Annotated in this window: 105 protein-coding genes, 2 pseudogenes and 1 riboswitch (2 of these 108 running past the window's edge); of the genes and pseudogenes, 58 read left to right on the top strand and 49 right to left on the bottom strand. The window is 72.4% G+C overall.

Annotated elements, in window-relative coordinates; genetic code table 11:
- A protein-coding gene (locus OG500_RS10610) for a BTAD domain-containing putative transcriptional regulator (RefSeq protein ID WP_329579094.1) crosses the window boundary here: on the bottom strand, window positions 1-788 show its 5' end (the start). The gene continues 2,500 nt to the left of window position 1, outside the view; 788 of the gene's 3,288 nt are visible here — the first part of the coding sequence; it begins with the start codon at window positions 786-788; its stop codon lies beyond the left edge, outside the window.
- Window positions 789-1,204: 416 nt separating this feature from the next.
- On the opposite strand from OG500_RS10610, the gene OG500_RS10605 reads away from it, so the two are divergent.
- Both OG500_RS10605 and OG500_RS10600 read left to right on the top strand, forming a co-directional pair.
- Window positions 1,205-2,458, top strand: a complete 1,254-nt coding sequence (locus OG500_RS10605) for a globin domain-containing protein (protein ID WP_329579091.1) — start codon at window positions 1,205-1,207, stop codon at window positions 2,456-2,458.
- A gap of 55 nt (window positions 2,459-2,513) precedes the next feature.
- On the top strand, window positions 2,514-3,200 hold the full coding sequence (locus tag OG500_RS10600; RefSeq protein ID WP_329579087.1) for a D-alanyl-D-alanine carboxypeptidase: 687 nt from the start codon (window positions 2,514-2,516) through the stop codon (window positions 3,198-3,200).
- Window positions 3,201-3,264: 64 nt separating this feature from the next.
- Here the strand turns inward: OG500_RS10600 and OG500_RS10595 are convergent, their stop codons facing one another.
- The 6 genes from OG500_RS10595 to OG500_RS10570 form a co-directional block, all read right to left on the bottom strand.
- Window positions 3,265-3,960, bottom strand: a complete 696-nt coding sequence (locus OG500_RS10595) for a hypothetical protein (RefSeq protein WP_327066280.1) — start codon at window positions 3,958-3,960, stop codon at window positions 3,265-3,267.
- 191 nt (window positions 3,961-4,151) lie between these two features.
- A complete protein-coding gene (locus tag OG500_RS10590; RefSeq protein WP_329579083.1) occupies window positions 4,152-5,516 on the bottom strand; it encodes a glycoside hydrolase family 10 protein in 1,365 nt (454 codons plus the stop codon).
- A gap of 73 nt (window positions 5,517-5,589) precedes the next feature.
- Window positions 5,590-7,146 (bottom strand): hypothetical protein, encoded by a 1,557-nt coding sequence (locus tag OG500_RS10585; protein ID WP_329579080.1) that lies wholly within the window; start codon window positions 7,144-7,146, stop codon window positions 5,590-5,592.
- Entirely contained in the window at window positions 7,131-7,949 is an 819-nt protein-coding gene (locus OG500_RS10580) for an ABC transporter ATP-binding protein (RefSeq protein ID WP_442789135.1), read from the bottom strand. The genes OG500_RS10585 and OG500_RS10580 overlap by 16 nt, the downstream gene beginning before the upstream one ends.
- 117 nt (window positions 7,950-8,066) lie before the next feature.
- A complete protein-coding gene (locus tag OG500_RS10575) occupies window positions 8,067-9,317 on the bottom strand; it encodes a flavin-dependent oxidoreductase (protein ID WP_329579078.1) in 1,251 nt (416 codons plus the stop codon).
- A gap of 3 nt (window positions 9,318-9,320) precedes the next feature.
- Window positions 9,321-9,713 carry a YybH family protein gene (locus OG500_RS10570; protein ID WP_329579075.1) on the bottom strand — a complete coding sequence of 131 codons (393 nt, stop codon included), beginning with the start codon at window positions 9,711-9,713 and terminating at the stop codon, window positions 9,321-9,323.
- A gap of 106 nt (window positions 9,714-9,819) precedes the next feature.
- On the opposite strand from OG500_RS10570, the gene OG500_RS10565 reads away from it, so the two are divergent.
- From OG500_RS10565 to OG500_RS10545, 5 genes and pseudogenes are all read left to right on the top strand, one after another.
- On the top strand, window positions 9,820-10,704 hold the full coding sequence (locus OG500_RS10565; RefSeq protein ID WP_329579072.1) for a LysR family transcriptional regulator: 885 nt from the start codon (window positions 9,820-9,822) through the stop codon (window positions 10,702-10,704).
- A gap of 66 nt (window positions 10,705-10,770) precedes the next feature.
- Entirely contained in the window at window positions 10,771-10,920 is a 150-nt protein-coding gene (locus OG500_RS10560; RefSeq protein ID WP_327066274.1) for a hypothetical protein, read from the top strand.
- Window positions 10,921-11,019: 99 nt separating this feature from the next.
- Window positions 11,020-12,201, top strand: a complete 1,182-nt coding sequence (gene tuf / locus OG500_RS10555) for an elongation factor Tu (RefSeq protein ID WP_327066273.1) — start codon at window positions 11,020-11,022, stop codon at window positions 12,199-12,201.
- Window positions 12,202-12,276: 75 nt separating this feature from the next.
- Window positions 12,277-13,274: pseudogene (locus tag OG500_RS10550) on the top strand (IS5 family transposase).
- A gap of 105 nt (window positions 13,275-13,379) precedes the next feature.
- On the top strand, window positions 13,380-14,303 hold the full coding sequence (locus tag OG500_RS10545; protein WP_329579068.1) for an oxygenase MpaB family protein: 924 nt from the start codon (window positions 13,380-13,382) through the stop codon (window positions 14,301-14,303).
- A gap of 30 nt (window positions 14,304-14,333) precedes the next feature.
- On the opposite strand, the gene OG500_RS10540 is transcribed toward OG500_RS10545, so the two are convergent.
- The gene (locus OG500_RS10540) at window positions 14,334-14,900 is read right to left on the bottom strand and encodes a helix-turn-helix domain-containing protein (RefSeq protein ID WP_329579066.1); all 567 of its coding nucleotides are present in this window, start codon (window positions 14,898-14,900) and stop codon (window positions 14,334-14,336) included.
- A gap of 103 nt (window positions 14,901-15,003) precedes the next feature.
- Between OG500_RS10540 and OG500_RS10535 the strand changes: the two genes are divergently transcribed.
- The 4 genes from OG500_RS10535 (at window position 15,004) to OG500_RS10520 (ending at window position 21,421) form a co-directional block, all read left to right on the top strand.
- Window positions 15,004-15,945, top strand: a complete 942-nt coding sequence (locus tag OG500_RS10535) for a class I SAM-dependent methyltransferase (protein ID WP_329579064.1) — start codon at window positions 15,004-15,006, stop codon at window positions 15,943-15,945.
- A 621-nt stretch (window positions 15,946-16,566) separates the two neighbouring features.
- Window positions 16,567-17,679 carry a GNAT family N-acetyltransferase gene (locus tag OG500_RS10530; protein ID WP_329579062.1) on the top strand — a complete coding sequence of 371 codons (1,113 nt, stop codon included), beginning with the start codon at window positions 16,567-16,569 and terminating at the stop codon, window positions 17,677-17,679.
- Window positions 17,676-18,875: a LuxE/PaaK family acyltransferase gene (locus OG500_RS10525; RefSeq protein WP_329579059.1), complete on the top strand. Its 1,200-nt coding sequence runs from the start codon at window positions 17,676-17,678 to the stop codon at window positions 18,873-18,875. Before OG500_RS10530 ends, OG500_RS10525 begins: the two co-directional genes overlap by 4 nt.
- Window positions 18,872-21,421 (top strand): acyl-CoA reductase, encoded by a 2,550-nt coding sequence (locus OG500_RS10520; protein WP_329579056.1) that lies wholly within the window; start codon window positions 18,872-18,874, stop codon window positions 21,419-21,421. The genes OG500_RS10525 and OG500_RS10520 overlap by 4 nt, the downstream gene beginning before the upstream one ends.
- Before the next feature lie 59 nt (window positions 21,422-21,480).
- Here the strand turns inward: OG500_RS10520 and OG500_RS10515 are convergent, their stop codons facing one another.
- Window positions 21,481-22,779, bottom strand: coding sequence for a phenylacetate--CoA ligase family protein (locus OG500_RS10515; RefSeq protein ID WP_329579053.1), 1,299 nt, complete (start codon window positions 22,777-22,779; stop codon window positions 21,481-21,483).
- 448 nt (window positions 22,780-23,227) lie between these two features.
- Between OG500_RS10515 and OG500_RS10510 the strand changes: the two genes are divergently transcribed.
- Window positions 23,228-23,803, top strand: a complete 576-nt coding sequence (locus OG500_RS10510; RefSeq protein WP_329579050.1) for a DUF5919 domain-containing protein — start codon at window positions 23,228-23,230, stop codon at window positions 23,801-23,803.
- 91 nt (window positions 23,804-23,894) lie between these two features.
- On the opposite strand, the gene OG500_RS10505 is transcribed toward OG500_RS10510, so the two are convergent.
- The gene (locus OG500_RS10505; RefSeq protein ID WP_329579047.1) at window positions 23,895-24,977 is read right to left on the bottom strand and encodes a bile acid:sodium symporter family protein; all 1,083 of its coding nucleotides are present in this window, start codon (window positions 24,975-24,977) and stop codon (window positions 23,895-23,897) included.
- Window positions 24,978-25,103: 126 nt separating this feature from the next.
- Here OG500_RS10505 and OG500_RS10500 point away from each other — a divergent pair, with 126 nt between their 5' ends.
- Entirely contained in the window at window positions 25,104-25,982 is an 879-nt protein-coding gene (locus OG500_RS10500) for a LysR substrate-binding domain-containing protein (RefSeq protein ID WP_329579044.1), read from the top strand.
- 84 nt (window positions 25,983-26,066) lie between these two features.
- Here the strand turns inward: OG500_RS10500 and OG500_RS10495 are convergent, their stop codons facing one another.
- Window positions 26,067-26,708, bottom strand: a complete 642-nt coding sequence (locus tag OG500_RS10495; protein ID WP_327066262.1) for a hypothetical protein — start codon at window positions 26,706-26,708, stop codon at window positions 26,067-26,069.
- 386 nt (window positions 26,709-27,094) lie between these two features.
- On the opposite strand from OG500_RS10495, the gene OG500_RS10490 reads away from it, so the two are divergent.
- Window positions 27,095-28,519 (top strand): amino acid permease, encoded by a 1,425-nt coding sequence (locus OG500_RS10490; protein ID WP_329579041.1) that lies wholly within the window; start codon window positions 27,095-27,097, stop codon window positions 28,517-28,519.
- Window positions 28,520-28,538: 19 nt separating this feature from the next.
- Here OG500_RS10490 and OG500_RS10485 read toward each other — a convergent pair whose 3' ends face one another.
- Together OG500_RS10485 and OG500_RS10480 are read right to left on the bottom strand one after the other, a co-directional pair.
- Window positions 28,539-29,336 carry an MgtC/SapB family protein gene (locus OG500_RS10485; RefSeq protein ID WP_327071497.1) on the bottom strand — a complete coding sequence of 266 codons (798 nt, stop codon included), beginning with the start codon at window positions 29,334-29,336 and terminating at the stop codon, window positions 28,539-28,541.
- Between the two features lie 33 nt (window positions 29,337-29,369).
- Window positions 29,370-29,900 (bottom strand): class II aldolase/adducin family protein, encoded by a 531-nt coding sequence (locus OG500_RS10480; protein ID WP_329579039.1) that lies wholly within the window; start codon window positions 29,898-29,900, stop codon window positions 29,370-29,372.
- Window positions 29,901-31,072: 1,172 nt separating this feature from the next.
- Here OG500_RS10480 and OG500_RS10475 point away from each other — a divergent pair.
- Genes OG500_RS10475 through OG500_RS10435 form a run of 9 tightly spaced genes read left to right on the top strand, consistent with a single transcriptional unit; the run spans window position 31,073 to window position 43,331 of the window.
- Window positions 31,073-31,876, top strand: a complete 804-nt coding sequence (locus OG500_RS10475; protein ID WP_329579037.1) for a glycosyltransferase family 2 protein — start codon at window positions 31,073-31,075, stop codon at window positions 31,874-31,876.
- Window positions 31,873-32,427: a hypothetical protein gene (locus tag OG500_RS10470; RefSeq protein ID WP_329579034.1), complete on the top strand. Its 555-nt coding sequence runs from the start codon at window positions 31,873-31,875 to the stop codon at window positions 32,425-32,427. The genes OG500_RS10475 and OG500_RS10470 overlap by 4 nt, the downstream gene beginning before the upstream one ends.
- Window positions 32,424-33,173 carry a polysaccharide deacetylase family protein gene (locus OG500_RS10465; protein WP_329579030.1) on the top strand — a complete coding sequence of 250 codons (750 nt, stop codon included), beginning with the start codon at window positions 32,424-32,426 and terminating at the stop codon, window positions 33,171-33,173. Before OG500_RS10470 ends, OG500_RS10465 begins: the two co-directional genes overlap by 4 nt.
- Window positions 33,173-34,318, top strand: coding sequence for a glycosyltransferase family 4 protein (locus tag OG500_RS10460; protein WP_329579027.1), 1,146 nt, complete (start codon window positions 33,173-33,175; stop codon window positions 34,316-34,318). The genes OG500_RS10465 and OG500_RS10460 overlap by 1 nt, the downstream gene beginning before the upstream one ends.
- Window positions 34,315-36,717: a DUF2206 domain-containing protein gene (locus OG500_RS10455; RefSeq protein ID WP_329579024.1), complete on the top strand. Its 2,403-nt coding sequence runs from the start codon at window positions 34,315-34,317 to the stop codon at window positions 36,715-36,717. The genes OG500_RS10460 and OG500_RS10455 overlap by 4 nt, the downstream gene beginning before the upstream one ends.
- Window positions 36,714-37,952, top strand: coding sequence for a glycosyltransferase family 4 protein (locus tag OG500_RS10450; RefSeq protein WP_329579021.1), 1,239 nt, complete (start codon window positions 36,714-36,716; stop codon window positions 37,950-37,952). The genes OG500_RS10455 and OG500_RS10450 overlap by 4 nt, the downstream gene beginning before the upstream one ends.
- On the top strand, window positions 37,949-38,473 hold the full coding sequence (locus OG500_RS10445; RefSeq protein ID WP_329579018.1) for a hypothetical protein: 525 nt from the start codon (window positions 37,949-37,951) through the stop codon (window positions 38,471-38,473). The genes OG500_RS10450 and OG500_RS10445 overlap by 4 nt, the downstream gene beginning before the upstream one ends.
- Complete coding sequence (locus OG500_RS10440; protein WP_329579015.1) at window positions 38,470-41,055, top strand: polysaccharide pyruvyl transferase family protein; 2,586 nt, start codon at window positions 38,470-38,472, stop codon at window positions 41,053-41,055. Before OG500_RS10445 ends, OG500_RS10440 begins: the two co-directional genes overlap by 4 nt.
- The gene (locus tag OG500_RS10435) at window positions 41,052-43,331 is read left to right on the top strand and encodes a glycosyltransferase family 4 protein (protein WP_329579012.1); all 2,280 of its coding nucleotides are present in this window, start codon (window positions 41,052-41,054) and stop codon (window positions 43,329-43,331) included. Before OG500_RS10440 ends, OG500_RS10435 begins: the two co-directional genes overlap by 4 nt.
- Before the next feature lie 385 nt (window positions 43,332-43,716).
- Here OG500_RS10435 and OG500_RS10430 read toward each other — a convergent pair.
- The 4 genes and pseudogenes from OG500_RS10430 to OG500_RS10415 form a co-directional block, all read right to left on the bottom strand.
- Window positions 43,717-44,412, bottom strand: a pseudogene (locus tag OG500_RS10430) (cellulase family glycosylhydrolase); the annotation flags it as partial.
- A gap of 363 nt (window positions 44,413-44,775) precedes the next feature.
- Window positions 44,776-45,903: a HoxN/HupN/NixA family nickel/cobalt transporter gene (locus OG500_RS10425; RefSeq protein WP_329579010.1), complete on the bottom strand. Its 1,128-nt coding sequence runs from the start codon at window positions 45,901-45,903 to the stop codon at window positions 44,776-44,778.
- Window positions 45,904-45,937: 34 nt separating this feature from the next.
- Window positions 45,938-46,152: riboswitch (cobalamin riboswitch) on the bottom strand.
- Window positions 46,153-46,198: 46 nt separating this feature from the next.
- Window positions 46,199-47,272 (bottom strand): tRNA (adenosine(37)-N6)-threonylcarbamoyltransferase complex transferase subunit TsaD, encoded by a 1,074-nt coding sequence (tsaD, locus tag OG500_RS10420; protein ID WP_329579007.1) that lies wholly within the window; start codon window positions 47,270-47,272, stop codon window positions 46,199-46,201.
- Complete coding sequence (locus OG500_RS10415) at window positions 47,272-48,429, bottom strand: HoxN/HupN/NixA family nickel/cobalt transporter (RefSeq protein ID WP_329579004.1); 1,158 nt, start codon at window positions 48,427-48,429, stop codon at window positions 47,272-47,274. Before OG500_RS10415 ends, tsaD begins: the two co-directional genes overlap by 1 nt.
- Before the next feature lie 368 nt (window positions 48,430-48,797).
- Here OG500_RS10415 and OG500_RS10410 point away from each other — a divergent pair, with 368 nt between their 5' ends.
- A complete protein-coding gene (locus tag OG500_RS10410; RefSeq protein ID WP_329579001.1) occupies window positions 48,798-49,400 on the top strand; it encodes a superoxide dismutase in 603 nt (200 codons plus the stop codon).
- 52 nt (window positions 49,401-49,452) lie between these two features.
- Here OG500_RS10410 and OG500_RS10405 read toward each other — a convergent pair whose 3' ends face one another.
- Window positions 49,453-49,767 (bottom strand): hypothetical protein, encoded by a 315-nt coding sequence (locus tag OG500_RS10405; RefSeq protein ID WP_329578998.1) that lies wholly within the window; start codon window positions 49,765-49,767, stop codon window positions 49,453-49,455.
- A 227-nt stretch (window positions 49,768-49,994) separates the two neighbouring features.
- On the opposite strand from OG500_RS10405, the gene OG500_RS10400 reads away from it, so the two are divergent.
- Window positions 49,995-50,759 (top strand): hypothetical protein, encoded by a 765-nt coding sequence (locus OG500_RS10400; protein ID WP_329578995.1) that lies wholly within the window; start codon window positions 49,995-49,997, stop codon window positions 50,757-50,759.
- A 664-nt stretch (window positions 50,760-51,423) separates the two neighbouring features.
- Here OG500_RS10400 and OG500_RS10395 read toward each other — a convergent pair.
- Together OG500_RS10395 and OG500_RS10390 are read right to left on the bottom strand one after the other, a co-directional pair.
- Window positions 51,424-51,891, bottom strand: coding sequence for an NUDIX hydrolase (locus OG500_RS10395; protein ID WP_329578992.1), 468 nt, complete (start codon window positions 51,889-51,891; stop codon window positions 51,424-51,426).
- Complete coding sequence (locus tag OG500_RS10390) at window positions 51,878-52,246, bottom strand: hypothetical protein (RefSeq protein WP_329578989.1); 369 nt, start codon at window positions 52,244-52,246, stop codon at window positions 51,878-51,880. Before OG500_RS10390 ends, OG500_RS10395 begins: the two co-directional genes overlap by 14 nt.
- Before the next feature lie 73 nt (window positions 52,247-52,319).
- On the opposite strand from OG500_RS10390, the gene OG500_RS10385 reads away from it, so the two are divergent.
- The 4 genes from OG500_RS10385 (at window position 52,320) to OG500_RS10370 (ending at window position 56,302) form a co-directional block, all read left to right on the top strand.
- Window positions 52,320-53,258 (top strand): terpene synthase family protein, encoded by a 939-nt coding sequence (locus OG500_RS10385; protein ID WP_329578986.1) that lies wholly within the window; start codon window positions 52,320-52,322, stop codon window positions 53,256-53,258.
- Between the two features lie 246 nt (window positions 53,259-53,504).
- Window positions 53,505-53,918, top strand: a complete 414-nt coding sequence (locus tag OG500_RS10380; RefSeq protein WP_329578984.1) for a hypothetical protein — start codon at window positions 53,505-53,507, stop codon at window positions 53,916-53,918.
- A 581-nt stretch (window positions 53,919-54,499) separates the two neighbouring features.
- Window positions 54,500-55,036 (top strand): SigE family RNA polymerase sigma factor, encoded by a 537-nt coding sequence (locus OG500_RS10375; protein ID WP_329578981.1) that lies wholly within the window; start codon window positions 54,500-54,502, stop codon window positions 55,034-55,036.
- A 42-nt stretch (window positions 55,037-55,078) separates the two neighbouring features.
- Window positions 55,079-56,302, top strand: a complete 1,224-nt coding sequence (locus OG500_RS10370) for a hypothetical protein (RefSeq protein ID WP_329578978.1) — start codon at window positions 55,079-55,081, stop codon at window positions 56,300-56,302.
- Window positions 56,303-56,321: 19 nt separating this feature from the next.
- Here OG500_RS10370 and OG500_RS10365 read toward each other — a convergent pair whose 3' ends face one another.
- Window positions 56,322-57,476 (bottom strand): serine hydrolase domain-containing protein, encoded by a 1,155-nt coding sequence (locus OG500_RS10365; RefSeq protein ID WP_329578975.1) that lies wholly within the window; start codon window positions 57,474-57,476, stop codon window positions 56,322-56,324.
- A 197-nt stretch (window positions 57,477-57,673) separates the two neighbouring features.
- Here OG500_RS10365 and OG500_RS10360 point away from each other — a divergent pair, with 197 nt between their 5' ends.
- The 4 genes from OG500_RS10360 (at window position 57,674) to OG500_RS10345 (ending at window position 62,246) form a co-directional block, all read left to right on the top strand.
- On the top strand, window positions 57,674-58,198 hold the full coding sequence (locus tag OG500_RS10360) for a PadR family transcriptional regulator (protein WP_327066241.1): 525 nt from the start codon (window positions 57,674-57,676) through the stop codon (window positions 58,196-58,198).
- A complete protein-coding gene (locus tag OG500_RS10355; RefSeq protein ID WP_329578970.1) occupies window positions 58,195-58,884 on the top strand; it encodes an ABC transporter ATP-binding protein in 690 nt (229 codons plus the stop codon). The genes OG500_RS10360 and OG500_RS10355 overlap by 4 nt, the downstream gene beginning before the upstream one ends.
- An 11-nt stretch (window positions 58,885-58,895) precedes the next feature.
- On the top strand, window positions 58,896-61,226 hold the full coding sequence (locus OG500_RS10350) for an FtsX-like permease family protein (protein ID WP_329578967.1): 2,331 nt from the start codon (window positions 58,896-58,898) through the stop codon (window positions 61,224-61,226).
- Window positions 61,227-61,445: 219 nt separating this feature from the next.
- Complete coding sequence (locus tag OG500_RS10345) at window positions 61,446-62,246, top strand: helix-turn-helix transcriptional regulator (protein ID WP_329578964.1); 801 nt, start codon at window positions 61,446-61,448, stop codon at window positions 62,244-62,246.
- On the opposite strand, the gene OG500_RS10340 is transcribed toward OG500_RS10345, so the two are convergent.
- The 5 genes from OG500_RS10340 to OG500_RS10320 all read right to left on the bottom strand — a co-directional run bounded on the left by OG500_RS10340 (window position 62,243) and on the right by OG500_RS10320 (window position 67,269).
- A complete protein-coding gene (locus OG500_RS10340) occupies window positions 62,243-63,883 on the bottom strand; it encodes an FAD-dependent monooxygenase (protein ID WP_329578961.1) in 1,641 nt (546 codons plus the stop codon). The genes OG500_RS10345 and OG500_RS10340 overlap by 4 nt on opposite strands.
- Before the next feature lie 6 nt (window positions 63,884-63,889).
- Window positions 63,890-64,666, bottom strand: coding sequence for a VC0807 family protein (locus tag OG500_RS10335; RefSeq protein ID WP_329578958.1), 777 nt, complete (start codon window positions 64,664-64,666; stop codon window positions 63,890-63,892).
- Between the two features lie 45 nt (window positions 64,667-64,711).
- The gene (locus OG500_RS10330; protein WP_329578955.1) at window positions 64,712-65,311 is read right to left on the bottom strand and encodes a TetR/AcrR family transcriptional regulator; all 600 of its coding nucleotides are present in this window, start codon (window positions 65,309-65,311) and stop codon (window positions 64,712-64,714) included.
- Between the two features lie 128 nt (window positions 65,312-65,439).
- Window positions 65,440-66,216 (bottom strand): YoaK family protein, encoded by a 777-nt coding sequence (locus OG500_RS10325; protein WP_329578952.1) that lies wholly within the window; start codon window positions 66,214-66,216, stop codon window positions 65,440-65,442.
- A gap of 126 nt (window positions 66,217-66,342) precedes the next feature.
- Window positions 66,343-67,269 carry a LysR family transcriptional regulator gene (locus tag OG500_RS10320; RefSeq protein WP_329578949.1) on the bottom strand — a complete coding sequence of 309 codons (927 nt, stop codon included), beginning with the start codon at window positions 67,267-67,269 and terminating at the stop codon, window positions 66,343-66,345.
- 284 nt (window positions 67,270-67,553) lie between these two features.
- Between OG500_RS10320 and OG500_RS10315 the strand changes: the two genes are divergently transcribed.
- The 3 genes from OG500_RS10315 to efeB all read left to right on the top strand — a co-directional run bounded on the left by OG500_RS10315 (window position 67,554) and on the right by efeB (window position 71,088).
- Window positions 67,554-68,435 carry an alkaline phosphatase family protein gene (locus tag OG500_RS10315; RefSeq protein ID WP_327066232.1) on the top strand — a complete coding sequence of 294 codons (882 nt, stop codon included), beginning with the start codon at window positions 67,554-67,556 and terminating at the stop codon, window positions 68,433-68,435.
- A 131-nt stretch (window positions 68,436-68,566) separates the two neighbouring features.
- A complete protein-coding gene (locus OG500_RS10310) occupies window positions 68,567-69,784 on the top strand; it encodes an EfeM/EfeO family lipoprotein (RefSeq protein ID WP_329578946.1) in 1,218 nt (405 codons plus the stop codon).
- 65 nt (window positions 69,785-69,849) lie between these two features.
- Window positions 69,850-71,088 (top strand): iron uptake transporter deferrochelatase/peroxidase subunit, encoded by a 1,239-nt coding sequence (gene efeB, locus OG500_RS10305; RefSeq protein WP_327071495.1) that lies wholly within the window; start codon window positions 69,850-69,852, stop codon window positions 71,086-71,088.
- A gap of 61 nt (window positions 71,089-71,149) precedes the next feature.
- Here the strand turns inward: efeB and OG500_RS10300 are convergent, their stop codons facing one another.
- The 6 genes from OG500_RS10300 to OG500_RS10275 form a co-directional block, all read right to left on the bottom strand.
- Window positions 71,150-71,974, bottom strand: coding sequence for a hypothetical protein (locus tag OG500_RS10300; RefSeq protein WP_329578945.1), 825 nt, complete (start codon window positions 71,972-71,974; stop codon window positions 71,150-71,152).
- A 107-nt stretch (window positions 71,975-72,081) separates the two neighbouring features.
- The gene (locus tag OG500_RS10295; RefSeq protein ID WP_329578942.1) at window positions 72,082-72,858 is read right to left on the bottom strand and encodes a class II glutamine amidotransferase; all 777 of its coding nucleotides are present in this window, start codon (window positions 72,856-72,858) and stop codon (window positions 72,082-72,084) included.
- Between the two features lie 39 nt (window positions 72,859-72,897).
- Window positions 72,898-73,698 (bottom strand): amino acid ABC transporter permease, encoded by an 801-nt coding sequence (locus OG500_RS10290; RefSeq protein ID WP_329578939.1) that lies wholly within the window; start codon window positions 73,696-73,698, stop codon window positions 72,898-72,900.
- Window positions 73,695-74,351 carry an amino acid ABC transporter permease gene (locus tag OG500_RS10285; protein ID WP_327066227.1) on the bottom strand — a complete coding sequence of 219 codons (657 nt, stop codon included), beginning with the start codon at window positions 74,349-74,351 and terminating at the stop codon, window positions 73,695-73,697. Before OG500_RS10285 ends, OG500_RS10290 begins: the two co-directional genes overlap by 4 nt.
- Window positions 74,348-75,304 (bottom strand): glutamate ABC transporter substrate-binding protein, encoded by a 957-nt coding sequence (locus OG500_RS10280; RefSeq protein ID WP_327066226.1) that lies wholly within the window; start codon window positions 75,302-75,304, stop codon window positions 74,348-74,350. The genes OG500_RS10285 and OG500_RS10280 overlap by 4 nt, the downstream gene beginning before the upstream one ends.
- 52 nt (window positions 75,305-75,356) lie before the next feature.
- On the bottom strand, window positions 75,357-76,154 hold the full coding sequence (locus OG500_RS10275) for an amino acid ABC transporter ATP-binding protein (protein WP_327066225.1): 798 nt from the start codon (window positions 76,152-76,154) through the stop codon (window positions 75,357-75,359).
- A 118-nt stretch (window positions 76,155-76,272) separates the two neighbouring features.
- On the opposite strand from OG500_RS10275, the gene OG500_RS10270 reads away from it, so the two are divergent.
- Window positions 76,273-77,238 (top strand): LysR family transcriptional regulator, encoded by a 966-nt coding sequence (locus OG500_RS10270; RefSeq protein WP_329578934.1) that lies wholly within the window; start codon window positions 76,273-76,275, stop codon window positions 77,236-77,238.
- Between the two features lie 95 nt (window positions 77,239-77,333).
- Here OG500_RS10270 and cutA read toward each other — a convergent pair whose 3' ends face one another.
- The 3 genes from cutA to OG500_RS10255 form a co-directional block, all read right to left on the bottom strand.
- Window positions 77,334-77,654 carry a divalent-cation tolerance protein CutA gene (cutA, locus tag OG500_RS10265; RefSeq protein ID WP_329578929.1) on the bottom strand — a complete coding sequence of 107 codons (321 nt, stop codon included), beginning with the start codon at window positions 77,652-77,654 and terminating at the stop codon, window positions 77,334-77,336.
- Window positions 77,630-78,319 carry a terpene synthase family protein gene (locus OG500_RS10260; RefSeq protein WP_329578927.1) on the bottom strand — a complete coding sequence of 230 codons (690 nt, stop codon included), beginning with the start codon at window positions 78,317-78,319 and terminating at the stop codon, window positions 77,630-77,632. Before OG500_RS10260 ends, cutA begins: the two co-directional genes overlap by 25 nt.
- 317 nt (window positions 78,320-78,636) lie before the next feature.
- The gene (locus OG500_RS10255; RefSeq protein ID WP_329578924.1) at window positions 78,637-79,416 is read right to left on the bottom strand and encodes a GntR family transcriptional regulator; all 780 of its coding nucleotides are present in this window, start codon (window positions 79,414-79,416) and stop codon (window positions 78,637-78,639) included.
- Between the two features lie 18 nt (window positions 79,417-79,434).
- On the opposite strand from OG500_RS10255, the gene OG500_RS10250 reads away from it, so the two are divergent.
- Window positions 79,435-79,914 carry an NUDIX hydrolase gene (locus tag OG500_RS10250; RefSeq protein WP_329587480.1) on the top strand — a complete coding sequence of 160 codons (480 nt, stop codon included), beginning with the start codon at window positions 79,435-79,437 and terminating at the stop codon, window positions 79,912-79,914.
- Between the two features lie 75 nt (window positions 79,915-79,989).
- Here the strand turns inward: OG500_RS10250 and kdpB are convergent, their stop codons facing one another.
- Window positions 79,990-82,077, bottom strand: a complete 2,088-nt coding sequence (kdpB, locus tag OG500_RS10245; RefSeq protein WP_329578921.1) for a potassium-transporting ATPase subunit KdpB — start codon at window positions 82,075-82,077, stop codon at window positions 79,990-79,992.
- A 280-nt stretch (window positions 82,078-82,357) separates the two neighbouring features.
- Between kdpB and OG500_RS10240 the strand changes: the two genes are divergently transcribed.
- Window positions 82,358-83,698, top strand: coding sequence for a DUF2254 domain-containing protein (locus tag OG500_RS10240; RefSeq protein ID WP_327066216.1), 1,341 nt, complete (start codon window positions 82,358-82,360; stop codon window positions 83,696-83,698).
- A 22-nt stretch (window positions 83,699-83,720) separates the two neighbouring features.
- On the opposite strand, the gene OG500_RS10235 is transcribed toward OG500_RS10240, so the two are convergent.
- The 3 genes from OG500_RS10235 to OG500_RS10225 form a co-directional block, all read right to left on the bottom strand.
- Window positions 83,721-84,716, bottom strand: coding sequence for a phosphotriesterase family protein (locus tag OG500_RS10235; protein ID WP_329578918.1), 996 nt, complete (start codon window positions 84,714-84,716; stop codon window positions 83,721-83,723).
- Between the two features lie 211 nt (window positions 84,717-84,927).
- Window positions 84,928-85,335, bottom strand: coding sequence for a hypothetical protein (locus OG500_RS10230; RefSeq protein WP_329578915.1), 408 nt, complete (start codon window positions 85,333-85,335; stop codon window positions 84,928-84,930).
- 155 nt (window positions 85,336-85,490) lie between these two features.
- The gene (locus OG500_RS10225; RefSeq protein ID WP_329578912.1) at window positions 85,491-85,865 is read right to left on the bottom strand and encodes an SAV_915 family protein; all 375 of its coding nucleotides are present in this window, start codon (window positions 85,863-85,865) and stop codon (window positions 85,491-85,493) included.
- A 425-nt stretch (window positions 85,866-86,290) separates the two neighbouring features.
- On the opposite strand from OG500_RS10225, the gene lysA reads away from it, so the two are divergent.
- Window positions 86,291-87,649 (top strand): diaminopimelate decarboxylase, encoded by a 1,359-nt coding sequence (gene lysA, locus OG500_RS10220; protein ID WP_329578909.1) that lies wholly within the window; start codon window positions 86,291-86,293, stop codon window positions 87,647-87,649.
- A gap of 39 nt (window positions 87,650-87,688) precedes the next feature.
- On the opposite strand, the gene OG500_RS10215 is transcribed toward lysA, so the two are convergent.
- Entirely contained in the window at window positions 87,689-89,938 is a 2,250-nt protein-coding gene (locus OG500_RS10215; protein WP_329578906.1) for an MMPL family transporter, read from the bottom strand.
- 126 nt (window positions 89,939-90,064) lie between these two features.
- Here OG500_RS10215 and OG500_RS10210 point away from each other — a divergent pair, with 126 nt between their 5' ends.
- Window positions 90,065-90,697 (top strand): TetR/AcrR family transcriptional regulator, encoded by a 633-nt coding sequence (locus tag OG500_RS10210; protein WP_327066210.1) that lies wholly within the window; start codon window positions 90,065-90,067, stop codon window positions 90,695-90,697.
- A 101-nt stretch (window positions 90,698-90,798) separates the two neighbouring features.
- On the top strand, window positions 90,799-91,617 hold the full coding sequence (locus tag OG500_RS10205) for a class II aldolase/adducin family protein (RefSeq protein ID WP_442907019.1): 819 nt from the start codon (window positions 90,799-90,801) through the stop codon (window positions 91,615-91,617).
- A 46-nt stretch (window positions 91,618-91,663) separates the two neighbouring features.
- Here the strand turns inward: OG500_RS10205 and OG500_RS10200 are convergent, their stop codons facing one another.
- Window positions 91,664-93,052: a S53 family peptidase gene (locus tag OG500_RS10200; protein WP_329578903.1), complete on the bottom strand. Its 1,389-nt coding sequence runs from the start codon at window positions 93,050-93,052 to the stop codon at window positions 91,664-91,666.
- A 321-nt stretch (window positions 93,053-93,373) separates the two neighbouring features.
- Here OG500_RS10200 and OG500_RS10195 point away from each other — a divergent pair, with 321 nt between their 5' ends.
- From OG500_RS10195 to OG500_RS10165, 7 genes are all read left to right on the top strand, one after another.
- A complete protein-coding gene (locus OG500_RS10195) occupies window positions 93,374-94,333 on the top strand; it encodes a metal ABC transporter solute-binding protein, Zn/Mn family (protein ID WP_329578900.1) in 960 nt (319 codons plus the stop codon).
- Window positions 94,330-95,388 carry a metal ABC transporter ATP-binding protein gene (locus OG500_RS10190; RefSeq protein WP_329578897.1) on the top strand — a complete coding sequence of 353 codons (1,059 nt, stop codon included), beginning with the start codon at window positions 94,330-94,332 and terminating at the stop codon, window positions 95,386-95,388. The genes OG500_RS10195 and OG500_RS10190 overlap by 4 nt, the downstream gene beginning before the upstream one ends.
- Window positions 95,385-96,326 (top strand): metal ABC transporter permease, encoded by a 942-nt coding sequence (locus OG500_RS10185; RefSeq protein WP_329578894.1) that lies wholly within the window; start codon window positions 95,385-95,387, stop codon window positions 96,324-96,326. Before OG500_RS10190 ends, OG500_RS10185 begins: the two co-directional genes overlap by 4 nt.
- The gene (locus tag OG500_RS10180) at window positions 96,323-97,180 is read left to right on the top strand and encodes a metal ABC transporter permease (RefSeq protein ID WP_327066205.1); all 858 of its coding nucleotides are present in this window, start codon (window positions 96,323-96,325) and stop codon (window positions 97,178-97,180) included. The genes OG500_RS10185 and OG500_RS10180 overlap by 4 nt, the downstream gene beginning before the upstream one ends.
- Window positions 97,181-97,312: 132 nt before the next feature.
- On the top strand, window positions 97,313-97,501 hold the full coding sequence (locus OG500_RS10175; protein ID WP_329578891.1) for a hypothetical protein: 189 nt from the start codon (window positions 97,313-97,315) through the stop codon (window positions 97,499-97,501).
- Window positions 97,502-97,555: 54 nt separating this feature from the next.
- Window positions 97,556-97,987 (top strand): SAV_915 family protein, encoded by a 432-nt coding sequence (locus OG500_RS10170; protein WP_329578888.1) that lies wholly within the window; start codon window positions 97,556-97,558, stop codon window positions 97,985-97,987.
- A gap of 175 nt (window positions 97,988-98,162) precedes the next feature.
- A complete protein-coding gene (locus OG500_RS10165; protein ID WP_329578885.1) occupies window positions 98,163-98,891 on the top strand; it encodes an SDR family oxidoreductase in 729 nt (242 codons plus the stop codon).
- A gap of 44 nt (window positions 98,892-98,935) precedes the next feature.
- On the opposite strand, the gene OG500_RS10160 is transcribed toward OG500_RS10165, so the two are convergent.
- From OG500_RS10160 to OG500_RS10140, 5 genes are all read right to left on the bottom strand, one after another.
- Window positions 98,936-99,784 (bottom strand): helix-turn-helix transcriptional regulator, encoded by an 849-nt coding sequence (locus tag OG500_RS10160; protein WP_329578882.1) that lies wholly within the window; start codon window positions 99,782-99,784, stop codon window positions 98,936-98,938.
- 191 nt (window positions 99,785-99,975) lie between these two features.
- Window positions 99,976-100,182 carry a DUF397 domain-containing protein gene (locus tag OG500_RS10155; protein ID WP_329578879.1) on the bottom strand — a complete coding sequence of 69 codons (207 nt, stop codon included), beginning with the start codon at window positions 100,180-100,182 and terminating at the stop codon, window positions 99,976-99,978.
- Entirely contained in the window at window positions 100,172-100,477 is a 306-nt protein-coding gene (locus OG500_RS10150; RefSeq protein WP_329578876.1) for a Scr1 family TA system antitoxin-like transcriptional regulator, read from the bottom strand. The genes OG500_RS10155 and OG500_RS10150 overlap by 11 nt, the downstream gene beginning before the upstream one ends.
- 87 nt (window positions 100,478-100,564) lie before the next feature.
- Window positions 100,565-100,777 (bottom strand): DUF397 domain-containing protein, encoded by a 213-nt coding sequence (locus tag OG500_RS10145; RefSeq protein ID WP_327066200.1) that lies wholly within the window; start codon window positions 100,775-100,777, stop codon window positions 100,565-100,567.
- Complete coding sequence (locus tag OG500_RS10140; protein ID WP_329578873.1) at window positions 100,774-101,604, bottom strand: helix-turn-helix domain-containing protein; 831 nt, start codon at window positions 101,602-101,604, stop codon at window positions 100,774-100,776. The genes OG500_RS10145 and OG500_RS10140 overlap by 4 nt, the downstream gene beginning before the upstream one ends.
- A 107-nt stretch (window positions 101,605-101,711) precedes the next feature.
- Here OG500_RS10140 and OG500_RS10135 point away from each other — a divergent pair, with 107 nt between their 5' ends.
- The 5 genes from OG500_RS10135 (at window position 101,712) to OG500_RS10115 (ending at window position 104,692) form a co-directional block, all read left to right on the top strand.
- Entirely contained in the window at window positions 101,712-102,014 is a 303-nt protein-coding gene (locus OG500_RS10135) for a hypothetical protein (protein ID WP_329578870.1), read from the top strand.
- A complete protein-coding gene (locus OG500_RS10130) occupies window positions 102,014-102,208 on the top strand; it encodes a hypothetical protein (RefSeq protein WP_329578868.1) in 195 nt (64 codons plus the stop codon). The genes OG500_RS10135 and OG500_RS10130 overlap by 1 nt, the downstream gene beginning before the upstream one ends.
- A 324-nt stretch (window positions 102,209-102,532) precedes the next feature.
- Window positions 102,533-103,045: an NUDIX domain-containing protein gene (locus OG500_RS10125; protein ID WP_329578865.1), complete on the top strand. Its 513-nt coding sequence runs from the start codon at window positions 102,533-102,535 to the stop codon at window positions 103,043-103,045.
- 681 nt (window positions 103,046-103,726) lie between these two features.
- Window positions 103,727-103,849 carry a hypothetical protein gene (locus OG500_RS10120; protein ID WP_329578861.1) on the top strand — a complete coding sequence of 41 codons (123 nt, stop codon included), beginning with the start codon at window positions 103,727-103,729 and terminating at the stop codon, window positions 103,847-103,849.
- 135 nt (window positions 103,850-103,984) lie between these two features.
- Entirely contained in the window at window positions 103,985-104,692 is a 708-nt protein-coding gene (locus tag OG500_RS10115) for an aminoglycoside phosphotransferase (protein WP_327066191.1), read from the top strand.
- A gap of 142 nt (window positions 104,693-104,834) precedes the next feature.
- On the opposite strand, the gene OG500_RS10110 is transcribed toward OG500_RS10115, so the two are convergent.
- Window positions 104,835-106,625 (bottom strand): APC family permease, encoded by a 1,791-nt coding sequence (locus tag OG500_RS10110; RefSeq protein ID WP_329587476.1) that lies wholly within the window; start codon window positions 106,623-106,625, stop codon window positions 104,835-104,837.
- A 180-nt stretch (window positions 106,626-106,805) separates the two neighbouring features.
- On the bottom strand, window positions 106,806-107,141 hold the full coding sequence (locus OG500_RS10105) for a hypothetical protein (protein WP_329578856.1): 336 nt from the start codon (window positions 107,139-107,141) through the stop codon (window positions 106,806-106,808).
- 125 nt (window positions 107,142-107,266) lie between these two features.
- On the opposite strand from OG500_RS10105, the gene OG500_RS10100 reads away from it, so the two are divergent.
- Both OG500_RS10100 and OG500_RS10095 read left to right on the top strand, forming a co-directional pair.
- A complete protein-coding gene (locus tag OG500_RS10100; protein WP_329578853.1) occupies window positions 107,267-107,812 on the top strand; it encodes a TRADD-N-associated membrane domain-containing protein in 546 nt (181 codons plus the stop codon).
- 140 nt (window positions 107,813-107,952) lie between these two features.
- On the top strand, window positions 107,953-109,404 hold the full coding sequence (locus OG500_RS10095) for an amidase (protein ID WP_329578850.1): 1,452 nt from the start codon (window positions 107,953-107,955) through the stop codon (window positions 109,402-109,404).
- A gap of 13 nt (window positions 109,405-109,417) precedes the next feature.
- On the opposite strand, the gene OG500_RS10090 is transcribed toward OG500_RS10095, so the two are convergent.
- On the bottom strand, window positions 109,418-110,626 hold the full coding sequence (locus tag OG500_RS10090) for an FAD-dependent oxidoreductase (protein WP_329578846.1): 1,209 nt from the start codon (window positions 110,624-110,626) through the stop codon (window positions 109,418-109,420).
- 104 nt (window positions 110,627-110,730) lie between these two features.
- Between OG500_RS10090 and OG500_RS10085 the strand changes: the two genes are divergently transcribed.
- Window positions 110,731-111,348 (top strand): PadR family transcriptional regulator, encoded by a 618-nt coding sequence (locus tag OG500_RS10085; RefSeq protein WP_329578843.1) that lies wholly within the window; start codon window positions 110,731-110,733, stop codon window positions 111,346-111,348.
- Between the two features lie 33 nt (window positions 111,349-111,381).
- A protein-coding gene (locus OG500_RS10080; protein ID WP_329578839.1) for a hypothetical protein crosses the window boundary here: on the top strand, window positions 111,382-111,791 show its 5' portion. 166 nt of this gene lie beyond the right edge of the window; 410 of the gene's 576 nt are visible here — the first part of the coding sequence; the start codon lies at window positions 111,382-111,384; its stop codon lies beyond the right edge, outside the window.

Here is a 111,791-nt window from a genome sequence, read left to right as displayed (position 1 = left end):
GCGGGCGGGGGCGCCGGTGCCGGCGCCGGTGCCGGCTGGGCACTGGTCGCGAGCTCGCCGCGCAGCAAGGCGGTGTGCAGTGCGGACAGTTCCGGCGAGGGGTCGGCGCCGAGTTCGTCGGCGAGCACCTCCCGGGCCCGCTCGTAGGCGGTCAGTGCCTCGGCCGGGCGCCCGGACGCGACCAGCGCCCGCATCAGCGCGCCCACCAGCCGCTCCCGCAGGGGGTATTCGGCCACCAGCGCGGCCAGCTCGCCGGTCAGCTCGCGGCCGTGGCCCAGCCGCAGGTCCGCCTCGACGCGGTCCTCCAGCGCCGCCACCCGCAGCTCGGAGAGCCGGGCCACCGGACCGCGGAAGAAGTCGGCGCCCGCGACCTCCAGCAGCGCCGGCCCGCGCCACAGCTCCAGCGCCTCGCGCAGCAGCCGCGCCGCCGCGCCGGTGTCCCGCTCCAGGGCGGCCCGGCCGTCGGCGGCCAGCCGCTCGAAGCGGATCACGTCCACCGCGTCCGGCTCCACCACCAGTCGGTAGCCGGCCGGGTGCGACTCGACCGCCACCGGCAGCGCCCGCCGCAGCCGCGACACCAGCGCCTGCAGCGCGTTGGCCGCACCCATCGGCGGGTCCTGGTCCCAGATCCCGTCGATCAGCGACTCCGCCGACACCACCCGCCCCGGCTCCAGTGCGAGCACGATCAGCAACGCCCGCAGCCGCGCGCCCCCCACCTCGATCCGGGCGCCCCCGCCACCACCGGCGTCGGCCCGGACCTCCAGCGGCCCCAACATCGAGATCAGCATGGGGTGCATTCTGCTACCACCGCGCGAGCCCGGGGTATCGGCGGGCAGGTCAGGCAGGTCGGGCAGGTCGGGCAGGTCGGGCAGGTCGGGCGAGGCCGGCAAGGCGTGCACGGGCGCCCACGGCCGGGCGGATTCCGTCGGAATGGGACGGTAAGCGGAATGCGTCGTTCTGGATATTGTGACCCACCGTCAAATTCGCCAATAGTGCTGCTGTGCTACGCGCGTGGATTGACATCAGGTGAACCCCGGACCGGCTGGTGGCCGTACTGGTAGGCGTAGCAATGGGGTTGGCCATTCACAAACACTTCACCAAGTGATGGTTGTCGACCCGATCGGCCCTATGGGCAGAATGTCGTCGTTTCCTGCCCTGCGGCAAATGGTTCCAGGCGCGAAGAGTTCGATGGGAGAGTCGTCCAGTGAGGTTTCGCGCCAGGCGTTCCACCGGTGATGTCGTCGCGCCCACGAATCCGGTGGCGATGCCGCAGGCTGCTCCGTCGGCCGTGGCGGCGGCGCCTGAGCCGGGAGCGGCCGGGGCGGGGCTGTCGGGGCACGACATCGGGCTGATCCGGGCGAGCCGGGCGGCGGTGGAGCCGCACGCGGCGGCGCTGCCGGTGCGCTTCTACGGGACGCTGTTCAGCCGGTATCCGCAGGTGCGCGAGCTGTTCCCGCCGGACATGGACGTCCAGCACGACCGGCTGGTGCGGGCACTGCTGCTGATCGTCGACCTGGTGGACGACCCGGCGAACCTGGCGCGCTTCTGTGGTGACCTGGGGCGCGACCACCGCAAGTTCGGCACGCTGAGCGGACATTACGCGGCGGTCGGCGAGTGCCTGCTGGACACCCTGGAGCACTTCGCGGGCCCGGCCTGGACGCCGCAGGTGGCGAGCGCCTGGACCCGCGCCTACGGCATGGCCGCCCAGGCGATGGACCAGGCGGCGGTGGCCGACGCGGCCCGGCGGCCCGCGGTGTGGCACGCGCCGATCGTGCAGCACGTGCGGCGCGGACCCGACCTCGCGGAGATCACGGTGCGGCCCGAGCAGCCGTACACGTTCACCGGCGGGCAGTTCGTCAGCGTGGAGACGCCCTGGCGGCCGAAGGTCTGGCGCTACTTCTCGCCCGCCAACGCCCCGCGGCCGGACGGGACCATCACCTTCTACGTCCGCGCGGTGCCCGGCGGCCGGATCAGCAGCGCGCTGGTGGGACAGGCCGTGGTCGGCGACGTGCTGCGGCTGGGCATGCCGCTGGGCGAGCTGGCCATCGACCCGGCCTCGCACCGGGACGTGGTGTGCGTGGCGGGCGGCACCGGGCTCGCGGTGATCCGCGCGCTGGTCGAGCAGGCCCTGCTGGACGGCGCGCAGCGGCGGGTGGACCTGTTCGTGGGCGCTCGCACGGCGCAGGAGCTGTACGGGCTGGAGGACCTGCTGCGGCTCTCCCAGCGCCACCGCTGGCTCACCGTGCGGGCGGCGATCTCGGACGAGGACGCCCGGCTGACCAGGCGCTCGCTGGTGGAGGCGCTGGCGGAGTCCGGCCCGTGGCAGCAGCCGGACGCCTACCTCAGCGGCCCGGCGCCGATGATCAGGGCCGCCGCCCGGGTGCTGCACCGCACGGGCGTGCCCTTCGAGCAACTGCACCACGACCCGTTCGTGCAGCTCGACCTGCTGGACGGCTAGGGCCTGTCCGGCAAGATCCGCCGGACAGGCCCTAGCGGCTCGCTCGGGCGTCACGGTGACGGCCCCGCCGACCGGACCGAACCCCACCGGCCTGCTGCCCGACTCCTACGACGGCACGCAGCAGGTGGCCGTCTACGTCTCGCCGGAGTACGCGCAGTACGCGCGGCTGATCTTCAAGGTCAGCCACAACCTGGGGGCGAACGTGGCCGTCTGCCTGATGGCCGTCACGGCCGGCAGCCACCAGTGCATCGACGGCTTCCCGGTGCTGAACGACTTCCTGAAGCTGGCCGGCATCGACCCGACCCAGGCCCAACTGCTGGACGGGCGCGGCGGGAACCCGGTCGACCGGGTCACCCCGCGGGTGATCGACCAGTTGCTGCACTACTGGCAGGGCACGCCGGACGCGACCCGGTTCCGGCTGGCGCAGCCGATCCTCGGGGTGGACGGCCTGCTGGCCGACGTGTGCGCGGGGTCCGCGACCTGTCCGGGCAAGGGCAAGGTGTGGGCCAAGACCGGCGCCGTGGCCGGGCTCGACGCGCTCAACAACCGCCTGGCGGCCGGCGCGATGACCATCGGCGGCTACCTCGACGCGGGCCACGGGTGCCTGCACACCTTCTACCTGGCCGTGAACGGCGCCTCCGCACCCAGTACGGACATCAACGGCATCATCGACATCGGCAACGACCTGGCCCGGATCGCCGGCCTGCTCCAGGAGCAGGCCGAGGCGCGCAACGGGGCCTGACCCCACAGAGGGACGGCGGACGGCCTCGCGACCCACGGTGGTGGGTGGCGAGGCCGTCACGGTGTCAGCCGGCCTTCCATGCCAGCGGGGTGTTGTCCTTGTTCATCCACAGGATGTACGTGATCGGCTTGTCGCTCGGGGCGAGGTAGACCGCGCACTCGTGCTCGGTCTGGCCCTTGACGAAGTTGGCGCCGCCGACCGGGACGTCGCTGGAGCACTTGGGGAACGAGCTCAGCAGGTCGAGCTTGGGCGCCTGGTTCTGGGCGTCGAGCATCGCGCGCAGCTGGAGGTTGAAGTACGGCTCGAAGATCCCGTTGCCGCCGGTGTGGGTGTAGCTGACCGAGACGTAGTACGGCGTCTTGCCCGCGGTCTGGTCCGGCTTGAGGTCGAACTTGGCCAGGTCGGCGATGTCGCCCTTGACGACCTTCACCGGGCCGATGGCGAGCGAGATGTCGCCCTGCTGGTGGTCGGTGAAGACACCGTTGGCCTGCGCGCCGGCCGCCAGGGCACCGGGGAAGGCGTCGCCGGCCGGGGCGGCGGCGGACTTCGAGGCGCTCGCGGTGGTCAGCGAGGACGGCGCGCCGGTCGGGGACTTGGGCGTGGCAACGGCGGGGTGTGAGGCCGGGGCGCTGGTGGCGGTGGCCGGGGCGCTGGTGGTGCTGCCGGTGGCGGTGGTCTCGTCCGGGCCGCACCCGGTCAGCAGCAGCGTGAGCGCGGCCGCGGTCGGAACGGCGGCGCGCAGGAGCGTCGTGGTACGCATAAGAACGAATTCCCCCATGAAAAGGATGATCCAGTCGCGGGGGCAGCGTGAAGCTCGGTTCGGCGCCCCCGCGCGCACTGACGGACCGCAAGGACTGCGGTGCGTCGGCCCATGACTGTAGCGGAGGGGCGGGTGTGGCTGCTGTGGCGCTCGAGTGGAGCGGCGGTGCCCACCGCGGCCACCCGCACCCGTCAGCGGGGCGGTCGCACCCGGGTCCGGTAGTGGTCGGTGACGACCTGTCGCATCGCCCCGATCCGGTCCGCGGCCACGTCGCCGGCGGTGAAGAAGAGGTTGCCGCGCACCTCGGGGAGGTCCTGGGTGAGGGTCAGGTGTCGGGAGAGCTCGGCCGGGTCCTGCCACGGCGCCGACTGGTCCGGATCGCCGGCCTTGTACAGCGCCTCGCCGAGGAAGAGCAGGGTGTCGGTGCCGCGCACCAGCTCGGCCCACCAGGGGGCCAGCTCGGCGTAGTCGCAGGTGGCGAAGCCGATCGACCAGTACAGCTGCGGGGCGATGTAGTCGAGCCAGCCGCTCAGCACCCAGCCGCGGGTGTCGGCGCACAGGTCGTCGAACGAGGACAGGCCGCCGTGGGTGTCGGAGCCCAGCGGGTCGACGGAGCGGTCGCGCCAGACGCCGAACGGGGAGATCCCGAACCGCACCGGGCGCCGGGGCCGGCCCGAGCCGGTGGTCTGCGAGCGGTTCAGCTCGGCGATCCGCCCCGCGGTCTCCCGCACCAGCCGGTCGACGTTGTCGCGCCGCCAGGCGGCCCGGTCGGTGAACCCGTCGCCGTAGCGCCGGTAGGCGTCGTCGTCGTCGAAGTCGTGACCGGCCACGGGGTAGGGGTAGAAGTAGTCGTCGAAGTGGACGCCGTCGACGTCGTAGCGGGCGACGGCGTCGAGCATGGCGTCCTGCACGAAGCGGCGCACCTCGGGCAGGCCCGGGTTGTAGAGCAGCGAGCCGGCGTACGGCACGACCCAGTCGGGGTGCTGCCGGGCCGGGTGGTCGGGCGCCAGCAGCGAGGGGTCGGGCCGGGTGGCGATCCGGTAGGGGTTGAACCAGGCGTGCAGCTCCAGGTCCCGGGCGTGCGCCTCGCGGACGGCGAAGTCCAGCGGGTCCCAGCCGGGGTCGCGGCCCTGGTCACCGGTCAGCACGGCCGCCCACGGCTCGTACGGCGAGGGCCAGAGTGCGTCGGCCGTGGCGCGGACCTGCAGGACGACGGCGTTGAGGCGGTGGTCGACCGCGGTGTCGAGCAGGGCGAGCAGCTCCTGCTGCTGGGCCCCGGGCGACAGGCCGGGCCGGCTGGGCCAGTCGCGGTTGGAGACGGTGGTCAGCCACATGCCGCGGAACTCGGTGGCCTCGGATGCCGCGGGTTCGTCGGCGGGTCCGGTGGCGGGTTCGTCGGCGGGTCCGGTGGCGGGTTCGCCGGCCGGTCCGGTGGCTGCCGGGTCGCCGTCCGCCGCGTGGGCCGGGCGGGCGGCGAGCCCGGCGGCCGCGGCCAGCGCCGCCGCGCCGGCCGCCGTGGTCAGGGTGCGCCGGGAGACGTTGCTCGAAGGGGACATCCGCCCAGTCTTGCGAGTGCCCGCAGGCCGGTCGGGGTGCAACGCCGGGCCGCCACCGATGGACCAGCGGGGCTCAGCCGGCCGGCGTGCGGGCCAGGGCGAAGACCTCGGGCCCGCGCCGTTCGAGCCGGCGCAGGGCGAGCCGGCCCAGACCCCAGCAGAGCAGCGCGCCCCAGCCGAGGCCGACGGGCACCGCCAGCCAGGACAACGCCCCGCTGCCGGTGGCCGCGCCGGCGATCAGCGGGACCAGCGGCGGGGCGAGGGTGACCAGCAGGGTGGCGAAGAGCATCAGGTTCACCTTGAGCTGGCGCGGCGGGGTCGGGCCGCCGGTCGCGGTGAGCGGGAAGACCGTCAGGATCGAGACCAGCACCAGCACGCCGGCCCCGCCGAGCAGCAGCGCGGGCTCGGCCGCCAGCGCCCAGGGCCAGGCCCAGCGCTGGCCGCTGACCGCCGTCAGCACGACGGTGAGCAGCAGCGCGGCTGGTCCGACGACCAGCAGCCAGGCCCACTGCCGGCCCCGGACGTCGGCCCGTTCGACGTTCGGCGTCACCAGGGTGAGCCAGAGCGCCGAGCCGTCGTCGCCGTAGAGGTTGGTGGCGCAGGCGGCGGCGATCGCGGTGAAGAGCACGCCGGCGAACGGCAGCAGCAGGCGCACGCCGCTGAGCGCGGGGACCACGCAGACCAGCACGCCCACCAGGAAGGCGATCATCAGCTGCACGCTGCGCAGCATCGAACGCGAGTACAGCCGCAGCTCCTTGCGGATCACCGCGCCCAGCGCGGTGGCGGGCAGCAGCGGGCGGCGGCGGTTGGCGCGGGTGCGGCCGCGGGCGGTGGCGCGGGAGCGTCCGCCGGGGGCCATCGCCAGGCGGCGGCCGAGCAGCGGCGGCCAGGCCAGCACCAGGGCGCCGGTCAGCAGGGCCAGCCCGGCCAGCGCCAGCGCGCTCTCGGCCCAGGCACCGCGCCCGGCCGCGTCCACCGCCAGCGCACCCCAGCCCGAGGGCAGTGCCCGGACCACGGCGGAGAGCACCGGCGACCGACCACTCGTCAGCTTGCCCGCCAGGAACGGCACCGAGCCGGAGGCCAGCGACAGGCCGGTGATCGCCAGCGCGATCAGCATGGTGCCGAAGTCACGGCCGCGCCGCGAGCTGACGGCCGGCCCGAGCACCGCGACCGCCACCGTGGAGGCGACCACGGCCAGCGCCAGCTCCAGCAGCACCGCGACCAGGCCCACCAGCGCCGGACCGGCGCCCGACTGGGCGCCGAAGGCCACCAGCGCGCCGAAGGCGATCAGGCTGAAGAGGAGCGAGACGTTGGTGAAGGCGGCGCCCAGCATGGCGAAGGCGAGCTTGCGGGGCGGGATCGGCAGCAGCTTGAAGTAGTCGAGCCGCAGGGTGGCGTCGTCGCCGGTGAGCACCGGGCCGGTGATCCAGCCGAGCAGCCAGCCGAAGCAGAGCACGGCCAGCACGTCGGTGCCGGCGCCGGGGTGCCGGTAGTGGGTGAAGCCGGCCAGCAGCGAGCTGACGGCCAGCAGGGTGACCACCAGCAGCAGGGCGAGCGTGCCGTAGCCGCGCCTGCCCTGGGCGGAGCGCCGCTGGATCGCCGTGCGCATCTCGATCAGGACGCCAACCATGCCAGCCCCTCCGCTCCGCCGGTGCGGGCGCCGACCAGGTGTACGAAGGCGTCCTCCAGGGACTGCCCGCCGCGCACCTCGTCCAGCGTGCCGCAGGCCTCCACCCGGCCGCCCGCGATCACCGCGACGTGGTCGCAGAGCCGCTCGACCACCGCCATCACATGGCTGGAGAAGACCACCGAGCCGCCGGAGGCCACGAAGCGCTGCAGGATGGTGCGGATGGTGGCCGCGGAGACCGGGTCGACGGCCTCGAACGGCTCGTCCAGCACCAGCAGCTTCGGGCCGTGCAGCAGGGCGGTGGCCAGCGTGATCTTCTTGCGCATGCCGGTGGAGTAGTCCACCACCACCGTGCTCTCGGCGGAGTCGAGTTCGAGCACCCGCAGCAGTTCGTCGGCGCGCTCCTCGACCACCGGGCGGGGCAGGCCGCGCAGCAGGCCGAGGTAGGTGAGCACCTCGCGGCCGGTCAGCCGGTCGGGCAGCGCCATGCCATCGGGCAGCACGCCGATCAGCGACTTGGCGGCCACCGGGTCGCGCCAGACGTCCCGGCCGAAGATCCGCGCCGAGCCGCCGTCGGGACGCAGCAGGCCCACCGCCATCGACAGGCTGGTGGTCTTGCCGGCGCCGTTGGGGCCGACCAGGCCGAAGAACGAACCCCTCGGCACCACCAGGTCGATGTGGTCCACCGCAAGGTGCTCGCCGAAGCGCTTGACCAGGCCGGCGAACTCCAGTGCCGGGGCGGCGTCGTGGGTCGGGTGGTCGGGGCTCGATCGGTCGGGGGTCGGTTGGTCGGGCGAGGGGGTCAACGGGCTCTCCGGCGTTCGGCGGGGCGAGGGGCGGGGCGCCGTGACGGGAGAGCGCAGAGGAGCCGGCGACGCCCCCCGTCCGCTCCGTGCGGGGACCATCATGCAAGGTCGCCGGGGTCAGGACCAGGGGGTTGTGGGGTTTGTGGGCATATCTGCGGGTGCGGGAGCGGGCGGGTCGAGCGAGGCGCGACTGTTGAGCGCCGCGACGTCGCCGCCGGTGGCGCTGCGGTAGGCGGCGGTGATCCGGGCCAGCTCCTGCGGGGTGCGTCCGCCGTCCCGGTGCATGGCGCGGTTGGCCCGGACGATGGCCGCGGTGGCCTCGCGCCGCGCGCTCTCGTAGCGCGCCAGGCCGGTGGGCAGGTCGGCGGCGCCCGCCAGCTCGTGGGCGAGCACCCGGGCGTCGACGACGGCCTGCGAGGCACCGTTGGCCCCGACCGGGTACATCGGGTGTGCGGCGTCGCCGAGCAGCGTCACCCGGCCGCGGCCCCAGGACGGCAGCGGCTCGCGGTCGACCATCGGGTACTCCAGGATCTTCTCGGCGCCGGCCAGCAGCCCGGGGACGTCGAGCCAGCCGAGCGCCCAGTCGCGGTAGTACGGCAGCACCTCCGCCAGCGCTCCCGGCCGGCTCCGGGCCGCATCGCCCGCCAGCGGCCCGGGCTCGCCCGTGCGCACCTGGCAGACCCAGTTGATCCGGCCCTGGCCGATCGGGTAGGCGATCATCTCCACGTCACCGTCGCGCACGATCACCGCCGAGCGGCCGGTGAGGAACGGCTCGGCCGAGGTCACCCCGCGCCACATCCGGATCCCCGACCAGAGCAACGCTCCGTCCTGTGGGTGGAGTTGGGCTCGCACCACGGAGTGCAGCCCGTCCGCCCCGATCAGCGCCGCGGCCCCGGTCTGCTCGGTGCGACCGCTCGCCCGGTCCAACAGCTCTGTCCGGACAGCGCCTTGGGTGTCGTCCTGGGCGAAGCCGGCCAGCCGGACCCCGGTGCGCACCGCGTCCGCGCCCAGTCGCTCGCGCACGGCCGCCAGCAGCATCAGCTGCAACTCGCCTCGGTGCACGGCGTACTGGGGCCAGCGGTAGCCCTGCGCCGTGCCGCGCGGCTCGGTGAAGAGCCGGCGCCCTGACGGGTCGCAGTACACCAGCTCGACCGAGTCCACGCCGATGGCGGCCAACTCCTCGCCGAGCCCGAGCTCGGTGAGCTCGCGCACGGCGTGCGGCTGCAGGTTGATGCCGACGCCCCGGGCAGGCCCGAGCGGCCGGATCTCCCGCGAACTCTCCACCACGGCCGCCTCGATGCCCGCGGCGTGCAGGCTCAACGCGGCGGTCAGGCCGCCGATCCCGGCTCCAGCGATCAGTACCGTCATCGGTCAGTCCACCGCCTTCGACGTCGTCGGGTCGGCGGGCCGGGTCTCCGGGCGGTCCATGATCCGCAGCCAACTGCCGTCCTGCTGCTGCCGGTTGACCTGGACCCGGCCGCCGGTGCCGTCGGCGGCGCGGGTGCTGGTGAGGGCCAGGTCGCCGTACCGGACGGTGGGCAGCGGCTCCTCCACCGCGAAGGGCCGCGGCGCGTGTTCGAGCATCCGCTCGCAGACGGCGCGGATCGCCTCCCGGCCGACCGTCACCGAGCCCGGCGGGTAGGCGAGCACGGCGTCCGGCGCGTAGAGCTCGGCGAGCCCGGCGGCGTCGCCGGCGTTCGCCCGGGCGACGAAGAGGCGGGCCAAGTCCTCGGGAGTGTGGGCGCGTTCGCGGGTCTCGGTCATGACCAGGCTCCTTGTTCGGGTTGGTCTCGTTTGCCGGTGTCCAGCCTGCTGCGTCGTCCACCAGAAGTCCAAGATCTGGATTTTCTCCTTGCTAGAATCAATGGTTATGGAACTGCGCCAGCTGGAGTACCTCGTCACGGTGGCCGAAGAGCGGAACTTCACCAGGGCCGCCGAGCGGCTGCACGTGGCGCAGCCCGGGGTCAGCGCGCAGATCCGCAAGCTGGAGCGCGAGTTGGGCGAGGAGCTGCTGGACCGCTCCGGGCGCGAGGTGCGGCCGACCGCGGTGGGCGAGGCCGTGCTGCCCTACGCCCGGGCGGCGCTCGCGGCCGTGGCCGGTGCCCGCTCGGCCGTCGACGAGCTGGCCGGGCTGGTCCGCGGCCACCTCTCGGTCGGCACCGTGACCTCGCACAACGTCGACCTGCCCGGCCTGCTGGCGAGCTTCCACCAGGCGCACCCGGAGGTCGAGATCACCCTGATGGAGGCCAACACCGACCAGCTGCTCGCGGGCCTGCGGACCGGGCGGCTGGACGCGGCGATCGTCAGCCTGGGCAGCGAGACGCCGCCGGACCTGGAGTGCCTGGTGGTGGACGACCAGCCCCTGGTGGCCGCCGTGAGCCACGACCACGAACTCGCCGTGCACCCCGTCATCTCGCTGGACACCCTGCGCGGCCGCCCGCTGATCAGCCTGCCGCGCGGCACCGGGCTGCGCACCCGGCTGGACGAGGCCTGTGCCGCCGCCGGCTTCGCCCCGAAGATCGCCTTCGAGGCCAGCTACCCCGAGGTGCTCGCCCAGCTCGCCGCCCGCGGCCTGGGCGCGGCGATCCTGCCCGGTGCCTTCGCCGAGGCACGCGCGGAGCAGCTGCGGGTGATCGCCATCGACCGCCCGGCGCTGCGCGGGCGCCTGGTCTTCGCCTGGCGCTCGGGCGGGCCCGACAGCCCGGCGGGGCGCGCCCTGGTCGCCCGCGCCCGGCGGGAGCTGGGGCTGCGCTGACGGATCCCGCCGGGCGCGCGGAAATTCAGTGGCGTGCCGATCCGTCGCAGGAGCAGGATGGTTCGCATGTTCCAGCACGCCATCGCCGAGTTCCCCGCAGCCGCGGGCGCGATGGCCGCTGCCCTGGCCCTGGCAGTCGCAACCGCCGCTGACGCCGCTCTCGCCGGCGCAGCAGCAGTCGACGGCGCGACCGCATTCGGCGGCGCGCGAAGCTGACCTTCCCCGGGACGTCCCGGGACCTCGGACGGGGAAGGTCGGCCCGTCGCAGAGGTCCCGTCCCATGTGTCAGGACGACTCCAGGAGAAGATCCCCGCCATGGCCAAGCAGGCCTTCGTGCGCACCAAGCCGCACCTCAACATCGGCACCATGGGTCACGTCGACCACGGCAAGACCACCCTCACCGCCGCCATCACCAAGGTCCTCGCCGAGCGCGGCGGTAGCACCTTCGTGCCGTTCGACCGGATCGACCGCGCCCCGGAGGAGGCCGCCCGCGGCATCACCATCAACATCTCGCACGTGGAGTACGAGACGGCGACCCGGCACTACGCCCACGTGGACATGCCCGGACACGCCGACTTCGTGAAGAACATGATCACCGGCGCCGCCCAGCTGGACGGCGCGATCCTGGTCGTCTCGGCGCAGGACGGCGTGATGCCGCAGACCGCCGAGCACGTGCTGCTGGCCCGTCAGGTCGGCGTGGAGCACGTCGTCGTCGCGCTGAACAAGGCCGACGCCGGCGACCCCGAGCTGCTCGAACTGGTCGAGCTGGAGGTCCGCGAGCTGCTGAGCGCCCACGGCTACGACGGCGCCGGGCTGCCGGTGGTGCGGGTCTCCGGACTGCGCGCGCTGGAGGGCGACCCGTTCTGGTCGGTGGCGCTGCTGGAGCTGCTGGACGCGGTGGACACCTACGTCCCCACCCCGGTGCGCTACACCGAGGCGCCGTTCCTGCTGCCGGTGGAGAACGTGCTCACCATCACCGGGCGCGGCACCGTGGTCACCGGCGCCGTCGAGCGCGGCCGGGTCCGGCTGGGCGACCGGGTGGAGGTGCTCGGCTACGGCTCGGAGCTGGTCTCCACCGTCACCGGCGTGGAGACCTTCGGGCGCACGATGGAGTCCGCCGAGGCGGGCGACAACGTCGCGCTGCTGCTGCGCGGGGTGCAGCGTGGGCAGGTCCGCCGCGGCCAAGTGGTGGTGGCGGTGGGCGGCGCCTCGGTGCACACCCGGTTCACCGCCCGCGTGCACCTGCTCTCCACCGCCGAGGGCGGTCGCCGCACCCCGATCAGCAGCGGCTACCGGCCGCAGTTCTACCTGCGCACCGGTGACGTGGTCGGCGACGTCGAGCTGCCCGAGGGCCACGGCCCGGTGCAGCCGGGGGAGACCGTCGAGCTGACGGTGACCCTCGGCCAGCCGGTCCCGGTCGAGCCCGGCCTCGGCTTCGCGGTCCGCGAGGGCGGGCGGACGGTGGCCGCGGGGGCGGTGCTGACCGTGCTCGACTAGGGACTGTTCTGAATTCGGATCATGAGTTCGTGGATTCGGGTGCTTCGGCGGTGCTGCTGCTGGTAGAAGAAGGCCATGACACGCGGAGATCTGACGGACGGTGAGTGGGAGCTGGTCGAGCCGTTTCTGCCGATGGCGGCGACAGGGCCGATCCCGGACCTGCGGCGGCAGTTCGATGCGATCATGTGGCGGTTCCGGGTGGGCAGTCCCTGGCGGGACGTCCCCGAGCGGTACGGCAACTGGTCCACGATCTACGGCCAGTTCCACTCCTGGGCGCTCAAGGGCGTCTTCCAGGCCCTGATGGACGGGATGATCGCTGAGGCCGCCGCGCGCGGCCAGGTCGACTTGTCGCTGGTCAGCGTGGACTCCACCGTCGCCCGAGCGCACCACCACGCGGCCGGGATGGTCGTGGACGCCGAGTTGCTGGAGGAGTTGGAGAAGGCAGTCGCTGAGGAAAAGGGGATCCTGCGAAGGGACAAACCGGGCCGGTAGCCGACCAGGGCAGTGCTGCGGACGAGGCCGCGCGGGAAGGAAAGCGCCGCATGCGTCGGCGCCGCCGGGCGCGGCTCAAGGCAGCCGCGCTGGGGCGTTCGCGGGGCGGGCTGACCACGAAGACCCATCTGGCGGCCGAGCGGCGCTGCCGTCCGCTGTCCTTCGTGGTCACGCCGGGCCAGAGCGCGGACAATCCGCAGTTCGCCGCCGTCATGGACAAGATCAAGGTCCGCGGCCCGGTCGGCCGGCCCCGCACCCGCCCCGACGCGGTCTCCGCCGACAAGGCGTACTCCGCCCGCGGTACCCGCACCTACCTGCGCAGACGCCGCATCAAGGCGGTGATCCCGGAGAAGGACGACCAGGCCGCCAACCGCAAGAAGAAGGGCAGTAGCGGCGGACGGCCCGTCAGCCACGACGCGGACCTCTACCGCGACCGCAACACCGTCGAGCGCGCCATCAACAAGATCAAGAACTGGCGGGGCCTAGCGACCCGCTACGACAAGACCCCGGCCAGCTACGAAGCCGGCCTGCACCTGTGCGGTGCCGTCATCTGGCTCCGCAGCCTGAGACCCGCATCATGATCCGAACTCAGAACACTCCCTAGGGAGCGCGCCCAAGCCCCCGGCCCGCCCCGGCCCCGGCCCCGGCCTGTCCGGAGGGTGGGGCGGGGGAGCATGATGGGTGGCATGACGACCGTGCCGCCGTTCCAACCGGCCGCGCTCGCGGCGCCGTTCGAGGCGCTGCGGGCGCGGCTGCTGGCCGAGGTGAACGCGACGGTGCACGGCCAGGACCTGCACCTGGAGCGGTACGAGGGACCGCCCGGGGACCCGGGTCTGTTCGGCCCCGCGAGCATGACCTGGCGGGTGCACGGGCACCCGGCGGGGATGCTCACCGGCGGGTTCGCCGCGCTGCTGCTCCAGTCGCTGCACCCGCTGGCGATGGCCGCCGTGGACGCGCACTCCGATTTCCGGGCGGACCCGGCCGGCCGGCTCAACCGGACGGCGCGGTTCGTCACCACCACGACCTTCGGCTCGACGGCCGCCGCCGAGCAGGCGATCGCGGCGGTGCGCCGGATCCACCCCCGGATCCGCGGCACCGCGCCGGACGGCCGGCCCTACCGCGCGGACGATCCCGAGCTGCTCACCTGGGTGCACACCGCCGAGGTGCGCTGCTTCCTGGCCGGCTACCAGGCGCTCGCCGCCACCCCCCTGACGCCCGCCCAGTGCGACGCCTACTACGCGGACGCCGCGCTGGTGGCCGAGCGGCTGGGCGCGGTCGGGGTGCCGGGTTCGCGGGCAGAGGTGGCGCGGTACTTCGCCGCCGTCCGTCCGCAGCTGCGGGCCACTCCCGCGGCGCTGGACTGCCTGCGGTTCCTGCGCGGGTTCGGGCGCAGCCCGCGCGAGCGGGCCGCCACCAGGCTGGTGATGAACGGGGCGGTCGGCCTGCTGCCCGGGTGGGCCAGGGCGGAGCTGGGGGTGCGCCGGCCGGCGGTGGTGCGGCTGGGGGTGGACCGGCCGATCGCGCGGGGGATCAGCCGGACGCTGGTGTGGGTCTGCGGGCCGTCCGAGATCCAGCGCGCGGTGCGGCGACGGGTGGGCGTGGCGGCGTAGCGGCCCTGCCCCGCGCGCCCCGGTGGCCGCTCACTTGCCGCGCGGCCGGGCGCGGACGTGCATCCGCTCGCCCTGCGGGCCGAACAGGCTGAGCACCTCCACCGGCCCGTCGCCCGTGCTGCCGAACCAGTGCGGGACCCGGGTGTCGAACTCGGCCGCCTCGCCGGTCCTGAGCAGCAGATCGTGCTCCGCCAGCACCAGGCGCAGCGTGCCGCCGAGCACGTAGAGCCACTCGTAGCCCTCGTGGGTCCGCAGCTCGGGGGCGTTGCGGTCGGTGTTGATGATCATCTTGAAGGCCTGCAGCCCGCCCGGGTGCTGGCTCAGCGGCAGCACGGTGGTGTCCCCGTGCTTGACCGGCTTGAGCCGCACCCGGGGGTCGCCCACCGGCGGAGCGCCGACCAGCTCGTCCAGCGGGACCTGGTGGGCCTGGGCGATCGGCAGCAGCAGCTCCAGGGTGGGTTTGCGCTGCCCGGTCTCCAGCCGGGACAGGGTGCTGACCGAGATCCCGGTGGTCTGCGAGAGCGCGGCCAGTGTGCAGTCCCGCTGGAGGCGGATGCGCTTGAGCCGTGGCCCGACGGCGGCGAGGACGTCTTCCATGCCCTCCATTGGACACGATTGCCGAATCAGCAACAACGTTTGCGGCCAGGTCCGGGCCGGGTGCACTGTCGAGGCAGATCCGCATGCCGACGGAGGTAGCACGATGAACCGCGACCACAAGCACGGCCACGACCAGGGCCACAGCCAGGGCGGTGGCCACGGCCACAGCCACGGTCACCCGCACGACGACGACTTCGACTGGGACGCGATGGCCGACCTGCTGGTGCTGGAGGGCGAGGCACACGGCCCGTACGTGCAGCAGGCCATCGCCGAGTTGCAGCGGCTGACGGTGCGTGGCGACCGGGGACCGGGCCGGATCCTGGACATCGGCAGCGGCCCCGGCGTCGCCGCCTGCCGACTGGCGGCGGCCTTCCCGGCGGCCGAGGTCACCGCCGTGGACGGCAGCGAGCAGCTGCTGGCCCGCGCCGAGCAGCGGGCCGCGCGGCTCGGGGTGAAGCTGCGCACCCGCCGGGCCGAGTTCCCCGCAGGGCTGGCCGACCTGGCCGAGCCGGGCGCGGCGGACCTCATCTGGTCCGGCCAGGTGGTGCACCACGTCGGCGATCAGCAGGGCGCCCTGGAGGCACTGGCCGGGCTGCTGGCGCCCGGTGGAGTGCTGGCCGTCGTCGAGGGCGGCCTGCCGACCCGCGGCCTGCCCCGTGACCTCGGCTTCGGGCGCCCCGACCTGTTCGCCCGGCTGGATGCGGCGATGGTCGAGCGGTTCGCCCGGATGCGTGCCGAACTGCCGGGCTCGGTCGCCGTGGTGGAGGACTGGCCCGGGATGCTGCGTGCCGCGGGCCTCACCGAGGTGCGCAGCCGTACCTTCCTGGTCGAACACCCCGCCCCGCTCGCCGAGGGGCCGCGGCAGTGGCTGCGCGGCAACCTGGAGCGCAGCCGGCAGACCCTCGGCGACCAGCTGGACGCCGAGGACCTGGCGACCCTGGACCGCCTGCTCGACCCCGCCGACCCGGCCGGCATCGACCAGCGGGCCGACGCCTACCTGCTGCTCGCGAAGACCGTCCACTTCGGCCGGCGCACCGGAGCCTGACCATCGCGGGACGCGTATTCCCCCTCTGGACATGCCAATTGGCAGCCAATCCACCGACGGACCCCCGGGCACATATTTCCCGGGGGTCCACCGCTTTCCCGTTGGCCCCGCCCGCTTTCCGCGGAATTCACGGGAGCGTCGTGTGCCGTCCCTTGCCACAGTGGCAAAAAGTGCGACCACCGCTCAACTACGGTGGATCAGCAGCTCGTTGTCCGAAAAGTGGCGCAACTCCGGCCGGAATGTCACCGGCCGGCCCGGTGGGCCGTGGACATCCTGTGATCTCAGTCGCACTCGATGTCCATCCGGCCAGGTCAGCCAACTGACGCATGGTCAACTTCGGTTGCTGCGAGCTAGAGTGAGGAGGTCGGTCGCGTGACACCGCGGCCGTCTCCTCCTTTCGGCCGGCAGGCCGCCGGGCACCCCACTCCGGCGGAATTGCGGCACGGTAAGCCGCCCTATGCGGACTTCCGCATGCGACCCACCCCACCAGGGCTGCGCATTCGAACGCGAGGACTGCCCATCCTGACGCGCCGACGCGATCCGCCGGTGCGCGGGCAAGACTGGGGAGGTATTTTGACGCAGCAGTTCTCTGCCGTTCGGCAGAGCGATATCAACGGACTGTTGGCGCTCTATCGACACGTCTACGGCAGCGGGTACGCGCTGCCGATCGGCACCGATCCCGCCGTGATGGCACGGGAGATCGCGGCCCCGAACACCACCTGGCTGGCCGCCCGGGAGCCGGACACCGGCCGGATCGTCGGGACCATCATCGGCACCCTCGACCCCGGTGAGCGGCTCGGCAAGCTCCAGGGCCTGGTGATCCACCCCGACGCCCGCGGCACCGGACTGGCGCACCAGGCGGTGCGCCAGCTCGCCGACGCCCTGCTGACCGGCGACGGCACCCGGCAGCCCGCCGACTCGGTCTACGCCACCGCGCGCACCAACTCCACCGCGCCGCAACGCGTCTGCCTGGGCGCCGGGTTCCGCGCGCTGGGCATCTTCCCCAACCTGCGCAAGGCGGACGAGCACGAGACCATGGTGCTGCTCGCCAAGCACCGTCCGGGCGTGCTGGAGCGGCGCCTGCCGGTGGAACGGGTGCCGGCAGGGCTGGCCGACCTGGTCCGGGCGCTGCACCAGGCGGTCGGCCTGTCCGAGCAGCCGCTGCCCGCGATCGACGACGAGCCGCTGCCGCGGCGCCAACGCCGTTCCGTCGGCGTCGAGATGGAGTTCGTCGACGCGCCGCAGTTCGTGGCCCGGCGCACCACCGAGGTGATGCCCGACCCGGAACAGCGCTTCTACCCCTTCCACACCCCGAACGTCATGCTCTCCTCCGCGGACGGCGCCCACGAGGTCTACGCCCAGCTGAACCGCTCGGACGGCTACTGCGCGCTGATCGGCACCGCCGGCGGCGACCTGGCCACGCTCGCCCCGGTCTTCGAGACCCTGATCGCCCGGCTGGCCGAGGGCGGCGCCTCGCACATCGAGGCGCTGCTGCCGCTGGACCGTTACCAGGACCTGCGGCTGCTGCTCGCGTACGGCTTCCTGCCGGCCGCCGCCTATCCGGCGATGCGCCGCCAGGGCGAGGGGTTCCGCGACTACGTGGTGATGACCCGCAGCCTGCAGCCGCTCGACTTCCGCGGCCTGTCCATCGACGCGGCCTTCCAGCCGTTCACCGAGCAGTACACCGAGCTGTGGAAGCAGCAGTACCTCAACACGCACGAGGTGTTCCAGTGAGTACGACCATCCCGGTGGACCTGGCGAGCCGCTACCTCGAACCGGTCCAGGTCCCGGACCCGTCCGCGCTCGGGCACGTCCAGCAGCTCTTCGACGTCGCCGAGCCCTACCTGGCCGGCCCCGAGCTCGACGAGCTGTTCGCCCAGGCGATGAACGAGTCGAACGCCTGGCACGCCGCCCGCTCGCCGTTCTTCGGCAGACTGTGGGCGTCCAGCGCGGCTGCCGACCAGCCGCTGAAGTCGGCCGCCGACCTGGCCCGACTGCCCTTCGTGCACGCCAACTTCTTCAAGGCGCACGAGGTGGTGTCGATACCCGAGGACGACGTCAGGATCCACCTGACCTCCTCGGGCACCACCGGGCAGAAGTCGCAGATGTTCTTCGACGACTGGACGCTGCGCAACGGGCAGCGGATCGTCGCCCGGATCTTCGACTCCTACGGCTGGCTGGGCTCGGACGAGCCGGTCAACTACCTGCTCTCCAACTACCAGCCGCGCCCCGGGCTGAACCTGGGAACCTCGTTCACCGACGAGTACCTGGCCCACTTCGCGCCGGTCCGCTCGGCCGAGTACGCGCTCAAGCACACTGGCAGCGGCCACGAGTTCGACCCGTTCGGCTGCGTGCGGGCGCTGCTGCGGTTCGCCGAGGAGGGCGCCCCGGTGCGCATCCTCGGGTTCCCTGCCTTCCTCTCCTTCACCCTGGACCGGATGCGCGAACTCGGCCTGCCGCCGGTCACCTTGGACCCGCGCTCGCTGGTGGTCTTCGGCGGCGGCTGGAAGGGCAACGCCGACAAGCAGGTCACCAAGCCGGAGCTGTACCGGCGCATCCACGAGCAGTTGGGCATCCCGGACGAGCGGATCAGGGACGGCTTCGGCGCGGTCGAGCACTCGGTGCTCTACATGGAGTGCGCCAACCACCACCTGCACGTGCCCACCTGGTCGCGGATGCTGGTGCGCGACGTGCGCACCCTGCAGCCGCTGGGCCACGGGCAGCGCGGCTACGCCCAGTTCATCTCGCCCTACATCACCTCGGTGCCCGCACAGTCGGTCCTGATGGCCGACATGGTCTCGCAGCACGCCCCCGAGGAGTGCGGCTGCGGCCTGCCCACACCCTGGTTCACCGTGCACGGGCGGGCCGCGCTCAGCCGGAACCGCAGCTGCGCCATCGCCGCCGCCGAACTGCTCAAGGGGAACTCGTGACCACCGCACCGCACACCTCTTGCGAGGACCGACCGCACTACTGGCAGGGCGAGTTCCTCGACGACGCCGAGGCCGGGCGACGGCTGGAGGAGCTGGAGGCCCACGTCCGCTCGGTGCTCGCCGAGCCCCGGCTCAGCCCGCTGACCGTGCTGGCCGCCTGCGACCTGCTCGCCACCGCGCTGCGCGACCCCGCGAGCGCACAGACCAAGTTGCTGGCCGAGGAGTTGGCCGGCGCCGGGGTCGACGCGGCCGAGGTGGTCCGCACCCTGGGCGACGTCGCCGGCGCACTCGACCGGGAGGCGCTGGAGACCAAGCTGATGCGCGAGCTCGGCGGCACCGACCCGGGCCGGCTGGCCCGCTTCGACTTCCGCCGGGAGATCTTCGAGGGCTGGCTGCCGGTCGGCCTGCTGGTGCACGTCACGCCGGGCAACGCGCCCGCCGCCGGCGCGCTCAGCGTGATCGAGGGCCTGCTCGCCGGGAACATCAACGCGGCCAAGACCAGCGGCGATTCACGCTTCACCCAGCAGCTGCTGGCACAGCTCGCGGCGCTCGACCCGAGCGGCGCGATCGCCCGCCGGGTGATCGTGCTGGCCTTCCCCTCCAGCCGCACCGACTGGCTGGCCCGGCTCTGCGCCTGCGCCGACGCGGTGGCCGCCTGGGGCGGCGAGGAGGCGCTGGCCGGGGTGGGCAAGCTGGTGCCGGCCGGCTGCCGACTGGTCGACTGGGGCCCGAAGCTCTCCTTCGCCTACCTCACCGAGGAGCGCTGGGCGGACCCGGCCACGCTGCGCGGCATCGCCGCCGACATCTGCCGGCTCGACCAGCAGGCTTGCTCCAGCCCGCAGTTGGTCTACCTGGACACCGAGGACGAGGCGCAGGTGCTCGCCTTCGCCGAGCGCTTCGCCGCCGTCCTGGCCGAGGCGGTGGGCGAGTTGACCGTGCGCGAGCGCGATCCGCTGGAGAGCGCCGAGATCAGCAACACCGTGCTGGTGACCGGCCTGGAGGAGCACCTGGGCCTGACCCGGGTGCACGCCGACCCCGACGGCAACTGGCACGTGCTGGCCGACCTGCGCAGCGCGCTGCGCGCCTCCCCGCTGCACCGCACCGTCTGGGTCAAGCCGCTGCCGCGCACCCGGATCGTGGAGGTGCTGCGCCCGATGCGCCGCTACCTGCAGACGGTGGGACTCGGTGCCGGCCGGGCCGACACCGCCGTGCTGGCCGGCCTGGTGCTGACCGCCGGCGCCCAGCGGGTCACCGTCCCCGGCGGCATGCTCGACAGCTACAACGGCGAGCCGCACGACGGCGTCTACGCGCTGCAGCGCTACAGCCGCCGGGTGGACGTCCAGCTGGACGGGCGCTTCGGCTCGGACGCCTGCCTGGACGACCTGGTGGGCGTGCGTGAACTGCCGTTGCCGCAGGTGCCGGTGACGGTGAAGAGCGAGTTCGAGCGGCTGCAGGGCGACGGCCGGCGGGCCGAGGTCTTCTTCCGCAGCGGCGGCAGCTCGGGGGCTCCCAAGCTCTCCGCCTTCGCCTGGGACGACTACCACGAGCACATGCGCTCGGGCGCCGAGGGCCTGCTGGCGGCGGGCTTCGACCCGCGCACCGACCGCTCGATGAACCTCTTCTTCAACGGGCAGCTGGCGGGCGGGTTCCTCAGCTTCTACTCGGTGCTGGAGACCCTGCAGGCCGTGCAGTTCCCGATGGTCGCCCAGCCGGACCATGCGATGGTGGCCGATGCGATCGTCGAGCACCGGGTGGACACCCTGTTCGGCATGCCGAACTACCTGCTGCGGGTCTTCACCGAAGGGGCGGACGCGCTGCGCGCCTATCGGGGTGTGCGGAAGGTCTTCTTCGGCGGCGAGCACTTCTCGAAGGGCCAACAGGACTGGCTGCGCGAGGAGTTCGGTGTCGAGCTGATCCGCTCGGCGGCCTACGGCAGCGTGGACGCCGGACCGCTCGGCTACCAGTGCGCGCAGGCCGGCGACCGGGTGCACCACCTGTTCAGCGGCGTGCAGACGCTGGAGATCCTGGACCGCACCGAGGACCGCCCGGCGGCCCCCGGTGAGGCCGGGCGCCTGGTCTTCACCGCGCACACCCGGCGCGGCCAGCGGCTGGACCGCTACGAGGTCGGCGACCTCGGCCGCTGGATCGAGGGCGACTGCCCCTGCGGGCGGCGCACCCCGCGCTTCGAACTGCTCGGCCGCTTCGGCGACATCTTCCGGGCCGGCGGGCACTTCCTCAACTACCGCCGCTTCGTGGCGATCGCGGAGGAGACCCTGGACCACGTGGGCGCGGTCCAGGTGGTGGTGGAGGAGGGCGCCGGGTCGGCCGGCACCGCGCTGACCGTCCTGCTGGGCGACTTCGACGCCGGTGGCCGCGACGCCGCGCGGCTGGCCGAGGCCTTCCTGGCGGAGTACCCGCAACTCGCGGTCGACGTCGTCCACGACCGCGTGGTCGAGCTGCACGTCAAGGCGGCGCCGGCGGCCGCCTTGGCCCGCACCGAGTCGAGCGGAAAGCTCCGTGAGGTGGTCGACCTGCGGGTCGGCTGACCTCCTCGCGCGTCGGGGGTGACGGCGGTTGCCGTCACCCCCGACGCCCTTGCCCGCGCTCAGCCCAGCCGCTTGTTCAGCCGCTCGTCCAGCCGCTCGTCCAGCAGCCGGATCGCCTTGCCGCTGCGCGGGTTGACGGTCAGGCCGGTCGGGCCGACCCACTCCACGGCCAGCGGGTGGATCGCCCCGCGCGCCACCTGGTCGGTGAAGAGCGGCCTGCGCACGTCCAGTTGCTCGATGATGGCGGCCTCCAGCGTGTCCCGTCCGGTGGCCTGGGGGGTGCTGTCGGCCAGGCGCAGGGTCATCTGGTCGCGCCCGTCGAAGTGGCGCACCACCACCTGGAGGCCGCCGATCCGGCCCTCGGCATCGGTGTCGGTCACCAGCGCCCGCAGGTCCTCCAGGAAGATGCTCACCGGCCCGACCCGGGCTCCCTCCTCGGCCCGCCCCAGCAGGCGGAAGGTGCGGCTGGGAAAGTCCACCCACTCGGCCAGGTCGCCCACCGGGTAGCGGATCATCGGCGTCAGCCGCCGCACCAGGTCGGTGGCCACCACCCGGCCCGCCCGCCCCGGCTCCTCGATCGGCTCACCGGTCACCGGATCCAGCAGCTCCACCACCTTCTCGGGGGTGAGCACTTGGTGCACCCGGTTGTCGAACTCCCCGGCGACGGGTGCCGCCAGCACCCCGGCGTCCACGCTCGCATAGCCGATGGAACGGACCGTGATATGGGGGAACGCCTGCTTGATCAGCGGGAGTTGGTCATCATGGAACGCCTCGCCGCTGAACAGCGCGAGCCGGATCAGCGGCATGCTGCCCACCGTGTCCACCACCTCGCGCGCCAGCCGGGAGAGCGAGGTCGGCAGCGCGGCGATCACGGTGGCGGAGAAGTCCCGCATCGTCGCCACCACCTGCTCGGGCGTGGCCGCCCCGCCGATCGGCAGCTGCACGGTTGCGACCGGCGCCTCCTGGAACAGGTTGAGGGTGAAGACGAAGCTGGAGTACAGCTCCCCGGCGTAGAACAGATTCGCCACCCGGTCCCCGGGCTCCACCCCGGCGGCCGTCAGCCCGGCACTGAACCGGCGGGCCATCGCCCGCCACTCGGGCCGCGTGTAGAACGAGATCCGCGGCATCCCGGTGGTGCCACCGGTCTTGAACACGATCCCGTCGGTGTGCGGCCCGGTCAGCAGCTTGCTGTCCGCGACCGTGTGGGCCTCCCAGAACGCGGTGTGGTCGATGAGCGGGAGGGAGCGGAGATCGGCGACGCCCGCGGGCAGGTGCGCGTAGAGGTCGCGGTAGAAGGGCGAGTGCGCGCGGGCGAAGGCTATGAGGTCCGCGGGTTCGCTGGGCCGAGCGTCAGTCATGGGTGTCACTTCCGCCGAGTGGTGAGAGGACGGTGGCCCTCCGGTGATCCACCTTAGGAGGAGCGATGGTCGTGCGATCAACCGGGTCTGACGCACCGTCGGGTCATGGCGCATGCCCGATCTGCCGCCCCGCTTCGTTCACCTCCCGGACCGCCCGAAGCAACGCGGCGCGCTTGACGCGCTTCCTTGTGGACGACCTCATCCCCATATCCGAGACAGCGCGGCTGTTCCGGCGGTACCGTCCGAGAAAGCCCGAACGTCCAAGGGATGCACCTTGAACAAAGCGCTGCGGGACGCTATGTCAGGCGCCGAGCTCAGCGTTCGGCAGCTCGCCACCCGGGTCGGCGTGACGCCCAAGACCGTGGAACGCTGGTTGTCCGACGCGGCTCTCGTGCCGCACCAGCGGAATCGCACCGATGTCTGTACCGCGCTAGGAGTTGATGAACGGATGATCTGGCCGGACTCCGTGCGGGGGAACGTCAAGACCGGGCATGACCGGGAGGTGTTCGCCGTCTACCCCTACCGCTCGGCCTGCCCGACTTCGGTCTGGGCTCAGCTCATCTCCGATGCCACGTCCGAGATCCTCCTGGCCGGATACACCAACTACTTCGTCTGGCTGGAGCAGCCGGCGCTGCACCAGACGCTGCGGCGCAAGGCGGAGGGCGGCTGCCGGGTCCGGTTCCTGCTCGGCGATCCCGCGTCCGGTACGACCCGGCAGCGTGAGCAGCTCGAAGACGTCGCCCTCACCGTCTCCACCCGGATCCGGATCACCCTGGAGAACCTCGCCAAGCTCGCCGAGGTCGACGGAGTCGAGGCCCGGTTCAGTGCGCCCGAGGACGGGCCGAACCATGTGGGCCTGTCCGTGTTCCGTTTCGACCAGCACGCGTTGGTGACGCCGCACCTCGCGCGCGTCGTCGGGCACGACTCGCCGATGATGCACCTGCGGCGCTGCGAGGAGGGCGGACTCTTCGACCGGTTCGCCGAGCACGCGCAGGAGTTGTGGGGACGCAGCGTGCCGGTGTAGCTGAGCCGTAGTGTCACTGGGTGGAGGCGGCCTGCCGCGGGCGCGGGCCGTCGCCGACGGGTTCTTCGCCGGGATCGACCTCGCGACGACGTCAGCGGACCGAGCTCGGGCTCGTCCGGCGCCGGTCCGGTGCGGTGCCGCGGCCCGGTGCCGTCGCCACTGCCGTCGCGGCTGCCTCGACCGCCTGCGACTGCGCGCCCCAGCGGCGGGCGAGGACGGCGCAGACCATCAGTTGGAGCTGGTGGAAGAGCATCAGGGGCAGCACCATCAACCCCGCTGCGGGGCCCCGGAAGAGGACGGTGGCCATCGGGACGCCGCTGGCCAGGCTCTTCTTGGAGCCGCAGAAGACGATCGCGATCAGGTCGGCCCGGTCGAAGCCGAGGCGGCGGCCGGCCAGCAGGGTGGTGGTCAGGACGAGCGCCAGCAGGGCGGCCTCCACCAGGAGCAGGGCCGCCAGCCGGGGCAGCGAGAGGGTGCCCCAGATGCCGCCGACCACGGCGGCGCTGAAGGCGCTGTAGACGACGAGCAGGATCGAGCCGCGGTCGACCAGGCCGAGGACGGCGCGGTGGCGGGCCATCCAGGCGGTGAGCCGGCGGCGCAGGAGCTGGCCGGCGGCGAAGGGGAGCAGGAGCTGTTCGGCGATCTGCAGGACGCTGCCGGGGGAGATGCCGCCCTTGGTGTGCAGCAGGAAGGCGGCGAGCAGCGGGGTCAGGACGATGCCGAAGAGGCTGGAGAAGGTGGCGCTGCACACGGCTGCGGCCGTGTTGCCGCGGGCGATGGAGGTGAAGGCGATCGAGGACTGCACGGTGGAGGGCAGCAGGGTCAGGAAGAGCAGGCCCTGGTAGAGCTGGGGGGAGAGCAGCCCCGGTACCAGCAGGTGGGCGGCGACCCCGAGCAGCGGGAAGAGGCCGAAAGTCACGGTGAGCACGGTGCCGTGCAGCCGCCACTGCTTGAGACCGTCCCAGGCCTCCTTGGCGGAGAGCCGGGCGCCGTAGAGGAAGAAGAGCACGGCGACCGCGCCGGTGGCGGCGCCGGAGGCGAGGGGTGCGGCGGCGCCGCGGGCGGGGAGCAGGGCGGCCAGCGCGACGGTGGCCAGCAGGGAGGCGATGAAGGGGTCGACCCGCGGCAGGCGCCCGGGTATGCGGGAGCGGAAGGGGCGGTCGGCGCGAGGCATGGTTCTCCGCGGGAACGGTTCGGGCAGGGATGATCCCAGCCTGCCGTCCGGCCGGGTGATTGTGAATCCCGCTGGCCGCGCTCACTGTCATCATGAATCGTGATATCAGCAGATAGGATGGGTTGTGTGTTCGATCCCGTCCAGCTGAGGTCCTTCCTCGCCGTGGCCCAGAGCGGCGGCTTCACCCGGGCCGCCCAGCGGCTGGGGCTGCGGCAGTCGACCGTCAGCCAGCACGTGCGGCGGCTGGAGGAGGCCGCCAACCGGCGGCTCTTCCTGCGCGACACCCACTCCGTGCAGCTGACCAGCGAGGGCGAGGCCATGCTCGGCTTCGCCCGCACGATCCTGGAGGCGCACGAGCAGGCACTCGGCTACTTCGCGCAGACGCAGGTGCGCGGGCGGGTGCGGTTCGGGGCGTCGGAGGATTTCGTCTACACCGAGCTGCCGCAGATCCTGCGCGGGTTCCGGCGCAGCAACCCCCAGGTCGACCTGGAGCTCACCGTCGGTCTCAGCGCCGTGCTCTACGAGCAACTGGCGGACGGACGGCTGGACTTGGTGCTCGGCAAGCGCCCGCCGGGTGGCGGTGCGCAGGGGCAGCTGGTCTGGCAGGACAAGCTGGTGTGGATCGGGGCCGAGGACGTCCGGACGGACCCGGGCGAGCCGCTGCCGCTGATCGTCTACCCGCCGCCCAGCTTCACCCGGGCCCGCGCGCTGGAGGTCTGCGAGCGCGAGGGGCGGCCCTGGCGGATCGCCTGCACCAGCACCAGCCTCTCCGGGGTGCGGGCCGCCGCGCTGGCGGGGCTCGGGGTGGTGCCGCACGCCCGGAGCCTGGTGCCGCCGGGCCTGTGGGTGCTGTCCGACCAGGTGGGCCTGCCGGACCTCGGCAGCACCGAGTTCGCGCTCACCACGGGACGCACCACGGCGCGCGGGCCCGCCCGAGTGCTGGCGCGGGCCGTCCTCGCGGACGCGTTCCGCCTGCAGCGCGCACCGGAGCGGACGGCGCCGTGAGGTCGTGAGGCCGTGAGGTCGTGCACACGGGAGCGGACGGCGCCGTGAGGCCGTGGCGCCGCCCGCCGAGGGGTGCCGGGAGCGTCAGCTCACGGTGGTCGAGCTGAGCACCGAGGCCGTCGCGGGGTAGCAGGCGGTCGGCACGTTCACCGTGAAGAAGGCGACCGGGATGGTCGCCGAGAAGGTCAGCCCGGCGTCGGAGTAGCTGGTGCCGCCCAGGGCGGTCCGGACGGTGCTGCCGGAGGCGCCGGCCGTGAGGGTCAGGGTCAGCGCGGGCAGCGTGAAGGTGCTGCCGCCGGCGACCGAGCCGGTGACCGTGATCACCAGGTTTCCGCCGTTGACGGCCACGCTCGCGGTGCTCGTGTTGATCCCGGCGCCGCCCGAGAGCGACTCGCCGTCCAGCGTGGCGCCGGCCGGAACCGGGATGGTGAGCTTGATGTTGCTGATCGACCGGACGCTGTAGCCGCTGACGGTGGTGGGGACGGTCAGCGCGTCGGGGGCCAGTGTGACGGTGAACTGGCTGCCGGCGGCCACCGAGGCGGGCGCGGTGGCGTTGACGCCGGCGGCGAGGTTGAAGGTCTGCGCGGAGCCGATCGGCGGCGTCGCCTGACAGGCGAAGCTCACCGGGGTGTCGGCGGCCGAGGCGATGGGGGCGAACAGTCCGAAGGCGGCCAGCGAACCGGCGAGCACGACCGAGGCGCGCGAGAGGCGGGGCGGCATTCGCATGTGGGGGTCTCCTGCCCAGGCGAAGGGTGGGGGAGCAGAGGGCTTGGCCGGCCCGGTCGGTGGGGGTTTCGCGGGCCATGCCAAGCGGGTTTCAGGATGGGCGCCGAACTCGGCGGTAACAAGGCCGGGGGCCACAATGGTTGAACAAGTTTCGGCCATTTCTCGCCATTGGGCTGCCGTTCACGCGCCGTTGTGGCAGCGCACCGGATGCCGCCCCGGGTCCGCCGGACGAGTGCCGGTCGGCGGCCCGGCTCGCCGCAAGTCTTACGGCCGCTGACCAGGCACGGAGAACAAAAGCGACTGATTTGGTGGCAGGTGTCCGCTAAGCGACGATTGGCGTTCGCTCCACCGAGCGCGAGCAGGACCAGGAAAGGCGCACCACCCTCATGCAGACCAGCCCGGCCGTCCCCCGCCAGGCAACGCTCCCCGGCCCGTCCGACGGGCCGCCCGACACCCCAGGGTCGGGGCCAGGATCAGGGCCGGGGTCGGGGCCGAAGCAGGCGAAGGGTGGCCGGTTCGGACTGCCGACCGCCACCGCGCTGGTGATGGGCAACATCATCGGCGGCGGCATCTTCATGCTGCCGGCCGCGGTCGCGCCGTACGGGACGGTGAGTCTGCTCTCGTTCGCCGTGCTGACGGTGGGCGCCATCGCGCTCGCGCTGGTCTTCGGCAAGCTGGCCCGGCGCAACCCGCGCACCGGCGGCCCCTACGTCTACGCGCGCGAGGCCTTCGGCGACTTCGCCGGCTTCCTGTCCGCCTGGTCGTACTGGATCACCACCTGGGTGAGCAACGCCGCGCTCGCGGTGGCCGCGGTCGGCTACCTCGACGTGCTGCTGCCGATCCAGCACTCCACGCTGCTGACCATCGGTGCCGCGCTCACCCTGCAGTGGCTGCCCGCGCTGGCCAACCTGGCCGGCACCAAGTACGTCGGCGTGGTCCAAGTCGTCTCCACCGTACTGAAGTTCATCCCGCTGCTGCTGGTGGCGATCGGCGGCCTGGGCTTCTTCGACCCGGCCAAGATGGGGCCGTTCGACGCCTCCGGCAGCGGTTGGCTGGGCGGGATGACGGCGGCTGCCGCGATCCTGCTCTTCAGCTACCTGGGGGTGGAGTCGGCCGCGATGAGTGCGGGTCAGGTCCGCGACCCGGAGCGCAACGTCGGGCGGGCCAGCGTGCTCGGCACCGCCGGGGCGGCCCTGGTCTACCTGCTCGGCACGCTCGCGGTCTTCGGCACCGTCGCGCACAGCCGGTTGGTCCACTCCACCGCGCCGTTCTCGGACGCCGTCAACGCGATGTTCGGCGGCTCCTGGGGCGGTGTGGCGATCGCGGTGGCCGCGCTGGTGTCGATGACCGGCGCGCTCAACGGCTGGACCCTGCTGGCCGCGCAGGCGCCGTACGCCGCCGCGCGGGACGGGCTCTTCCCGGCCGTCTTCGCGGTCGAGCGGCGCGGGGTGCCGGTCTTCGGCGTGCTGATCAGCGTCGGGCTGGCCTCGCTGCTGACCGTCCTCAACTTCGCCTCGGGCGCCAAGGGCGCCTTCGAGATCCTGGTGCTGGTGACCTCCTTCACCGCCACCGTGCCCTACCTGCTCTCCACCGCGGCGCAGCTGTACTGGCTGGTGCGCGGCGAGCACGGCAAGGTGGCGCCGGGCCGGCTGCTGCGGGACGCGGCGCTGGGGCTGGGCGCGTTCGCCTTCTCGCTCTGGCTGCTGGCCGGCGCCGGGTACGCGGCCGTCTACCAGGGCGTGCTCTTCCTCTTCGCCGGGATCCTGATCTACGTCTGGATGGCGGGCCGGCGCGACCAGCAGCCCGCCTGACGGATCGCCAGGAGGCTGGCTACTCGTCCCCCGGGCTGCTGCGGTTGCAGGACAGCACGCCCGGGATCCGGGCCAGGTTCGCGGTCAGCTCGTCCAGATCGCCGCGCCCTTGGACGGCCACCGAGACCTCCACGACCGGGCCGATGGCCGGGCCCTCGTCCTCCGCACGCTCGCTGCCGGGCAGCCCGGCGGACGAGGTGTCCCCGCTGCCGGAGGCGAGGGTGGCGAACTCCAGGACGGCGAAGCCCGAGCCGGTGAACTCGTCGAGCACCGAGCGCAGCAGGCCTTGGCCGCCGGTGTAGGTGATCCGGAAGACGGTCGGCAGGGTGCGCAGCCGCACCAGCCGGTGGGTCACCGGGCGCAGCCCGTAGCAGACCGCGAAGTAGGCGGCGGTGGTGGCGACCGCGAGCACCGGCAGCCCGGCCGCGGCGGCACTGCCCACCGCCGCCGTCAGCCAGATGGTGGCCGCGGTGGTCAGCCCGCGCACCGAGCCGCGCTGGACGAAGATCACCCCGGCACCGATGAAGCCGAGACCGGAGACGATCTGCGCGGCCATCCGGGAGGGGTCGAGCTCGACCTGGCCGGAGTGCAGCACGTCGGTGAAGCCGTACTTGCTGATCAGGGTGAAGAGCGCGGCGCCGAGCCCCACCACCGTGTAGGTGCGCAGGCCCGCGGCCTTCTGCCGGATCTCCCGCTCCAGGCCGATCGCGCAGGAGAGCAGCAGGGCGATGCCGAGTTCGGCGAACTGCGTCCACCCCTGCCCGAACGGCTCGTTCACCCCGGGGGCGCCGAGCAGCGCACTCGCGCCGGCCGTCATCGCTGTCATCGCGTCATACTCCGCATGCCTCCGTCATACTCCTCGGCGGGTTCCGCCACCAGCGCCGTCGCCTGCGCGTCGCGTCCAGTACTGCCAACCGGCCTCGATCTGCCCGTCGGACCAGACCAGGGCGGCCTTCTCCAGGCTCTCCCGCTCTCCGGTCCAGTGCTTCAGCTCCCCGGCGGCCCGGGCGGCGGGCTGGACGGCGCAGGCCCGTTCGAGCAGGATCGCGGACATCACCGCGTGCGCCACGTCGCGGCCCACCGCGAGCAGCCCGTGCTGCGGCATCAGGCAGGCGGCGGCCGGCCCCAGGTCGCGGGCCAGTGCCCGGCCGAGCTCGGGGGAGCGGACCAGGTTCGCGGTCGCGGTGTGCCAGGGCAGTCCGTGCTCGCGGCCCGGTGGCAGCCGTTGACGGTGCTGGCACCGGCCGACCTGGAGATCGTGGTACGGGCCCGCAAGGCTGCGCGCGTGCGTGCACGAGCCGGCCGTGGCGCGGGCCGGCGAGTTGGTCGGGTACCGGTCGCCGAGTTGCCTGAAAGAACCGTCCGACTCGTTCGTGACCAAGTACCCACTGCGCCGTCAGGGATGCTCTGAATACTGAGAGTTCACTGAATCCACGCAACACCGCCGTGCGGCCGAACATGGATATGGCCGCCCGGCGCGGCCGGTTGCCCTAAGGATTACCAGAGAAACGTTCAGCTTTCCCCCGCCGACTGACGGCCGCCATTTGGCCGAGAGGTTTCGGAGGTCGTCCGCCGGCATCTGCCGATGGCGACTGCCGGTGGCCATGAGCGCCGCTGGGCGGGCCGACGGGCGGGTGCGGATGTGCCGTCCCCGATGGCCCCGGGCGCGGTTGGCCGGTACCTGGCGAGTGCACAGCGTAAGCGGTACAAGGGTTCTGACCTGGCATCAGTCCTGTGATGCTCTTCACAGTCGTGGGGGCGGCCGTCACCGAAGGGGGCGCGCGGCTTTGGTGCTTCGCGCCCCTCCCATGCGGGGCGGTCCCGGCTGTGCGCGGCCGGGTCGACGGAAGTCGAACCCGCTGCTGGCGTGCCGTCAGGGGCACTTCTGAGCAGCTCCATTGGCCGCACTCCAAGATCATTGCGACTCGGCTGTCAGGTGACTTTAAGCCTTCTCATCCGTTCCGTCAGTTTCGCAAAAAACCCCAAGTCCGAGCGTTGTAACGCTTAAAATCGGACGCGGAAACCGGAAGATGCTTCACAACTAGTCGCGCCTCTGGCTAGTGTGGTCGTCACGTACAGCGACGCGCTAGGTACAGCCATCCATGCCTGAGGGGGATCACAGCCGTCTCTGGTGTCGCTGCCACGGACCGGGAAACCAGCCGCGCCCGCGTAGTTCGGGGGAGCCGGTAGGCGCTTCGGCGCCGCCGACGGGTGCGGCGGGTGGTTCGTGGCCGGGCGCCACATCGACCGCCAGCACGTTCAAGCCGACTCATTTCAAGACGACTTCCTGAACCGGTGGGCAGCCGGGCCCACTCCGCGCCGGGGTTTGCCGACCCCGTGCACCCCGACGGGCAGCCGCCCGCCGGCGAGCCCGGCCACCCACTGTGGTGTTCACACTCCACCCATGCGGATCACGACCGTAGCGGCACAACTGCCCTACGGTGCCGAAGGGTTGCCCAACCGCGCTGCCAGGCGCGGTCTCACCCGGCTCCACGCGCTCTCGTGGAATCCGGACCATCCAGCGTTGATCTCCGCCTGCCAGAGGGAGCTCACATGAACACTCTGTCCATCGTCATACCCGCGCTCAACGAGGCCGAAAACCTGCCCGCCGTGATGGCCTCCATCCCGTTCGCCGAACTCAAGGACGGGGGCTGGGACACCGAGGTGTTAGTCGTGGACAACGGCTCCACCGACGGCACCGGCGACATCGCCCGCACGCTCGGCGCCCGGGTGGTCAGCCAGCCCGTGCGCGGCTACGGCAACGCCTACCGGGCCGGCTTCAGCGCCGCCACCGGTGACGTGATCGCCACCGGCGACGCCGACCGTACCTACCCCTTCGACGCCCTGCCCCGCCTGTTGCGGACCCTGGTCGACCACGATGTCGAATTCATGACGACCAACCGGCTGGTCGGCGGCAACAGCGAGGCGATGAAGCCCTCGCACTCGCTGGGCAACCACGTGCTCAGCGCGATCAGCCGGGTCCTGTTCCGCAACGAACTGCGCGACTCGCAGTCCGGCATGTGGGTCTTCCGCCGCTACGTGTGGCAGCGGCTGGACGTCCGCTCCGGCGGCATGTCCTTCTCCCAGGAGATCAAGAACGCGGCCACCAGGGCCGGTTACCGATATGTGGAGATTCCGATCGAATACCGCAAGCGTGGCGGCCAGGTGAAGCTGAACGCCTTCCGGGACGGCACCGAGAACCTGCGCCAGCTCTTCGAGCACAACTTCCGCCGCACCCGCCCGGTGCTGCGCCCGGTGGTGGCCACGGTCGGGCCGGGATACGCCGCCGGCCAGGGATATGCCGGCCAGGGATATGCCGACCAGGGGTACTCCGCCCAGGAGTTCGACTCCGTATGACCTCGCTCCTCGGGAAGGTCCCGGACCCGGTCCGGTCCCCGCCGCCGCCCCGCACGCCCCACCGGGCCGGCCGGCGCCGGGGACCGGACGGTGCCGGCCGTCGGTCGGCCCGGCGGCGCGGTGCCGCGGTGCTGGCCGCCGTACTGGCGGTGCTGGTCGCCGCGCCGCTGCTGTGGGCGCAGCCGGCGGTCCGCCTCGCGCTGCGCCAGACCTTCACCCGGATCCCGGCCGACTACGACGAGTTGTACTTCACCCAGCTGCCGACCACGGCCGGCGGCCAGGCGGTGATCCCGCTCTCGGTGGTGCAGCACGGCACGCCCACCGCGACCCTGCAGCTGCGGGTCTCGCTCACCACCCCCGGCGGCACGGTCACCGGGAGCAGCACCGTCACCCTCGTTCCCAAGCCGGACACGGCGGTCGGCACCACCGTCCGCCTGCCGCTGACCGAGCCGGACGCGGAGGTCCAGGTCGCGCTGGTGGGCCATGACCAGGCCCTGCACTACCGCTTCCAGGCCGCCGCCTCCCCCGACCCCAAGGCAACGACACCATGAACGCCCTTACCGGCACGGCGAGTCCAGCCGATCCGCCGCACGTCACCGTCACCACCAGCTGGGACGACGGGCACACCCTCGACCCCCGCCTCGCGGCACTGCTGGAGCGCTACCGGCTGCCCGGCACCTTCTACATCGCCCCGCGCAACCGGGAGTTCACCCCGGCCCAGCGGCTGTCCGCCGCCGGCATCGGCGAGTTGGCCGAACGCTTCGAGATCGGCGGCCACACGCTGACCCACCAGCGGCTGCCGCAGCTGACCGACGCCGCCGCGGCCGAGGAGATCCGGGGCGGGCGGGTCGAGCTGGAGGACATCATCGGCGAGCCGGTGACCAGCTTCTGCTACCCGCGCGGCGAGTACACCCCGGGCCAGGTCAAGCTGGTCGAACAGGCCGGCTTCACGCTGGCCCGCACGGTGCGGCGCAGCAGCCTGCGCCCGGGCCCGGCACTGGAGCTGGACACCACGGTGAACGCCTACGCGCACCGGGTGGACGCGCCGCTGGCGCTGCGGCTGGCCGGGGGCCGGCCGTGGCGGGCGGCCCGGCTCTTCCTGGCCTGGGACGAACTGGCCGTCCACTGGTTCGACCGGTGCCTGCGCGAGGGCGGTGTCTTCCACCTGTGGGGGCACAGCTGGGAGGTGGACGCCCGGGGCGACTGGGCGCGCCTGGAGCGGGTGCTGGCCCATATCGCGGACCGCCCGCAGGTGGCCTACCGCACCAACCGCGAACTGCTCCGGCTGGCGGCCTGATGAGTACCATCGTGCAGATCACGCCGTACTACCCGCCCCATCTGGGCGGCCTGGAACGGGTGGTGGAGAACCTGGCGGCCGGTCTGGGGGACCGCCACGAGGTCGAGGTACTGACCACCACGATCGGCGCCGCGGGCGCGCCGCGCCGCAGCCGGCAGGGCGCCGTGACGGTGCACCGGCACCGCTCGGTGGAGTTCGCGCACACCCCGCTGGTGCCCGGCCTGCCGCTGGCGCTGCTGCGCCGGCCACCGGGGCGCTCGCCAGGCCGCCCGGGCGACACCGTGCTGCACCTGCACTCCGCGCACGCGCTGCTGCCCGAACTCGTCGCGCTCACGGCATGGTTGCGCCGTCAGCCGGTCGTGCTCCACTTCCACCTGGACGTGGACGCCTCGGGCCGGTTCGGCCGGCTGCTGCCCGCCTACAAGAAGCACGTCTTCCGGCCGGTGCTGCGCGCGGCGGCGGCCGTGATCGTGCTGACCCCCGGCCAGGCCGAGTTCGTCGAGTCGACCTACCGGGTGCCCGGCGAGCGGATCCACGTGGTGCCCAACGGGGTGGACGGCGGCTACTTCATGCCGGTGCGCGAATCTGCCCAGGCGGGCGCGACGGAGGAACGGCCGCTCGAGCTGCTCTACGTGGGCCGGTTGAGCCCGCAGAAGAACGTCGCCCGGCTGCTGGAGGCGATGCGCCTGGTGCGAGAGCCGGTCCGGCTGCGGATCGTCGGCGACGGCGAGCTGCGCGGCCGGCTGGAGGCGCAGGCCCGCGAACTCGGCCTCACCCGGGTGGAGTTCGCCGGTGCCCGGCTGGGCGACGAACTGGTGAGCGCCTACGCCGAGGCGGACGCCTTCGTGCTGCCCTCCGACAAGGAGGGGATGCCGCTGGTGGTCCTGGAGGCGATGGCCGCCGGGCTCCCGGTGATCGCCACCGACGTCCCCGGCAACGCCGAACTCATCGGCGGGGTGGGCCTGCTGGCCGCGCCGGAACCGGCCGCGCTGGCCGCCGCCATCGACCAGGTGGCAGGCGATGCGCGACTGCGCCGCACGCTCGCCGAGCGCAGCGCCGCGACCGCACCGGCCTTCGCCTGGGACGCGGTGGTGCGACGCGTGGAGCGGGTGTACGCCGAGGTGCTGACGGGGACGGGCCGATGAGGCGCCCGGCGGCACAGCTGCGCCGCACCGCCGCGGCCGTCGTCCGTCGCAGCGGCGCCCGTTGGACCCTGCTGGCCGGCACCGCGCTGGCCGCCGGCGTGGAGCTGCTGCCCGGCGTGCCGGTCCCGCTGCTGGCGCCGGCCGGTTTCTGGCTGCTGCTCGGCGCGCCCTGGCTGCTCTGGTACGGGTGCGCGGACGCCTTCGTGTCGACCAGGGACGGGCGGGCGCTGGTGTCCGTCGCGCTGGCGATCGGCAGCGACCTGGTCACCGAGCTGCTGCTGAACACCGTGCTGCCGCCGCTCGGCGACGACCGGCCGCTGCGCCAGGCGCCGTTGGCGCTCGCCGCGGCCCTGGCCGTGCTGCTGCTCGCCTGGGCCCTGCCGCCCGGCCCGGCGGCGGGGCCCACCCGCCCCCGCTCCCGGGCCGCGGCCAGGGCGGCGCGGCGCAACCAGCGCCGCAACCCGCGCCGCACGCCGGGCCTGCGCCCGGTGCTGCTGCTCGGCGCCGGCTGCCTGCTGCTCAGCGTGGGCGGGGCGATCCGGCTGAACAACGGCCTGGGGTCGACCATGGCCGTCCTCGCTCTGGTGGCGATGGCCGTGCTCTTCGTCCAACTGCTGCGCGGGCGCCGCCGCTACCCCGAGGCGGTGCTCGGTCTGGGCCTGTTCCTGCTGGCCGCCGCCCTGTTGCTGCTCACCTCGCTGCGCGGCTGGTTCATCACCGGTCATGACATCCAACGCGAGTACGAGGTCTTCGAGTTGGCGTTCAGCGCGGACCGCTGGCAGATCGCCGCGTTCCGTGACCCGTACAACGCCTGCCTGAGCATCACGCTGCTGCCCACCGCGTTCGCCCGGCTGACCGGGATCGGCGGACTGTACGTCTTCAAGGCCGTCTTCCCGCTGCTCTTCGCGCTCAGCGCGCCCCTGGTCCACCGCTCGGTGCGCAACGTGACGCAACGCGTGGTGGCGCTGCTCTCGGCGCTGTACTTCGTGGCGTTCCCCACCTTCTTCACCGACATGACCTTCCTGGCCCGCCAGGAGATCGCCTTCCTGCTGCTGGGCGCCGCCCTGGTGGTGCTCACCGACCGGAGCCGCCCGATCCGCGCGCGCCGCCTGGCCTTCACCGGCCTGATGGGCGGGGTGGTGCTGTCGCACTACTCGACCACCTTCGTGGTCGTCATGGTGCTGGCCATCGCGCTGCTCACCGACCACGCCTGGCGCCTGGCGGCCCGACTGCGCGCCCGCCGCCGCGGCGGCCCGCGCCAGCCGGTCACCGCCTTCGTGACCTGGTGGATCGTGGTGGCCACCGCGGTGGCCGCGGTGCTCTGGACCGGGCCGCTGACCGGCACCGGCGGCCAGCTGCGCAGCACGGTCACCGCCACCGTGCAGGACGCGGTCGACCCGGCGCAGGCCCAGTCCGGCTCCTCCGACACCTCCTACAGCCTGCTCGGCGGCCAGGCGGTCACCCCGCAGCAGCGGCTGGCCCAGTACCAGGCGGACACCCTGCAACTGACCGCCAAGGACCGGGCGAACGGCGACTACCTGCCGGCCCAGGAGGTCGCGCAGTACCAGGTGCAGGCGGTGGCCGAGCCCGACCTGCCGCTCACCGCGGTCGGCCGTGCGCTGGGCCGCACCGGCCTGGACGTGTCGGGGGCCAACAAGCTGGTCCGCCAGTGGGCCGCCGACCTGCTGCAACTCCTGCTGCTGGTCGGGCTCGCGGTCTGCCTCTGGACCCGCGGGGGCCGGGTCCGCCGGGCCTTCCGCCCGGCCCGCGACCAGGTCACCCTGAGTGTCGCGATGATCGTGGTGATCGGCCTGCTGACCGTGCTGCCGCAGCTGTCGGTGGACTACGGCGTGCTGCGGGCCTTCCAGCAGGGGCTGTTCTTCTTCGCGCCGTTCATCGCGGCCGGCTCGCTCTGGGCCTTCCGCTGGGCCAGGCGGTGGGCGCTGCCGCTGGCCGGCACCCTCGCGGTGGCGTTCTTCCTCGATCTGACCGGGGCGGTCCCGCAGGTGATCGGCGGCTACCCGCCACAGCTCAACCTCAACAACGCGGGCCAGTACTACGACATCTACTACGTGCAGCCGCAGGAGCGTTCGGCGATCAGCTGGCTGGAGCAGCTCACCACGGACGACCAGAAGCAGAACGTGCAGTCCGAGGTGCAGACCGACCGCTACACCTTCAGCCGGCTCCAGACGCTGATCCGCGGCCGGGCGCTGGACGACATCTACCCGACCCTGGTCGGCAGCAACTCCTATGTCTTCCTGGGCTCCACCACGGTGACCAAGGACGAGGCGACCACCTTCTACCGGGGCGATCTGGTGACCTACCGCTATCCGACGGCCCTGCTCGACACCACCAAGAACGAGATCTACAGCAGCGACGGAGCGGAGATCTTCCGGTGACCGAGCGGAGCACAGGACCTGACAGCGCCAGGACCGGCCGGGTCCTGCTGGTCAGCCACTACTACCCGCCGCACGTGGGCGGGATCGAGAACGTGGTGCGCCAGGAGGCCGAGCAACTCGCCCGCCGCGGCTCGGTGGTGAGCGTGCTGACCACCGGGGGCCGGCGCAGCACGGCGGAGCTGGAGGCGGGGGTGCGGGTGCTGCGCCACGCCGCCTGGAACGGGATCGAGCGGCGCACCGGCGTGCCGTTCCCGGTGCCCTCGCCCGGGCTGCTGGCGCAGACGGTGCGCGAGGCCCGCCGGGCCGAGGTGATCCATCTGCACGACTGCCTCTACCCGACCTCCTGGGCCGCCTGGGCCGCCTCCGCGCTCACCCGCACCCCGCTGGTGCTGACCCAGCACGTCGGCCTGGTGGCGCACCCCTCGGCGCTGGTGCGCGGCGCGCAGCGGGCGGTGTACGGGGTGTTCGGGCGGCTGCTGCTGCGCCGGGCCCGGCGGGTGCTGGTGCTCAACGACACGGTCCGCGCGTTCACCCGGGCCCACGGCGCCCGGCCCCACACCGTACGGCAGTTGGCCAACGGCGTGGACACCGCGCTGTTCCACCCGGCCGGCTCGGCCGCGGAGGTGCGGCAGGTGCGCGAGCGGTACGGGCTGCCGGTGGACCGGGTGCTGGTGGTCTTCGTCGGGCGGCTGGTCCCCAAGAAGGGCTACGACCTGCTGCGGGCGGCGGCCGACCCGGCCTACGAGCTGGTCTTCGTCGGCACGGGCGCCGGGGGCGGGAAGGGGGAGAGGAGCAGGGGAGCGGAAGCCGGGGTGCACCACCTCGGGGCGCTGGCGCCCGAGCAGGTCGCCGAGGTCTACCGGGCCTGCGACGTGTTCGCGCTGCCCTCCACCGCCGAGGGCTTCCCGCTCACCGTGCAGGAGGCGATGGCCGCCGGCCTCGCGGTGGTCACCACCGACGAGCCGGGCTACGCGCCCTACGCGCTGGACCGTGCCGGGGTCAGCCTGCTGCCGCGCGATGCGATGCGGTTGCGGGCCGAACTGGTGGCGCTGGCCGCCGACGCGCCCCGCCGCGAGCGGATGGGGCGCTACGCGCGGGCGTACGCGGAGCGCAGCTTCGGCTGGGCCGGGCACGTGCGGGCGCTGCTGGGCCACTACGCGGTGGCCGGTGCGGGGCGGCCGGGCGGCCCGACCGCTGCTGCGGCGGATGCGGATGCGGCGGCGGGGACCGGATGAAGCCCCTCGCCCCGCGCGGCCGGCTGCGCCGACCGTTTGGCCCGCTGCTGGACGTCGCGCTGGTGCACGGCCTGCTCGGCTGGCTCTACGTGGCTGCCTGGGCCGCGACCCGTCCCGACACCCTCTCCGGCCCGCTCACCTCCTGGCTGCCGCTGCGCCGCGACACCTTCGGCGCCGTGTGCTTCGCGCTCTCCGCCCTCGCCCACCTGACCCGCGGGCTGCGCCCGCAGGGGCCGCCCTGGCGCGCCCCGCGCGGGCCGGACGGCCGGCCGGGGCGGCCGCGGGACCGGCTCACGGCCGTGCTGCGCACCCTGGTGGGCTATCCGCTGCTGCTCTGGGCCTATCTGTGCGTCAACTCGCTGACCCACCCGCAGACCATCGACCGGCAGCTGACCCACTTCGCCACCGTCCCCACCGAGGGCACCGCGGCCGTCGGCTGCTTCGCGGCGTCCGCCGTCGCCCTGCTGGCCCTGCGGCTGCGCGCGGGCGACCCGGCGACAGCCGCGGGAGGCGACGCATGAACGCCCAGCGCGACCAGGTGGCCCGCGGCTCCGCCTACCTGCTGGCCGCCACCGTCGGCTCCGCCGGCCTGGGCTTCCTCTTCTGGGTGGCCGCCGCCCGCCTGTTCACCCCGGCCCAGGTCGGCACGGCCACCTCGCTCACCAACGCGATCACGCTGATCGCCTACTTCAGCCTCTGCGGCCTGAACAGCACCCTGGTGCGGTTCCCCGCCCCGCCCGAGCGGCGGCACGCGCAGATCAACCGGGCGCTGCTGCTGGTCTTCGCGGCCGGCTGCGTGCTCGGTACCGGCTACCTGCTGGGCCTGCCGCTGTACGGCGCCCGGCTGCTGGCGGTGCGCCACGACCCGGTGCAGGCCGTGCTGGTGGTGCTGTTCTGCGCGCTGTCGGCGGTCAACCTGCTCACCGACGCGGTCTTCATCGGCGAGCGGCTCCCGCAGTACAACACCCTGGTCGACGGTGTGCTGCAGGGCCTGAGCAAGCTGGGGCTGCCGTTCCTGCTGACCGGTCTGGGCGCGTTCGGGCTGGTCACGGCGGTCGGCGGCGGCTACGCGGTGGCGGTGCTGGCCTCGCTCTGGTTCCTGCGCCGCCGGATCGGCCTGCGCCCGGCCCTGCGCGGCGGCGGCACCCGGCTGCGCGAGCAACTGGGCTTCTCGGTGGGCAGCTACCTGTCCAGCCTGCTGAACCTGCTGCCGCTGCTGGTGCTGCCGCTGCTGGTGCTCCAGCGGCTCGGCACGGCGGCTGCCGCGTACTACTTCGTCGCCTTCCAGGTCGCGAACCTGGCCAACGCCGTCTCGTTCGCGGTCTGCGAGTCGATGTTCGCCGAGATCTCCGCCGACGAGTCGCGCTTCGGGCCGGTGCTGCGCCGCTCGGTCCGGCTGATCGCGCTGGTCCAGTTGCCGGGCGCGGTGCTGCTGGCCGCGGGCAGCGGGCTGCTGCTGCGGCTGTTCGGCGGCGCCTACCCGGCCCGGGCGCAGAGCCTGCTGGTGGTGCTGGCCGTGGGCACCACCGCGGTGGCACTGAACACCGTGGGCAGTTTCGTGCTCAAGCTGGTGCGCCGGATGGCGCCGCTGATCTGGAGCAACGTCGTCTACGCCGTGGTGACCATCGGCCTGGCCGCGCTGTGGGCCGGGCGCGGCCTGGTCTGGTTCGGCTGCGCCTGGGGCCTGGGCAACCTCGCCTCCGGTCTGTACGCCGTCCTCGCGCTGTACCGCACCCGGCTGCCGGGCCGGCGCGGCCCCCGTCATGCCGCCCCCGCGCGGACCGCCCGTCCCTCCGCCCCACGAACGGAAGCCACCGCCATGAAGGTCCTCGTCGTCAACGCCTACGTCCGCGAGAACGCGGGCGACGCCGCCCTGCTGGCGGTCTGTCTGCGCCAGGTGCGCGCCGCCTTCCCGCAGGCCCGCGTCACCGTCGCCGGGATGGAGGACCGGGCGGTCCACCCGGCCTTCGACGGCGCCGCCAACCTCGGCTCGATCCGCCGCTACGTGGCGGACGCCGCGATCGGCACCCCGCGCCGGATCCTGCGCAAGGCGGTGGGCTTTCTGGTCTCGCTCGGCCTGCTGCTGCCGCCGCGGGTGCTGGCCGGGCCACTGGCCGGGCTGCTGCGCCCGCTGCTGCCGGCCGAGGTGCGCCGCGAGGTGGACGCGGTGGCCTCCGCCGACCTGGTGGTCTCGATGGGCGGCGGCTACTTCAACGCCCGCCCCGGGCTGGACGGTTACCAGAACGTCTTCTACGTGGTGCTGCCGCTGCTGCTGGCGCTGCGCCGGGGCGTGCCGGTGGTGCTGGCCCCGCAGTCCTTCGGCCCGTTCCCGGCCCCGGCCCAGCGCCGGCTGGCCGCCTACGTGGTGCGCCGGGCCGCGCTCGTGCTGGCCAGGGAGGACGTCAGCGTGGACATCCTGGCCGAGTGCGGGGTGCGCGGCACCCCGGTGCGCCGCGCGGTGGACTCCGGCTTCGCCTTCGCGCCGCCGCCGCAGGGCGACTGGCGGGCCAGGATCGGCGTGGACCCGCACGCCACGCTGGTCGGGATGACCGCCCGCCAGTGGCTGGCCCCGGGCCGACAGGAGCAGTACGAGCGGGCGCTGGCGGCCACCATCGACGCGGTGCGGGCCACCGGCGCCCAGGTGGTGCTGATCCCGCAGGTCACCACCGACTACCTGGGCGACGACGACCGGATCGTGGAGCGCCGGATCGCCGGTTACTGCGCCACGCCGCCGCTGCGGGTGGACGAGACGGTCGACTACCGCGACCTCAAGGGCCTGTACGCCGAGTGCGCCTACGTGCTGGGCACCCGGTTCCACTCGGTGATCTTCGCGCTGACCAGCGGGGTGCCGTGCATCGCGATCGAGTACGAGCACAAGACCCGCGGCATCATGCGGGACCTGGGGCTCGAATCCTGGGTGCTGCCGATCGCCGACGTCTCGGCGGCCAGTCTCGGCACGCTGGTGGAGCGGCTGCGGACCGGGCGTGAGGAGTACCTGCGGACCCTGGCCGAGAAGCTGCCCGGCTACGTCGCCCGGGCCGAGGAACTGCCCGAGCTGCTGCGCGCGGCCACCGCCCGCCGGCCGGTGGGGGCGGGCGCATGACCGGCCGTCGGGCAGGCGCCGGGCGCACCGTGCTACTGGCCACCCCCTACTTCCCGCCCGACACCGGCGGGGTCGAGCAGTACACCTGGCAGCTGGCCCGGCAGCTGCGGGAGCGGCACGGCTACCGCGTGGTGGTCGCCGCCACGGTGGGGGACGGCGGCGCCATCGGGCGCCACGAAGCGGACGGGCTCGTGGTGCACCGGCTGCCCGCCCCGCTGCGGATCTCCCGCACCCGGATCGGCGCCGGCTGGCGCGCCGCGCTGGGCGCGCTGATCCGCGAGGAGCAGGTGGACCTGGTCAACGCGCACGCCCCCGTGCCGCTCTTCGCCGACGCCGCCGCCCGGGCCTGCGGTCCGCTGCCGTTCGTGCTGACCTACCACACCGGGCGGATGCGCAAGGGCGATCCGCTGGGCACCGCCGTCTGCTCGCTCTACGAGCGCACCCTGCTGGCCGGCACGGTGCGCCGGGCCGGCGAGCTGATCTGCTCCTCCGACTACGTCCGGGCCGACCTGGCCCGCCTCTTCGCCGGCCGGGCCGTCACCGTCTCGCCCGGGGTGGACCTGGCGCGGTTCGCCCCGAGCCCGCTGCCGGGCGAGCCGCGGATCCTCTTCGTCGGCTCGCTGGAGCGCGCCACCGCCTACAAGGGCCTGCCCGATCTGCTGCGCGTGCTGGGCGAGTTGGCGCGGCGGGTGCCCGGGGTGCGACTGGAGGTGGTCGGCGACGGATCGGCCGCCGCCGCGCACCGGCGCCTGGCCTACCGGCTGGGCGTCGCCCACCTGGTGCGGTTCAGCGGCCGGCTGACCGGGGACGAGCTGGTCGCCGCCTACCGCCGCTCCCGGGTGCTGGCGCTGCCCACCCACTACGACAGCTTCCCCAGCGTGCTGGTGGAGGCGATGGCCTGCGGGCGCCCGGTGGTCAGCACCCGGGTCGGCGGCATCCCCTCGCTGGTGGCCGAGGGCGAGTCGGGCCTGCTCGCCGACCCCGGTGACCTGCCGGCCCTGACCACCGCGCTGGCCGCCGTGCTGACCGACGACCCGCTCGCCGGGCGGCTCGGTGCGGCGGGCCGACGGCTCGCGGCGGCCGAGCTCTCCTGGGAGCGGCAGGCCGACCGGACGGCGGAGGTCTTCGCCCGGGCGCTGAGCCGCCGGCGCCGGCGCGGGGTGGCGGTGGTGGCGCCGTACTACCCGCCGAAGATCGGCGGGGTGGAGGGCTACGCGGCCCGGGTCGCCGGGGCGGTGGCCGCCGACCCCGGGCTGCGGGCCGCCGTGATCACCACCAACACCGCGGGCCGGCGCACCACCGTCACGGTCGAGGACGGCCTGCCGGTGGTCCGGCTCGGCACCTGGGCCCGGCTCTCCAACACTCCGCTCAGCCCGCTCTGGCCGCTCCAACTGCCCTACTGGCTGCGCCGGCTGGGTATCGACGTGGTCAGCGCACACGCCCCGGTGCCGGGCCTGGGCGACCTGGCGGTGGCGCTCAGCGGCCCGCGGCCGACCGTGCTGACCTACCACGCCGGCTCGATGGCCAAGGGGCAGCGCGGGGTGGACCAGCTGATCGGCGGCTACGAACGCCTGGTGCTGCCACGGCTCTTCGCGCGAGCCGGGGCGCTGGTCGCGGTCTCCCCGGTCTCGCTGGCGGCGAACCGGCGCGGTGCGGTGCGGATCCCGCCGGGCGTGGACACCGAGCGCTTCACCCCGGGCCCGCCGGCCGCCGAGCGCCCGCCCACGGTGCTCTACGTCGGACGGATGGACCGCACCTCGGCCTGGAAGGGCGTGCCGGTGCTGCTGACCGCCTTCGCGCAGCTCGCCGACCAGCCGCGGGCCCGGCTGCGCCTGGTCGGCGACGGCGACGCCGTCCCCGAGCTGCGCGCCGAGGCCGAGCGGCTGGGGGTGGCCGGGCGGGTGGAGTTCACCGGGGCGCTCACCGGGGCGCCGCTGGTCGCCGAACTCCAGCACGCCGCGCTGCTCGTACTGCCCTCGCTGAGCTCGGCGGAGTCCTTCGGGATGACCCTGATCGAGGCGATGGCCTGCGCCACCCCCGTGGTCGGCTCCCGGGTGGGCGGCATCCCGCACGTGGTGGACGACGAGGTGACCGGCCTGCTGGTGGAGCCCGGCGATCCGCAGGCGCTGGCCGCCGCCTGCCGGCGCCTGCTCACGGACGCCGGCACCGCTGAGCGCTTCGGCACCGCGGGCCGACGGCACGTCGTCGAGCACTACGCCTGGCCCGGCCTGACGCGGCGCTACCTGGCACTGTTCCGAGCGCTGTCGCCGGCCTGAGCGAGGGGCGCGGCAGGCTGCCGGGTCCGCGGGTGGCGGCGGTGGTGGCCGACGCGGTCGAGGTGGGGGCGGCCGAGGCGCCGGGCGAGGCGCGCAGCTGGGTGATGGCCGAGCGCAGCGCGGCGAGCGCGGGCTTGGCGCTGCCGTCGGCGCGGCGCAGCCCGTACCAGTCCTCGGTGCTGCCGCCCGCGCCGGCGCCGGTCGCCGCGGGATTGTCCCGGTCGGTGTACCAGATCAGCGCGCCGATGCCCGGGTCGGCGGCCGCCGTGCGCACGCCGTCGGCGGCGATCTCGGCCTGCCGGGCCTCGGTGACATGGGTGGTGCCGGGGCCGATGTCGCCCGGCGAGCCGTCCGAGGCTGCGCCCGGTCCGCCGGTGGGCGCGCCGAACTCGGTGAGCCAGATCGGCAGTCGAGGAGTACCGGCCTGGGTGAGCACGCTGCGCAGGCTCTCCTTGGTCCGGTCGATCTGCTCCCAGGCGGTGCCGAACGAGGTGCTGGCGCTGGGCAGGTAGGGGTAGCAGTACGGGTGGTAGCCGACCGCGTCCACCACCCGGGTGGCGCCCTGTTGGGCCACCTCGGCCAGGAAGGCGGTCGGCGCCAGGTCGCCGTGCCCGCTGTCGGTGGGGGCCAGGCCGCCGAGCACCACGAAGGCGTGCGGGTCGGCGTGGTGCAGCGCGGCGGCGCCCGCCTTCACGGTGGCGGCGTAGCCGGCCGGGTCGGCCGCCGGCGCCCAGAAGGTGGTCAGGTTGGGTTCGTTCCACAGCTCCCAGTCGTGCACCCCGCGCGGCGCGTAGCGCTGGGCGGCGGCCGCGGCGAAGGCGGCGAACCGGGCGGCGTCGTGCGGCCCGCAGGCCGGTTCCGTGCAGCCGGGCGACCGGGCCCACGGCGGGGTGGCGGTGAGTACCGGCAGCACGCTCAGGCCGCGTGCCTCGGCCGCCGCGACCACCCGGTCGAACAGGTGCCAGGCGTAGTCGCCCGGACCGTTGTGCTGGATGTCGTCCCAGGACAGGTCGGCGCGCACCAGGGTGGCGCCGACCTGCACGGCGGTGTCGAGCGAGGCGGCCAGGTCGGCGTCCGACATCCAGACCAGCCGGTCACCGTAGGCGATCCCGGTGACCGGGCGGGTCGGCGCGGGCGGGGTGGGCGGCGTCGGCCGCGGGTGCGAGCTGCCGCCGCAGCCGGCCAGCAGCGGTGTCAGCAGCAGCGCGAGCGACAGGACGGCCGCCACCGTCCACCGCGGGCCCGGCCGTTGACGCCCTGGCCGTTGACGTTCTGGCCGCCGGCGCTCCGCCCGTCGGCGCTCCGGCCGCTGGAGATGGCGCCGCCGCATCGTTCCTCCCGCCCGGCCCCCGCCTGGCTCCTCGGTCACCCGAGTCACCCGGGGCCGTCCGATCGACCGTACACCCGAGTCGGTGGACGGCGGCGGCGGGACGGGCCGTGAGGCTCAGTCAGCGGCCGGGGCCCCGGCCCAGCGCTTCTCCACCCCCGCGAACTTCCAGTACCCCAGCGCGCAGGCCCAGACCACCACGAACAGGCCGACGATCACGTAGCCGACGTTGTTGAGGTCGATCCCGGAGATCCAGCCGCTGACCGGGTCGGTGAGGTCCAGCTTGTCGTGCAGCACGCCGACCAGCTCGATGGTGCCGATGAAGAAGGCCACCGCGATCGAGAGCCCGGTGATGGTGAGGTTGTAGTACACCTTGCGGACCGGGTTGGAGAACGCCCAGTGGTAGGCGAAGTTCATGAAGGTGCCGTCGAGCGTGTCGAACAGGCTCATGCCCGAGGCGAAGAGCAGCGGCAGCAGCAGGATCGCGTACCAGGGCAGCCCCGCGGCGGCGCCGGAGCCGGCCATCACCATCAGCGTCACCTCGGTGGCGGTGTCGAAGCCGAGGCCGAAGAGCACACCGATCGGGTACATCTGCCAGGGGCGGGTGATGGAGTTGGTCAGCCGGCCCAGGATCCGGTTCATGAACCCGCGGTTGGCCAGGTGCTTCTCCAGCTCGTGCTCGTCGAACTGGCCGGCCCGCATCGCCTTGAAGACCCGGTGGATGCCGAAGAGCGCGACCAGGTTGAGGGCGGCGATCAGGTAGAGGAAGCCGCCGGAGACGCTGGTGCCGATGACGCCCAGCGTCAGCCGGGCGTTGGACTTGTCGTCCACCAGGGTGCCCGCGATCTTGGCACCCGTCGCGATCAGCGCGGCCAGCCCCATCACGATGGTGGAGTGGCCGATGGCGAACCAGAAGCCGACCGAGACCGGCCGCTGACCGTCGGCCATCAGCTTGCGGGTGGTGTTGTCGATGGCGGCGATGTGGTCGGCGTCGAAGGCGTGCCGCATGCCGAGGGTGTAGGCGGTGATGCCCAGACCGAGGCCGAAGACCTTGCCGCCGATCTCGTAGTGGTGCGGGGTGACCATGCCCAGCAGGACGGCGAAGCCCACCACGTGCATGGCCACGATGACCGTCAGCAGTCCGGCGGTGCGGATCGTGTCGGCGCGCTGCCAGCGCGGGGGAGTGCCGGCCGCCGGGGCTGTCGCGGCCGGGGCGGGTATGACGGGGTTTTCGGGCAGACTCATGGCAGGGAACGCCTCTCCAGCACCTCGTGGACAGTTCTCGTAAGGTGCCGTGGCCGGTCTCCTGGCTGACGGGTCGAACGTGTCCGCGGCTCGCCTTCCCGGGCGCCTTGCGGCACCCGGTGGCGGCCCGTCGTGGACGGGCGCGACGCGGACACTTCCCGATCACAGTGGCGAGGGCCGCTCCGGTCTGGGACCCCTGTTGAGGGTCCGTCACCGGTCTTCCCGAACACCACGGCGATCAACACCGTAGGTGCTGGATCGTCATGTCGACAAGCCCGGCCGACTGCGACGCACCTCACCCGGTGAGCTGCGGCTCCCGTGCCGTCGGGGTCAGCCGCGCGAACTCCAGCGGGGCCGAGGGGTCGATCGAGAGGTCCGCGGGGGCGGGTTCGGCCCCGGCCCGCACCAGCAGGTCGCCGACGGCGGCGACCATCGCGCCGTTGTCGGTGCACAGGCCCACCGGCGGTACCCGCAGCGCGATGCCCGCCGCCGCGCAGCGCCGTTCGGCCAGCGCACGGACCCGCGAGTTGGCGGCCACCCCGCCGACCAGCACCAGGGTGCCGATCGCGTGGTCGCGGCAGGCACGCACCGCCTTGCGGGTCAGCGTGTCGGCGATCGCCTCCTGCAGCGCGGCGGCGGCGTCGGCGACCCGCGGCTCGGCCCCGCCCGCCCGCTGCGCCTCCACCCAGCGGGCGGCGGCGGTCTTGAGACCGGAGAAGGAGAAGGCGTAGGGCGGGTCGGCCCGCCCGCTGAGCGGGCGCGGGAAGCGGACGGCGGACCGGTCGCCCGCCTTGGCCGCGCGGTCGATCGCCGGGCCGCCCGGGTAGGGCAGGCCCAGGATCCGGGCCACCTTGTCGAAGCACTCGCCGGCCGCGTCGTCCAGGGTGTCGCCGAGGTGCACGATCGGGTCCTTGGCCAGGTCGCGCACCAGCAGCAGCGAGGTGTGGCCGCCGGAGACGATCAGCACCACGCACGGGTCGGGCAGCGGCCCGCCGTCCAGCGTCGCGGCGGCCACGTGCCCGGCCAGGTGGTGCACCCCGTACAGCGGCACGCCCAGCGAGAAGGCGTAGCCCTTGGCGGCGGCGACCCCGACCTGCAGCGCCCCGGCCAGGCCGGGGCCGGTGGTGACGGCCACCGCGCCGACGTCGGCCAGGGTGAGGCCGGCCCGGTCGAGCGCCTCGCGCACCACCGGTGCCATCGCCTGGACGTGGGCGCGGGCGGCGATCTCCGGCACCACACCGCCGAACCGGGCGTGCTCGTCCATGCTGGAGGCCACCGCCTGCCCGAGCAGCACGCCGTCGCGCACCAGGCCGGCGCCGGTCTCGTCGCAGGAGGACTCGATGCCCAGCACCACGGGGGAGGCGGGCATCAGGCTTCCTCAGGGGCCGGCGCGGCCGGGCGCACGTCGGCCGACCACTTCTCCTCGATCCGTCCCACCTTCCAGACCACCATCGCGCCGATCCAGACCACGAAGAAGAGCCCGACGATCAGGAAGCCGAGCAGGTTGATGTCGATCCCGCTGACCCAGTCCCAGAACGCGCCGTGCAGGTCGAGCTGGTCGGCGAGCAGGCCGAGCAGTTCCACGGTGCCGATGATCAGCGCGACGGCCACCGACAGGCCGGTGATGGTCAGGTTGTAGTAGACCTTGCGCACCGGCTTGGAGAACGCCCAGCCGTAGGCGAAGTTCATGAACGAGCCGTCGATGGTGTCCAGCAGCGACATGCCGGCCGCGAACAGCACCGGCAGGCACAGGATCGCGTACCAGGGCAGCCCCGAGGCGGCGGAGGAACCGGCCAGCACCAGCAGCGCCACCTCGGTGGCGGTGTCGAAGCCCAGCCCGAAGAGCAGCCCGAGCGGGTACATCTGCCACGGCTTGGTGATCGACTTCATCACCCGGCCGAGCAGCCGGTTCATGAAGCCGCGGTTGTTCAGCTGCTCCTCCAGCGCCGCCTCGTCGAAGTGGCCCGAGCGCATCTGCCGGAACACCTTCCAGATGCCGACCAGGATGACGATGTTGATCGCCGCGATGATGTAGAGGAACGTGCCCGAGACGGTGGTGCCGATCAGGCTGGTCACGTGGTGCAGCTTGGAGTTGTCGTCCTCCACCGGCCCGGCCAGCGCCTTGACGCCGAGCGAGAGCAGGAACGCCAGGCCGAAGACCACCGAGGAGTGGCCGAGGGAGAACCAGAAGCCCACCGAGAGCGGTCGCTTGCCCTCGTGCATCAGCTTGCGGGTGGTGTTGTCGATGGCGGCGATGTGGTCGGCGTCGAAGGCGTGCCGCATGCCGAGTGTGTAGGCGGTGACACCGATGCCGATGCCGAAGCCCTTGCTGCCCAGGCTCAGGTGCTGCGGGGCGACGATCGCGACCAGGGTGAACCAGCCGACGACGTGCAGGGCCAGGATGAAGCCGGCCATGCCCGCCAGGCGGGTCCACTCCTGGCGGGTTATCGAGGCGGTGGCCTGCCGCCAGCCACCGCCGCTGGTTCGGTCGGGGCCGGTCTTGGCGGGACTGGAGGCTGTGGTCATGGGTGTGCTCCTGCTGCTCGTGCTGACAGCGGCACAACCTAGATGCACTCGGATGCTAGTTGCAATCTGGTGGCAATTAGAAGAGGGGCGCGGGGGCGCGCGGACGGCTCGTGACGGCGGACGGCGGGTGGCGGACGGCGGACGGCAGGTTGGCGCGGGGTCGGCCGGACGTCCCGGCGGGCGCCGGTTGGGAAGACGATCGTCGGTCGGAAGGACACGCCCGCGGGGAGTGCGTCCAGGTCGGCTGACAGGCCGACCCCACAGCTGACATGCTGATGCACTGTGGTGGCTATTGCAAGTGATGCGCAATAGTGTGTTCGCCGGCACGATCATCCGCGTGATCCACGTATGAAAGGGGCCGTGTCCTGATGGGCACCTACTCGCTTCCCGACCTGCCGTACGACTACTCCGCCCTGGAGCGGGCGATGTCCGCCGAGATCCTGGAGCTGCACCACTCCAAGCACCACGCCGCCTACGTCAAGGGCGCCAACGACACCATCGAGCAGCTCGCCGAGGCCCGCGACAAGGAGCAGCTCGGCGGCCTGGTCGGGCTGCAGAAGACGCTGGCCTTCCACCTTTCCGGTCACGTCCTGCACTCGCTCTTCTGGCAGAACCTCTCCCCGGAGGGCGGCGACCGCCCCGACGGCGCCCTCGCCGACGGCATCACCGAGCACTTCGGCAGCTTCGAGGCGTTCAGGAAGCAGCTCACCGCCGCCACCGTCGGCGTCCAGGGCAGCGGCTGGGGCATCCTCTCCTGGGAGCCGCTCGGCAAGCGCCTGATCGTCGAGCAGGTCTACGACCACCACGGCAACGTCGGCCAGGGCACCACCCCGCTGCTCGCCTTCGACGCCTGGGAGCACGCGTACTACCTGCAGTACAAGAACGTCCGCCCCGACTACGTGACCCGCCTGTGGGACGTCGTCAACTGGCAGGACGTCGCCGCCCGCTTCACGGCGGCCACCAGCGCCTGACGTACTGCGACGGCCCCGCCCGGCCCCCAGGGCGCCGGGCGGGGCCGCTCTGCTACTCGAAGGCGGCCCGGACCTGGCGGGCCTCGCTGTCCGCCCCGGACGCGTTGGGGTGCACGAAGGTGCACGCCTCACCGGTGCCGGGGATCTCGGTACACAGGCCGGCCGGGGGGTCCGTCTGGTCGCCCTGGCCGGTGAGGTCGTCCTTGACCCCGTACATCCACTTCTGCGCTTCGGGCGCGCACACCCCGTGGTCGACGCTGGGCCCGTAGGTGTCGACGTAGGTCGCACCGATGTCGGCGGCGTGCAGCGCGATCAGGCACCGAGGGCGGGCCGTAGAGCTTCGAGGGCGGCTGCGGGCCCAGGACACGTTCGCGCGCTGGGTGACGTGACCCGAGCTTCGGGGTTCGGGATCCGAGCGCTCTCTCTGAGGAACGGTGGGCGGCCATATCCCGCCCACCCACCCAATGCCTGTGTCGGTCAATGAATATGACTTATCGTCACGACTTGACTACGTCTGGCAATTGCGGTGTACGGTTCGCGCAAAGAAACGACCCCCGCCGGTGCTACCAACACCGAACGGGGGTCTGACCGAACTTGATCGAGATCGAGGTCGATCCAGTGGCTGTCTGCCACCCTACCGCCGCGCCCGGCTACGGCAAGCGTTCCGCGCCGTCCCAAAGCCCCCGCACCCAGCACGACTTCTCCCACCTTCCCGAACGCGAGGCCTACCTCGCCGCCTACATCGACCGTCTGCCCGACGGCGCGGCGATCGACACCAAGACCCTCGCCCGCGAGCAGCCCCGCTACGGCCAGCAGGCCGTCCGCTCCGCCCTGCGCAAACTCGCCGACCTCGGCCACCTCCTGCGCATCCGCGAGCGGGTCGGCGAAGGCGTCACCCGCTGGGTCTCGCGCACCTACTTTTCCCGCACCGCCCGCCCGGTGGTGTGGTGGCAACGCTTCCTCGCCGACCGCCGCACCGGCGGTAGCGCGGACCCCACCCCCGCGCCCCCTGCGCACTCCATCGCCTACCGTGCCCTGGCCTCCCTCGGCGCGGCGGACAAGCGGATGATGCTCTCGGCTCGCGAGTGCGAGGAGTTGGAACCCCTGGCGGCGGGCTGGTTCGCTCGCAACGTGACGGTCGAACAGTTCCGGTATGCGATGACGAACGGCCTTCCCGCCGCCGTGCAATGCGCCGGTGCCCTCGCCCGCAGACGGTTGGTGGACCGAATCCCGCCAGAGCCGGAGCACGTTGGCCCCCACCGCCGGGAGGCGTCACCCCGTCCGGCCGCCGACGTCCACCGCCGGGCCACCGAAGTCCGCGCCATCCTGCGGAAAAACAGGACGGCCGTGCCGGGGTAGAACCCACCGGAGTCCACCTGCGCGTCCTGAGCCGCCCCTTCCACTTGCAGCGGTGATCACCAGCCCGGCGCGGCCTGGCCGCGGCCGGTTACCAGGTGGTAGAAAAGTCGGCTCAGTCCTGATCGACAACGCAGGAGTACGGTGAGTCGAACCAGCACCACGTCCCCCTACGACATTCTGGACGAGGCCGACACGGCTCGTCGGCCCTGGCTGGTGCGGCGGGGCCTGGTACCCGAGTCCGCCCCCCAGCGCGGTCTGGCCCTCGGCGGATTCGTCAACCAGCTCGGTACGGCGGCCACACCTTCGACGTCACCGTCGAGAACGGCCGCCGGACCGCCTGGTGGCCCGGCAACGCACCCAAGCCCGGCGTCATCGACACGGCCACCCTCGCCTTCACCGACGGCACCACCCGCACCGTCACCGGGGCCTCCCTCTCCTCCCGGTAATGCGAGCAAGGCCGCTGTCCGAGAGATCCGGCAGGAACCTTGCTCGCTCTTTCGCATGCCTGTCGGAGCGACGCCGCCACTCCCGTTGGGATGAGTACTTTTCCGCGCCTCGCGAGCAGGCCGCCCAGGTGCTGGCCCGCTGGCGCGGCGAAGAGTGACCGCTGAGGCGCTGCCAAAGTCGGCTGTCTCGACTTTGGCAGCGTGCGAGCTGCGTCCACTCAGCGGATGACGGGGAACCGGCCGCACCGCCAGTCGTTCACCCGCTTGCGGATGCTCGTAACCATCGGCAGGCAGTCCACCTCGTCCGGGGTGAACCAGTCCACCTCGGACGACTCGTCCGAGATCCGCAGCTCACCGCCGACTGGGCGGCCGAGCAGGCAGATCGAAAACTCCTGACGCACCTCGCCGTCGTCGTACGCGAAGACGTGGCCCGGGTCGGTGTAGGTCCCGACGATCCCGGTGATCTCGATGTGGATCCCGGTCTCCTCCAGGGCTTCCCGCACACCGCAGTCACCTAGGGACTCGCCCAGTTCCATCTTGCCGCCGGGTAGCGCCCACATCCCGTTGTCCGCGCGCCGCTGCAGCAGTACCCGGCCATCACTGTCGACGACGACCACGGATGCTGCCGGCACCAGCGAGTTGGCCTTCGGTGCGTTCGGATCGTCCTCGAAGTCACGCCTCGGCATGATCTGCTGCCCCCCTCTCCCAGATGTTCCGCCCTCGACCCCACAACTCCTCGACGTGTTCCATGAATCGGTCGAACAGGCCGTCCGACTGCTGCCTGCGGAGGTGGAACATCGGGGAGTCGTGTCCAACCCGACGAGCCAGGATCGGAGTGGCGATCATGTCATCGTCGAAGCGAAATACCGAGAAGTTGACGTGCCCGGTCTCGTATCGCGCTTCGAGGCCGGGCACGGACCCGAGCTTCCGCAGCTCGCCGACCGTGACCGCGATCCTCATCCCGAGCGTGATCGGCACACCCTCTTCGATCTCCCGAGCGAGCGTGACTGGGCTGTCGGGGTCACCGAGGAGGAACCGCACTCGGCAGCCGGATGAGGACGACGCGGGTCGCGCCGGGCGTACTGCGGGACAGACGTGACCAACTCTGCACACCATGCCTCCATCGGTACCGAGCCGGACGGCAGGTGGCGGGCTGATGGCCGGTGTAATGGATTCCCGCCATACCGAGCTGTACGTCTCGGCCGCCACGTTCCTCACGCAGTACGGTCTCCACCCCGACCCGGCCGCCTACCTCGCGCACGGGTACGTGGATCTGTGTCTGGCCGGGTGGCCGACCGCGTCCGGGGGTGAGCTGGACCTCGCCACTCGCTGGGCGTTGTGGACGTGGCTCGTTGACGATGCCTTCGACAGGGAGCTGCTGGGCGAGTCACGGCAGGCGGTGGGGGAGTTCGCCCTGTCGCTCGTGCTGGTCGCCGGCGGCAGCGTGCGACCCGGGCCCGGCGATCATCCTGCTGTGCACGCGCTGGCCGATCTCGTGGCGGACACCCGGGTGATGATGCCCGTCCAGTGGCGGCAGCGGTATCTGACGCACCTTGAGGAGTGGGTGCACGCGGCCTGCGGCAAGCTGCTCGACTTCGTACAGTCGCACCGCACGCCCACCCTGCGCCAGTACCTGACGATCCGGCCCGCCGACGGCGGGATGCTGCTGGCCGCAATGTGGTGCGAGCTGGCCGAACGGTGCGTCACGCCCGACTGGAACGACGCGCTGGTGCAGTCGTTGTTGCGCAGCTTCTCGATGATCGGGTGCCTGGCCAACGATCTCGCCGCCGACGACACGGACACCTTCACTGCCGTCGACGCCCTGAGTAGCGCCCAAGGGCTGCGGGCGACCCAAGCCCACGAGCACGTGCGGGCGCTGCTCGACGCCGAGGAGCGCCGCTTCTGGTGGCTGTGCAGCGCCGTCCGTGATGACGAACTCGACCACGCCACCCATCGGTTCGCCCGAGCCCTGGACCGCTTCGGTCACGCCCTGACCACCTGGACTCCTACCAGTGCTCGTTACGCACCCACCGCCCCGCAGGCCCAGCGATGAGCGCGCCGTCCACCCAGCCTGAAGCGGCGCACCTCGAGCTTCGCGCCCTCGGCCGCCGGCTCGAAAGTCGGCGGAGTCGACTTTGCCGTCGCGCGCAGCATCTCAACTGCTGATCGTCGGCGAGGTGGACACCCCAGCCGACCACCGGGTGCGGCCCCGACTGCGGGCCCGCTGGACTGGGGGCAGCAACGACCGCCAGAGTGAGCAGGAGGATCCTCGGCCCGCTGAGACCTCGGGAGCATGGACATGGACCCATCGCGAAGGGGCGTGCTCGGGGCGGGCCTGTACTCGGTCGCCCTGACCATCCCCGGCTGGCAGGACGTCGTCGGACGGTTCGGCAGGCTCAGGACCGACCCGCACACCCGCATCGGCATGGCCGAGGTCGAGGCGGTGATGGCCATGACCGAGCGCATCAGCGAGATGGACGACCAGTTCGGCGGGCGGACCGCCCGGCCGCTGGCCGCCGCGTTCATGGTCAACAACATTGCCCCGCACTTGCAGGCCACCGCCTCGGAGGGCGTCCGCAAGGCCGTGCTGTCCGCCGCCGCGGACCACCTGTACCTGACCGGCTACATGGCCGTCGACGAGCGCTTGGACATGCTCGGCCAGAACTACTCACGAAGGCGCTGGAACTGGCCGGCGCCGCCGGCGACCACCTGACCTACTGCACCGTCCTTCGGGGGATGAGCGTGCAGGCCGTCGAACTCGGCCACGGCCAGGCCGCCCTGCGGTACGCCGACGCCGCGTCAGCCGCTTCACCAGAGGCGGGCCCGAGGATGCGGGCGTTCCTCGCCGGACAACAGGCACACGCGCTCGCCCGGATCGGCGACCGGCGAGGAGCGCTGACGATGCTCCATGCGGCGGAGGCCGCGATGGAACAGGCCGAGTCCAAGGCGAAGGCCCACGGCTCCTACGACCCCGCCTCACTCGCCTGCCACGTGGCCCAGGTGAACTACGAACTCGGCGACCGCGAAGGCGCGATCGCGCGCTGGAGCAGTCCGAGAAGGTCAGGCCGGACTGCTGGAGGAGGCTGTCCAGACCTGGCACCTCGCACTCGACGACTACCCGCATGTCCAGTCCGGCCGGGCCGACGACCGGTTCCGAGCGATGCTGGCCGCCATCAGACCGCACGCCCGGAATCCACGCGCTCGGGACCTCCTCGAACGCGCCCGGCCGATGGCTGCCTCGCAGCTCGGCTGAGGGCCTGGGACGCGGGGGCGGGGTCAGCGCGTTGAACGGGTATGGACCGCACAACGACGGGTTCCGGATCGCCGGAGCCGCTGGAATTCCGGGCGTTCGCCGCCGCGATGGGGCGACGGCTGGTGCGCACGGCGTATCTGCTGACCGGTGGTGATGCGCATCTCGCCGAGGACCTCGCGCAGGAGGCGTTGGGGCGGATCTACGGGAAGTGGCGCAGGATATCCCGGCTGGAGAATCCGGCGGGCTATGCGCAGACGGTGCTGTTCCACACCTTCCTCTCGCACCGCCGGCGGCGGGCGAGCACCGAGCAGGTCACCGATCGGTTCCCGGAGACGGCGGAGACGGCCGTCAGTGACCCGGATCCGGCGCTGCGGGTCACCATGCTCCGCGCGCTCGGGCAGCTGCCGGTGCAGGACCGTGCCGTGCTGGTGCTGCGGTTCTGGGAGGACCGCAGTGTCGAGGAGACCGCCGCGGTCCTGCGGCTCAGCGCCAGCGGGGTGCGCTCCCGCAGCAGCCGGGCGCTGGAGCGGCTGCGCGCGGTGCTCGGCGACCAGTTGGACGAGTTGCCCCACCCCTGACCTCACCTGACCGTCACGTCATTCAGAAAGGCCGGCTCCGCCATGCCCCTTGAGGACTCCATCACCGAACTCCTGCGTGAGGCCGCCGACCTCGCCCCCGACACCCCCGGCGAGCTGCTGGCCGACGGCGGTGAGCGGCGCGGTCGCCGCCGGGTCGCCCGGCGCCGGGCCGCCGCCGTGGCCGGCGGTGCGGCCGTGCTGACCGTGGTCGGCCTGGTCGCCGGCCAGCTGCGGCCCGGTGACGACCGGGTGGCACCGGCGAGCCGGCAGACCACCGCCTCTCCGGGGCCGCGGTCCGCGCTCGCCACCCTCGTGCCGCTGCTCCCGCCGGGGCAGACCAGCGAGCGGAGCAGCCCGGACCAGGTGACCGGCCCGGGCCCGACGGCGAGGCTCGTCTTCGACGACGGCCACGGCGCCACGCTGCTGCAACTGTCCACCGCGACGGTCGCCGTGCCGCTCGGCGAGGACACCGAGGGCACCCAGTGCCCGGACCCGTTCATGGTGCCCACCGAGGGCTGCACCCGGACCGTCCGGCCGGACGGGTCGATCCTGGTCGTCGACAGGTCGGCCCCGACCTCCAGCAACCCGGTCAAAAAGTGGAGCGCGGTGTACACCGGCATCGACGGGCGGCAGGTGCGGCTCGACGAGTACAACTCCCGTACGGTGGCCGCCCCGGTGACCCGGGCCGATCCCGCGCTCTCCGCCGAGCAGTTGACCGCGGTGGTGACCAGCAGCTCCTGGGACGGGCTGATCGCCGCGGCCCGTCCGGTCACCGCCCCGACGACCGGAACGCCCGCGCCGAAGGCTCCGCGGCCCGCCGACGTCCTGGCGACCGCCGACCGGCTGCTGCCCGCCGGTGTGCAGCACGACAACGGCGGGACACCGCAGACCACCGCCGGCGAGGGGCATCTGACGGTGACCGCCGCCGGGCGCAGCAGCGTGCTGGTGATCACGGTCGATCCACAGCTGGACCGGGGGGCCGGCGATCCCCGGGGCGCCTTCGAGGGCAGCGTCCGGGCCGGCCAGCAGCTGACCCGCGCGGTGAACGGCGGCAGCAGCGTGATCACCTCGACGGCCGTCGACACCACCGGCAGCGGCGGCCCCGCCACCGTCTGGACGGTCGAGGCCATGCTGCCGGACGGCACCGGGGTCAGCATCGCCGAGAGCAACGGCAGCAACGGCTACGACATCCAGGGCGGCGCACCCGTGCTGACCGTCGACCAGCTCACGGCCCTCGCCACGGACCCGAGCTGGCAGCAGCACTGAGCGGCCGTCACGCCGACCGTCAGGCGATCGCGGCCTGGTAGACGGCGCGGGCCAGCCGCTCGTTCTCCGGCGCGGGGCCGCCCGGGAAGGCGAAGCGGCGGCGGGTGTAGCCGTAGGCCAGGCCGGTGCGCGGGTCGCCGAAGGCGAGGGCGCCGGCCGCGCCGGCGTGGCCGAAGGTGTCCGCGCCCAGCGCCGGGTACTCCAGGCCCAGCGCCTGGAAGCCGAGGGCGTAGCTCGCCGAACCGCCCGCCACCAGATCCTCCCCGACCGACTGGGGCCGGGCGAAGTCGCGCACCGTGTCCGCCTTGAGCAGCGGGCCGCGGCCGTTGAAGCCGCCGAGCATCGCCGCGTACATCCCGGCGATGCCGCGCGCGTTGCCGACGCCGCCGACCGAGGCCGGGCTCTTGGCCAGCGCGGTGCGCGAGTTGACGAAGGCGACCAGGTCGAAGGCGGGGTCGGCGCTGGTGTTGAAGGCGATCGCCAGGCGGTTGTAGCGCCCGGGGTGGGCACTGGCGGCCATGGTGGCCTGCTGCTCGGCGGTCGGCAGCATGGGCAGCACGTCGCGGTGGCGGTGCCGCTCCGACTCCGGCAGGCCGAGGTAGAAGTCGAGACCGTACGGGGCCCGGACCCGCTCCTCGTAGAGCTCCTGGACGCTGCTGCCCGTCACCCGCCGTACCACCTCGCCGACCAGCGCGCCGATCGCCAGCGCGTGGTAGCCGTGGGCCGTGCCCGGCTGCCAGAACGGGCGCTGCCCGGCCAGTCGCTCGGCGATGATCCGGTCGTCGGCCAGCTCCTCGGCGGCGAAGCCGTCGTCCGCGCCGATCACCCCGGAGCGGTGCGAGAGCAGCTGGCGCAGCGTCACCGCGCCCTTGCCGTGGGCCGCGAACTCCGGCCAGTAGTCCGCTACCGTGCGGTCGAGTTCGAGCAGGCCCTCCTCCACCAGCAGGGCCGTGACCAGGTACGCGGCGCCCTTGGTCACCGAGAAGACACCGCTGAGCGAATCGCCGGTGACCTCGCCCGCCCACAAGTCGACCACCAGGCGACCGTCCTGATAGGCGGCCAGCTGCGCGCCCGGATCGACGGGCTCGGCGCCCACGAACGCCGCGAACTCCGCCCGCACCGCCTCGAACCCCTCGGCCACCGTCCCGTGGACCTCTCCTGCTCCCTGCGCCATGAAATCCCCCAAAGGTCGTCCGTAGCCGCCGGCCGTGATCACCGGCGCGCCAGGAGAACCCGGCCCTGTGCCGATTCATTCCAGGTGTCCGATCGCCTTTCCAGGCCGCGTCACGACATGACACACGATCAGGAGGGCCGGCAGGCAGCGGCGGAGTCGATTGACGCGGTGTACACACTCAGTGTAGACACTCGGTTATGACAGTTCCTCTCGCACTGCTCGGGCTGCTGGAACGGGAGCCGAGCCATGGGTATGACCTCAAGCGCGACTACGACACGTACTTCGGGCGGGGCAAGCCGCTGCTGATCGGTCAGGTGTACTCCACGCTCGGGCGGTTGGCCCGGGACGGGAAGGTGGTGGTGGGGCCGGCGGAGCCGGGGGCGGGGCCGGACCGCAAGCGGTACGTGATCACCGACAAGGGGGCCACCGAGTTGCAGAGCTGGCTCGCCGAGCCGATCGAGGCCGAACCGCACCTGCAGACGGTGCTGTTCACCAAGGTGGTGCTGGCGCTGATGCTGGGGCGCGACGCGGAGGCGTACCTCGACGTGCAGCGGGCGGCACACGTGCAGCGGATGCGGGAGCTGATGGAGATCAAGCGCACCGGTCCGCTGGTCGACAAGCTCCTCGCCGACCACGGGATGTTCCACCTGGAGGCCGACCTGCGCTGGATCGAGATCACCTCGGCCCGGCTCGGCGCGCTCAAGGCGGAGGTGCTCGGATGAGCGAGTTCCTGGTCGAGGCGCGCGAGGCGGTGCTCTCGTTCGGTCGGACGCCCGCGCTGCGCGGGGCGAACCTGGGGGTGGCGCGGGGGGAGATCCTGGCCATCATGGGGCCGAGCGGGTCGGGCAAGTCGACGCTGCTGCACTGCCTGGCGGGCATCCTGACCCCCGACAGCGGGGAGATCGTCTTCGACGGCCGGCGGGTGGACCAGCTGCGCGAGACCGAGCGCAGCGAGCTGCGGCGCGACCGGTTCGGGTTCGTCTTCCAGTTCGGCCAGTTAGTGCCGGAGTTGACCGCCGAGGAGAACGTGGCGCTGCCGCTGCTGCTCGGTGGCGCGCGTCGGTCCGCGGCGCTGGCCGAGGCGCGCGGCTGGTTCGAGCGACTCGGGCTGGAGGGTCTTCAGGGGCGCAGGTCGGGGGAGCTGTCGGGCGGTCAGGCCCAGCGCGTCGCGCTGGCCCGGGGCCTGGTGGCCAAGCCGGACGTGCTCTTCGCCGACGAGCCGACCGGGTCGCTGGACTCGCTCACCGGCGAGCAGGTGATGGAGCTGCTGGTCACCTCCGCCCGGGAGCAGGGCACCACCGTGGTCATCGTGACCCACGAGCCCCGGGTGGCGGCCTGCGCGGACCGCGAGGTCGTGGTGCGGGACGGCAAGGTCTCGGGGTTCTCGCTGGGGCGGGTGGCCTCGTGATACGCCTGGCGATGATCAGGCTCGGTCTGCGGCTGACGGTGGGCGGCGGACGGGAGGCGGCGGCGCGGCTGGCCGTCATCGCGGCGGCCACCGCCCTGGGGGTGGGCCTGCTGCTCAGCACGCTCGCCGCGACCAACGCCGTCACCACCCAGAACGACCGCAACGCCTGGCTCAACAGCGGGGGAGTCTTCGCCGGTTCGGGCGACGCCTCCGCCGAAGCGGGTGCCGCCGCCGGGTCCGTCGGCTCGACGGCGAGCCCGCAGGCGGCCACCGGCACCACCGGCGCGCGGGTGGACCCGCTGTGGTGGCAGATCGGCGCGGACAGCTACAAGGGCACCATCCTGGGCCGGGTCGATGTGGCCGCCACCGGGCCGAACTCGCCCGTCCCGCCGGGCATCCCGCGCCTGCCGGGCCCCGGCGAGTACTACGCCTCGCCGGCGCTCGCCGAGCTGCTGCGCACCGTCCCGGCCGCGCAGCTCGCCGACCGCTACCCCGGCCGCCTGATCGGCACCATCGGCGACAAGGCGCTACCCGGCCCGGACTCGCTGATCATCATGGTCGGCCACCGGCCCGACGAGCTCGCCGCCGGGCACCAGGCCCGCAAGCTGACCGCGATCTCGGGCCTCTCGCCGGCCGACTGCTCCAGCGGCTGTGTGGTGGGCACCGACCACAGCGGCATGAACCTGATCCTCTCGGTGGTGGCCGCCGCGCTGATCTTCCCGGTGCTGATCCTGATCGGCACGGCCACCCGGCTCGCAGCCACCCGGCGCGAGCAGCGGTTCGCCGCGATGCGGTTGGTGGGGGCGACGCCCCGGCAGATCTCGGTGGTCTCGGCCGTCGAGTCCACGGTGGCCACGGTGGCCGGTGTTCTGGTCGGCTTCGCCCTGTACCTCCTGGTGCGGCCGGAGCTGGCGTCGGTGAACTTCACCGGCACGCTCTTCTTCCGCGCCGACCTGGCGCTCAGCCCGGCCGACGTGCTGGTGGTCGCCCTCGGCGTGCCGGTCGCAGCCGCGGTCTCGGCCCGGATCGCGCTGCGCCGGGTGCAGATCTCCCCACTGGGCGTCAGCCGGCGGGTCACGCCGCGCCCGCCGCGGGCCTACCGGGTGATCCCGCTGGTCGGCGGCCTGCTGGAACTCGGCTACTTCATCGGCCGGCGTCCCGCGACCATCGACGGCCAGACCTACGCGTTCCTGACGGGGATCCTGCTGGTGCTGGCCGGGATCGTGGTCGCCGGGCCGTGGCTGACCATGGCCGGCGGCCGGCTGATGGCCAGGGGGACCAGCCGGCCGGACCGTCTGGTCGCCGGGCGGCGCCTGGCGGACGACCCGAAGGGCGGCTTCCGGGCGGTCAGCGGGCTGGTGCTGGCGCTCTGCGTCACCAGCGGCGCGGTCGGGGTGATCACCTCGATGGTCGCCGAGCGCGGCATTCCGGGCGGCAGCGCGGCGATCCGCAACACCCTGATCGCCGACTACATCGACTTCGACAACCAGGGCCGGCAGATCAACACGGTGACCCCGCCGCCGGACGCGGTGCTGACCGAACTGCGGGCGATCCCGGGCGTGCAGGGTGTGCTGGTCAACCACGAGGACCCGAGCTACGTCCGCGGGCCCGGCTACGGCGGCGGCCTGGTGACCTGCGCGCAGCTGGCCACCCTGCCGTCGGCCTTCGGCACCTGCCCGGCCGGCGCGCAGACGGCGGCGGTCAACTCGGCCTTCGACATCATCGGCCTGCAGGGCCCCGACGCACCGCCCTGGCCGACGGTCTGGCCGGCCGCCACGGACTCCGTCGCGCAGCTCCAGCAGGACACCCGGGTCCAGGAGATCGACGTGGCCACCGACGGTTCGACAGCGGCGATCGAGCGGGCCCGGACCCTGCTGGTGCGCGCCTACCCGGGCGAGAGCCCGCCCGTGACCATCGGCGAGGACCGCGCGCGCAGGGCGCAGGAACTCGCCGGCTTCCAGCGGCTGGCCGACGTGGTGATCGGCGTCAGCTTCCCGATCGCCGGCTGCAGCCTGGCGGTGAGCGTGGCTGGCGGTCTGGCCGACCGCAAGCGCCCGTTCAGCCTGCTGCGGCTGACCGGGGTGCGGCTGGCGGTGCTGCGCCGGATCGTGCTGCTGGAGAGTGCGGTGCCGCTCTTCGTGGTCGCCGCGGTGGCGATCGGGACCGGATTCCTGGCCGCCGCGCTCTTCCTGAAGGCGCAGCTCGACTACACGCTCCGGGCCCCCGGCGGCGACTACTACCTGATGGTCGTCCTGGGGCTGGCCGCCGGGCTCGGGGTGATCGCCGCCACCCTGCCGCTGCTGCGGCGGATCACCGGACCGGAGGTGGCCCGCAACGATTGAGCCAATCACCGCGAGGGTGCGCGCGGGTGCCGCAACGGTGTCCGGTCCTGGGGAGAGCTCCTGGGCCGGGCGCCGTTGCGTCGTATTCAGGCCGGATATCGGCCGGCTGACGGCCACGGATCCGAATGTGTACTGAGCGTTTCCCCCACCGTCATCCGTTACCCCTGATAGCGCGGTCATCCGGCCGCTATGCGGCGGGGGAGGAAAGAGGGGCGTGAGATGAGTGCTCAGGTGACGGCCGGACAGCTGCTGCGCGGGCAGCGCCAGGCGTGTTCCGACGTTCGCACGGTGCCCCCGGGACGGATGGTCAAGAAGGGCGGGGGGCCGGTGCCGGACGTCATGGTGCTGACCAGAGCCGCCGATCCGATCGCCCGGGCCGGTCTGCAGAGCTACCTGCGCGCCGTCCCGGGGGTGACCCTGGTCGACGACCGGCCGCCGGGCCTGCGCTGCACGGTGGTCCAGCTCGCCGACTCGGTCAGCCCCGAGCTGCTGCGCGAGGCGCGGTTGCTGGCCGCCGATCCCCGGCTGCGCCTGGTGCTGATCCTCGGCCGGCTCCAGGAGGCCGAGCTGCTCGACGTGGTGAGCTGCGGGGTGACCTCCATCCTGTGGCGGCACGAGGTGACCCAGGCCCGCCTGCTGAAGGCGGTCCACAGCGCGCAGACCGGCCGCAACTCGCTGCCGACCGACCTGCTCTCCCGGCTGCTCGACCAGGTCGGCCGCACCGGGCGGCCGGGCGCGGGCGCGGGCGCGTCGGGCGGTGCGGGCGCGGCCGCGGGGGCCGGGGCCGGTGCGGCGGGGGCGACGGCCCAGGCGGTGGACGATGCCGCGGGCGCGCTGAGCGAGCGGGAGACCGGGATCCTGCGGCTGGTCGCCGACGGTCTGGACACCGCGGAGATCGCCGACACCCTCGGCTACTCCGAGCGCTGGGTGAAGAACGTGCTGCACGGCCTCACCACCCGGCTGAGCCTGCGCAACCGCTCGCACGCCGTCGCCTACGCGCTGCGCCGGGGGCTGATCTAGCGCCTGCTGCTGGGGAGCGGGAGCTCGCAGGGGTCGCCGAACCAGGTGCGCAGCGCTGCCTGCGGCTGGTCGGCGGCGTCCTGCCCGACCCAGCAGACGTAGCCGTCGGGGCGGACCAGCAGGGCCTGGGCACCGCCCTGGGCATCGGCCCGGTCATCGGCCCGGGCACTGGTGAAGGCTTCCGGGGCGACCGCCCGGTCGACGCGGTCGGCCCACGGCGCCAGCACGGCCGCCAGGTCCGGGCGCTCGCCGCGGGTCAGCAGCAGCCCCCGTCCGGCGGGCAGTTCGAGCCTCGGCAGCCGGGCGCCCAGCAGCGGGTGCGCGGGGGAGCCGGGCAGCTCGTAGCGGATGCCCAGGCCCGAGATCATCCCGGCGATCCGCCGGTTGGCCTGCTCCTCCGTCAGCAGCCCGGCCACGATGGCGCGCAGCCCCTGCACGTCGATGTCCGGGACCAGCAGGACGCCCTGCGCCCTGGTGTTCTCCAGCACCTGCGCCCCCACCGGGTGGCGCTCGGTGTGGTAGCTGTCCAGCAGGTCGGCGGGGGCCCAGCCGTTCAGGGTGGCGGCGAGCTTCCAACCGAGGTTGAAGGCGTCCTGGAGGCCGAGGTTCAGCCCCTGCCCGCCCGCGGGGGTGTGGATGTGCGCGGCGTCCCCGGCCAGCAGCACCCGCCCCGTGCGGTACTGCTCCACCTGCCGCGAGGCGTCGGTGAACCGCGAGGCGATGCGCAGCTCGCGCAGCCGGTAGCGCTCGCCGTGGTGGCGGTGCAGCGCGGTGGCGACCTCGGCCCCGGCGACCGGTGCGGTGCGCTCCAGCTGCTGCTGCTCGGGGCCGGTGAACAGCACCCGGTGCAGGCCCTCGTCGAGCGGCAGGACCACGCAGAGGCCGCCGGCGTCCGAGGCCAGCTCCGGCAGCCGCCAGTCGGTGGACTCCTCGGGGCGGGTCTCCAGGACGACGTCCGCGACGACCATGGAGACGCGGCCGTCCCGGCCGGGGAAGCCCACCTTCAGCAGGCGGCGCACCGTGCTGCGCCCGCCGTCGGTGCCCACCAGGTAGCGGGCCCGCAGCCGCTGCGGGACGGCCGAGCCGTCGGTGCGGTCCGGGGCGCCCGGGCTGCCTTGGCCGTCCGGGCCGCCCTGGCCGTCCGGGCCGGTGACCGTGACGGTCACGCCGGTCTCGTCCTGGACGAGGTCGAGCAGCTCGCACCCGCGCCGCACCGGCACCCGGTGCTCGCCGAGCAGCTCCTCCAGGAAGCCCTCGACCCGGGCCTGCGGGATGCCCACCTGGTAGGGGAAGGGGGAGTCGAACACCCCGTAGTCCAGCGGGAGTCCGGCGAAGTGGCCGCCGGGGACGGTGTCCACCGCCCGGCTGAGCAGCGGCTCCAGCCAGCCGCGCAGCTGGAGCATCTCGGCCGAGCGCGGCTGCAGGCTCAACGCCTTGGACTGGCCGGAGCGTTCGGTCAGCCGCTCGACCACCAGGGTGCTGATCCCGGCCAGCCGCAGCTCGTTGGCCAGCAGAAGGCCGGTGGGGCCGGCGCCGGCGATCAGCACGTCGGCGTCCAGCCGGTCGGCGCGGTTGTCGCGGTCGTCGTGCCGGGCGGCGGTGCCGGGGGTGGAGACGATCGTGGTGTCGGTGCTCATCGCGGATCAGACCTTCAGACCGTTGCGGTTGACGTACCAGAAGTGGAAGCCGAACAGACCGCCCAGCACCACCAGCCACTGCAGCGAGCTCACCAGCGGCACGAGGTCGACCGGCAGCGTGTAGGCCAGCACCACCCGGATGACGGCGTCGACGGTGAACCCGAGGCCCCAGACGGTGGTGAGCGTGCGGATGTGGTGGCGGAAGGTCGCGTCGTAGGCCCAGCGGCCCACCCACTCCTCGGCGCCCGCCTCACCGATCTTGGTGGCGACGATCGACCGCGCCGCGGTCAGCATGAACGGGCGCTGGGTCGCCAGGGTGCCCAGCACCCAGATCCCGATCACGCCGAACACCCAGCTGTCGCGCACCAGCAGCACCCGGGGGCTGCCGCTGACCATCGACATCAGCGCGCCGACCACGATCAGCACCAGCGTGAAGACCGGCATCACCTCGACCCGGCGGCTGCGGACCATCCCGAGCACCAGCCACGGCACCAGCAACAGGCTGCTGATCAGCAGCGAGGCCCACTGGCTGAGCCCCACCCCGTGCAGCAGGTAGTAGCCGCCGAGCGGCACGGCCAGCTCGAAGACCAGCGACTTGGTCAGCTGCCGCCTGGCGGCGCGGGCCTTCTCCGCGGCGCTCGGCCCGGCGCTCGGCCCAGTGCTCGGCCCAGTGCTCGGCCCGGCGCTCGGTGCGGCCTCGGCCTCGGCCGCGGCGGCCGGCGCAGCGGCTTCCTGCTCGGTCGACGTGTTCACGTTCTCCCCCATCACGTTCGTCCCTCCCATGACGTGCTTCCTCCCCTGTCCTGCGTGTCCGTGCGGACTGTCCCGCTACGGTTCGGCGCGGGTCGCCCGGTCGAAGATGTCGGCCAGCTCCCGGCCCGCCCGGGCCACGTCGAACTCCGGATCCCCCACCCAGCGCAGCACCACGGCGTCGATGGCCCCGCGCAGGGCGGTGAGCATCACCCGGGCGTCGAACTCCCGGAACTCGCCGGCCCGTTGTGCCGCGTGGACCGCCTGCTCCTGGCTGTCGATCACCAGCTGGACGGCGGCGTTGTAGCCTGCCCGGGTCGGATCGTCCCCGCCCAGGTTGGGCAGGACCTCGATCAGCGCCTTCAGGTGCTGGGGGCAGACCGAGAGCAGCTCGATGTTGGACTCGATGAACGTCCGCAACCGTTCGCGCGCACCCTCGGCCGCGCTGACCCTGGGCGCCATGAACTCGGTGGTCACCCGGGTCACCTCGGCGACGACCTCGTGCATCAGGTCGTCCTTGCCGGCGAAGTGGTACGAGATCATCCCGGTGCTGCTCAGTCCGGCCTGCTTCGCGATCCGGCTGAACGAGGCCTTCGCGTAGCCGACTTCGGCGGCCACCTCGATCGCGGCCTGCACGATCTGTGCTCGGCGCCCCGACTCGGTGAACGTCCGGCCCATTCCCCACACCCTCCTGCTTGCCCGAGCAAGTTCTTGCTTGCCTGAGCAAGACTGTAGAGCAGTTTGCTTGCCCGAGCAAGAACTTGCTCGGGCAAGCAGGGGCGGGGTGGTCGGCGGCCGACCGTCGGTCAGCGGAGCTGGGCCCAGGGGGCGTTGGTGCGCTCGGCGCGGTGGACTGCCGTTGCCGTGGCGGCCGCGGTGGCCAGGAGCAGCAGGGCGGCCGAGAGGAGGGGAAGGACGGGGGCCTGGTGGTGCAGGAAGAGGGCGCCGGCCAGGACGCCGAGGAACATCGCGGCGGCGGAGAGCAGGCGGCGCCCGATCCGGCTGCCCGCCCCGCCCGCGGCCCGGCTGTCGGCGGCGATGCCGGTGATGGTGAGGGTCAGCACGGTGGTGGTCAGGTCGGGCACCGCCAGTGCGCGGGCGGCGGCGTTCTGCAGCCCCATGGCCAGGCCGAGCAGGACGATCAGCACCTGCCGGGCGGGGGACGGGAAGGGCGCGGCGGACAGCCAGGCGGTGACCAGTGCGCCGAGTACCAGGACGCTCTGCAGCAGCAGGGCCGCGAGCAGCACCCGCCCCTGATGGCGCCGCAGCCGGTGCACGAGCAGGCCGCCGGCGAAGGCCCCGGCGGCGAAGGCGGCCAGGGCGAGCAGCGAGGCGCTCAGCGAGAAGCCGGGGGCGCCGCCGAGGGTGAGCGCGAGGAAGACCACGTTCCCGGTCATGTTGGCCACGAAGACATGGCCGAGCGCCAGGTAGCTGAAGGCGTCGACCAGCCCGGTGACCACGGTCAGCGCCAGCAGCAGCGGCGGCAGCGGCCCGTGCGGCGCACCCGGGCCGGGGCGCAGCGTGCGGTACGCCTCGTGCAGCACGGTGGAGCGGGTGGCGGGGCTCGTGGTAGCGACGGGCATGGCGGGACTCCGGGATCCGGCGGCGGACTGGGTGGGTGGCTCCAGCCTGCCGCCGGAGCCACCCATCCGTCCAACAGATGAAACAGCTCTCAGCGATCGGTCGGACAGATCAGCGGTTCAGGCAGATCAGTCGACGCGGCCGATGCCGAGGACTGCCAGGAAGGCCGCCCCCGCCGGGGACAGCCGGGCGGCGTCGTGGACGACCGAGACCTCGTTCACCGCCTGCTCGTCGGTCAGCGCCAGGACGGCCGCGCCCGTGGTCAGCGACTCGCACGAACCCGGGCCGCGGACCGCCGAGCGCGGCACCACGGTGATGCCGACCCCGGCGGCGGCGAGGCGGACCATGTCGTGGATCTGGCCGATCTCGAAGGACTGGTCCGCCGCCAGCCCGGCCCGGGCGAAGGCCGCCTCCACCTGGTGCCGCAGGCCGGTGCCCCGGGCGCCCTGGATCAGCGTCGGGTACTCCCCGGCGGCCCCGGCCAGCTCGGTCAGCGCGATCCGCGCGCGCCCGGCCAGCGGGTGGGCGCCGGGGACGACGGCCACCAGGGGGTCGCGGGCCAGCACCTGCCGCACCAGGCCGGCCGGGGTCGCCCGGTCCGCGACCAGGCCGACCACGGCGAGGTCCAGGGTGCCCTCGGCGACCGCGGCGACCATCTCGGTGCTGGGCGCGGTGCGCACGTGCAGTTCGATCCCCGGATACCGGCGGCGGTACTCGCCGAGCACCGCGGCCACGTCCGTCGCGCCGCCCGCGGTCTGGATCAGCCCCAGGCGCAGCCGCCCGCGGCGCAGGCCGGTGAGGGCGTCCAGTTCGGCGCGGGCGTCGTCGACCTCGGCCAGGATCCGGCGGGCCAGCGGGACCAGCAGCTCGCCGGCCGCCGTCAGCCGCACCGAGCGGCTGGTGCGGTGGAAGAGCCGGGCGCCGACCTCGCCCTCCAGCCGGGCGACCTGCTGGCTCAGCGCGGACTGGGCGACGAAGCAGTCGGCGGCCGCCCGGGTGAAGCTGCCGGTCTCGGCGACGGCCAGGAAGTACTTCAGGTACCGCAGCTCCACCATGCCTCCCACTACGCCTCGGACCCGTGGGTAAACCTTAAGGAAGGAGAAGTTCACCGCCGCCACACCGCCCCATGAAGTTCACTATTTCGCCAGTCCACCGACAACTACGGCGCCGCCGCTCGCCTCTACGCTTTATCCGCACCGAAGCCGGGCGGATCGCGCCGCCCGGCCAACGCCCCCGTACCGCCGTCGCATCCGCAGCCGCCCCAGCGGTGCGGCGGGCTCCGCACCCTCTTCTCCCCGAGCCGGCAACCGGGCCTGGCTCGTTCCTCCCTGGAGTCTTCATGCGTTCGAGGTCGCGTCTTGCCGGGCTGTGCGCCGTCGCCATGACGAGTGCCGTGGCGCTCACCGCCGCCCTGTCCACCAGCGGTTCCGCCGTCGCCGCCGGCGCGAGCGTCAGCGCCGCCGCCGTTCCGGCGTTCTCGCACATCGTGGTCGTGATGGAGGAGAACCACTCCTACGACGACATCATCGGCGACACCAGTGACGCCCCCTACATCAACTCGCTGGCCGGCCAGGGCGCGCTGATGACCTCCTCGTTCGGTGTCTCGCACCCCAGCGAGCCCAACTACATGGCGATCTTCGGCGGCAGCACCTTCGGTCTGAGCGCCGACTCCTGCCCGGTGAGCGAGGGCAAGACCGCCAACCTCGGCTCCGAACTGCTGGCCGCCGGAAAGACGTTCAAGGGCTACTCGGAGGGCCTGCCCTCGGTCGGCTCCACCAAGTGCACCTCGGGCGCGTACGCCCGTAAGCACGCGCCGTGGGCCAACTTCAGCAACGTCCCGACCGCCGACCAGCAGCCGTTCACCGCGTTCCCCACGGACTACAACACGCTGCCCACCGTGTCGTTCGTGATCCCGAACCTGGACGACGACATGCACGACGGCACCATCGCCGACGGCGACTCCTGGCTGCAGAACAACCTCTCCGCGTACGCCACCTGGGCCCAGCAGAACAACAGCCTGCTGGTGGTCACCTGGGACGAGGACGACTACACCGAGAGCAACCAGATCCCCACCATCTTCGTCGGCGCCCACGTCCAGCCGGGCCAGTACAGCGAGCAGATCAACCACTACAACGTGCTCGCCACCCTGGAGCAGGCGTACGGGCTGCCGCTGGCGGGCCAGAGCAGCAGCGCCGCGCCGATCACCGACATCTGGGACTGACACCGGCCGCCCAGGGCTTGTCCGACAGGCCCGTGCGCCGCTGAGCACAGCGACCACCAGGTCATCCGTCCGGTACCGGGCCCCGCGTGCGGGGCCCGGTACCCCCGCCCGACCGAAGGACCCCGCCAGCCATGCCGGAGCGAACGCCTTCCCCACCCGCCGCCCGCCCCAGCCCCCGGTCCGGGCGCCGGCTGCGCGCCGCGCTGCTCGGCGTCCTCGTGCTGGGCACCGCCACCCTGCTCGGCTCCGCGCCCGCCGACGGCCAGGCGCACCCGCCGGGCGGCAAGCTGGCGGTGGACACCACCGGTTGCGGCGCACCGCCCGCCACGCTGCCCGCGGGCCGGCTCTCCTTCGACGTCACCAACAACTCGAAGGTCTTCGTCACGGTCTACGTCGTCTCCCCGGACGGCACCCTCGCCTACGCGGAGATCCCCTGGCTCGGCCCGGGCAGGACGCTGCCGCTGGACACCACCCTGAACGGCGGCCAGTACGCCGTCCGCTGCGTCTTCTCCAGCGGCCCGGTGGCCACCAGCAGCGCGATCCGGCTGGACGGCACCGCCGCGGACGCGGTGGCCGGCTACCGCCCGATGTCGGACAAGGAGCTGACCGGACCGGTCAACGCCTACCGCGCCTACGTCACCGCGGCGCTGCCGACGCTGCTCGCCGCCGCCCGGACCCTCGACGCCGACGTGGCCCGGGGCGACCTGGACGCGGCCCGCGCCGACTGGCTGCCCGCCCACCTGGACTACGAGCGCCTGGGCGCCGCCTACAACTCCTTCGGCGACTACGACGACGCGCTGAACGGCATGGCCAACGGCCTGCCGCAGGGCGTCGACACCCCGGGCTGGACCGGCTTCTTCGCGCTGGAGCACGCCCTGTGGCACGGCTGGACCGCCGAGCAGGTGCGTCCGCTCAGCCAGCAGCTGGTGACCGACGCGAGCGGTCTGATCGACGACTTCCCCAGCGAGGACACCGACCCGGGCAACCTGCCGCTGCGCGCCCACGAGATCCTGGAGAACGCGCTGCAGTTCCAGCTCGGCGGCATCGCCGACTACGGCAGCGACAGCACCCTGGCCACCCTGGACGCCAACATCCAGGGCACCCAGGAGGTGCTCGGCACCATCGCCCCGGTCGTCCAGGAGCTGGACGCCGACCTGCTCGGCCGGCTCAACGGCCAACTGGCCGCCTACCAGAGCGAGGTGGCCGGCTACCGCGCCGCCGACGGCTCCTGGCCCGCCCTGAGCAGGCTCGGTACCGCCCAGCGCCAGCGGCTGAACGCCGACCTCGGCGGGCTCCTGGAGCAACTCGCCGCCCTGCCCAACCTGCTCACCCCGAGGAACCACGCATGACCGAGACCGACTCGCCCGAGGAACAGCCCGGTTCGGCCGGGCAGCAGCTGCCCGCGGCCTGTCCGATGGCGGGGCCGACGCTGCGGCGGCGGGCGTTCCTGCGGGGGGCCACGATCGGTGGGGCGGTCGGGGCCGGGGCGCTGGCCGGGGCGTTCGCGGGCAGTGCCGCGGCGGATCCGGCACCCGGTCCGTCCGGGCGGGCGATCCCGTTCCACGGGCAGCACCAGGCGGGCATCAGCACGCCGCAGCAGGCGGCCGCCTCGTTCGTCTCGTTCACCGTGCTGGCCACCGACCGGCCGGGGCTCCAGGAGCTGTTCCGGACGCTGACCGAGCGGATCCGCGCGCTGACCGTGGGCGGCCCGGTGCCGGCCACCGACCTCGCCTCGCCGCCCACCGATAGCGCCACCCTGGGGCCGGTGCTGCCCAACGACGGTCTGACCGTCACGGTGAGCGTCGGCGCCTCGCTCTTCGACGGCCGCTACGGGCTGGCCGCGCGCAAGCCCGCCCAGCTGGTGGCGATGCCCGCCTTCCCGGACGACGACCTGGTCGGCTCCAAGGAGCTGCACGGCGACCTGATGCTGCAGATCTGCGCCGACTCGCGGGACACCGTGATGCACGCACTGCGCGACATCGCCAAGCACACCCGCGGTGCCATGCAGGCGAGTTGGAAGGTCGACGGGTTCCACGCCGCGCCGCGTCCCAGCGGCACCCCGCGCAACCAGCTCGGCTTCAAGGACGGCATCGCCAACCCCGACCCGGGCAACCGCACGCTGGCGGACCAGGTGCTGTGGACGCACGGCGGGGCGAACGGCGAACCGGCCTGGGTGGAGGGCGGGTCGTACCAGGTGGTGCGGATCATCCGGATGCTGGTCGAGTTCTGGGACCGGGTCTCGCTGAACGAGCAGGAGCGGATGATCGGCCGTCGCCGCGACTCCGGCGCGCCGCTGGACGGCACCAAGGAGAGCGACATCCCCAACTACCCGGCCGATCCGCAGAACCTGCTGATCCCGATGAACGCGCACATCCGGCTGGCCAATCCGCGCACGCCCGACACGTTCGACCAGCAGATCCTGCGCCGGGGCTACAACTACGAGCGGGGGATCGACCTGAACGGCAACCTGGACGTGGGGCTGGTCTTCTGCTGCTACCAGCAGGACGTGGCCCGGCAGTTCCAGACCGTGCAGCAGCGGCTGGCCGGGGAGCCGCTGGTCGACTACATCTCGCCCACCGGCGGCGGCTACTTCTTCGCGCTGCCGGGGGTGCCCGGACCGGCGGACACGCTGGCCGCGGGGCTGTTCGCCTGACGGAGCGTCATGGTGTGCTGCGCGGGCGGTGCGTGAACCGCCCGCGCAGCGGCCCGCGTGGTCAGCCGCCGGTGCAGCCGTCCGTCGTGCAGCTGTGCCAGGCGCCCCAGGGGCCGCCCGGGGTGAGCTCGGAGATCTCGCAGTAGTACCCGGAGGAGGCGTCCCACAGGTGGGCGACGGCGGTGAGGGTGCCGTCGGCGGCCTGGGTGACCTTGGTCGGGGTGCCGACCGACTCGGGTTCGGGGCCGGCGCCCAGGTCGGTCCAGCTGCCCCAGCTGCCGCTGGCGTCCTGCTCGTCGACGTAGAGCTCGGGCACGCTGCCGATGTCGTAGACCTCGAAGAAGGCGAGCGAGCCGTCGGCGCGCTGGAACACCGTCGGGTAGCCGAAGAACCTCGGGATGCCCGCGGATCCCGGGCCGAAGGCCGTCGGCGCCGACCAGGCGCCGTCCGGGGCGAGTTGCGCGATCCGCACCACGGTGGAGGTCTCGTACTCGACGGTGAACACCTCCAGGCGGCCGTCCGCGTCGACCCCGGCCGACAGCACCGGGTTCTGGAAGTTCACCGGGGTGTCGAGGACTTGGCTCCAGTCGCCCCAGGAGCCGCCCGGGGTGGACTGGGTGCGGTAGAAGAGCCGCTCGTTGGGAGTGTTCCCGGGCAGCGAGAAGATCGCGAACTCGGCCACCCGGCCGTCCGCCCGGGTCACCGAGACGGACTCCTCCAGGGGGCCGGGGTCGGCCTTGGCTGTCCGCGCTGCTGCCTCTGCCTGCGCCTGCGCCTGTGCCTGCGCCCGTGCCGGTTGTTGTGCGTGTGCGGCCGGTGCGAGGACGATCGCGGCGGCGCAGGCGGCGGCCACCACCAGCGCCTGCCGTGAGCCCTTCCCACGCATAGCTGTTCCCTTCCGTTCGGGGGACGGCCCGGCGGGGTGGTGAACCCGGGCCGCGTGTCATCCTGCCGGGTGGAAGCCGGAGAAACCGCCGGACGAGGGGATTTGGCTCAAAAGGTGGCGGCGGCCAGGCCCGCCCGCACCAGGTGGGTGGAGATCCGCAGGTCGCCGCGGCGGATCTCCAGCACCTGCCGGTAGGGCAGCAGCGACCAACTGCCGTCGTCCTGCGCTCCGATCCCGCTGGAGGCGACCACCACGCGGTCGGCCCGGGCCTGGTAGCGCAGCCGGAAGAAGTCCGGGCCGCGGCGCCGGCTGACCTCCGAGTCCGGGTTCTCCTCCGCGTAGGCGTAGAGCGCGTCGGGGGTGAGCAGCAGGCAGTTGAGGCTGGCGAAGTCGGCGCGGGCGCGGATGTCGGCGGCGGCCAGGGCGAGCGCGTCGACCGGGTCCTGGTCGTGCAGCCGGGTGAGCACCCGCAGGAAGTAGCGCTCGGAGTCGGTGCTCCCGCCGGCGCCCGCCAGCAGGTCGGGGTCGATCAGCCCGTCGAGCGCGTCGCGCGGCGCGAAGTACCCGTTGTGCGCGAAGGCGAGCGCGCCGGCGGTGAACGGGTGGGTGTTGCCCGGCTCGGTCGCCAGGCCGGGGCTGGCCATCCGGATGTGCAGCAGGGCGGCGTCGGTGACCGAGTCGGCCAGCGTCCGGGTGAAGGCGGGGCTCGCATGGGCGGGCAACAGGTCCCGGCCGACCGCGAGTTCGCCGTCGGCCTGCCAGGCCGCGATGCCCCAGCCGTCACGGTGTTCGCGGGAGAGCCCGGCGAACGGCTCGATCAGGTCGGTCAGCGCGTCGGCCAACGGCGTCGGGACGTGCGTGACCACGCCGAGCAGGCGGCACATGCCGGATCCTTTCAGCTTGCAGGGAGAAGTGACGGCGCGTCAGCCGCGCTGGCGGCGTTCCAGGCGCCCGGCGAGCCAGGACAGGCTCGCGTTGATCAGGACGTAGCAGGCGGCGCCGACCAGGTAGCTGGAGAGCACGGTGTGGTAGTACTCGCCCAACACCTGGGTCTGGTGCAGCAGTTCCAGGTAGCTGACCACATAGCCGAGCGAGGAGTCCTTGAGCAGCCGCACCAACTGGCTGACCAGGGCGGGCAGCAGTTTGCGGACGGCCTGCGGCAGCACCACCCAGCGCATCGCCTGCCAGTAGGTCATCCCCAGGCTCTGGGCCGCCTCCGCCTGGCCGCGCGGCTGGGCGAGCACGCCGGCCCGGAAGACCTCCGCGACCACCGGCACGTTGCTCAGTGCGATCGGGATCAGCAGCTGCCAGAAGATCGGGAAGGTCAGCCCGGCCCGCGGCAGCGCGAACAGGAAGACGTAGAGGAGCAGCAGCAGCGGCACGGCGCGGAACAGCTCCACGTAGCCGCGGGCGAGCGCGCGGGCCACCCGGCTGCGGCTCAGGCGCACCAGCGCGACCAGCGCCCCCAGCGGGAAGGCGATGGCCGCGCCGACCACCGTGACCAGCAGGGTCTTCTCGATGCCGTCGAGCAGGAAGCGGATGATCGGCCACTTGCCGTACATCGACCACTGGTCGGCGGCCAGTTGCCCGTGGTCGGCGAACTGGCGCAGCACCAGGGCGAGCAGGCCGGCGATCGCCACCAGCGAGGCACCGGTGGCGATCCTGATCCGGCGCCGGGCCCGAGGGCCCGGCTCGTCGAAGAGCAGGCGGCTCTCGTCGCTCATCGCCGGATCGCCACCTTTCGTTCGATCCGTCCGGCGATCAGGCCGGAGGTCAGCGTGATCAGCACGTACACCACCGTGGTCGCGGCGAAACTGGTCAGCGGCTGGTCGTACTTGAGGGTCACGAACTGGGCCTGGCCGGTCATCTCGGCCACCCCGACGGCCGCGGCCAGCGAGGTGCTCAGCGCGACCGCGATGAAGACGTTGGCCAGCGGCTGCACCATCGAGCGCAGCGCCTGCGGCAGGATGATGTGCCGGATGCTCTGCGTGGCGGTCAGCCCCAGCGCGCGGGCGGCCTCGGCCTGACCGAGGGGCACGGTGCGGATGCCGGCCCGCAGCACCTCGCAGATGAACGCCGCCCAGTACAGCGCCATGGTCAGCGTCACGGTGGCGAAGAGCGAGAAGAGCAGGCCGACGTCCGGCAGGCCGAAGACGAAGAGCACCAGCAGCACCAGCAGCGGCACGTTGCGGAAGACCGTGACGTACGCGGTGCCCAGCGCGCGCAGCGGCGGCACGGGGCTGATCCGGCACACGGCCAGCAGCACACCCAGGCCCAGCGCGCCGGTGAAGGCGATCGCCGTCATGGCGAGGGTGAGCTGCAGGCCGTGGCCGAGCGGCCCGAGCGTCTCGTGGAGTCCGGCGGGCAAGACCGTCAACTGCCCTGTGCGGAGCCGATCGCCGGCGGCGTCGGCGCGTCACCGCTGAGCACGGTGCCGATGGTGGACTGCCAGAGCTTGGTCCATTCGCCGTCGGACTCGAGGGTCTTGAGCCAGTCGTTGACGAAGGTCTTCATCTCGGGCGAGGCCAGCGGCAGGCCGATCCCGTAGGGCTCGGTGGTGAACGGCTGCCCGACCACCTTGACCTTCGGGTCGCGGACCTGGTCACCGAGCAGCAGCGCCTGGTCCAGCACGTAGGCGTCGGCGCGGCCCTGTTCGACGGCCTGCTCGCACTCGGCGTTGGTCTGGAAGAGGATCACGTGGGCGCTGGGCGCGTACTGCTTGAGGTCGTTGGCGGCCGTCGAACTCGACTCCGTGCAGACCGTCTTGTTGGCCAGGTCGGCCACCTTGGTGATGGAGGTGTTCCCCTTGGCCACCAGGATCGCGTCACCCGAGGAGTAGTACGGACCGGCGAAGGCGACCTTCTGGGCCCGCGCGGGGGTGATCGTGTAGGTGGCGAAGACGCTGTCGACGGTGGCGTTCTGCAGCAGCGTCTCGCGGGTGTCCGCGGTGACCAGCACCAGGTTCACGCTGGGCTTGCCGGTGATGTACTTGGCGAGCATCTGGGCGAGTCCGGCGTCGAAGCCGGTGAGCTTGCCGGTGACCGGGTCCTTGAGCGAGAAGAGCGCCGAGGCGTCGGTCCCGCCGACGTTCAGCGTGCCGCGCGCCTTGATCTTCGCCATCAGGCTGCCGGCCGGGATGGCCGAGTCGGGCGCCACCGGGGCGCCGTCGATGACCTGTTGGAAGGTCGGCGCGCCGGCGGGGTGCGAGCCGGAGCCGCTCGGCGCGGGCAGGCTGCCGGACGAACCGCACGCGGCCAGGGCGGTGGCCAGGGCGGCGGTCAGCGCGGTGGCGGCCAGGGTGCGCGCCGACGTACGTATTCTCGCCTTCATGGGCGTGGTGTCCTCCGTCGCTGTGCGAGATGGTGACGGTGCGTCAGATGCGTTAGTGGCTGAGGATCTTGGAGAGGAAGTCCCTGGCCCGCTCGGTCCGCGGGGCGCTGAAGAACTCCTGCGGCGTGCCGGTCTCCAGGATCCGGCCCTGGTCCAGGAAGACGATCCGGTCGGCGGCGCGGCGGGCGAAGCCCATCTCGTGGGTGACCACGAGCATGGTCATGCCCTCGGCGGCCAGCTCGACCATGACGTCGAGCACCTCTTTGATCATCTCCGGGTCGAGCGCCGAGGTCGGCTCGTCGAAGAGCAGCAGCCGCGGGCCCATGGCCAGCGCGCGGGCGATCGCCACCCGCTGCTGCTGCCCGCCGGAGAGCTCGGCCGGGTAGGCGTCCGCCTTCTCGGCGAGCCCGACCCGGGCGAGCAGCTCGCGCGCCCGCTCGACGGCCTGCTCGCGCGGGACGCCGTTGACCCGGACCGGGGCCAGGGTGATGTTGTCCAGCACGCTCTTGTGGCCGAACAGGTTGAACGACTGGAAGACCATGCCCACCTGGGCCCGCAGCCGGGCCAGCTCGCGCCCCTCGGCCGGCAGCGGGACGCCGTCCAGGGTGATGCTGCCGGAGTCGATCGTCTCCAGCCGGTTGACGCAGCGGCAGAGCGTGGACTTGCCCGAGCCGGAGGCACCGAGCAGGACCACGACCTCGCCGGAGTGGACGTCGAGGTCGATGTCGTGGAGCACCTGGTGGTCGCCGAAGGACTTGTTGACCTTCGTCAGGCGCACCAGGACGGCCGGGTCCTGGCCGGGGGCGGCGGTCGAGTCGGCGGGGGGCTGGGTGGGATGGTCGGGACGCATCTCGGATACCTACCCTTTCGCTTCCTCGCATCGCGTCCGCACAGCATGGCGGGCGGGAAACTCATATGTCCAGTAGGGCTTTTCATGCAGATTGATAAACATCATTTATTCTTTTCCGGTGTTTGATCTCCGCCAACTCCAGGTCCTCTCCGAGGTGGCCCGCACCGGCACCTACACCGCCGCCGCCGAGGCCCTCGGCTACAGCCAGCCCGCCATCAGCTACCAGATGCGGACCCTGGAACGGACCGTCGGCGCGGCGCTGGTCACCCGCAGCGGCCGTGGCGTGCGGCTCACCGAGGTCGGGCAGACCCTGGCCCGGCACGCCGAGACGGTGCTCGCCGCACTGCGCACCGCCGCCGACGAGGTCTCCACGCTCACCTCCACCGGCGGCGGCCAGGTCCGGCTGGCCGCGATGCAGAGCGGTTGCGTGGCGCTGGTCCCCGCCGCGCTGGGCAGCCTGCGGCGCACCCACCCCGAGCTGGAGGTGGTCGTCACCCAGACGGAGTGCCCCGTCTCGCACCAACTGGTGCTGGGCGGCGAGGTCGATCTGGCGATGATGTGCGACCTGGAGATCGGCCAGGTCGACGGCGAGGGGGCGGGCCCGCGCGAGGGGCAGGGCCTGCTGCCGGACCCGCGACTGCTGCGCGTGCCGCTGCTCAGCGACCGGCGCTGCGTGCTGCTGCCCGCGGACCACCCGCTGGCCGCCGCGTCGACCGTCGAGCTGGCCGACCTGGCGGAGGAGCGCTGGGTGCTGGAGAGCGGGCGTGCCCGGTTCCTGGCCGCCTGCCGCCAGGCGGGCTTCACCCCGCGGGTGGCCGCGACCTCCGACGACCAGCTGACCATCCACTGCCTGGTGGCCAACCGGATCGGGGTGGCGATCATGAACGAGCTGGGCGTCGGCGCACACACCGACCCCCGCGTGGTGGCCCGCCCGCTGCGGGACTGGCCGGCCCGGCGGGTCTTCGCGCTGCTCTGGCCGGACATGGCCAAGGTCACCCCGGTGGCCGCGCTGCTCCAGGCCCTGCGCGCGACGGCCGACGAGTACACCCGGCGGTCGGCCGGTGGCCGGGTGGGGGCGCGGTAGCGGCGGCAGGGAGCGGGTCGGGGGAGCGCGCGAGGACGCGGGCGCCTGGGGCGTCCAACTCGCGAAGCTCGACACCTGGTTGGATCCGTGGGTGATCAGGCGCTGGTCTCCGCGGTGATCCATCGCAGGTACTCCGCGCTGCCGTGCGTGATCTCGGTGGCGATGATCTCGGGTGTCTCGTAGGTGTGCACCGACGTGATGATCCGCTGCAGCTCGCCGAACCGCTCGGCCGGCAGCTTGTAGAGCACCCGCCACTCCTGGTCGGTCTGGAGGGCGCCCTGCCACCAGTACACCGACGTGATCGGCCCGTCGATCTGCGCGCACGCCGCAACCCGCCCACCGACCCCGGCCCGGGCGAGCTCCTCGGCGCGTGCGGCACTGTCGGTGGTGGTCAGGACGGTGAGATAGCCGGCCATCTCTCTCCTTGCGTCGGATCGGACTTGGAGCCTGCCGAGCCGGGAAGGTAGCGGGAGCTGACCCGCGTCCAGTCGGCCAGCAGGGACTGCACCAGTGCGTCGTGCCAGTCGGGCGTGACGCACCGCCCGGCCAGTTCGCACCACATCGCGGCGAGCACCATGCCGCCGTCGGTCGGCCGGAGCAGCAGGTACTCGCGCAGGGTGGGCGTGCGCCGCGGCTGCACGAAGTCGACCAGCTTGGCGCAGGCGGCGTGCACCCACTCCTCCAGATGCGTCAGATACCGCTGCCACCAGAACTCCGGCACCATCGCCCGCGTATCCGCCGCGAGAGCGGCGAGCGCATGCACGGCGGGATGATCGCCGGGCCCTGGCCGCGTACTGCCACCCGCGACGAGCAGGAGTGACAGGGCGAACTCACCCACCACCTGCCGCGATTCACCCAGCAGCTCCGTATCGAAGGTGTCGTCCACGATCCACGTCCACACCGCCCATCGGGTGGCGAGGTCCAGCTCCGCGCCGCAGGCGCCCGGCCAAGCGGCGAGACAGAGATCGACGTACCCGTGGGAGAGGAAGGCCGCCGGGTCGGGGTGGAGACCGTACTGCGTGAGGAAGGTGGCGGCACTGACGTAGAGATCGGTGTGCCGGGGGTCCGTGACGGTGGTCATCGGCGCACCTCCCGATACCGGGCACGGTGCTGCTGCTGGCACGGCGTGCAGCGGCGGACTCGATCGTCCCGCACCACGCCGTCAGCGACCCGCGTCGTCCGGGTCTCCCCAAGGTGTGGGGCGGCCTCCGTACCGCAGTCGGTGCAGCCGGGAGACCTGTCCGGAATCGCTGTGGTCATCTTCACTCTCCTCTAAAGGAGACTTTCTCATGTACTCATGTACAGGAGCTGCCGAATAGGAGAATGCCCGACTCCTGTACAGGAGTCAACCCGTCACGAGAAAGGATCTCGCGACGGGGTGCGAGAGTTGAGCTGCCGTCAGTCCCGCGCGGGGAAACGGTAGTCCAGGACGAACTGGTCGGCGGCCATCACGGTGTCACACACCTCCACGACTTGGCCGGTCTCGGTGATGGCGGTTCGGACGAGGTGGATCACCGGCGAGCCGGGGCTCAGTGCGAGCGCCACGCTCTCGGCCTTGGTGGCGAGCCGGGCCAGTACGGTCTCGGTGAACTCGGCGAGGACGTAACCGTGTTCCTCCAGTCGGGCGTAGATCCCGCCGCCGCCCGGGTTCTCGGCGAACATCTCGGGGATGTCCTTGACGACATCCCACGGCAGGTAGGACGTCGCCTCCTCGGTCGGAGTGCCGTCCCGGAAGTAGCGCCGCTTGCGGGCAAGCACCTTGGTGCCGACGGGAGCGCTCAACCGTTCGGCGATCTCTGACGGTGCATCGGTCGGCCCGACGAAGAGCACCTTGACCGAGGGGGTGCCGCCCGACTGCTCGGCTTCGGCGAGATAGGCCGCCTTGCCGGCGAGGCGGTGGGCGCGCCGGAACCGGTCGGATGACTTTCGCTGAACCGGTGGCCGGGACCGGACGAACGAACCGCGTCCGTGGTGGGTCTCGACAAGTTGCATCGTCCGCAACTCTGCGACGGCCTTCCGGACGGTGCCGGAGGCCACCTCGTACCGCTCCATCAGGTCGGTCTCGCTCGGTATGGTCGCCCCGGGTGCCAAGACTCCAGACTTGATCTGTGCCGCCAGATCATCTGCGATCTGCAGGTATTTCGCCTTGGCCGTCGAGGCCGCCTCATCGCTCGCCATAGTCCTGCATTGTCTCCTATCCTCCTGTACATGAGTAACAGTGCCCCGGAGAGGGCGTCAAAGCCTCTCCACTCCGTATCCGTGGCCGGTGCCGTCGTCAGGGAGGACGGTCGGGTGCTGGCGATCAGGCGCGCGGACAACGGCACCTGGGAGCCGCCGGGCGGGGTGCTGGAGCTGTCGGAGACGGTCGAGGACGGCGTGCGGCGCGAGGTGTACGAGGAGACCGGCATCAAGGTCTCGGTGGAACGGCTCACCGGCGTGTACAAGAACGTGAGTCGGGGTGTGGTCGCCCTGGTGTTCCGTTGCCGGCCCGAGAGCGGGCACGAACAGCCGTCGGACGAGTCGACTGCCGTCGCGTGGCTGACCCGCGAAGAGGTGGCCGACCGCATGAACGAGGTCTACGCCGTGCGCCTGCTCGATGCCTTTCAGAGCGAGACGGCACCGCGCATTCGGACGCACGACGGTCGAACGCTCATCGACGTGCCGCAAGCCGGCTGACCCAACGGAGCTTCGCTGTCCTGCTCCTCTGTTCCCCCGCGGGTGCCGTCGCGTTCGGCTCCGCGCCGTCGGATTTCACCGCAGGCCCGGCACGAACTCGATCAGCAGGTCGATGGCTTTGATCCCCAGGAACGGCACCACCAGTCCGCCCAGCCCGTAGACCCGCAGGTTTCTGCGCAGCAGGTCTGTTGCGGAGGCGGGCTGGTAGCGGACGCCGCGCAGGGCGAGCGGGATCAGGGCGACGATGATCAGGGCGTTGAAGATGATGGCCGAGGCGATGGCGGAGGTCGGGCTGTGCAGGCCCATGATGTTGAGGCGGTCGAGGCCGGGGTAGGAGTGGCCGAACATGGCGGGGATGATCGCGAAGAACTTCGCCACGTCGTTGGTGATCGAGAAGGTGGTCAACGCACCGCGGGTGATGAGGAGTTGTATGCCGACCCGGATGATCTCGATCAGCTTGGTGGGGTTGGAGTCGAGGTCGACCATGTTGCCGGCCTCCTTGGCGGCCGGGGTGCCGGTGTTCATCGCGACGCCGACGTCGGCCTGGGCGAGGGCGGGGGCGTCGTTGGTGCCGTCGCCGGTCATCGCGACCAGGTTGCCGTTGGCCTGTTCCCGTTTCAGGTAGGCGAGTTTGTCCTCGGGGGTGGCCTCGGCGAGGTAGTCGTCGACGCCGGCCTCCTCGGCGATCGCCTTGGCGGTGAGCGGATTGTCGCCGGTCACCATGACGGTGCGGATGCCCATCCGCCGCAGCTCGGCGAAGCGTTCGGCGATGCCCTCCTTGACCACGTCCTTGAGGTGGACCACGCCAAGGGCCCGGGCGCCGTGCCAGTCGTGGACGGCGACCAGCAGGGGAGTGCCGCCCTCGGCGGCGATCCGGTCGACCAGCGCCTTGGCCTCGATCGGCAGCCGCCCGCCGCAGGAGACCACCCAGCGGGCGACCGAGGCCGCCGCGCCCTTGCGCACCCGGCAGAGCGAGCCGTCCGGCCAGTGCAGGTCGACCCCGCTCATCCGGCTCTGCGCGCTGAACGGGACGAACTCCTGCTTGCCGAGCTCGTCCTCCTCCCGTGGCAGGACGAAGAACTGACGCTCCGTCAGTGAGATGATCGAGCGCCCCTCGGGGGTCTCGTCGGCGGCCGAGGAGAGCTGGGCGGCCTCCGCCAGCTGGTCGACCGGCACGCCGGGGAAGGCGTGCAGGTCCACCGCCCGTCGGTTGCCGTAGGTGATCGTCCCGGTCTTGTCGAGCAGCAGCACGTCCACGTCGCCCGCCGCCTCCACCGCCCGACCGGAGACGGCGACCACGTTGCGGCGCACCAGCCGGTCCATGCCGGCGATGCCGATCGCGGAGAGCAGGGCGCCGATCGTGGTGGGGATGAGCGCGACCATCAGGGCGACCAGCACGACGGTGGTCTGCGGGGCGTGCGCGTAGATCGCCATCGGCTGCAGGGAGACCACGGCGAGCACGAAGATGATGGTCAGCGAGGCGAGCAGGATGTTGAGGGCGATCTCATTGGGCGTCTTCTGCCGGTTGGCGCCCTCGACCAGGCGGATCATGCGGTCGATGAAGCTCTGCCCGGGGCGGGCGGTGATCCGCACCACCAGCCAGTCGGAGAGCAGCCGGGTGCCGCCGGTCACCGAAGTCCGGTCGCCGCCCGCCTCGCGGATCACCGGCGCCGACTCGCCGGTGATCGCCGACTCGTCCACCGAGGCGACGCCCTCGATCGCCTCGCCGTCACCGGGGATCACCTCCCCGGCCTGCACGAGGACGATGTCGTGCAGCAGCAGCTCCTCGGCGGGGACGACCTCCTGCGGGCTGTCGGCGATGCCCAGCCGCCAGTGCAGCAGGCGCCGCGCGGTGGTGCCGGACTGGGTCTGGCGCAGCGAGTCGGCCTGCGCCCTGCCCCGGCTCTCGGCCACCGCCTCGGCGAGGCTGGCGAAGAGCACGGTCAGCCAGAGCCAGACGCTGATGGTCCAGGCGAAGACGCCGGGGTGCAGCACGGCGGTGAGCGAGGTGAGGGTGGCGCCGGTTTCGACGACGAGCATGACCGGGTTCCTGGCCATGGTGCGCGGATGCAGCTTGCGCAGGGCCACGGGGAGCGCGGCGCGCAGCTGCTCGCGGTCGATCAGCCGGCCGGCGGTGCCCGGGGTGTGGACCGAACGGCGCATCAGGGCGCGGACCTCCAGGAACGGTGGACGTGAGCCGTCCTCGCGGACAGCGGTCAGCCAATCACTCGCAGGTGCGGCACCCGCGCGCCCTTGACGTGACCTTGGCACCGGCCCGCCCGTCCTTGATGAGCCCCTGACGTGCCCGCACGCGCGTTCGCCGGGGCCGTGGCGGGGCCCTGGCGGGCCGCGGCGAGGACGGGCGGGCGGGGCCCGCCCGCTGCGGTTACCGTGGAAATGGTCGACCTGCCTGGTCAGGGAGTCAGGGACGGTGGTGGGCGAGGTGATCCGCAGGGTTCACCTGGAGTCGCAGTGGCGCACCGAGGCGCTGCGCACCAACCTGTGGCTGGTCCCCACCCTGGAGGTGATCCTCGCCGTCGGCCTCTTCCTGGTCACCTGGAGCCTGGACCGGGCCGCCTACCGCGGGTCGATCACCCTTCCCTCCTGGGTGATCAGCGGCACCGCCGACGCGGCCCGCCAGATCCTCGCCGCCATCGCGGCGGCGCTGATCACCGTGGTCGGCGTGGTCTTCTCGATCATGATCGTGACCCTGACGCTGGCCTCCACCCAGTTCGGGCCCCGGATGCTGCGCAACTTCATCCGCGACCGCGCCACCCAGCTGACCCTGGGCACCTTCGTCGGGACCTTCGTCTTCGCGATGCTCGCGTTGATCTCCATCGGGCCCGCCTCGCACGGCGACTTCGTGCCGCACCTGTCGATCACGGTGTGCATGGTGCTGGTCCTGGTCGACCTGGCGGTGCTGATCCACTTCATCCACCACATCGCCACCTCGATCCAGCTGCCGCACGTCATCGCGACCATCGCGGCCGATCTGTCGACGGCGATCGAGGCGGGCGCGGGGGAGCCGGAGTGGGCGGGCGGCGTGGAGCACGGGCCCTCGGCGGCCGAGCTGGAGGACCGGCTGGACGCGGAGGGCGCCACCGTGCCGGCCCCGGCCAGCGGCTACCTCCAGTTCGTCCGGCACCGCACGCTGGTGGCCATCGCCACCGAGCTCGGCGCGGTGATCCGGCTCGACCACCGCCCCGGGCACTTCCTGGTGCAGGGGCACCAGCTGGCCACGGTCTGGCCGCCCGCGGCGGCGCCGGGTGTGGCGGCCAGCTTCGCCCGGGCGCACATCACCGGCCCCTCCCGGACCCTGGCGCAGGACATCTCGTTCGCCGTCGACCAGCTGGTGGAGATCGCCATCCGCGCGCTGTCCACCGCCGTGAACGACACCTTCACCGCGCTGACCTGCATCGACTGGCTCGGCGAGGGGCTGTGCCGGATCGCCGCGGGCTGGCGGCCCAATCCGGTCCACCGCGACGGGGGCGGTTACGTCCGGGTGCTGGCCGTGCCGGTGAGCTACGAGCGGCTGGTCCAGCGCGCCTTCGAGAAGATCCGCCAGGCGGGGCACGGCATGCCGGCCGTGCTGATCCGGCTGCTGGACGCGCTCGCCGAGATCATGGCCGAGACCCGCACCGAGGAGCAGCGGCGGGTGCTGCTCGCCCAGGCCGAGATGATCGACCGGCTGAGCGGGGAGTCGGTCGCCGAGCCGGCCGACCGGGCCGACGTGCACCGCCGCTACCTGACCGTACTGGCCGTCCACGCGAGCTGCCAGGACTGAGGCCGGTCCGGGCGGAGCCGGCTCAGCCGACGGTGAGCAGGCGGACCGGGTTGGTGCGCATCATGGTCTCGATCTGCCGCTCGCCGACGCCGAGTTCGGCGAGCAGCGGGAGGAAGACGGCGGGCAGGTAGCGGTATCCCCACCGCCCGTGCGTGGTCGGGTTCAGATAGGTCTGACCTCCCGTCAGATCCTGGGAGAGGACGATCTGTTCGGCGTACCCCTCGGCGACCAGCCGGGCCAGCCGGCGGGCCCGGGTGCGGTCGCTCTGGTGCAGGGCGCGCTTGGCGTACTCGCCGTCCGGGCGCTCGGCGGCCGGCGGCGGGGTGCGTTGGTCCCAGTCCTGTTTGCCGACCGAGTCGAACGCGATGCTCGCCCCGGTGTCCAGTACCCGGCGCACGTAGTCGAGTTCGGGATGGTTGTCCAGGTGCCCGATCACCACCCGGTCGCGCGGCACCTGCTCCTGGTCGAGGATCGCGAGCTGCTCCAGGGCCATCGTCCCGTGCGTGGTGTGGGTGGTGAGCGCGAGGCCGGTGGCGTGGTGCGCGCGGGCGGCGGCGCGCAGACCGGTCTCCTCGTGCGCGCTCACCTCGCCCAGCCCGGTCGGCTGCTCGCCGAGGACGCCCGCCCGCACGTCGGTCGGGCCGATCCCGCTGCGCGCGTCGGCGACGAACCGGGCGGTCAGCTCCTCGCCGCCGGCCGCGCGCACCCACGGCGGGCTGAACTCGGCCCGGTAGGTGGCGGTCCCGGCGACGATGTGCACCCCGCTGCGCCGCGAGATCTCCCGCAGCAGCAGGACGTTCGCTCCGTGCGGGTCGCGCCCGGCATCGCCGTACGGGCTCAGGTCGACCACGGTGTCGACCCCGTACGCGGCCAGCCCGCCGAGCGCGGCCACCGCCTGCTCCACCGGATCCTGGGCGAGCCCCGGGCCCGGGGTGAGCGCCAGCAGGTGCTCGTGACTGAGCACCCGGCCCAGCAGCGAGGGCGCCACCGGGCCGAGGACGGTCTGGACATACGGCACGGCAGGCTCCTCGGGCGGCAGGCGGGCAGGCGGGCAGGCGGTACGGCCGGTTCAGCCGGACGACGATCCTCACCCGCCGATCCTTCGTCCGCGCCCGAAACATGGGCGGACGGAGGGCTCGCCCCGACCTCGGCGCACGAAGAAGGGCACCCGCCGGTGGAACACCGACGAGTGCCCTGCCGTCAGATACCGCGACGGCGAACGGCGACTGCTATGCCTGCGGCTGCGGCTGCGCCGGCGTCTGTTCCGTGGCGCCGGCGGGGGTCGCCGGGCCGGCGCCGGTGGACAGGCCGGCCTGGTACACCGCGAACGGCACCGGCGCCTGGGACGCCTTTGCCGCCTGGCGTCGGGCTGCGAACGAGCGGACGAAGTTGACGATCATCACCACCGGCAGGATGAACGCCTTGAAGAAGATGATGTACTCGCTGCCCTGGAAGATGAAGCCGAGGTACACGCCGTAGCCGATGAATCCGACGCCGGCGATGATGTTGAAAACGCGCCAACCCGCACTGAGGCAGGCGGAATTGACGGCACCGATGCCCAGCATCGCGAGACCGCTGACCAGCAGCAGCACGACGTACCAGGAGAAGAGGGGCTCGGCGCTGAAGTCGAGGTTCACCAGAATTCCCAAGTAAAAATAAGATAAGCACTGAGTGGGACGCCGCGTACAGTACTACGGGGCTGACACATCGTCCACACAATACTTTTACTGACGTATCGCCAGGTCGTCTCTCCTCTCATGGAGGTCGGCCGTGAGTGGCTCGCCGGGGCTGCTCAGGCGGCAGCGGGCGCGAGCGGGGAAATGGCGGCCGGGGCAGTGGCGGCCGGGGTGGTGACGGTGGCCCGGGCCGGCAGCGGCCTCGGGGCGGGCGCCGCCAGCTGCGGGTCCACGGTGAGCGTGGTGACCCCGAGCGGCTCGGTGAGCGCGCGCAGCGCGGGCTCGGCCAGCGCGATCCAGGGCTGCGCTTCGCCGAGCACAGCGGTGAGCCGTTCCCGGCTGCTGAACGCGACGGCCGTGCGGTCGCCGAGCGGAGTGCGGAAGAGCCGGGCCGTGTGGCCCAGCGGACCCGACCGGACGGGAACGAGGAGCTGTCCGGCCGGGACGGGTTCCGAAGGCTCCGGGTCCTCGGTGTTCTGACGCTGGTTCATCGTGGTCCTCCGGCGACTGGTGGCGCGGAACGTGCGTGCAGGATCGACGCTAAGCCCGCCCACCGGCGTGCCGCGCGCGGCCCTGACGCCTCCTTGACCCCGATCCGCGATCTCCTGACACGCCGTTGACACCACGGCTGACACCATGTGCATCGTCAGCCCGATCGACGTCCCGCCCCACCACCGCCCGGCCGCTGTGCTCGGTGGCGGCGCACGCGGTCCGCGACCCGCCCCGGACGCCGGACCCGGACCCCGCAGCGGCCCCGGACCCGGACCCGGACCCCGTCAAGGTGTTGTGAAAGAACGCGTGTTCCGCGTAGGCCACGCGTCAAGACCGGGTGCGAACGGCCGGTGCAGGGACTCCACTGGAGACGGGCCAAGATCCCTTGTGCGCCTGTGCCGTGAGTGGAAGGAACCGATCCGCCATGCCTGAGACCCAGGTCGCCCCCAGCCCCGCAGCCGCCGGCGGACAGCCGTGCGACCAGCCGCTCGGCAGCCCGTGGCCCGCCTCGGCCCGCACCGCCCCCGGCGGCGAGGTGCTGGTCGGCGGCGTCGGGCTGGACGAGGCGGCCGACCGCTTCGGCACGCCGCTGTACGTGCTGGACGAGGCCGAGGTGCGGGCCCGTGCCCAGGCCTACCGCCGCGCCCTGCCGCACGCCGAGGTGCTCTACGCGGCCAAGGCCTTCCTGTGCAGCGCGATGGCGGACTGGGTGGCCGAGGAGGGGCTCGGCCTGGACGTCTGCTCGGCGGGCGAGCTGCGGCTGGCCACGGCCGCCGGCTTCCCGGCCCACCGGATCCTGCTGCACGGCAACGCGAAGACCCCCGAGGAGCTCCGGCTGGCCCGCCGGCTGCGGGTCGGCCGGATCGTCGTCGACGGCATGGCCGAGATCCCCCGGCTGGCCGCGCTGGCCATCGCGGACGTCCCGCAGCGGGTGCTGATCCGGGTGCTGCCGGGCGTCGCCGCCGGTCACCACAGCGCGGTGCAGACCGGTGTGGACGGGCAGAAGTTCGGCTTCCGGATCGACGGCGGCGACGCGGCCGAGGCGATCAGCCGCACGCTGGCCCAGCCCAGCCTCGAACTCGTCGGCCTGCACTGCCACCTGGGCTCCCAGATCACCGAAGTCGAGCCCTACCTCGACGCGTTGGACCGCCTGGTCGAGCTGCTCGCCGAGGTGCGCGAGCGGCACGGCGTCCAGCTGCCCGAGCTGGACCTCGGCGGCGGCCACGGCGTGCGCTACCTGCCGCAGGACCGCGAGCTCGACCCGGCCCGGTTCGCCGCCGCCGTCGGCGAGCACCTGGCGGCCCGCTGCGCGGCGCACGGCCTGAAGGTGCCGCGCCTGGTCGTGGAGCCGGGCCGCGCGATCGCCGCCCCGGCGGGCGTGGCGCTCTACCGGGTGCTGTCGGTCAAGCACACCGCCGACGGCCGGACCTTCGCCGCCGTCGACGGGGGCATGAGCGACAACCCGCGCCCGGCGCTGTACGGCTCCGCCTACGACGTGCGCCTGATCGGCCGCTCCTCCACCGCCCCGACCGCCGTGATCGACGTGGTCGGCCGGCACTGCGAGGCCGGCGACGTCCTGGTCCACGACGCCCGCTTGCCCGCCGACCTGCGCCCCGGCGACGTGCTGGCCGTCCCCGCGGCCGGCGCCTACCAGTTCTCCATGGCCTCCGGCTACAACCTGGTCGGCCGTCCGGCGGTGGTGGCCGTCCGCGACGGCCGGGCCCGGCTGCTGATCCGCCGCGAGACGGTCGAGGACTTCCGCTCCCGCGAGGTGGGGCGCTAGACAGCGGCCGGGCCCGGCCGTCGCGGACGGCCACCCCCGTCACTGCGTGCCGGACTTGACCAGGGTGAGCTCCGGCGGCGACTCCTGGTGCGGCTGCGGGAGCCCTTCGCCCTCGATGTCGAGGTTCGGCAGCAGCCGGGCGAGCGGGCCCGGGAGCCACCAGGCCGCGTGGCCGGTGAGCGCGAGGACGGCCGGCACGAAGGTCATCCGGATCACGAAGGCGTCCAGCAGCACGCCGGCGGCGAGTGCGAAGGCGATCTGCTTGAGCATCTGGCTGTCGGTGGTCAGGAAGGCGGCGAAGACCGCGATCATGATCAGCGCCGCGGCGGTGACCACCCGGGCGCTGTGCCGGCCGCCGCTGTGCACCGCGGCGAGCGGCTGCCCGGTGTGGACGTAGGCCTCGCGCTGGCGGGACACCAGGAAGACCTCGTAGTCCATCGCGAGCCCGAACAGCACGGCCAGCAGGATGATCGGCAGGAAGCTGCTGACCGGCCCCGCGCGGTCCACGCCGATCAGCGTGCCGAAGTGGCCCAGCTGGAAGACCGCGACCACGGCGCCCAGCGTCGCGGCCACCGAGAGCAGGAAGCCCACCGCGGCCTTGACCGGGACGACCAGCGAGCGGAAGACCAGGAGCAGCAGGAGCAGCGAGAGCCCGACCACCACGGCCGCGAACGGGATCATCGCGGCGTCCAGCTTGGCCGAGACGTCGATGCCCACCGCGGTGCTGCCGGTCACGCCGATCGTCGCCCCGGTCTGCTGCTGGAGCGCGGGGGCGTTCGCCCGGATCGTGCTGACCAGCGTCTTGGTCGCCTGGTCGCTGGGCGCGCTGGCGGGGACCACCTGGATCAGCGCGGTGTGCGTGCCGGCGTTCAGCACCGGGTGCGCGACGGCGCTGACGTCGGGCAGCGCGCGGATCGCGGTGGCGATGTGGTCGGCCGCGGCGGTGGGGTCGGTGCTGTGGCCGGTGTCGGCCAGCACCAGCAGCGGCCCGTTGAAGCCGGGCCCGAACTCCTTGCTCACCTGGTCGTAGGCCAGCCGCTGCGAGGAACCGGCGGGGGCGGTGCCGTTGTCCGGCAGCGCGAGCCGCAGGCTGTGCGCGGGCCAGGCGAGCGCGCCGACGCCGATCAGCACGGCGAGCAGGGTCAGCAGCGGGCGCCGGGTGACCAGCCTGAACCACCGCTCGCCGCCGTTCGCGGGCCTGCCCGCAGCAGCGGCAGCGCCGCTCGGCGCCTCGGCCACCGCCTGCTCGCGCCGCATCGCCCGGGATCCTGGCCGGGGCGCCAGCCGCGACCCGGCGAAGCCGAGCAGCGCGGGCAGCAGCGTGGTCGCGACCAGGACGGCGATCAGCACGGCCGCCGCCGCGCTCAGGCCCATCACCGTCAGATAGGGGATGCCGACGACCGACAGGCCCGCCATCGCGATCACCACGGTCAGCCCGGCGAAGACCACCGCGCTGCCGGCCGTGCCGACGGCCAGCGCGGCCGAATCCTGCGGCGAGGTGCCGCGGGCCAGCGCGGCCCGGTGGCGGCTGACGATGAAGAGCGCGTAGTCGATGCCGACCGCCAGGCCGATCATCAGCGCCAGGCTCTGCGCGGTGGAGGAGATCGCCGTCACGCCGGTCAGTGACAGCACCCCGGCGATCGCGGTGACCACGCCGGCTATCGCGCTCAGCAGCGGCAGACCGGCCGTCAGCAGCGAGCCGAAGGTCAGCGCGAGGATGATCACCGCGATCCCCACGCCGATCAGGTCGCTGCCGCCGGACTTCGAGGGCCCGGAGCCGAACGCGGCGCCGCCGACCTGCACGTCCATCCCCGGCTGGTGCTGTGCGGCCACCGCCACGGAGCCCTTGAGCGCGTCCAGCGAACCGGACGCCAGCTGGCTCGGGGTCACCTCGTACTGCACCTGGGCGACGGCGGTGCTGCCGTCCGCGGAGACCGTCTGCGCGGCGACCGGGTCGATCACCTTGGCGACCTGCGGCGCGGACTTGGCGGCCGCGAGCGCGGTGCGGATCGCCGCCAGGTCGGCGGGGTCGGTCACCTTCTGCCCGGCGGGCGCGGTGAAGACCACCTGGGCGCTGGTGCCGGAGGAGGCGGGGAAGTCGCTCTTCATCCGGTCCAGCGCCTGCTGCGACTGCGAGCCCGGGATGGCGAAGGTGTCGTCCAGCTTGCCGGGGCCGCCGAAGGCCACCATGCAGCCGACGACCGCGGCGATCGCCGCCAGCCAGAGGGCCAGCACACGTCGTCGGCGCCGGAACGCGCACCGGCCCAGACGGTAGAGAAGGGAAGGCATGGGGGCTCCATGGCTGAGGATCTGCGCGGGTAAAAAAGTGGCAGTTCTGCCACGTTAGCAAACATGGCAGAACTGCCAGATTCGCCCCCCGCACGACCGCGCGACGCGAGCTGAGATGATCCAGGAGTGAACGACGAAGGACCGGGCCGCAGGGAACAGAACAAGCGCCGCACCCACGACGCCTTGGTGGAGGCGGCCACCCGGCTCTTCCGCGAGCAGGGCTACGAGGTCACCACCGTGCGGGACATCGCGCTGGCCGCAGGCGTGGGCGAGCGCACCTTCTTCCGGTACTTCCCCACGAAGGAGAGCCTGATCCTGCAGCAGGTCAAGGACCTCGTCCCGCTGCTGGCGGAGGGCATCCGGTCCCGCCCGGCGGCCGAGCCGCCGCTGGCCGCGCTGCGCGAGGCGACCCTGGAGCTGGCCCGCCACGCGGAGTCCCCGCCGCTGCTCCTGCTCGGCCCGCGCCCGCTGAACCCGGACCCGACCAGCCGCGGCGACCGGTTCCTGCTCTTCGACCTGGAGGAGGCGGTGGCCGCCGCCTTCCTCGCGCGCCTGGCGCCGGGTGCGGACGTGGACCCGGAGCGGGACCCGGAGGACGGACGGGTGCTGCGCGCCGCCGTGCTCTCGCGCGCGGGCGTCTCCGTGCTGCGCGCGATCCGGATCAGCTACTCGCGGCTGCCCGAGTCCCGGCGCGCCACCCTCGACCTGCTGGACTTCGTGCACCGGGCCTTCCTGGCGCTGGAGGAGCGCGAGCGCTGAGCGGGCGGCCCGGGCGGGCCGTGATCCGGGCATTGGCCGATCGCAGGCGCCGACGTATCTTCTGGAGGGTCCGCATCGCCGCCGACCCGTTGGAGTCCGCCGTGAGCAACCCCGCCGTCAGTGCCCCCGCCGCGCTCGCCGCCCTGCTGGGGCCGGCCCCGGACGGGGGCACGCTGCCGATGCCGCCGAGCTTCGACTCGGTCGAGGCCGAACGCCAGTACCGCAAGGAGCAACTGGCCGCGGGATTCCGGCTGTTCGGCAGGTTCGGCTTCTCCGAGGGGGTGGCCGGGCACATCACGGTGCGCGATCCGGAGAACCCGCAGTGGTTCTGGGTCAACCCGTTCGGCATGGCCTTCACGATGATCAAGGCCTCGGACCTGATCCTGGTCGACCACGAGGGCCGACTGCTGCACGGCAACCGGCCGGTGAACCGGGCGGCGTTCGTCATCCACTCCCAGGTGCACGCGGCCCGCCCGGACGCGGTGGCCGCCGCGCACTCGCACTCGCTGCACGGCAAGGCGTTCTCCAGCCTCGGCATCCCGCTGGACCCGATCACCCAGGACGCCTGCGCGTTCTTCGAGGACCACGCGGTGTACCGGGACTACCGGGGCGTGGTCGACGAGGTCGACGAGGGGCAGCGGATCGCCGCCGCCCTCGGCGACTGCAAGGCGGTCATCCTGCAGAACCACGGGCTGCTGACGGTGGGGCAGTCGGTAGCCGAGGCGGTGTGGTGGTTCGTCACCATGGAGCGCTCCTGCCAGGCGCAGCTGCTGGCGATGGCCGCGGGCACCCCGAAGCTGATCGACCGGGAGACGGCGCTGATCACCCGGGGGCAGCTGGGCTCGTCGCTGGCCGGCTGGTTCCAGGCCCGCCCGCTGTGGGACCAGATCACCGCCTCCGACCCGGACCTCTTCGACTGAGCGGGAGGCCGTCCGGAACCGGACGGCCCCCGTCGTCGAAGGGTGCTCAGCCCAGTGCCGCGATCGCCGGCACGAACTGCGCCGCGTTCACCGTGCCCCAACCGGTCGCCAGGTCGTAGCCCTTGGTCGCGGGGAAGCCGGGCACGCCGTTGTAGGTGTTGGAGCCGCCCGTCACGTCGGTGATCCCGGTCCCGGGGGCGCCCAGCTGCTGCAGCCCGCCCAGCGCGTACAGGCCGCTGTTCAGGTTGCCCAGCCGGTGTCCGGCGTACTGGTCGGCCAGCGCCACCACGCCCGAGAAGACCGGGCAGGCCACACTGGTGCCGCCCCACAGCTCCCAGCCGTTGTCCTGCGGCCCGAAGCTGTTGTACGTCCAGACCCCGGTCTTCGGGTCGCCGACCATGCTGATGTCCGGCACGCCGCGCGAGCCGCCCACCACGCCCGCCACCCCGAGCTGGAACGAGGGCCGGTTGAAGACCTTGGACTTGCCGCCGCCCGAGGCCCCGTCGTCGGTGGCGGGGGAGTCCCAGACGGTGTCGGGGCTCTGCCGCTCGCCCTGGTCGTCCAGGTGGACCGAGGTGCCGCCGACCGCGGTGACCAGCGGGTCGGAGGGGGGCCAGGAGGTCACCGGGTAGGGGTAGAGGGTGCTGCCGTCCGACTCGGAGTCGGTCACGCCGTTGTCGCCGGAGGAGGCCAGCACGGTCACCCCGTGCGCCGCCGCGTCCTTGAAGGCGTAGCGGAGGTTCAGCAGGCTGGAGTAGTCGCCCTTGTCGAAGCCGGGGAAGGTGCTCTCGGTGGCACCGAAGCTCTGCGAGACGACGTCGCCGACGCCCTTGTCGATCAGCGACTGCTCGGCGTCCATCATCTCGGGCAGGCCGGTGGTGCCCTCGTTCTCCGACACGCCCGTCTCGACCAGCACGATCTTCGCGCCGGGCGCCATCGCGTGCGCCATGTCGACGTCGATGGTGGTCTCCTCGGCCCAGCCGGTCATGTCCGAGTCGGTCGGGTCGAAGGTCGGCACCGAACCCCACTTGACCACCTGCACGTTGGTGCTGGGTATGCCGAACTGCTTGCTGTAGACGTCCAGGTCGTGCTGGATCGTGGGCGAGCCGTAGGAGTCGACGATCACGATGGTGCGCCCGGCGCCGTTGATGCCCCGGTCGAACAACGGGTGCTCGTTGTAGGCCTGTTCGAGCTGGGTGGCGCCGTAGCAGAGGGACTGGAGCTGGGCCTGGCACTGGCTCGGCGTCAGCGGGGAGGCGTACTCCCCGGCCACCAGCCGGTGTCCGACGGCCGCCGGCAGGGGCCTGGCCGGGCTGCCGAGGGCCGCGCTGAACGCGGCGCTCGCCGGAGCGGCGCCGGTCAATGCGGTGGTGGCGAGCAGGGCGAGGGTCCCGAGCGCGGAGGTGGTGGCCCGGCTGAGGGTGGTGCGTCGCATGGAAGTCCTTGTGGGGATGGAGATCGACAACGGCTGCGCGCCATCGCACTCCTGTCCGGGAGGGCCTGTCCCCGGCTTGTCCGATCCATGAGGAAAGTTTTGTCATGCCTGTACCGAGCGCCGCCGGGGCCGCCGAGGCGCTCCGTGCCCGACCGGTGACACCCGGTACCCGTCGCAGCTCGGCGGGTCAAAAGTTGGCAATGATTATCAGATCAGTGGCAGCTGGCCTGGATGTGAAAACCATTTCTAATTACTCTGTGTGGTGTCCACGAGAGACGGATCCCCAGGTCGGGAACCGCAGGCCTGAGGAGTGACCGAGCCATGAGCACCGCCATACCCGGCGCCGGTCTGCGGCGAGCCGTCACCGCGGTCGCCCTCGGCGCGATCGCGGCCGCGGTGCTCGTCGCGACCGGCGGGTGCTCGACGGCCTCCAGGGCCGCCGCTCCGGGGTCCGGCGGTGCGCGGGTGATCCAGGTGGTGGCCGCGGAGAACTTCTGGGGCAGCATCGCGAGCCAACTCGGCGGCACCCACGTCAAGGTGGCCAGCCTCATCAGCAACCCGGACACCGACCCGCACGCCTACGAGCCCACCACGGCCGACGGCCGCGCCGTGTCGGTCGCCGACTACGTCATCAGCAACGGGATCGGCTACGACACCTGGGCGGGCAAGCTGCTGAGCGCCAACCCGATGCCGCACCGCACCGCCCTGACCGTCGGCACCCTGCTGGGCAGGAAGGCCGGCGACAACCCGCACCAGTGGTACTCGGCGGACAGCGTGCACCAGGTGGTCGACCGGATCACCGCCGACTACCAGAAGATGGACCCGGCCGACGCGGCCTACTTCGACGCCCAGCGGCAGACCTTCCTGAACCGGACGCTGGCCCCGTACGACCAGCTGGAGACCGCGATCAGGACGACGTACGCGGGCACCCCGATCGGCGCCTCGGAGTCGATCGTGACCCCGCTGGCCGAGAGCCTCGGGCTCAAGCTGCTCACCCCCGCGTCCTTCCTGGACGCGGAGAGCGAGGGCAGCGACCCGACCGCCGCCGACAAGGCCGCCATCGACCACCAGATCGCCGCCAGGCAGATCAAGGTGTACGTCTTCAACACCCAGAACTCCGACCCGGACGTGATGGCCCAGGTGAGCGCCGCCAAGGCGCAGGGCATCCCGGTCGCCCAGGTCACCGAGACCCTCGCGCCCGCGAACGACAGCTTCCAGGACTGGCAGGTCCAGCAGCTGCAGGGCATCGAGCACGCACTGGAGCAGGCGACCGGCAAATGAGCGGACAGACGATCGAGGAGGCCGGTGCCGGCATGAGCGTGACCGATGTGACGAAGAGCGGAACGACGAAGAGCGGGACGGCGACGGGCGGGACGCCGAGCGGGACCGGGACCGGCGGTGCGCCGGTGCCGGTGGTGTCGCTGCGCGGCGCCGCGGTGCGGGTGGGCGGTCGCACGCTCTGGTCGGGCGTCGATCTGACCGTCGGCCCGGGGGAGTTCACGGCCGTCCTCGGCCCCAACGGGGTCGGCAAGTCCACCATGGTGAAGGTGCTGCTCGGCGTGCTGGCGCCGGCGGCGGGCGAGGTCGCGGTGCTCGGCGCCGCGCCCGGTGCGCGCTGGGGCTCCCGCGGGGCGCAGGCCGCCGGCGCGGCGGTCGGCTACCTGCCGCAGCGCCGCCACTTCGACGCGAGCGTGCGGATCCGCGGTGTCGACGTGGTGCGGCTGGGCCTGGACGGGGACCGGTGGGGGATCCCCGTCCCGGGCCTGGCGGCGCTCAGGCGGCGGCGCGCGGCCCGCCTCGGGATATCCGGGGCCGACGAGGCCGCGCGCGTCGCGGAGGTCATCGAGCTGGTCGGCGCCACCGCCTACGCGCACCGTCCGATCGGGCAGTGCTCCGGCGGCGAGCAGCAGCGGCTGCTGATCGCCCAGGCGCTGGTGCGCCGTCCCGCGCTGCTGCTGCTCGACGAGCCGCTGGACAGCCTGGACCTGCCCAACCAGAGCGCGATCGCCGCGCTGCTCGGCCGGATCTGCCACCAGGAGGGGGTGGCGGTGGTGATGGTCGCGCACGACGTGAACCCGATCCTGCACCACCTGGACCGGGTGGTGTACCTCGCCGAGGGCGGCGCGGTGTCCGGCACGCCGACCGAGGTGATCACCTCCGAGACGCTGACCCGGCTGTACCGCACCCCGGTCGAGGTGCTGCGCACCAGCGGCGGGCGCCTCGTGGTGGTCGGCCAGCCGGAGGCACCGGCCCGGCACACCGACCGGCACGCCGACGTGGGCTCCGACGTGGCTGCCGATGTGCCCGCCGCACGGAGCGGGGGTGCGGCCGCATGATGCTGGCAGCCGATGTGACGTCACCGACCTTCTCCTGGAACCTCGTCGCCGACTTCCAGGACATGTGGTCCTACGCCTTCATGGTCAACGCCTTCCGGGCCGGCCTGGTCGTCTCCGTGGTCTGCGCGCTGGTGGGCTGGTTCATGGTGCTGCGCCGGCAGACCTTCGCCGGGCACACCCTCTCGGTGGCCGCCTTCCCCGGCGCCTCGCTCGCCGTCCTGGTGGGCTTCAGCACCTCGCTCGGCTACTTCGGCTTCTGCGTGGCCGCCGCCCTGGTGATCGGGCTGCTGGGCCGCAAGGGCCGCGCCGACGGCGCGGAGGAGTCCGCGGTAACCGGCACCGTGCAGGCCTTCGCGCTCGCCTGCGGCTACCTCTTCATCAGCCTCTACAAGGGCCTGCTGGAGGGACCGACCGCGCTGCTGTTCGGCAGCTTCCTCGGGATCACCACCAGCCAGGTGACGGTGCTGGCGGTCGTCGGCGCCGCCGTCCTCGCGGTGCTCGCGGTGATCGGCCGCCCGCTGCTGTTCGCCTCCGTCGACCCGCAGGTGGCGGCCGGGCGCGGGGTGCCCGTGCAGGCGCTCAACATGCTCTTCCTGGTGCTGCTCGGCGCGGCCACCGCCGAGGCCAGCCAGATCACCGGCACGCTGCTCGTCTTCGCGCTGATGGTGATTCCGGCCGCCACCGCCAACCAGCTCACCGCCCGGCCGGGCCTGAGCCTGCTGCTCTCGGTCGCGCTCGGCCTCGGCGCCTGCTGGGCGGGCCTGGTCGCCGCGTACTACCAGCCCTACCCGCTCGGCTTCTTCGTGACGGGCTTCGCCTTCGCCGGCTACGTCCTGGCGCACCTGGTGCGCCGTGGCCGCGAGGCACTGGAACGGTCGCGCGAGCGCGGCCCGCTGCACGTCGGTCCCCTGAGCGTCGGCCCGGGAGGCGCGGCATGATGTCGGTACTGTCCCAGGACTTCTTCCAGAACGCGCTGCTGGCGGGCACGTTCATCGCCCTGGCCTGCGGGCTGGTCGGCTACTTCCTGGTGCTGCGCGCCCAGATGTTCACCGGTGACGCGCTCAGCCATGTGGCGTTCACCGGTGCGATGGCGGCCCTGGCGGGCGGCTACGACCTGCGGCTCGGCCTGTTCGCCGCGACCATCGGGGTCGGCCTGCTGCTCGGCGGCCTCGGGCGCCGGGGCAAGCCGGACGACGTGGTGATCGGCAGCGTCTTCGCCTGGATCCTGGGCCTGGGCGCGTTCTTCCTCACCGTCTACACCACCTCGCGCAGCGGCTCGGGCCAGGGCGGGGCCGGGACCTCCGTGCTCTTCGGCTCGATCTTCGGCCTGCACGGCAACCAGACCACGCTGGCCGTCGCCATCGCGGGCGCGATCTGCGTGCTGATCCTGCTGATCGGCCGGCCGCTGCTGTTCGCCACCCTGGACGAGGCGGTGGCGGCGGCGCGCGGGGTGCCGGTCCGGGTGCTGGGCCTCGGCTTCCTGGTGCTGGTCGGGGCGTGCGCGGCCGAGGCGACCCAGGCGGTCGGCTCGCTGCTGCTGCTCGGCCTGCTGGCGGCCCCCGCCGGTGCGGCGATCCGCTTGACGGACCGTCCGTTCCGCGCGCTCGCGCTGTCCGCCGGGCTCGCGGTCGGCGAGATGTGGGGCGGGCTGCTGCTCAGCGCGGCGCTGCCCAAGCTGCCGCCGAGCTTCACCATCATGGCCGCGGCGAGTGCCGTCTACGCGCTGACCTTCCTGGTCCGCCCGCGGCGCGCGATTGCGCCGGACGGGGGAGTCAACGTCAAGGTGCCGTAAAGGAGGGGCGGCTGCGCGTAGTCCACGCGTCAAGGCCGGGTGCGCTTGCGCTGGGATGGGGCTCCACTGGAGCTGCGCGTGGGGATCACCGAGGTCCCCGGCGTCACGGCTCCTGGAAGGAAGCGACGCACCATGACCGATACCCAGGTCATCACCGTTCCGATCCCGACGGCCTTCTCCCTGGTCGACGCCGAGGCCGAGGCCGACGCCGCCGGCCGGGCGTGGCTGCGGTCGGCGCGGGACGAGGAGGCCCTCCAGCCCGCGGAGCCCGAGCCGGCCGCACCTGCGCACTGCCGGTACGCGATGCAGTATCTGGACTGACCGGGGCTCGTCGCCCGGTCTCCCGTCCCGACCGCTCGTCATCGGAGGAGCACCGTGACCACCGCAGCGCACGCCTCGCAGCCGCTCGAGGCGCCCGAGGAACCCCCGGATACCGCCGTCGTCCGACCCGGCCCGATCCACGCGGGCCGGACCCGCTACTACGTCCCCGTCCGCGAGGTGCCGCCGGGCCACGCCGGGGTCGCCCAGGTGCTCCGCCTCTTCCGGCAGCGTGACGGCAGCCGCTGCGCCGTCGCCTTCAGCTCGCCCGGAGCCCTGCACGCCCTGCTCGGCGCCGCCCAGCCGAGCGCCGAACTCACCGAGGCGGCCCTGCGGGCGCTGACCGAGCCGCTGGGCGTCCACCGCCTGGTCCTCGACCCGAAGCTGGTCGCCCCGCCCGCGCCCCCGGACGCCGCGGCCCCCATCGCCCCGCTCCGGACCGAGCGGCAGCGGCTGCGACCCACCGCCGTGGGCCCTGACAGGGAGTGAACCGCACAGGATAAAAGTCCCCCTGCCTGTCTCCTGGCAGGGCTGCGAGAGTCGACGTCAGAGCCCGGTGCGGGCCGTGGCCGGCACCGCCGAGCGGTGCCGTACCGACGGGCGGCGAGCCGTTCCCGCTCGCGCCGTGATCGTCGACCATCCAGATCCATCCAGGAGAAACACCATGAGTTCGTCATCCCTGACCATCCTCTCCGGCAGCCGCGTCGTGGTGGTCGGTGGCAGTTCCGGCATCGGGCGGGCGGTGGCGCGGGAGGCCGCCGCGGCCGGTGCGCAGGTCGTCGTGGGCTCACGCTCCGCGGCGAAGCTCGCCGACACCGCCCGGGAGATCGAGGGCATCACCACCGGCGTCGTCGACGTCACCGACGAGCAGAGCGTGAGCGCCTTCTTCGCCGGTATCGACACCATCGACCACCTGGTGGTCTGCCCGGGGGACATGGCGACCGGGTCGGTCTACGACGTTTCGCTGGAGGCGGTCCGGCGCTCGTTGGAGACGAAGATCGTCGGCCCGTTGCTCTGTGTCCGGCACGCCGGGCGCAAGATCGCGGAGACCGGCTCGATCGTGCTGCTGGCCGGCGCCGCCGGCTACAAGCCCTACTCGGACCTGAGCGCCACCGCCGCCGCCAACGTCGGGATCGGCGGTCTGGGGCGCTCGCTGGCCCTGGAGCTGGCGCCGGTGCGGGTCAACGTGGTGGTGGCCGGCCTGATCGACACCCCGCTCTGGGACTTCGTCCCGGCCGAGGCCAGGGCCGCCATCTTCGAACAGACGGCCGCCGCCACGCCGCTGCGCCGGATCGGACAGCCCGAGGACGTCGCGCAGACCGTGCTGCACCTGCTGCGGAGCAGCTTCACCACCGGCGTCCTGAGCCACGTGGACGGCGGCGCCGTGCTCTGACCGGGGCGGCGGCTCGGATGGCCGCCCGGTTGGCGGCCGGATGGTCAGCGGGTCGGCTCGCCGACCCGCTCGACCAACTCGGCCAGCCGGGGCATCAGTCCGGAGCCGTCCAGCGGCTGGTAGGCGACCAGGGTGGCCTCGGCGCCCGCCAACCGGAGCTTGACGGCCCCCAGTTCGATCCGGCCGAGGGCCGGGTGCCGGAAGACCTGCGCGGCCGGACTGCCGATCCGCAGGTCCATCCGCTGCCACAGCTCACGGAACTCGGCGCTCTCCTGGGACAGCTGCCCGACCAGCTCGGCGTACTCGGGCCGGACCAACTGGTCCGCCGCCTGGGCCCGGAAGAGCGCGACAGCCTGCTCCGCGGAGTGCGCCCAGTCCTCGAAGAGGTCGCGGAAGAGCGGGTCGAAGGCGACGACCAGGTTGTTGCGGCGCTCGGGCGGAAGCGCGGCGAACCCCGGGAACAGCGTGGCGTAGCCGTCGTTCCACGCCAGCACGTCGAAGCGGTGGTTGGTGATGCAGGCCGGCAGCGGGCCCAACTGCGCGAGGAAGGAGAGGTAGAGGGCGGGGACCTGCTCCCTGGTGCAGAGCGGTGAGTCGCTGGGCAGGACCTCGCCGGCCAGCCGGAACAGGTGCCCGGTCTCGATGGCGTCCAGCTGCAACACCCGGGCCAGGCTGTTCAGCACCTGCCGGGAGACCTTGATCCGGCGCGCCTGCTCCAACCAGGTGTACCAACTCACGCTCACCCCGGCGAGCGCGGCCACCTCCTCGCGGCGCAGCCCCGGGGTGCGCCGCGTCCCGCTGCTGTACGGCACCCCGGCGGCCTGGGGGCTGATCCGGGCGCGCCGGCTGCGCAGGAAGGCCGCCAGCTCACGCCGCTGCTCGGTCGTCTCCACTGCCCCGTGCCCCCGTCCCTGTGGCCCCGCCCCTGTGCGTTTGGACAGCTTATCGGCCCAGGTAGGAGCGGTGAGGAGCGGGAAGGCACAGCTGGTGCGTCGTCAGTGCTCCCGCAGTGATCGCCTGACCGCTCCAAGCACTGAGCCCCTGCGCGGCGATCGGCTACGCAGGGGCTCCGTGGGGGAGTGGGTCAGACGGTGCCGAAGGTGCCCGCCTTGACCTCGGTGACGAACGAAGCGAACGCGTCGGCGCCGAAGACCAGGGCGCCCCCCTCGGGATTCTTCGAGTCACGGACGGGCATGACACCGGGGAACCCGTCAGCAACTTCGATGCACTGGCCGCCGTTGTCACTGTGAGTGCTCTTGCGCCAGGCGGCGCCGGACAGGTCAACGTTCATACTTCCCTAGCTCCTCACGAACCGCACGGATTCTCGCCAGCGAAGCCATCTTTGGCAGCGACTCCACTACGAGCTGATCGTAGTCCCTGTCCCATGCGGCAACGGGCTCCCGACTACGCTCCAGGTAGCCGCGCTGCTGTGATTCGCTGTAGGCAACCATCGTGTGGTCGGCCATGCTCAGGAGGGTGAGCGGACAGGCAAACGGCCTGTGCTCCCCCATCTCGAAGGGGGCTACCTGGATGGTGATGTTGGGCCGAAGCGCGAGTTCTTCCAGCCACGCCAGTTGCTCGGCCATAGTGCTCCCGCAGTGATCGCCTGACCGCTCCAAGCACTGAGCCCCTGCGCGGCGATTGGCTACGCAGGGGATCAGTGGTGGAGTGGGTCAGACGGTGCCGAAGGTGCCCGCCTTGACCTCGGTGACGAACGAAGCGAACGCGTCGGCGCCGAAGATCAGGGCGCCCCCCTCGGGATTCTTCGAGTCACGGACGGGAGCGAGGCCCGGGAAGTTCGGGGCTACCTCGATGCAGTCGCCGCCGTTGTTACTGTAGGACGACTTGAACCAGGAGGCGCCGGACAGGTCTACGCGGTCGTTCATGGCTGAATTTCCTTTCGCGCCTTACGGATCAGTGCGAGGGATGGCGCCCGGGGCAGCGCTTCCACTAGCAGGTGATCGTACTCCCTGGACCAAGCCGTCACGGCTGCGCGCGACCGCTCAAGGTGGCCCTTGGCGATTGATTCGGCGTACCCAACTACAGAGTGGTCCGGGAGGTCAAGCAGCACAACCGGCAAGGTGAACGTCAGGTTCTCCCCGAGGCTGAAGGGGGCAATCTGAATTGTGATGTTCGGGCGTTGTGCCAGTTCCTCAAGATGACGCAGCTGCTCCGCCATTACCTGGTGCCCCCCGATAGCCCGGTGCAGACACCCCTCCTCAAGCACTGCATGGAGAACCGGTGGCGCCTTCTGGTTAAGCAGCTCTTGACGGACAGCCAGGTACTCGATTCGTTCGTCTGCCTCGGTCTGGGTGATGGCCCCCCGTCGGACCGCCGCGTGCGCGAGAGCTGCGGCATAAGCCGGTGTCTGGAACAGACCAGGAACGATGATCAAGCCAACTGTTCGCAGGCGGCGACACTTGGCCTCCGCATCCGCGAACTCGGGGAACCCTTCCAGTAGCGCCGCGCGTGTGTACTTGCGCCACAACTCATAGAACTTCTGCCCGGTTTCGAAGACCTCATCGGCCTTAACAGCAACCTCGCGTGTTGGAGCTCGCTTAGCTCGTTCGAGGTACGAGACGAACGCGCCGGTGTAGCCCAAGCGCTTCCCAAGCTCCACCTGTGACCACTGCCTAGCCCGCCGTGACCTGCGCAGTTCCAGGCCGAAGCGCACGTGTGGAGATGACTGAGGGGCAGCGTCGTTATCGCTCAAGATCGTCGAACTCCTTAACGCGACAGAGCTGTCAAGGTCAAAACACTAGCGAGCGTACGGGGTCGTGCCGATCCTTGGTAGTGGAACCACTACGGAGAGGAGCGATGGTGAGTACGCGCAGAACGCCCCCACAAGCGCAGTGCGATCCCGAGGCGAACGGGCGTGCGATCAAGGCCACTTGTACCAGCGACAGTGCCACGGCCGCCCAGCCCGTCGCCCTGGTGGTCGACGTCCCCGACACCGCCCCGCCGACGAGACCGCGCCGGCGGGTCAGCCCCGAGGAATCGGCGGCGATCCTGGCCGAGTACAGCCCCACCATGGCGGACGCCGTTGGTCGCAGGCGCGCCCCGGTCGACTGGCCGTTCTGCGAGTGCGGCAGCAGCAACTGCCCGGACAAGGACGCGGCGTAGTGACCACTCCCGACCGCCCGGCCGGGACCGCCGGTGACTGCGACAGCTGCCAGTACCTGGACGCGATGGCCTGCACGTACGCCGGTAACACCCATCAGGTCGCGGCCATCGTCCGACTGCGCGACGCCCATGCCCCCACCTGCCCGAATCCGCGCGGCGGTGACCTCGGCGCGCAAGCCGATCACGATGGCTGACGATCCCGAACCGATTGCCCTGCCGCCCTCGCACCAGTGGCGCCCGGGTCGCTGCATCTGCTGCGACCGTCGCGCATTGGTTGCTCCAGGGCCGCAAATTCCGACCCCAGAGAACCAGTTGGTGACGCTGCCCTTCTGCTTGGTCGGATTCGAGCGGGCAGCGCGCTACCTCCACCGCATCCGGATGTCGGCTCAATTTCCGTACAACCAGAAGTAATTGAGAACCCGAACGGACTCCCGTGTCGCGCCGCCAGTAGCGCGGCCACCAACACGGGGTGCCCTGGTGAACACCGCCAGGGCACTTCCCCCGAGGAAGGCACCACCATGGCCCACTGTGATGTTGACTCCGCGAGCCCGCCCCGCCGTCGTATCGGCGCCGTGGTCCTGGTGCGCACGCTCACCGGAGCCGTACTGCTGGTCAAGCCGACCTACAAGGAAGGCTGGACCCTCCCCGGCGGCGCCGCCCACCAGGGCGAGAAGGTCTCCGACGCGGCGGCCCGGGAGTTGAAGGAGGAGACGGGCCTGATCCGCGAGATCACGCACTACCTCGCCCTCGACCAGGTCCCGGCCGGCGACGACGGCAGCTCCGCCGAGGGCTTCAACATCGTCGTGGACGGCGGCACGCTCACGCCCGCCGAAGCGGGGTCCATCGCGATCCCCGCGACCGCGTCCGACGAACTGTCCGGCATCACCTGGGTGCCCCTGGAGCAGCTCGGCGGGTACACGGTGCCCTACCAGGAACGGCGCATCCGTCAGGCCTACGCCGCTGCCCAAGTCGGCCTCCGCCTCCCGCTGCTGGACCACGGCCGGGCCGTCGGCGACGGCTTGCATGGCTGAGCCGGTCGACCCTCGTGATGCCTGTGCACCGCCCACGTCGCCCTGCCCGCGCTGCGACGAGCTGGATGCGCGGCAGAAGACGGCCAAGGCGGCGCACGACAGATCCGCCCTGGTGGACGAACGCGTACTGAGACGCGAGCACGCGCGCCTCGCGCGGTGTGAACGGGCCCGTGCCATCGTGCAGACCTTTCCGTCTCCCTGACAGGAACAAGCCTCCCGGCGCCCTCAGTTGCTTCCCCGACGCCGGGCGGATCCCGAACCCTTCGACACCATGAAAGGAGTGCCCTTGGCCACGCCGCCCCAGCGGTGCCCCGTCTGCGGGTCCGACTGCCTGCCGGGCATCTGCCGACGGATCCTCTACTGACCCGGCACCGGTTTGCCCGTGGGCTCATCCCTCGGGGACATGCCGACGGGCAACCCGTCCAACTCCCAAGAATGGATGGACACATGCCGTACAAGAACGCTATCTGGAAGGTTCTCCTGCAGAGCGCCGGCAACCCCAACTGCCCGTTCTGCCGGGGGACCGGAGTACGACTCGGGTCGGAGCCCGGCAAGGTGCGGATCTGCACCGGCTGAATCTCGCGCCTCAGCACCCGGGACGGGGCTCGCACAGTGCTCGCGAGGACCGGACGCCGGGGCGGGTCCGAAAGGTTCATCAACCTCACGAAAGGACGTACGGTCATGCGACCCAAGATCACGGCGCACATCCTCGAGAACGGCTCCTGCCCGGCGGGCGGAGACCACCAGTACCAGATGTGGAGCGCCAAGATGAGGTGCGTCAAGTGCGGTGCCACGCTGGGCTGAGCACGTGAATCCGGGGGAGGGCGCCCAATTGGGTTCCCTCCCCCTTGCAGGAGGGATTGCGCCATGGAGCCTCATGTCACCTGGGGTGAACTCCCACAGTCAGTAAGGAGATTGGTCAGGGAGCGAGAAGGAGAGGTGATCTCTGCAAAAACCGTGGAAGATGGGATCACCTGCCGAACGGCACTCATCCTCTCAACGGCAACGGAGACGCTGTTTCTGAAGGGTACGCCGGTCTCTGATCGCAGCGGCGTGGAAGCACAGCGCATGGAAGCTGACGTCAACGCAGCAGTCGCGCGGGTGGGTCCGGCGCTTCGCTGGGAAGCTGTTGCCGATGGGTGGCACCTGATCGCCTTTAACTATGTGAGTGGCCGGCACGCGGACCTCACGCCCCAAACTCGCGACGCTGTGGTAGTGGCTGACACGCTCAAGCGTGTTGGTTCATGTCGCCCACCCAAGGGCGGCATCGTCCCGTTGCTGGTTGAGCGGTACCGTCAGACTCTCGGGCCCGGGGACTATAGAGCGCTTGACGGCTCATCGCTGCTGCATACTGACACCAACCCGCACAATCTCTTGATCGTGTCTCAGCGCGGCTACCTGGTCGACTGGGCCATGCCGGCTATCGGGCCCGCTTGGGCGGACGCTGCACAGATGGCCGTCCGACTCATGGGTTACGGCTGGAAGCCCCAGGATGCCCGTACGTGGCTCAGCAGGTTCCCCGAGTGGGAGCGCGCCGGCCAAGCCACCAAGGGCACATTCGTACGTGTGGTCACCGACGACGCAACGATCCGTTTCGGCACACATGCAGAGGAGGAGAACGCCCGGTACCGCGCGCTGTTGGGGTGAACCAGTCCCGTCCGTGTGTCGATCAGGGCGCATGGGCGGGGCCCTCGCTGTCAGTGCTGAACTGACGGGTAGGTGGATCAGCACGAACACCCGTACCGTGCAACCCACGACAGAGACGCCGTCAGTGCGCCGTCAGTGCGCCTCAGTGCGGCGGCACCTGCAAGCGGTACCGCAGGCGGCAGATCAGCGCGTCGGTGTGCCGCCGGATCGCGCGGTCCAGCAGCACCCCGCGCTGGTTCTGCAGCAGCCGCTGCCAGGGGTGCGGCAGGTGCAGCTCGGGGATCAGCACCACCAGCTGGTCGTGTTCCAGCGACTCCTCCAACTGCCGCAGGTAGTCCACGATCGGCCGGGACAGCGAGCGCGAGGGGCTGGTCAGCACGGTCAGCGGCACCTGCGGGTGCCACCGGTCCCAGAGCTGGCGCAGCTGCTCCCCGCCCGGCATGCCCTCGTCGTCCGGATACGACACCGTGACGGCGCGCACCTCGTCGCCCAGCGACAGCGCGGTCGACAGCGCCTCCTGGGTCAGCCGGTTGGCCGAACTCACCGGCACGATCACCAGCGAACGCTGCTCGTGCGGTGGCCCGGGCAGCTCGCCGATGTGCAGCGCCTGCCCGATCCGCTGGTAGGCCCGGTGCACCGACTCGAAGAGCAGCACCAGCACGGCGACCGCCAGGAAGACCAGCCACCCGCCCTTGCCGAACTTGGCGATCAGCTCGATCACCGTCGCCGCCGCCGTCAGCACCGCGCCCACACCGTTGAGCAGCGCCCGGCCGCGCCAGCCGGGACCGCGCTCCAGCTGCCAGTGCCGCACCATGCCCACCTGGGAGATGGTGAAGCCGATGAAGACGCCGATCGCGAAGACCGGTACCAGCGCCTGCGTGTCGCCCTGCGCGACGACCAGCAGTACCAGCGCCGCACCGGCCAGCACCAGCACCCCGTGCCGGTAGACCTGCCGGTCGGCGCGGAGTGCGAAGATGTGCGGCACGTGGTGGTCACGGGCCAGTAGCGAGGTCAGCACAGGCATGCCGCCGAACGAGGTGTTGGCCGCCAGCGCGAGCAGCGCCACGGTGCTGAACTGCACGACGTAGAAGCCGATGTTGTGGCCGAGCGAGGCCTCGGTGAGCTGGGCGAGCACCGTCCTGGTGCTGTTCGGCGCCACGTGGAAGCGGCCGATCAGCACCGACAGCCCGATCAGCATCGCCCCGAGCAGCCCGCAGAGCGCGATCTCGGTGCGCTGCGCGCGCTGCACCCGCGGGGTGCGGAAGGTCGGTACGGCATTGGCGATCGCCTCCACCCCGGTCAGCGCCGCGCAGCCGGAGGCGAAGGCCTTGAGCAGGAGCAGCAGCCCGACGGTCTGGGTGGCAGGGCCGGGGTGCGTCGGCTCGGTCACCGGGTGTGCGCGCAGCAGGCCGACGACGATCACGGCGAAGACCGCGACGACGAAGACGACCGTCGGCAGGATCAGCGCCTTGGCCGACTCCGCGATGCCGTACAGGTTCACCCCGGTGATCAGCGCCAGCACCAGCACGCAGAACCACACCCGGTCGCCGTAGAGCGAGGGGAACGCCGACGTCAGCGCCGCCACACCCGCCGAGACCGAGACCGCGACGTTCAGCACGTAGTCGATGATCAGCGAGGCCGCGGCCACCAGACTGACCCGCCGCCCCAGGTGCCGCCCCGCCACCGCGTAGGCGCCGCCGCCATTGGGAAAGGCGGCGATGACCTGCCGGTAGGAGAACGTCAGCGCCGCCAGCAGCACCACGATCGCCACCGTCACCGGCAACGTGTACCGCAGCCCCTCGCTCCCGGCCACCGCCAGCACCACCACGATCGCCTCGGGCCCGTACGCGACGGACGCCAGCGCATCCAGCGAGAGCGCGGCCAACCCCTGAGGTACCGTCAGCCGATCGCGCTCTTTGCCGCCCACGGGCATCGCCACCACCGTCCTTTCCCGTCATCGTTTCGCCGTGCTGACGGCGACGCTAGTGCGCCGTGGGGGACCGGCGCGCGACTGACGCGCGGTCAGCCGACTGGTTCGCCGCCTGCCCCCGGAACGCGCAAAAATGCGCAAACTCCTGGCGCCACGACCGGTCGCCTCAAGCCGCCCATTCCGTCAGCCGTGCAGGCGCGTCCACCGCACGGCCGCTTCTGTGAGCCGCGCCCGCTGTGGCAGCGGGTCGTCAGCGGCACGGCTCGCCCATAACCCGTGGATGGTCCGGGCGAAGACTGCCAGCTGCGCGGGGTTCGCGTCGCGGTAGGCCGGTACCTGTTGGGACGCAGTCGGCCTGGCCGGGAGGTGACCCGCAGCGATCAGGCCGGGTACCAGCAGGGCCGCGTCCGTCCATTCCGGCCCCGGATGGATTTGGTCGCGTAGTTCCCGCCACGCCCGCTCAGACCGGTCGCTACGGTAGTTGTAGTCAGGCTCGCCGCAGTGCTCGGCCTGTTCCATGAGGGGGACTCATGCCAGATGACCAGGACCGCACAGTTGAGGGACCGCCAGCTGTGGAGTGGACTGTTGCCCCACCAGGACAAGTCGGCATTTCACATACGGGTGCCATCTCCCAGAGGGGTGGGGTGCAGAACGTCTTCATCAACAGTCACGCCCCGGGGTCGGTGCCGGCTCCGGCTCCGGCTGAGGACCCGCGACAGAAGTTCCTCTCCGACTTCCTTCGCCAGGCGCTCAGCCAAGGCGAGACTACCTTCAGGCTGAGCGTGATCTTCATGTCAGCCGGGGCGATCGTCCTGCTGTGTGGGGGTGTACTGGCTCTGATGCGTCACGGGGCGTCGGCTGGAACTGCTGCTGCGCTGATGACCAGCCTGGGCGGCGTTCTGATCGGTACTTGTGGCGGAGCCTTCGCCGTCCACGCGAATCGGTCACGGAAGCACCTGACTGCCCAAGCCGAGCGCGTCAGCGAAGAACTGCGTGCTGATCTCACCCGTGAACAGGTGCTCGCGCTGATCGACCGGATTGACGATCCGGTCGCGCGGGACCGGCTTCGGTCATTCAGCGCGATGCAGTCCCTCGGACTGGCCCCGACACCGGACGAGGTCACGAACCGAGTGTTCCCATCGGCTGGCAGCACGGCGCCGGAGATCGAGCCGACCCCGCCCGCGTCCTAGCGCCGCCCTGTCACCACAGCGGAGTTGATGGCCGACCAGTTGCACGCCGAACAACAGCGCGGGGGACCGACCAGTACGGATAGCCCGTTGCGCGAATTGGTATTTCGTGGCCTGTTTCACCCCTCGCTACGGTCGACCGCATGGACTGGAACCTTCATTCGGCCGAAGACCTCATCACCGCCCTCCGCGCCGGCGACGTGACCTCGGTGGAACTCACCGACCAGGCGATCGCCCGCATCGAGCGCGACGACAAGGCGATCAACGCCATCTGCGTCCCCGACTTCGACCGTGCACGCGCTGCCGCCCACGCGGCCGACCAGGCACGTGCCCGTGGCGAGGAGCGCCCGCTGCTCGGGATTCCGGTGACGGTCAAGGAGTCCTACAACGTGGCTGGGCTGACCACGACTTGGGGCATGCCGGAGCATCGGGACCACGTGCCGGCCGAGGATGCGGTGCAGGTGTCGCGGCTCAGGTCCGCGGGCGCGGTGGTGCTGGGCAAGACCAATGTGCCGTTGGGGCTGCAGGATATTCAGAGCTTCAACGCGATCTACGGCACCACCAACAACCCGTGGGATCACACGCGTACGTCGGGCGGCTCCTCCGGCGGGTCGGCGGCGGCGCTGGCGGCCGGGTTCGGCGCGCTGTCCATCGGCTCCGACCTCGCCGGTTCGCTGCGCACGCCCGCACACTTCTGCGGTGTCTATGCGCACAAGCCGAGCCTCGGGCTGGCGGCGAGCCGCGGCATGGTCCCGCCGGACGCACCGGTGTTGCCCGTCGACCTCGACCTCGCCGTCGTCGGACCGATGGCGCGCACGGCCCGCGACCTCACCCTCCTGCTCGACGTCATGGCCGGACCGGATCCGCTGACGCACGGTGTGGCCTACGACGTGACGCTGCCGCCCGCGCGCCAAGAGCGGCTCGGCGACTTCCGGGTGCTGGTGCTGGAGGAGCATCCGTTCATCCCCACCGGGGCCGCGGTGCGGGCCGGGGTGAACCGGGTGGCCGACGCGCTCACCGGCGCCGGTGCCCGCGTCGAGCGGGACAGCCCGCTGCTGCCCGATCTGGCCGAAGCCGCCACGCTCTACACGCAGTTGCTGTTCTCGGGCTCCGTGGCCCGCTTCCCCGTCGAGGCGTACGAGCAACTGCGCTCCCGGGCCGCCGCGTTGAGCACGGACGACCGGAGTCTCGATGCGACCCGGCTGCGCGGCATGCTGTTCAGCCACCGCGACTGGATGGAGGCGAACGGCCGCCGTGAGCTCCACCGCCACGGCTGGCGGCAGCTCTTCGCCGAGTTCGACGTGGTGGTGTGTCCGATCACGCCGACTCCCGCGTTCCCGCACGACCACAACCCCGATCCGCTGGGACGCCGGCTCGACATCGACGGCGTCGGGTACCCGTACTTCGACCAGCTCGTCTGGGCCGGTGCGGCCACCATGCCCGGCCTGCCCGCCACCGCGGTGCCCGCGGGCCGGTCTCCCGAGGGGTTGCCGGTGGGCGTGCAGCTCATCGGCCCGATGTTCGAGGACCGCACCCCGCTGCGGCTGGCCGAACTGCTGGAGCAGGAGATCGGCGGCTTCCGGGCACCGGAGTAGGCCGCACCGATCGTCAGGCCGTGGCCGTGGCCGCGGCCGGGGCCGACCAGTCGATCCGGTGCTCGAACTGCCAGGCCATCTTCTCCGGGCTGATGAGCTTCATCCCGAGGGGCATCAGCGCGTCCCGCAGCACCCGGGCCACCGGGCCGGCCGCCTTGTTGCTGTTGGTCCGCTCGGCCGCCTTGATGATCCGCTCGACCCGCGGGCGGCGCAGCTCCTCGTACCGCGCGAGGGCCTGACGCAGCGGCAGATCCCTGAGGCAGCGCGCCAGTTCCACCGCGCTCTCGATGGCCAGCGACGCCCCCTGGCCGGAGCTGGACGAGGGCGCGTGCGCGGAGTCGCCGACCAGCACCATTCGGTCCCGGCTCCACTGCGGGACCGCCGGCATGTTCTCCATCGGGCCGGTGATCAGCAGCTGGGCCGGATCGGTGCGGCGGATCAGCTCGGCGGCCGGGGTGCGGTCGCCCGCGCACGCGGTTGCCAACTCCTTCAGCCACCGCTCGGCGCCGCGTGCCACCGCCTCGGCCTGGGTGAGCGGCTCGGCCCACGGCAGGTTGACGAACCAGACGGCGCTCCCGTTGATCACCTGGAGGCCGAAGAAGGCCCGCTTGCCGAAGGTCATGTACATCTTGCCACCGGTGTCCGGCACCAGGCCGGCCTGCGCGTTCATCGAGCCGAAGCCCTGCAGCCCGGCGTACCGCGGCTGCGGGGCGGCCGGGTCGATCAGGCCGCGCACGGTGGACCGGATCCCGTCGGCGCCGATCAGCAGGTCGCCGGTGGCGGTGGAGCCGTCGGCGAACTCCGCCGTCACGCTGTCCGCGGTCTGCGTGACGCCGATCAGCCGCTTGCCGTGCTCGATCCGGATGCCCCGCCGGAGGGCTTCCGCGTACAGCGCCTGGTACAGGTCGCTGCGCATCACCAGCCGGGTCGGCTCCAGCCGGCCGGGGCTGCCGAACGAGGCGAGCTGCTTGCCGTTCCAGCTCTGCAGCACGATGGCGTCCATCGGGTCGCCGAGCCGGCGCACCAGGTCGCCGGTGCCGATCACGTCCAGCGCGGCCAGCCCGTTCGGTGCGAGCCCGAGTGCGGCGCCGACGCCGGTGGCGGTCTCCGTGTACGCCTCGTGGACGCCGGCCTCGATGCCCGCCTGCTGGAGGGCCATCGCGGTGACGGGCCCGGCGACTCCGCCGCCGATGACCAGCGCCTTCTTGATCTCCGTTGCCATGGTCTCGTCCCTCTCCTCTCGGGGTCGGCTGTCCGCCGACCTCTCCATAGTTGCACTGAATCTAGTTTCAGTGCAACTAGTTCCGCCGTGGGTAACATCAGGGCATGAGTACCGCCGTGAAGAGCTCGCCCATGGGCCTGACCGTCCTGTCGTTGCTGCACTTCAAGCCGCTGCACCCGTACGGCATGCAGCGGCTGCTCAAGCAGTGGGGCAAGGACCAGGTGGTGAACGTCGGCCAGCGGACCGGCCTGTACCGCACCATCGACCGGCTGCTCACGGCGGGCCTGATTGCGGTCCGCGAGACCGGGCGCGACCAGCAGTACCCGGAGCGGACCGTCTACGAGCTCACCGAGGCGGGCCGGCAGACCACCCGCACCTGGCTGCTGGACATGCTCCGCTCGCCCAAGCAGGAGTTCCCCGAGTTTCCGGTGGCTCTCTCCAATCTGATGCTGCTCACCCCGGACGAGATCGTCGAGGCTTTGGCCGCCCGCCTCGCCTCGGTGCGCGGCACCCGGGCCGCGCTGGAGCGCGCGCTGGCCGAGACCGCGGAGTCCGGTGTCCCCCGGGTCGCTCTGCTGGAGACCGAGTACAGCCTCACGGTCGCGAGGGCCGAGGTCGGCTGGCTGGAGTCGGTCATCGCGGACCTCCGCTCGGGCGCCCTCGCCTGGAGCGCCGAGGAACTGCTCGCCGTCGCCGCCGCCAGTGAGGCCCAAACCCCCTAGCAGCGCCCGTGACTCGCGGACGATGATGGCGGCATGATCGAGAATCAGACAGTGGAGCAGGCAGTAGAGAAGGCGGCAGAGAAGGCACCGGGGGAGTACCTTCACCCGCTCCCCACCGCCGTGGACGGATCCGCCCTCCTCGCCCTCGCGGTGGACCACCATGCCCGCGCCGTACGGTCCGTCGGCGTTCGGGAGGTCGCCGGGCACCTGGTGAAGCTCTATGTGATCGAGGCGCCCGAGCGCACGCTGGCCGAGCGCGAGCTGGAGCCGATCGTGGCGATCGCCGGCGGGCAGCTGGCCGGCGCCGCCGCCCGGGGGTCGCTCGGGCTGGGGGTGCTGATCGTGCACGCCGGTGGGGACGGTGACTACGTGCTGGTGCACAGCTGGATCGAGGGGTACATGTCGGACCTCGCGATCTTCACCGGGCCCGCCGGGCAGCCGGA

It is taken from the genome of Kitasatospora sp. NBC_01250 (assembly GCF_036226465.1).
In the GTDB taxonomy this organism is placed as follows: Bacteria; Actinomycetota; Actinomycetes; order Streptomycetales; family Streptomycetaceae; genus Kitasatospora.
The sequence above is the reverse complement of the archived record's forward strand: the minus strand, read 5'-3'. Positions and strand labels throughout refer to the sequence as shown.

Excerpts from the sequence above, each read along its gene's own strand:
- OG500_RS10150 (WP_329578876.1), bottom strand. The coding sequence starts at position 100,477 with ATGGCCGAGCAACTGGCGTGGCTGGAAGAACTCGCGCTTCGGCCCAAC.
- OG500_RS10310 (WP_329578946.1), top strand. The coding sequence starts at position 68,567 with ATGCCGGAGCGAACGCCTTCCCCACCCGCCGCCCGCCCCAGCCCCCGG.
- OG500_RS10275 (WP_327066225.1), bottom strand. The coding sequence starts at position 76,154 with ATGCGTCCCGACCATCCCACCCAGCCCCCCGCCGACTCGACCGCCGCC.
- OG500_RS10435 (WP_329579012.1), top strand. The coding sequence starts at position 41,052 with ATGACCGGCCGTCGGGCAGGCGCCGGGCGCACCGTGCTACTGGCCACC.
- OG500_RS10570 (WP_329579075.1), bottom strand. The coding sequence starts at position 9,713 with ATGACCGAGACCCGCGAACGCGCCCACACTCCCGAGGACTTGGCCCGC.
- OG500_RS10165 (WP_329578885.1), top strand. The coding sequence starts at position 98,163 with ATGAGTTCGTCATCCCTGACCATCCTCTCCGGCAGCCGCGTCGTGGTG.
- OG500_RS10440 (WP_329579015.1), top strand. The coding sequence starts at position 38,470 with ATGAACGCCCAGCGCGACCAGGTGGCCCGCGGCTCCGCCTACCTGCTG.
- tuf (WP_327066273.1), top strand. The coding sequence starts at position 11,020 with ATGGCCAAGCAGGCCTTCGTGCGCACCAAGCCGCACCTCAACATCGGC.
- OG500_RS10360 (WP_327066241.1), top strand. The coding sequence starts at position 57,674 with ATGACAGTTCCTCTCGCACTGCTCGGGCTGCTGGAACGGGAGCCGAGC.
- OG500_RS10470 (WP_329579034.1), top strand. The coding sequence starts at position 31,873 with ATGACCTCGCTCCTCGGGAAGGTCCCGGACCCGGTCCGGTCCCCGCCG.
- OG500_RS10295 (WP_329578942.1), bottom strand. The coding sequence starts at position 72,858 with ATGTGCCGCCTGCTCGGCGTGGTCACGCACGTCCCGACGCCGTTGGCC.
- OG500_RS10565 (WP_329579072.1), top strand. The coding sequence starts at position 9,820 with ATGGAACTGCGCCAGCTGGAGTACCTCGTCACGGTGGCCGAAGAGCGG.
- OG500_RS10110 (WP_329587476.1), bottom strand. The coding sequence starts at position 106,625 with ATGCCCGTGGGCGGCAAAGAGCGCGATCGGCTGACGGTACCTCAGGGG.
- OG500_RS10465 (WP_329579030.1), top strand. The coding sequence starts at position 32,424 with ATGAACGCCCTTACCGGCACGGCGAGTCCAGCCGATCCGCCGCACGTC.
- OG500_RS10120 (WP_329578861.1), top strand. The coding sequence starts at position 103,727 with ATGCGACCCAAGATCACGGCGCACATCCTCGAGAACGGCTCCTGCCCG.
- OG500_RS10575 (WP_329579078.1), bottom strand. The coding sequence starts at position 9,317 with ATGACGGTACTGATCGCTGGAGCCGGGATCGGCGGCCTGACCGCCGCG.
- OG500_RS10190 (WP_329578897.1), top strand. The coding sequence starts at position 94,330 with ATGAGCGGACAGACGATCGAGGAGGCCGGTGCCGGCATGAGCGTGACC.
- OG500_RS10215 (WP_329578906.1), bottom strand. The coding sequence starts at position 89,938 with ATGCCTTCCCTTCTCTACCGTCTGGGCCGGTGCGCGTTCCGGCGCCGA.
- OG500_RS10385 (WP_329578986.1), top strand. The coding sequence starts at position 52,320 with ATGCCTCCATCGGTACCGAGCCGGACGGCAGGTGGCGGGCTGATGGCC.
- OG500_RS10325 (WP_329578952.1), bottom strand. The coding sequence starts at position 66,216 with ATGCCCGTCGCTACCACGAGCCCCGCCACCCGCTCCACCGTGCTGCAC.
- OG500_RS10180 (WP_327066205.1), top strand. The coding sequence starts at position 96,323 with ATGATGTCGGTACTGTCCCAGGACTTCTTCCAGAACGCGCTGCTGGCG.
- OG500_RS10345 (WP_329578964.1), top strand. The coding sequence starts at position 61,446 with ATGAGTGCTCAGGTGACGGCCGGACAGCTGCTGCGCGGGCAGCGCCAG.
- OG500_RS10380 (WP_329578984.1), top strand. The coding sequence starts at position 53,505 with ATGGACCCATCGCGAAGGGGCGTGCTCGGGGCGGGCCTGTACTCGGTC.
- OG500_RS10595 (WP_327066280.1), bottom strand. The coding sequence starts at position 3,960 with ATGCGTACCACGACGCTCCTGCGCGCCGCCGTTCCGACCGCGGCCGCG.
- OG500_RS10125 (WP_329578865.1), top strand. The coding sequence starts at position 102,533 with ATGGCCCACTGTGATGTTGACTCCGCGAGCCCGCCCCGCCGTCGTATC.
- OG500_RS10350 (WP_329578967.1), top strand. The coding sequence starts at position 58,896 with ATGATCAGGCTCGGTCTGCGGCTGACGGTGGGCGGCGGACGGGAGGCG.
- OG500_RS10090 (WP_329578846.1), bottom strand. The coding sequence starts at position 110,626 with ATGGCAACGGAGATCAAGAAGGCGCTGGTCATCGGCGGCGGAGTCGCC.
- OG500_RS10590 (WP_329579083.1), bottom strand. The coding sequence starts at position 5,516 with ATGTCCCCTTCGAGCAACGTCTCCCGGCGCACCCTGACCACGGCGGCC.
- OG500_RS10155 (WP_329578879.1), bottom strand. The coding sequence starts at position 100,182 with ATGAACGTTGACCTGTCCGGCGCCGCCTGGCGCAAGAGCACTCACAGT.
- OG500_RS10315 (WP_327066232.1), top strand. The coding sequence starts at position 67,554 with ATGCGTTCGAGGTCGCGTCTTGCCGGGCTGTGCGCCGTCGCCATGACG.
- OG500_RS10340 (WP_329578961.1), bottom strand. The coding sequence starts at position 63,883 with ATGAGCACCGACACCACGATCGTCTCCACCCCCGGCACCGCCGCCCGG.
- OG500_RS10535 (WP_329579064.1), top strand. The coding sequence starts at position 15,004 with ATGAACCGCGACCACAAGCACGGCCACGACCAGGGCCACAGCCAGGGC.
- OG500_RS10425 (WP_329579010.1), bottom strand. The coding sequence starts at position 45,903 with ATGAGTCTGCCCGAAAACCCCGTCATACCCGCCCCGGCCGCGACAGCC.
- tsaD (WP_329579007.1), bottom strand. The coding sequence starts at position 47,272 with ATGCCCGCCTCCCCCGTGGTGCTGGGCATCGAGTCCTCCTGCGACGAG.
- OG500_RS10085 (WP_329578843.1), top strand. The coding sequence starts at position 110,731 with ATGAGTACCGCCGTGAAGAGCTCGCCCATGGGCCTGACCGTCCTGTCG.
- OG500_RS10255 (WP_329578924.1), bottom strand. The coding sequence starts at position 79,416 with ATGGCGAGCGATGAGGCGGCCTCGACGGCCAAGGCGAAATACCTGCAG.
- OG500_RS10585 (WP_329579080.1), bottom strand. The coding sequence starts at position 7,146 with ATGGTTGGCGTCCTGATCGAGATGCGCACGGCGATCCAGCGGCGCTCC.
- OG500_RS10495 (WP_327066262.1), bottom strand. The coding sequence starts at position 26,708 with ATGCGAATGCCGCCCCGCCTCTCGCGCGCCTCGGTCGTGCTCGCCGGT.
- kdpB (WP_329578921.1), bottom strand. The coding sequence starts at position 82,077 with ATGCGCCGTTCGGTCCACACCCCGGGCACCGCCGGCCGGCTGATCGAC.
- OG500_RS10355 (WP_329578970.1), top strand. The coding sequence starts at position 58,195 with ATGAGCGAGTTCCTGGTCGAGGCGCGCGAGGCGGTGCTCTCGTTCGGT.
- OG500_RS10375 (WP_329578981.1), top strand. The coding sequence starts at position 54,500 with ATGGACCGCACAACGACGGGTTCCGGATCGCCGGAGCCGCTGGAATTC.
- OG500_RS10145 (WP_327066200.1), bottom strand. The coding sequence starts at position 100,777 with ATGAACGACCGCGTAGACCTGTCCGGCGCCTCCTGGTTCAAGTCGTCC.
- OG500_RS10095 (WP_329578850.1), top strand. The coding sequence starts at position 107,953 with ATGGACTGGAACCTTCATTCGGCCGAAGACCTCATCACCGCCCTCCGC.
- OG500_RS10505 (WP_329579047.1), bottom strand. The coding sequence starts at position 24,977 with ATGCCTCGCGCCGACCGCCCCTTCCGCTCCCGCATACCCGGGCGCCTG.
- OG500_RS10490 (WP_329579041.1), top strand. The coding sequence starts at position 27,095 with ATGCAGACCAGCCCGGCCGTCCCCCGCCAGGCAACGCTCCCCGGCCCG.
- OG500_RS10485 (WP_327071497.1), bottom strand. The coding sequence starts at position 29,336 with ATGACGGCCGGCGCGAGTGCGCTGCTCGGCGCCCCCGGGGTGAACGAG.
- OG500_RS10300 (WP_329578945.1), bottom strand. The coding sequence starts at position 71,974 with ATGCGTGGGAAGGGCTCACGGCAGGCGCTGGTGGTGGCCGCCGCCTGC.
- OG500_RS10545 (WP_329579068.1), top strand. The coding sequence starts at position 13,380 with ATGACGACCGTGCCGCCGTTCCAACCGGCCGCGCTCGCGGCGCCGTTC.
- OG500_RS10105 (WP_329578856.1), bottom strand. The coding sequence starts at position 107,141 with ATGGAACAGGCCGAGCACTGCGGCGAGCCTGACTACAACTACCGTAGC.
- OG500_RS10460 (WP_329579027.1), top strand. The coding sequence starts at position 33,173 with ATGAGTACCATCGTGCAGATCACGCCGTACTACCCGCCCCATCTGGGC.
- OG500_RS10560 (WP_327066274.1), top strand. The coding sequence starts at position 10,771 with ATGTTCCAGCACGCCATCGCCGAGTTCCCCGCAGCCGCGGGCGCGATG.
- OG500_RS10330 (WP_329578955.1), bottom strand. The coding sequence starts at position 65,311 with ATGGGCCGGACGTTCACCGAGTCGGGGCGCCGAGCACAGATCGTGCAG.
- OG500_RS10475 (WP_329579037.1), top strand. The coding sequence starts at position 31,073 with ATGAACACTCTGTCCATCGTCATACCCGCGCTCAACGAGGCCGAAAAC.
- OG500_RS10280 (WP_327066226.1), bottom strand. The coding sequence starts at position 75,304 with ATGAAGGCGAGAATACGTACGTCGGCGCGCACCCTGGCCGCCACCGCG.
- OG500_RS10290 (WP_329578939.1), bottom strand. The coding sequence starts at position 73,698 with ATGAGCGACGAGAGCCGCCTGCTCTTCGACGAGCCGGGCCCTCGGGCC.
- OG500_RS10455 (WP_329579024.1), top strand. The coding sequence starts at position 34,315 with ATGAGGCGCCCGGCGGCACAGCTGCGCCGCACCGCCGCGGCCGTCGTC.
- OG500_RS10370 (WP_329578978.1), top strand. The coding sequence starts at position 55,079 with ATGCCCCTTGAGGACTCCATCACCGAACTCCTGCGTGAGGCCGCCGAC.
- efeB (WP_327071495.1), top strand. The coding sequence starts at position 69,850 with ATGGCGGGGCCGACGCTGCGGCGGCGGGCGTTCCTGCGGGGGGCCACG.
- OG500_RS10200 (WP_329578903.1), bottom strand. The coding sequence starts at position 93,052 with ATGCGACGCACCACCCTCAGCCGGGCCACCACCTCCGCGCTCGGGACC.
- OG500_RS10510 (WP_329579050.1), top strand. The coding sequence starts at position 23,228 with ATGATCTGGCCGGACTCCGTGCGGGGGAACGTCAAGACCGGGCATGAC.
- OG500_RS10365 (WP_329578975.1), bottom strand. The coding sequence starts at position 57,476 with ATGGCGCAGGGAGCAGGAGAGGTCCACGGGACGGTGGCCGAGGGGTTC.
- OG500_RS10185 (WP_329578894.1), top strand. The coding sequence starts at position 95,385 with ATGATGCTGGCAGCCGATGTGACGTCACCGACCTTCTCCTGGAACCTC.
- OG500_RS10410 (WP_329579001.1), top strand. The coding sequence starts at position 48,798 with ATGGGCACCTACTCGCTTCCCGACCTGCCGTACGACTACTCCGCCCTG.
- OG500_RS10395 (WP_329578992.1), bottom strand. The coding sequence starts at position 51,891 with ATGCCGAGGCGTGACTTCGAGGACGATCCGAACGCACCGAAGGCCAAC.
- cutA (WP_329578929.1), bottom strand. The coding sequence starts at position 77,654 with ATGGCCGGCTATCTCACCGTCCTGACCACCACCGACAGTGCCGCACGC.
- OG500_RS10175 (WP_329578891.1), top strand. The coding sequence starts at position 97,313 with ATGACCGATACCCAGGTCATCACCGTTCCGATCCCGACGGCCTTCTCC.
- lysA (WP_329578909.1), top strand. The coding sequence starts at position 86,291 with ATGCCTGAGACCCAGGTCGCCCCCAGCCCCGCAGCCGCCGGCGGACAG.
- OG500_RS10415 (WP_329579004.1), bottom strand. The coding sequence starts at position 48,429 with ATGACCACAGCCTCCAGTCCCGCCAAGACCGGCCCCGACCGAACCAGC.
- OG500_RS10540 (WP_329579066.1), bottom strand. The coding sequence starts at position 14,900 with ATGGAAGACGTCCTCGCCGCCGTCGGGCCACGGCTCAAGCGCATCCGC.
- OG500_RS10445 (WP_329579018.1), top strand. The coding sequence starts at position 37,949 with ATGAAGCCCCTCGCCCCGCGCGGCCGGCTGCGCCGACCGTTTGGCCCG.
- OG500_RS10225 (WP_329578912.1), bottom strand. The coding sequence starts at position 85,865 with ATGAACCAGCGTCAGAACACCGAGGACCCGGAGCCTTCGGAACCCGTC.
- OG500_RS10260 (WP_329578927.1), bottom strand. The coding sequence starts at position 78,319 with ATGACCACCGTCACGGACCCCCGGCACACCGATCTCTACGTCAGTGCC.
- OG500_RS10515 (WP_329579053.1), bottom strand. The coding sequence starts at position 22,779 with ATGACTGACGCTCGGCCCAGCGAACCCGCGGACCTCATAGCCTTCGCC.
- OG500_RS10335 (WP_329578958.1), bottom strand. The coding sequence starts at position 64,666 with ATGGGAGGGACGAACGTGATGGGGGAGAACGTGAACACGTCGACCGAG.
- OG500_RS10320 (WP_329578949.1), bottom strand. The coding sequence starts at position 67,269 with ATGGTGGAGCTGCGGTACCTGAAGTACTTCCTGGCCGTCGCCGAGACC.
- OG500_RS10195 (WP_329578900.1), top strand. The coding sequence starts at position 93,374 with ATGAGCACCGCCATACCCGGCGCCGGTCTGCGGCGAGCCGTCACCGCG.